The following is a 115,092-nucleotide window of genomic DNA, read 5'->3' as shown; positions in this document are numbered from 1 at the left end:
TGGATGCCGATGCGATGCAGGAGATCGCGTAATTCTTCGTTCGCTGACCAACTGAAAACGAGCTGCCTTTTACGGCAGCTCGGTTTATTTTGAGTGTTTGTCTGGCTTGCAGCAGGGCGGGTAGATCAACCCTGGCTTACTGGCCGCTCGCGCACGTCGATGTGCTCCCTGGTGAAAGGCTGCTCGCGGAAGATGGTCCAGAAGTAGTTGAGGGAGTAGCGCATGGCCATGGTGAGGATGCCCTCTTTTTTCAACCGCCGCGCCGAGGAGAACATCTTCAACCCCAGCGTGAAGCGCACCTCGCCAACCTGTGCCAGCCGCCGTGCCAGGTCGGTGTCTTCGCCGTAGAAGGTGATGGCAAGGTTGAAGCCTCCGATGCGCTCAAGCCCATGGCGGGTGACGACAAAGTTTCCGCCCTGCACCATGGAGCCGACGCGAAGTACGTGGCGGTTGACCGCGTAGGTCAGCCATCCCAGCCCGTAGAAGACGCGCACCATCAACGATCGTGCGGGCGAGAGGTCGTAGTAGACGAGCGGGCCGCTGAGGGCAAGCATCTCGGACCGTGTCTCGAACTCGTCGAGCACGCGGCGCACCCAGCCCTGGGGCAGACGTGAGTCGGAGTCCACGTTGGCGATCAGCTCTCCGGTGCTGGCATTGAAGCCTGCCTGGCGCGCGTGTGTCAGGCCTTTGCGTGGCTCGTCCACCAGTTTGACTTCCGGGTAACTCAAAGCCACTTCGCGCGTGCGGTCGGTGCTTGCGTTGTTGACCACGATGATCTCAGCAGGTACATCGAGGCCGCGAATCTCGGCGAGAATCGATTCGATGCAGGCTGGGAGGTAGGCTTCTTCGTTGTAGGCAGGTACGACAAAGCTCAGTCGCATATGCCCTCAGTGTGTTGATAAGACGTTGCAGGCCGCTGGCGGCTCGAAGAATATTCGAAGAATTTTCCGTATTCAGCGTACCGATTTTGGCACTGCTAGCACTCGATGATGTTCAGCGCCAGGCCTGCGAGCGAGGTTTCTTTGTAGCGCGACTGCATGTCGAGTCCTGTCTGATACATCGTGGCGATGATCTGATCGAGCGAGAGTTTGTGGCCACCGGTTTCATGCATCGACATGCGCGCTGCGTTGATGGCCTTCACGGCACCCATGCCGTTGCGCTCGATGCAGGGTATTTGCACGAGGCCGCCGATGGGGTCGCAGGTCATGCCGAGGTTGTGCTCCATGGCGATCTCGGCGGCATGCTCGACTTGTGCATTGGTGCCGTTGAGAGCCGCGACCAACCCGCCCGCAGCCATGCTGCATGCGACGCCCACTTCGCCCTGGCAGCCGACTTCTGCGCCGGAGATGCTGGCGTTCTCCTTGTACAGAATGCCGATGGCGGCGGCGGTGAGGAAGTAGCGGATGATGCCTTCCTGCTTCTCCTGTGCTGTGCCTTCACAGAAGCGCAGGTAGTAGTGGCCAATGGCGGGGATGACTCCCGCTGCGCCATTGGTGGGCGCCGTGACGACGCGGCCTCCGGCGGCGTTCACTTCGTTTACGGCCATTGCCCACACCGTGACCCAGTCCATTGGTGCAAGCGGGTCTCTCGATCCTTCGGTTTCGAGGCGGCGCGCCAGGCGCGGTGCGCGGCGGCGAACGTTGAGGCCGCCGGGCAGGATGCCTTCGGTTTCGATGCCGCGCTGGGTGCAGGCCTGCATGGTCTGCCAGATGCTGAAGATTCCTGCGCGGACTTGCTGCTCTGCGTCTGGGGTGTTGCGCAATGCAGACTCATTGGCGAGCATCAACTCAGCGATGGTGAGGTTGTGCTGTTTGGCGGTAGCTAACAACTCTTCTGCGCTGCGGAAGGGGTAGGGAACTTTGCGCGTCGAGGACTTCGTCTCGGAAGTGCGTTCGGCTTCGGAGACGATGAAGCCGCCGCCGATGGAGTAGTAGACCTCGTCGGCGATGGTGACGTTGTTTGCGTCGAAGGCTGTGAAGCGCATCCCGTTCGGGTGCGAGACGACATCGGCGGCGGGATACATCTGGTCGCGGCGCAGGTGCAGGTTTTGGCGCTCGGTGAAGGGGATGATGTGATTGCCTGCGAGGTTGAGCCGGCCTGAGCTACGAACCTCTGCGAGCTTTGCGTCGATTGTTGCCGGGTCGATCTTGTCTGGAGCTTCGCCGAGCAGACCGAGCAGCACGGCGCGGTCGGTGCCGTGGCCGATGCCGGTGAGCGCGAGTGAGCCGTAGAGGTCGACGTTGACCGACGCGGTGTGCTCAAGGAGGCCCTGCGATTCGAGCTGGTGGACGAAGCGAAGCGCTGCACGCATGGGGCCGACTGTGTGCGAACTGGAAGGCCCAATGCCGATCTTGAAGAGTTCAAACAGACTGGTATTCACGGCTGTTCGATTCTAAACAACTCACAGGGAACAAGGCCAAAGCGACCGCGGATTTCGCGGATCTGCGCGGATCAATAGAAGAAATTAAATCCGCGATCATCCGCGTGATCCGTGGTCAGCATTTACAACAGGTGCCTCCGGACGAGTTCAAGCGCCTGTTGGCTGGCCCACAGGCGAATGCGGTCGCGGTCGCCGGGCAGGCGGAACTCCTTCACCTGCGTCTCGTGGCCGTCGGCGAGGCCAATGTAGACGAGGCCGATGGGCTTGTTTGCATCGGGACCGGGCGAACCCGGTGTAGGGCCAGCTATGCCGGTGATCGAGACGCCGAGTGAAGCTCCGGTGCGTGCGCGGATGCCTTCGGCTAAAGAATGTGCTACCTCCGGCGAGACCGGACCGTGCGTGGAGATCAATTCGGCGGGCACATCGGCGAAGGCGGTCTTGAGCGCGTCGGAGTAGACGACGGCGCCGCCGAGAAAGTAGCGCGAGCTTCCGGGGATTGCCGTCAGGCGCTGGGCCAGTAAGCCGCCGGTGCAGCTTTCGGCGGTGGCGAGGGTGAGGTGGCGCATTCCGAGGTGTAGCAGTACGACCTCTTCGAGCGACTCGCCGTGCGAGGAGAAGATTGCGTCCTCCATCTCGGCTTCGATCTTGCCGGTCAGCTCATCGACGCGCGCCTGCGCCTCGGAGAGCGTTGGTTTGGCGCAGAGGAAGTGGAGCTGTATCTCGCCTGAGTGTGCGAGGATGGTCGTCTCGACGTCGGGGTATTGCTTGTAGATGGGTGCGGTGCGCGCGTCCACATGCGACTCCGGGATGAGCGCCATGCGGAGCATCCGCTTGGCGAGATGGCGGATGGGCAGCGATGCGGCGAGGCGCGGGCGCACCTGCTCGTCGAAGAGCGGCTTGAGCTCGTTGGGCGGGCCGGGCAGCAGGATGACGATCTTGCGGTGACCGTCGACGACGGTGTCGAGATATTGACCCGGGGCGCTGCCGTTTTTGTTGTCGAGCGCGAGCGCGCCGTCGAGTACGTCGGCCTGCTTGGCGTTGTTGGGCGGCATCACCATCTGGCGCGCGGCGAAGCGCTTGTAGAGCGCGGCGAGGATGCCGTTGTCCGGGTGCAGTTCGACACCGATTGCTGCGGCTGCGGCCTCGCGGGTCAGGTCGTCTTCGGTGGGGCCGAGTCCGCCGGAGAAGATGACGATGTCCGCGCGGCTGATGGCGATGGCGGCGGCGCTGGTCAGGTGGGCGAGGCTGTCGCCTACGATGGTTTTGTAGGCAACCTGCACGCCGAGGTCGTTGAGCGCGGCGGTGAGGTAGAGCGAGTTGGTGTCCTGGCGGAAGGGTGTCAGCATCTCAGAGCCGACGGCTATGATTTCGGCGATCATCGTTCGGTGCGTCCGTTCTTTGCCGGTTGCGTCGAAGTGCTCGCCCGGCTCGATTGTGGCTGAATAAATCTATTCTATTGATTCAGTAGGCGATGGAGAGATGCACGGCGTCGCCTTTTGTGACGCGATAGCCAGCCGGAGGTGTTTGAGCGACGACCGTGGCTGTAGAACTTCCTGCAACCGGCGTGGCGGGTGTAGCGGGAGCCGGGCTTACCGTCGGTGCAGTAGTCGGGGTGCTGGAGGCTGTCGTTGTGGCTGTGGGAGTGGTCGTACTTGCTGCCGTGGGCTTGATCTCCTCTGCGCTGGCAATGCGTAATCCGGCGGCAGAGGCTCGCGTGGCGGCAGTCATTAGCGGCAGGCCTACCAGCGATGGCATGACGAATGCGGGGTCTTGGCTGGTAGCTTGAGGTGCGTTCTGGCCGATAGTTTGGCCGGCAGTTGCGTTCTGCTCTGCTGCAGAGTTTTTTGGCTGGCTTAACAGCAGGCTGACGCGTGGGCGGTCGATGCCACTGGCGTTGGCTTCTGGTGTTTGCGCGATGACGGTGCCGGGGTCTCCGGGCGCCTGCACGTAGGCGATGGTGCCGACCTCAAGCTGCACGCGGCGCAGGTTGATCGAAGCGGTGCGCTCGGACTCGCCGATCAGGTTAGGCACGGCGACCTGTTGCGCGCCGAGGCTCTCCGTCACGCGCACGATGGACTGGCGGCGCACGGTGGTACCAGCCGCAGGGGATTGGCCGAGGACGATTCCGGGAGAGGTGTTGCTTGAGTAGAAGCGATCTTCGAGGATGAGTCGCAGACCGTGGCTACGCGCTTGTTCGCTGGCGTTGGCCATACTCTGACCAATCAGGATGGGTACTTTCACCTCGCGTCCGTGAATGAACAGCCGCATGGTGATGAACGCCGAGGTAAGAAAGACCGCGAACATCGCCAATGCGCCAACGATGATGTTGAAGAAGCGATTGATGGCGCGGACGCTGACCTTCATGGCTTGTTCAGGATAACAAGACCCTCATCGCCGGTTGTCGGTGGCCGGTTCGGGGTGGATGAAGAGCCGCGTGACCTCGGGGCAGTCTTGTTTGAAGGCGTTTTCGAGCGCGGTGATGACGGCGTGGACCTCCGACATGGGCAGGTCGTCAGGCAGGGTTGCGTGGCAGCTTACCTGGATGCGGTTGTTCAGGCGCGTGACGAAGACCTCGTGAATGTCGAGTATTTCGGGAAACGCCTGCGCGGCGCGGCGGAGGCGGACTTCGAGCTGGCGGTCGGGTTCGAGCGACTCGGGCCGCTCGATGGTGGCGGGCTCGCTTTCGATGTGCGTCAGGATGGATGAGACCTCTGGGACCTCGCGGCGGATGTCGGCCTCAAGCTGCGTGACCAGGGCGTGGGCGTCGCGGAGCTTCATGCGCTCGCCGACTTCGAGGTGCTGTTCGACGTGGAGCTGGTGGTTGTACTCCTGCACGGTGACGTCGTGGATGGCAAGGTTCGAGCGCGCGGCCACGGCGCGGATGCGGTCATGGACGCTCTCTGCGACCGATGCTGTGGGAACAGGGTGAACGACGACGTCGGCTCCGGGTAGATGGCGCTGCACGGCTTCGGTGGCTGCCTGGGTGATCTGCTCCGAGCGCTGAAAGGTGAGGTTGCGCGGCATCCCGAGCGTCACGTCGGCGAAGTAGCCGGAGCCGGCGCGGCGTGTGCGGACGCGGTTCACCGAAAGGACTCCATCGATGGCGGCGAGATCGGCGATGAGGCCGCGCGTCTGGCTCTGGATCTCCGGCGGCGTGGCGTCGGTGAGGGTGTCGATGGTGCGGCGCGCAAGCTGCCATGTCGCGTAGACAATCACCATTGCGACGATGATGGCGGCGGCGGGGTCCGCGAGTTCGAGGTTTGGAATGTGCCAGTGCTTGCCGATGTAGGTCGCGGCCAGTCCGATGAAGACTGCCGAGGAGGACCAGATGTCGGTGCGGAAGTGTAGCGCGTCGGCCTCGAGCGCGTCGCTGTGCGTCTCACGCGCAACGGTGTGGAGGCGGCTGGAGCGCGTGAAGTCTACGGCAATCGACAGCAGCAGCACGACGAACGGCCAGATGGAGAACGTCAGGGCCAGATGTTCGCGCGTAGTGATGCGACCGATGGCGGCGGCGAAGATCCAGACCGCGGAGCCGAGCATGAGCACAGCTTCGAAGGCGGCGGAGAGGCTTTCGACCTTGCCGTGGCCGTAGGTGTGGACCGCGTCGGCGGGCCTGCCGGAGACTTGCACGGAGAAGAAGGTGAGGGCCGCGGCGAGCACGTCGATGCCGGAGTGCGCTGCCTCGGACAACATACCGAGCGAGCCGGTGAGCAGTCCGGTGATGAGCTTCAGCAGCGTGACGCCCAGTGCTGCCAGCACGCTGTAGAGCGCGGCGGAACGCTTGGCGTCTTGCGCTGGTGCTGTAGCTGTTGGACCCATGCAGAGATGCTACAAGGAACAGGGTGGAGGGTATAGAGGGAGAATCAGGGCTTGTGTGCGCGGTAGAGGCCGATGGCTCCTAAGGTGTATCGCGTCCATGTGGCCTGGGTGAAGCCCGCACTCTCGATCAGTTGCAACATGCGCGGCGGGCGGGGAAAGCGCACAACCGAGGCGTTGAGGTAGCTGTAGGCGGGTGCATTTCCTGTGATGAGACCGCCAAGATGCGGCAGGATGAATTTGAAGTAGAGGTTGTAGAGCGTGCCGGTCAGACCTTCGGGCTGGTTGCACTCGAGGATGCCAATCTGGCCTCCGGGCCGCAGGACGCGGTGAAGCTCCGCGAGGCCTTCTTCGTAGTTGGCGAGATTGCGAAAGCCGTAGGCGCAGGTGATGAGGTCGACGGAGTTGTCGGCGACCGGAAGATGGAGCGCGTCGGCTTCGATGGGCATGATGTTGCGCGTGCCGAATTTTTTTCTGGACAGGGCGAGCATCTGGTGGGAGAAGTCGATGGCCAGGACGGCGGCTGCATTGGGTGCGGTGGGGCGATATTTGTAGAGTGCCAGCGTCATGTCGCCGGTGCCGCAGCAGAGGTCGAGCGCTACGGCTTCAGGACGTGCCAGGACCTCGCGGAACGTGCGCGCTGTGCGGCTCCACCAGCGGCGGTCGATTCCTGCGGAGATGATGTGATTGGCGCGGTCGTAGGTCGGCGCGATGGCGTCGAACATCTCGCGCACGTTCGCGGCGGCGGTGGCCTCGTCGGTCGTGCCTGTGGGGCGTGCACCGGTCGAGAGTTCGTGTTCCGGTTTCGTTTGGGTCATCGCGTGCTCTGGCGCATCAGCGTGAGCATCTTCTCGGTTGCGGCCAGTAGTTCGGCCTCGGTCACATCGCGCACAATCTGCGTTGCGCCGATGCCCTTGGGCAGAATGAACGAGCGGACGCCGCTGCGGTTCTTCTTGTCTCGCGCTGTTAGATCAACGAGCTTTTGTGCGGTAGCTTTGAAGGGTGAGAGCGGGCCGTAGCGTAGGATGAGGTTTGTCATGCGCTCGGCTTGCGCAGGCGTGACGGTCTTGCGGCCAACGGCCACGTTCAGTGCGGCGATCGACCCCCATCCCACCGCCTCGCCGTGAAGGAGCTGCTTGTAGTTCGTCGCCGCTTCGATGGCGTGGCCGATGGTGTGGCCGAAGTTCAGGATCATCCTCAGGCCGGATTCTTTCTCGTCTTTGCTGACTACATCGGCCTTCACGCGCACGCTGGCTGCAACGACGTGCGTGATGGCTTTTGGTTCGGCGGCGAGGATTGCGCTGGCGTTCTTTTCCATATAGCTGAAAAGCTTCGCGTCGCGGATGATGCCCGCCTTGATTGACTCCTGCAGTCCGGCGCGGAGTTCGGTGGCGGGTAGCGTGCCGAGCACGTCGGTGTCGGCCAGTACGGCTTGAGGGTGGTGGAAGCTGCCGATTAGATTCTTCCCGGCGGCGAGGTTTGCGCCGGTCTTGCCGCCGATGGAGGAGTCCACCTGCGCGAGCAGCGTCGTCGGCACCTGCACGTAGCGGATGCCGCGCATGTAGATGGCTGCAAGAAAGCCGGTGAGGTCGCCGATGACTCCGCCGCCGAAGGCGATGAGCAGGGAGTCGCGGTCCGCGCCCGCCTCGGCGAGCTGCTGCGCTAAATCCTCGACGCTCGCCATGCGCTTGTAGCGTTCGCCCGCGGGGAGAAACAGCACGGCGGGTGGCTCTTTGAAGCTGGCCAGAAATTGCTCCGACCAGAGGCCCCAGATCTCGGGCGAGGTCACGACGAACGGCACAAACGGCTTGCCCTGGTTCAGCTTCTCAAGGCGCGGCCGCAGTGTGCGCAAAAGGCCTGAAGCGATAGTGACGTCGTAGGTAGCGGATGGCGTTTTGACTGGAATGACGGACACGATAGTTCCATGCTATCGCAGGGGTGAGCGATCGTTGCTGGTGATCGCTTCTAACCAACAACTAACAACCGGCAACCGCTTTCCAGTAGCATCGTGATATGGATCAGGTGGACTTTCTGGTAATCGGAGCTGGCATCGCGGGCCTGAGTGCGGCGATTCGGCTGGCCCAGGTGGGCAAGGTGCTGGTCGTGACGAAGGAAGAGCTGGCCGAATCGAACACAGCTTATGCGCAGGGTGGAATTGCGGTCGCGATGGGCGGCGATGAGGACGTAGCGCTACACCTCAAGGATACGGTCGCGGCGGGGGACGGTCTCGTCAATCAGAAGGCGGCGGCGGTGCTTGTTGAGCAGGGGCCGAAGCGAGTCGAAGAACTTCTTGCGTGGGGTACAGGGTTTGACCGCGAGAATGGTGAGCTCATGCGCACGCGCGAAGGTGCGCATAGCCGCAATCGCATTCTGCACGCCAACGGAGATGCGACGGGGCGCGAGATTGCCGTGTCGCTGCTGCGCCACGTGCGCGAGATTCCGGCGATTGAGTTGATGGAGTGGACGACGAGTGTGGATCTGCTGGTCGAAGATGGACGCGTCGTTGGAGCGACACTGCTCGACGGTGAGGGTGGCCTGCGCGTTGTTCATGCACGCGCTGTGCTGCTGGCCAGCGGAGGCGCGGGACAGGTTTACAGCGATACGACGAATCCTGCCGTGGCAACAGGGGATGGCATTGCGATGGCGTATCGTGCGGGCGCTGCTATCAGCGACATGGAGTTTTATCAGTTCCATCCGACGGCTTTTGCGATGAAGGGCGCGCCTCGATTTCTGCTGAGTGAGGCGCTGCGCGGCGAAGGCGCCTATCTGGTGAATGCTCGGGGCGAACGCTTCATGGAGAGATATCATCCGCTGCTGGAGCTTGCACCACGCGATGTGGTGGCGCGCGCTATCACGATGGAGAGCATTGATGGGCCGGTGCATCTCGACATGCGCCATGTGGCTACAGATCCAAAGGCAAAGGCGCGTGACCTGAAGGCGCGCTTTCCGGGGATCTCAGCGTTTCTTGCCAAGCGCCAGCTCGAACTTGAGCGCGATCTCATACCCGTGCGTCCCGCGGCTCACTACCTGATGGGCGGGGTGAAAGCTGACGTTCAGGGGCATACTTCGTTGCCTGGTTTGTATGCCGCCGGCGAAGTGGCCTGCACTGGCGTTCACGGAGCGAACAGGCTCGCTAGCAATTCGTTGCTTGAGGGCCTGGTCTTCGGCGCTCTGGCGGCGGAGGCAATGATTGAAGAGCAGGGAATAGCGACGAAAGAAGAGGGAAGAGAAGAGGTTGCGGCGGCTCCATCTGGTCCCGTTACCGGCGACGCTCAGACTGAGAAGTGGATCAAAGAGCTGCGCGAGCTGATGTGGAAGGATGCTGGATTGTTGCGCGACGCTGCTGGTCTTGAGCGCGCCAAGAGAGGATGGCTGGCTTTGGCTCGCACCATTCCGCATGGTCTTTCGCGCAGAGTGATTGAGGCACGCAACCTGCATGTGGTGGCTGGGCTGATTATTGAGTCGGCGATGGGGCGGAAGGAGAGCCGCGGTGCGCATTTCCGCAACGACTTCCGAGAACATGGCAAAGTGGCAAAGCACTCGGTGATGGAGCGCGGCAAACTGACGTTTATGGCGTGATGGCTAGCAAGCATCAGTAAGCAGCCACAGAAAAGTCGATTGGCTGTACAACTGATGCATGGGTCTTTTTGGCAAGAAGCTGAAGCAGGAACATAAGGTCATGCAGCAGGCCGAGCGTGCGCAGGGTGCGCTGCTTGCTGAGTATCATCGTGCGACGCCGGAGTGCCCGAAACCTGAGCGCTGGCATATGTATGACTCGATGACGGCTGAAGCTGAGGTACTGGAATTTCTTCGGACACTCATCACAACTGTGAAGCCTGAGCTGGTAGTTGAAACCGGATCATTTCTTGGCGTCAGCACACTCTGGATTGCCGAAGGCCTCAAGGCCAATGGCTTTGGCAAGATCATTAGCTGCGAATTTGATCCGGTTGTTTTTGCGAAGGCCAAGGAGAAGGTTGCAGCGTCGGGGCTTTCGGAGTGGATTGAGCTGCGCAATGAGTCGAGCCTGGAGATGCACGTTGAGGGCACGATTGACCTCTTCTTCTCTGACAGCGATATGCCTATCCGTGAGCAGGAGGTGAAACGTTTTCTGCCGCAGATACGTTCGACAGGCTTGATTCTGATGCACGACGCGAGCTCACATTTGAAGATCGTGCGTGATGCGGCGTTTCGCATGGAGGCCGAAGGGTTGCTCTCATGTGTTTTTCTACCCACGCCTCGCGGGCTGGTGCTAGCTCAGAAACGCGAAGGCCGCCACTGACGGAAGCCGTGTCGAGGGCGGCTTTCTAAAAATCGGGCCGGATTTTATCCGGCCCAGTCTGCCTTGCAAACATCTTGGTTACTTGTCCGCTTCTCTCAGGAGAAACATCGTTGGATGGCGTTGCGAGTTCTGCCGCGTTGGACGAGCCTCACAACGCTATAAAAATTGGTTGGGGTAGGGAGTTGGGAAAACTGGGCCAGGCTTTACCCGACCCAGTTTGTCTTGCAAACACTGGTTCTTGATTACGCTTCGTTCGAAGTGAATCTCCTGCGGACGATTCCTGCTGCGCCCAGCAGACCTGTCGCCATCAGCGAGAGGCTGGCGGGTTCCGGAACCGGAGAGAAGTTAATCTGGCCACTGGCGCCAGCGAGACTTGCACCCGCGAGATTGAAGCCTTCAGGGATCAGGTTGGCTCCGGCGATACTGATGTCGCCAACTCCGACTCCGACGTTGATGTCCGCGGCGACCGCTGCTGCTATCGAAGCATCGCCCAGGGTAACGTCAGTGAACGAAACAGCCAAATCCTGGCACGGAATCGCCGGTCCAAGAACCGTGACTGTCGTGCAGAGATCCGTGAAGTTGAAGACGCCCAGAGTGCCAAGCGCATCAACATAGGTGGCCGTAAAGAGTGACGTGGATGAGTTGAGCAGATTGCCGTCCGACAGCACTCCGAGCGTGGTGTTTACGTAGGTGAAGTTGTATCCATTGGCGATGGGGGTACCGACAACAGTGGCTCCATCGACAGTTAGGCTGACAGTATCAGCGTGAATGCTGGCCGTGGCAAAAAGGAAAGCAACCAGAGCGAGAAAGGCGGTAATGACTTTCATAGGTGTGTATCTCCTTGTGCTGGCTATCTTGCAGGTAATCTGCCAAAGGTGACTACGGTGGGAGAAAAACCGCATTTGTCTGCGTAAAGGTAGCAAAACTATGCATATTTCCATGCGACCCAAAAACGCTGACATCGAGGATTCGGATTTGACCACGAAGAAAAATAAGCGGCACGGTAATTGCTTAAAGGAAATAAAAGAGAAGTTACCTTCTCCGGATGTGGGAAAATCATTTCCCAATGAATTGAAATTCAGCAGGTATTAGGCTGTAAGCCAAGTTATTTCCGGTTTTACGGAGTGAATACTCATTCATTGAAGGGGATGCTTGATCTGTCTCTTAGGCATTCTTTGGCGCTAACGAGGCCCCTACTGTCACTGCCATGATGGCCAGGATGATCACAAGCGAGGGCAGCGGACCAAGTGCGAGCCAAGGAGCTACGATCATTTTTAGCGCCGCGAAGGCGAGGACCGCGGCAAGCCCATAGTGCAGAAAGCGCAAAGTTGTGAGCAGGTGGGCCAATAGAAAGTAGAGCGAGCGCAATCCCATTACGGCCATGATGTTTGAGGTATAGGCCAGGAAGGGCTCTCTGGTAATCGACAGTACCGCCGGGATGGAGTCCAGTGCGAAGATAACATCGGTAACCTCGATGGCAATCAAAGCCAACATGAGTACCGTCATCATGCGTCGGCCTTCCTCGCGGACGAAGAAACAATCCTGCCGCATGCTCACGGGGTGTATGCGCGAGAGCCACTTGATCCACTTCGGAGTGTGAGTTTTCTCGTCCGGACTGCGCGGGAGAACCAGGCGAATTGCTGCTGCCAGCAACACCGCGCCAAATATATAGGTAATCCAGTGAAAGTGGCCGAGCAGCCCTAGTCCAGCTGCAATGAACGCTCCCCTCATCACAATCGCTCCGCCGACACCCCAGAAGAGCACCTTCGGCTGACGGTTGGGCTCAATCTTGAAGAGATTGAAGAGCAGTAAGAAGACAAACAGGTTGTCGATCGAGAGCGACTCTTCGATGGCATAGCCTGCTAGATATTGCGTTGCGGCGCTGCCACCACCGGTTTGAAGGAAGAAGAGTGCGAAGGCAAGCGCGGCGCCTATCCACAGGACGGTTGCTGCGATGGAACTCGAGCGGAGCTTCGTCGGCCCCTGCCATCGCACATAGATTAACTCCAGCGCGAGCAGAGCAAAGATGCAGAGATGAAAGCCGATCCAGTGGCTGAGTGGGGCGCTGGACATCCTGTATCGAATGCTACAGGCGGATGCGGGAAGTTGCACCTTCGAATGAGGTTTGTACAGGAGCGGCGTGACGGGGAGGTGCCAGCCGTGCGCGGCACTTATTTGCCAACAACGAAGGAATAAACGCTATAGAGTGCAAACGCCAGGAGAATCCAAAGCAGAGAAGACATCAGCAGGTTGCGAAGGATCGCACCGATCGGGTGCAGGTCGAAGAAACCGGTCGATTGCTGTTCCGGGGGCCAGGAGGGGGAGAGAGAACTTTTTGACTGCGTGTTCGTGAACTGCATCCGGTTCACCTCGATTCTGAACTGAGCGTATCGGCAGGGAGCGATTATCGGCTATTCCTCATCAGCAGCAGCAGATACGACATTTGGGGCACAATTCCTGGTGCAAATTGCCTCAAAAGGTTTTATCGGCCGCCTGATGACAGGGTTCAGGGCTTAGCGTAGGATTTCCGGGTAGTTTTGAACGGCTTCTTTTACCCATCTCACTTTCAGGGAGTGCATATGAAGACAATGATTCGCTTAATGACGGTTGCAGCAGGACTTATGTTCGCGCAGATGGCCATTGCGCAGGCCGCACCTGCTGGCTCAACTGGTGTATGTAGGGACGGTAGCTATACGACTGCTCCGACTAAGAAAGGCGCCTGCAAGGGCCATAAGGGTGTGAAGACATGGCTGGCGGCAGACACTTCGGCTGCTGCGCCCGCCAAGGCTGCTTCTGCTGCGAAGAGCGCCGCTCCGACGCCTCCCGCTGCTGGTCCGTCCGCTGCTACACCGGCTCCAGTGAAGTCCTCGGCGACGCATGCGGCTCGCACACAGGTGGCGCAGGCTCCTGGTGGCGGCCCTGGCATGGTGTGGGTTAATAGTTCGAGCAATGTCTACCACTGTCCCGGCTCGCAGTTTTATGGCAAGACGAAGTCCGGCTCGTATATGACCGAGGCTGAGGCCAAGGCTAAAGGCGCCCATGCTGACCACAATCATCCGTGCAGCAAGTAAGACCAGCCGCGCAGCCCGCGTGCTCCCCTGAGCAGACCCGTCACGCGGCAGAGCGCTTCATTGAACGTCCCCGAAGCTCTGAATGTTTCGGGGACGTTTTGTTTTTAGCCGATGATTGCAGGCGAAAGAGGGAGAGCGTTCGCGAATCGACGTCAGCGCTGATCGATCAGGCGGATCATTTCGATGAAGAGATCGCCTGAGACTTGCAGGGAGTGGGGGCTGAGCTTGTCCAGCGTGTCCATCGCCGTGTGGTGGTAGCTTCCCTCGGGCCGCTGTTCGGTTGGGGGACCGTAGGTGATGTCTACCAGGTCGAGGACAGGGACACCGCGCTTGCGGAAGGGGATGTGATCGTCGGTTACGGCGGTCTCGTTCTTGAAGATATAGCTGGAGTGACCTGTGTTCTTCGCTGCGGTCTTCAGCAGATCGAGCAGCCAGGGTGTTGAGAAGTCGTCGCGATTGACGTTCAGATCTTTCGCGCCGATCATGTCGGCCACCATGAACGCCTTGATGTTGCCCAGCGTTCCGTCCTGAGACCACTTCGCAGCGAGATGCCGCGTCCCATACAACGCCTCCGAGTCCGACCACTGCTCGTTGATCGACTCTTCGCCATCATCAAACACGAGCCACACCGAGTACCCCTGCGGTGGATGCGTACGCAGGTAGTTGCCCAGCTCCATCAGCAGCGCCGACGTGCAGGCTCCATCGTTTGCTCCGACAAAATTAATGTTCCTCAGCCAGTAATTGGTCTCGTAGTGGCTGGCGATGACGATGATGCCATCCTTCTTGCCCGGATACTTCACGATGAAGTTGGTCATCGGGTACATGCCCACCGGTGTATTGGCGGTGAAGGTGTCGGCCTCGAAGTGGCCTTTTGCTGCTTCTTCCTTAAAGTGGTCGCGGATAAATTGCTCGGCTTTTGCATGGCCCGGGCTGCCCATCCAGCGATGCGGAGCCACGGCAAGAAACTGCTCAGTTAGGCGATACGCTGCGTCTCCGTTGAACTTCGCTGTAGATTTTTGGGCGTGAATCATGGGAGTGCAAAGGGTCAACGAAACTATTGGGACAAACAAACGCATAAGGTGGCGCTTGCTCGACTGATTCAACAGGGAAGATCTCATGCGGCCTTGGCCTTCCTGGCGTTTCTACGTGCGGGATGGACGATAAATGCGGCGAGCACTCCAAGCATGTACAGCGCGAGCATTGGTGCGGCGAAGATACACATGCTCAGCGGATCGGGCATCGGGCAGATGATACCCGCGACGATGAAGATAATCAGAATGGCGTAGCGAATGTGTTTCAGCAGAAACTTCGCGTCCACAATGCCGAACAGCGCCAGGAAGAACATTACGATCGGCAGCTCGAACGTCACACCAAGGCCCAGCACGATTGCGAGAAAGAACCCGGTGTAGTCGTCGATGGTGAGGATCGGGTGGAACTTGTGCGCGAAGCCGTTAATCAGGATGTTGAGCGCATCTGGAAAGACGTAGTGATAACCGAACCACACGCCGATCAGAAACAGGCCGATGGTGGTGGCCATGAATGGGACCACATACTTCTTCTCATTTGAATACATGCCCGGCGAAATAAATCGCCAGACCTGAAACAGGATGAACGGTGAGGCAAGGATGGCGCCGCCGTAAAGCGCTGTCTTGATGTAGAGGTTCAACCCATCCGTGGGGTGGGTGAAGTTCAGCGGGATTCCGAGCTTGTCCAGAGGGGCCTGCACGATGCTGTAGAGCTGCACGCGGAAGGCCCAGGCTACGCAGAAGCCTATCAATAGATAAACCACTGAATGTATCAGCCGCTTGCGCAGCTCAGTCAGGTGCTCCATCAGCGTCATGCCCGGCAGCTCTGCGCGGTCGGTGACGGCGGCGCGGACGTTGTCGATCAGATCAGCCATGCAGGGCCTCGGTCGCGGGTTCGGGTGAATCATTCTCGCGCTCGACGGCCGAGGGCGAATCAGAGAAGGTGGCCGGATTCATCGTAGGGTCGGGAGCCTGCGGGATGGAGCTGAACGCTTGCGACACGGAAGAAGCAGATGAGCTTGCCACTGGCAGACCGGTCTCAGGCGGCATCATGTTGAGCTCGCCGGACGAAGCAATCGGCTGTGGCTCAGGCGCAGGCTCGTCGTAAATCTGGTCATGCGGGTGCCGCTCGATGGGCTCCTCTTCGTGGGGTGGAGCAATTGTGTTCTCCGTCTCACTCGCGAGTGCGGCCTGCGGAGGAGCAGCGGTTTCCATTGCAGCAATCTTCTTTTGCTGTTCAGCCTGCTCCGCTAGTCGCAGCTCATCTTCCATCTGCATGCGGAACTCGTTCGAAGCGCGGCGGAACTCCGCCATCAGTTTGCCTAGCTGGCGCGCAAGCTCAGGCAGCTTCTTCGGGCCGAAGATCAGCAGTGCGATGAAAAAGATGAATACGCTGTCGGAGAAACTGGGCATACCTGCTTTTCATCATAAGGCTTACGCGGGAGCCTAACAAATGGATGGCAGATGTTCATGCTGATGTAAAATGAATGGTGTAGCAAGCGAAACGGCAGCTACGGAAATTGGACGAGAATCTGTATCTTTCCTGGTGCGGATTTCGTCTAAATGAACAGCCGGGAGCCAAGTGCTATCGGCAGAAGAAGACGGGTTGCAACACCCCCGTGGACGGGTAATGGCCATCCAGGCCGGCACAGCGAGTCCACTGCAACCTTAGGCAGTTTGCTTTCAACATCCCCGTCTCTGGGGCGAATAGGCATCACGGTGGCAAGCCGTGCCTTGCGACCCCGATGAGACTGAAGGCGGAGTACAGTGAACGGACTCATTGAAGAAGCCCCGGCAATCGCCGCGGAGCCAGCGTCAGCAGCATCGTGCTCGCTCGACAACTATCTCGCACAACCTGACCACACGATGGACGACCGCATCGCGCGCGCCCGTGCCACGCTTGGCACCGACGTCGTGCTCCTCGGTCACCACTACCAGCGTGACGAGGTTATCCGCTTCGCGGACTACACGGGTGACAGCTACAAACTCTCGAAGGTCGCTTCCGAGACGAATTCGAAGTACATGATCTTCTGCGGCGTGCACTTCATGGCCGAGACCGCCGACGTCCTCGCCCAGCCGTGGCAGCAGGTCATCCTGCCCGACCTCAACGCTGGCTGCTCTATGGCGGACATGGCTGAGATCGGCCAGGTCGAAGACTGCTGGGATGCGTTGGAGCGGCAGGGAATCGTCGCGAGCAAAGAGGGCTCGGGCAAGGCTGGACTGGTGCCGTTGACCTACATGAACTCGGCAGCCGCGATCAAAGCCTTCTGCGGCGAGCGTGGTGGGCTCGTCTGTACCTCATCCAACGCGCGCGGGGCATTCGAGTGGGCCTTCGCTCGCGCCGAAAAAATTCTCTTTCTTCCTGATCAGCACCTGGGCCGTAACACTGCTTTCGCCATGGGTATTCCTCTCAGCGAGATGGTGGTTTGGGATCCGTATCAGATCAATGGTGGTGTTACGCCCGACCGGCTGCGTGCCGCTAAGGTTATTTTGTGGAAAGGTCACTGCTCTGTGCACCAACGCTTCCTGCCTGAGCACGTTGACCGTGTCCGTCGCGAGGAGCCGGGCATGCAGGTCATCGTGCATCCGGAGTGTCGCTGGGAGGTTTGCCAAAAGGCCGACGCCATTGGCTCGACTGAGCGCATCATCAGCGTCATCGAAGATGCACCGGTGGGCACAAGTTTCGCTGTTGGCACGGAGATCCATCTTGTCAACCGCCTCGCCAAGCGCTTTGCCCCACTGGGTAAGCGAGTCATTACGCTCGACGATGCTGGTTGCCTTTGCACCACGATGTATCGCATCTCGCCACAGCATCTTGCCTGGGCACTTGAAAACCTGGTTGAAGGCCGGGTGGTCAACCGCATCAAAGTAGATGAAGATGTAAAGCAGTGGTCGCGTGTCGCGCTCGACCGCATGCTGGAGATCAAAGTTTGAGCAAGACGTTCACATGGAGCGAGGCGCAGACACTGCTGCCAGTAGTCGAAGCGCTTTTGAAGAAGGCACAGAAGGCAGCCACACTCGCTGCTGAGATCGAATTGAGAATGCAGGCGCTCTCGCAGAAGATATTCCTCTCAGGTGGCCTGCTCGTCGATATCCGGCGAGCTGCCCAGCGCCGTGCAGAACGCGAAAAGGCGATGCAGGAAGCAAAAGACACCATGGCTGAATTCGATGCCATTGGCGTGCAGGTCAAGGACCTTGAAAAAGGCCTGCTCGACTTCCCCTGCATCATCGACGGCAAGACGGTGCTACTCTGCTGGAAGCTTGGCGAAAAAGAGATTGGATACTGGCATACGGAAGAAGATGGCTTCGCGGGCCGCAAGCCGCTAGATGCTCGCTTCGGTAAGCCAGAGCGTGAACGATTGAACTGAAATGCATCGCTCAAACCCATACTATGGTGGACAGAACAATCCTTGAGGAGCTTTCATGCGTGACGCAATTCTGGAGGACCCCACACTCCTCTTTCTGATCCTCTTTGCGTTCGCACTCCCGTTGCTTATTCGGCTGCAAGCGTGGGACCAGCTTTGGTTCCGTCGCCTCACACTGCTCGGGGGAGCAGTTAGCGTTCTGGTCTTCCTGCAGGTTAATATCGCCAACGTCTCTCATACGAGAAGCTTCTGGCACGACGAGCGGCACATCATTGCGATCGCCGCGGCCTACATGCATGGCGAGCCCATGTATCCCTCCCCGGCAGCTGCTGACTTGTATGCCCTGGTTTACGGGCCCGTGACCTATCTGATCTTTGTCCCTTTTCTCGCTCTCTTTCACCATCCCCTCCCCGCAATACGCGTGGGCATCCTGGCCGTCAACCTCGCAACGCTTCTTGTTCTCTTCCTCATCCTTCGCAAGAGGATCGCCTGGCAGACTGCGCTCGGTCTGCTTTCGGTTGCAACCGCCACACTACTTGCTGTCGGGCCTGCGCTCCTGGGGATGCGTGGCGATTCCTGGATGTTGTTCTCCGTCTGCGTAGCTCTGCTGAGCGCGTTGTCTCGCAACTGGGTGGAGGCGGCAGCATTTTCAGGAGTCTTCGGCGCTATCGCCATTGGCTTCAAACCCACCGTAGCGCCCGTGGTTTTGCTGCTCCTGGTCATTCTTTACCGCAAACATGGACGCCGCGCTCTCGTGTCTTCAGCTCTGATTACAGCAATGGGAGTGTTCTCGGTCTATCTTCTGCGTGGTATTTCGTTGCAGACCTATCTAATCTGGTTGGTTCGTTCCGATCATCGTCCCTTTGTAGCCGAGTCTCTCATCAGTTCTTTGCTTGCGTCTGCTCTTCTGGCTCTTCCGGCGGTCCTACTTCTGGTCTTCAGTGCCGGGACAAGCCGCAGGCGAAGGGTCCATGCTCCTCTTGCCGTGTTCGGCATCATCGCTCTGGTCGGTTGCATTGTCACAGGCTCAAAGCACGGCGCAGGTGCTTGGCACATATGGCCCATGATCCCCTTTCTCCTCCTCTGGGCTGCGTATGACGCTTCGGAACAGGAGGCGGAAGCTCACCCTTTACAGGCTGCTGCGCCTGCCTCTCGAGGCAAGACGGGAACGGTTCCGGATTGTCCAGGCATTGTGATCACAGCCATTGTTCTCGCCGCAACCGTCGTGACGGCCCGCTATGGTTTTCGCGACTTTCGAAACGTTCACCGCAAAGATCAGGCAGAACAGCGCGCGGAAGAGATCGCAGCTGGCGATGCAATCGACCGGATAACGGCGCATCCACTGTTAGGACGGAATATTGAGATGGGATATGGCGAGAGTGCGGACGACTACCGCAGTGACCTCCGTTTTATGCTTCCTCTGCGAGGGCAAGACGATTTCTTCGACGCGAACGCGGTCTTTGAGGCCGCCCGTGAAGGACTCGCAGTTCCCAGCAACGTTGTCGAGAGAATCCTGGGTTGCCAGGACATCTGGCTTGTCCCTCACGGCGAAGTGCCCTTCTCCACCCTCTTGCCGGCAGCACTTCCGGCATCGACAAGCCCCTTTCTCTTTCCCGATTCCATCCGTCTGGGCTTCTCCCAGTCCCACGTGCTATTGAAGAGTGGCCCAATCTATGACCAGTGGGGTTGCCCAACTGTCTAGTATCCTGAGCCTAAGTTCGACTGCAAATGGAAGTGTCATCCTGAGTTGTGACTGGCGCATTTTTTGCGACACGGAGTCGAAGGACCTGCGGCTTGATCTGCGAACTTATCGCACGAACTTCGAGACAGCTACCAGGAAGCGTTCTGGGAGCTTCTACTTCTCGGGCGCAGGCTGCTGCCGCGGCTCCCACGCGGGCTTCCAGTTCGTTCCTGCCAGCCATTGAATCGGTTCCACCATGGATGCAATTGCGCGGTCCATGTGATTGAAGTCGATTTTGCTAAGCTCGTCGCTTGGCTGGTGATAGTCCTTGTGTAGCCCGAAGCTTGAGACTGTTTGCGCGATGATTCCCTGTTGTGCCAACGCATAGTTGTCCGAGCGACGAAAGAAGTGCTGCGCTGGATGCGGATCTGCGACCAGATGCGCGCCATGGCGGGCCAGTTCTGGTCCGAGATTAGTGCGCTTGTAACCGGTTAGCCACAAGGTGTCCTCAGGTACGGCAGGGTCGGGACGACCGATCATCTCAAACTCCAAATTGGCGATGATGCTCTTAAGTGGCACTGGCGGATGCGCCAAAAAAGCACGGTTGCCGAAGCCGCCAATCTCCTCTGAGCCAAACAGCGCGAAGACAATGGTGCGCGCTGGCCGCTTGCCTGCGGCCAGAATGTGCGCGAGAGCAAGCACGGCGGTGGTGCCGCTGGCGTCATCGTCCGCGCCGTTGTAGATGTTGTCGCCGTTTGCTGCCGGACCAATGCCGAGATGGTCCAGATGCGCTGTCAGGAGAACGGTTTCATTGGCTTCGCTCGTCCCGCGCAGAATCGCGATCGCATTCCATGTTTCTTTGCGCGGAGTATTCTCGAAATGGGAGAGATGCTGTTGCACGCGTTCCGGCAACGGATTGGGTAGCGCAGTTTTCTGGATGAAGGTGCCATTGTCGCCACCTGGCTCCAGTCCAAGCGCCTGGAACTGCGAGGCGGCGAAGAGCGCGGCAATGTGTTCATCGCGTGTAGCCGAACCCCGGCCGTGCATCTCATCGTCGGCAAGAAACCCCATGTCTGCGCGGACCATGTGGTCAAGTGTGAAATCGGTTGAAGCTGTTTTCGATGCTGGCGCGTCGAATGTATGAACCGCCTGGGCAAGTGCGGAATTGAAGAAAATAAGGCAGGCACATGCGGCCAGCCATCCCGTGCGCGTGCTGCTTCGCGTGAACATGGGGCAGATTATAGAGGACGAATCCAGTACTCTTTGGACAGAGGCCAGATGACCGAGCGACAACGAATGACCTTGCGGTGGGCGATGGAGGCAGTGTTTGCCGCTTTATTGCCAGCTTTGATGGGCTGCGGCGGCTTCTTTCCTCCGTTGCCCAACAGCGGAGGAGGTGGCGGGGGCTCGACTGGAAATTACGTCTACGTTGCCAACGCGGGGCGAAACTCTATTGGCGGTTTCGCCATCGGCACGAACACGCTGACAAAGGTGCCGAGCTCACCGCTCACACTCGGTTATTCGCCGACGGCCCTTGCCATTACGCCCTCGAACAGCTTCCTCTACGTTGCTGGCCCCTCCAGCATCAATGCGTATACGATCAATTCGAATGGCTCGTTGACGACTCCATCCGGAGGTGGCACGGCGGCCATCGCGACTGTCGTCTCGCTCGATGTCTCGCCGGATGGTAACTGGCTCATCGGTCTCGATGGCATCCAGCAAGTGCTCGACGTCTATGAGATCAACACCTCTACGGGAGGTCTCACACTTGCCGCCACTGTAACGTACCCCGTTGCTACAGGCACAACCTGGGTTCCGCGTATGGTGCGTGTTGCACCCAACGGCTCACTGATTTTTGCGGCGCTTGGTACGGCAGGGGATGCTGTCTTCAACTTCAACACCTCAACCGGCGTGACGACCTACAGCCAATCGCTTAACCCAACGACTGTTACCAGTGACAACGCGCTCGCCGTCGATAGCGGCACAACCTATCTCTACGTCGCCCGCAGCGGCGTTGGCCCTGGCGTGGCTGTTTACTCGATCGGCAATGGCGGAAAGCTTACTTCGGTTACGGGTTCGCCATTCGCGGCAGGCACGCAAACGTACTCCATTGTGCTCAGCAAGGCGGGAACGAATGTTTATGCGGCGAATCGTGCCGATTCGACGATCTCCGGCTACTCTATTGGGACCAACGCCGCGCTGACGCAGTTGACGGGCTCGCCTTACTCAAGCGGCCAGCAGGTTACAGCCATCGGTGTTGATTCTTCTGGCAAGTATTTGCTGGCCGCAGCTAATGGAGGGTCGCCCGATTTGACCATGTACAGCTTCGACACAACAACTCCCGGTAAGCTCGTTTCGGCGACTAGCATCGCGACAGATACTGACCCCGCAAATCCGGTAGCCATTGCGTTGACGCACTAGCGTCCCTTTTTGCTTGTGGTGCGTGAATTATTTTTGCCGGGAGAGTTTGACGGCTTGATTGAGGGCGGACTGGACGGCGGGTTGTTCAGCGGGCACGTCGAGTATCCAGCCAATGGTGACGCGGGAGAAGGGCTTGGGGATGAGGAATTGGTCCCAGGAGCGGAGCTGCCACGCGCGGTCGGGGTGGGCGTGGAATGTGATGATGTTGCTGTTCACGAGTTTTCCGAGTTGCGTGACCCCGGGTTTGGCGATCTCGGCGGGGCCGCGAGGACCGTCGGCTGTGATGGCGCAGAAGTGTCCTTCGAGATAGGCGCGTTGGAGGTTGCGGAGGCCGACGGAGCCGTCGCGTGAGCTGGAGCCGCGGATGGCGATGAAGCCGAGGCGCTCGACGGTGCGGGCGATGAGCTCGCCATCGTAGCTTTGGCTGATGAGGACGGCGACTTTGCGGTTGCGGAAGCGCCAGGCACAGGTGAGCAGGCACGAGTGCCAGAAGGCGAAGACTCCAGGGGGCGGTGTGTCGTAACCGGGAAATGGGCCGGGATGGCAGACGTCGCGGTAGCGGAGCGTCATGCCGAGGCAGCGGATGACGAAGCTCGCAACGCGCGGGACAATGGCGAGTGCGAGGCGCTGCTTCGGCGTGAAGGTCTGGGGCACGAAGATGAGTTTACCTGCTCGCCCTAGCTGTATTTGAGCCAGCGGAGGATCTCGGGGAGATTGGGCTTTTTGCCGTACATGAGGATGCCGATACGGTAGATGCGGCTGGCGATCCAGAGCACGACGTAGATCGAGACCAGCATGAGACCGATGGACAACCCGATCTGCCACATGGGCACCGCGGCGATCGAGATGCGCAGATACATGATCAGCGGCGTCATGAAGGGGACGAGCGAAAGGATGATGGAAAGAGCTGAATTGGGGTTCGTAACGACGAGCCCCATGGCAAAGAAGCAGGCAGCGAGCGGAAGGACGAGGACCATGTTGAGCTGCTGGAGCTCCTGCTCGGAGTTGGTCATGGCGCCGAGTGCGGCGGCGATGCTGGCATAGAGGAGGAAGCCGAGGATGAAGAAGACGAAGAAGAAGATGATCTCGGCGGCGTTGAGAGCGAGGTGAAGCTGGCCTCCCGCCATTGCCTGGACGGCTGCTACGCCTGTGAGCAAGAGGGCCGCGCCGAGCCAGATGAAGACCTGAGTGAGACCGACGGCTCCGACGCCGAGCATCTTGCCGGCCATAATCTCGCCGGAGGTGATGGTGGCGAGGAGGACTTCAAAGACGCGCGAGGTTTTCTCTTCGATGATGGAGCGGGCGACGTTCATGCCGTAGAGCATGATGACGAAGTACATCAGGAAGAAGAGGATGATGACGGTGATGTAGCTGGAGGTGGAGGCTGCGTTCTTGCTGGCCTGCGTGGTGTCGAGCTGGACAGGCTGCATGAGCGCGGTGACGTCGGAGGCGACCATGCCCTGGTGGGTGAGGCGCTCGCGGATGAGCACGCTGCGGAGGGCTGCCTTGATATCTTCTTTCGTGGCGAAGGCGCGGTCGGAGCGCGGGGTATAGCTGAAGACAGGACGCGCGCCAGGCGTGGTTGCGGGTGTGATCCAGAGATAGCCGTCGAGGTTTTTGCTGCCCAGTTCGCCGTTGAGCGTCGCGCGGGTGGTGGAGTCAGGCGGCGAGATGACGTCGACGGTGATGTGGTTGTCTTTGTTGCTCTCGAGCTCGGTCTGGAGGTCGAGGGCGAGCTGCTGGTCGGAGGAGACGACGGCGAGGCGGGAGGTGGTTTCGGGTCTGCCCTGCGTGAGGACGGCGACGATGATGCCTCCGCCCATGAGCAGCGGGATGAGGATGGTGGTGAGGATGAAGGACTTGGTGCGGACGCGCTCGAGGTACTCGCGCTTGGCGATGAGCCAGATGTTATGCATTGACCTTGCCTCCCCCGTTGTTGGCTGATGCGGTGACTTTCTCGATGAAGATCTCTTCGAGGGTGGGCTCCTTGACTTCGAAGCGGATGATGCGGGTGCCGCGGTTGACGGCGTCGGCGAGGAGCGGTTGCGCATCGGGCGGTACGCCGTTGATGGAGTGGAGCTTGATCTCGGCGTGGCCGGTGTAGAGTCTGGAGTCTTCGATGGAGGGATGGTTGAGGAAGCCGTTGTCACCTTCAAAGACGACGTCGACGCGGTTGCGCGGGTACTGGGATTTCACTTCGCGCATGGAGCCGGAGAGGATGAGGTGGCTGTTGTGGATGAGGCAGATGTTGTCGCAGAGCTTTTCGACCTGGTCCATGCGGTGGGTGGAGAAGAGGATGGTGCGGCCGGCGTTGCGGAGCTCGACGAGGATGTCTTGCAGGACAGTGGCGTTGACGGGGTCGAGGCCGCTGAAGGGCTCGTCCATGATGATGAGCTCGGGTTCGTGGAGGAGGGCAGCGACGAACTGGATCTTCTGCTGCATGCCCTTGGAGAGCTCTTCGGTCTTCTTGTGGATGGCTGGGGTGATGTCGACGCGCTCGCACCACTCGTGCGCGCGGCGGCTGGCGGTGACGGCGTCGAGGCCGTGGAGCTGGGCGAGGAAGATGAGCTGGTCGATGGCCTTCATCTTCTTGTAGAGGCCGCGCTCTTCGGGGAGATAGCCGATACGGTTGAGGCTTTTGCGCGTGAAGGGCTGGCCGAAGAGCGAGACCATGCCGGAGTCGGGCACGGTGATGCCGATCATCATGCGGATGGTGGAGGTCTTGCCGGAGCCGTTGGGACCGAGCAGGCCGAACATACTGCCTGGTTCGATCTTGAAGGAGAGGTCTTCTACGGCAATTTTTGTGTCGTAGGCTTTGCGGACATGTTGCAGTTCTACGATGGGCATGGGATGTTTAGTTCAAGTTTAGCAGGGGATTGACGGGGCGTTCGTTTATCGATAGCAATGTTGCAGCGTCCTGAGCGCTATCTCTTAGGTAGAGGATTCTCCGGTGAAACGAGCGCTATGGATCGTTGGACTCTCGATTGCCATCTTTGTATATGGCGGGATTGATGCAGGTTGTCTTATCTGGTTGCTTTGGCATCGGCATGCGCATGTCTCGATGACTGGCTTGTTCATTCTCTTGAGCAATGCTTACATCGTTTGGCTATGTTTTCAGTATCTTCTTTTGAAGATACGCGGCCCCGTGCCAAATCCGAAGCCGCCAGATGAGCCACCCGAGATGCCGCGTCTGGTGTAAGAGCGCGTGCTGCTCTGCGTCGCAGAAAGTTGTGCCGCCGTTGAAGAAAAAGCAGATTCCTCCGCTGCGCTGCGGAATGGAAATGCTTAAGGCTACCTTCTTGAGATGACTCGGGTGTTGATAGCATCGGGGAGTGATTGAACTTTCTACACCGGTCAAATATGTAAAGCGGGTGGGGGATCGCGTTGCGGCGGAGCTGGCTAAGCGCGGCGTCGAGACCGTTGAGGACCTGCTGTATCATCTGCCGTTTCGGTATGAAGACCGGCTGAATCCGATGCCGATACGGAATCTGCAGGCCGGTACGATGGCTTCGGTGATCGGCGAGGTGCGCGGGTCGGTGGTGCTGTATACGAAGCGGATGCCGCTGTTTGAGATGACTGTGGGCCAGGGGTTGGACACGGTGAAGTGTGTCTGGTTTCACGGCAGCTATCTGCGCGATACGTTCAAGGCTGGACAGATGGTGGCTCTGTATGGGCGGCTGGAGGCCTCGCGGTCGAGCGCGGGGAAGTTCAAGATGCTGCAACCGCAGTTTGAGATTCTGCCCGACCATGCGGGGCCGGAGGCGGAGTTTGCTTCGCTGGAGGTGGGGCGGATTGTGCCGGTGTATGAGTCGCTGGGTGGGACGACGACTCGTGGGGCAAAGCTCAGCTCGAAGTGGCTGCGGCGGGTGATCTGGGGGATTCTGCAGGATATGGAGGAAGCAAAAGCAGATTCCTCCGCTCCGCTACGGAATGGAAATGCAAATTTAGAGACTTTGCCCGCTGGGTTGTTGGAGCGTCTGAAATTTCCTGATCGGCTTGCGGCGTTGCGGGCGGTGCATTTTCCTGAAGCGGGGACGCCGATGGCTGAGTTGATGGGGGCGCGGACTCCGGGGCATCGGCGGCTGATCTTTGAGGAGCTTTTTTATCTTGAGCTGGGATTGGAGCTGAAGCGGCGGCGGCTTCGCGAGCGCGAGGGCACAGCGTTTGCTACCGGGCCGGGCGTGCGGGATGCGTTGAAGCAGGTGTTGCCGTTTCATCCGACGGCGGCGCAGAAGCGCGTATTGGGCGAGATTGTAGATGCGATGCGGAGGCCGCATCCGATGCGGCGATTGCTGCAGGGCGATGTGGGTTCGGGCAAGACGATTGTGGCGATGCAGGCGGCGCTGGTGGCGATGGAGAATGGCTATCAGGCGGCGATGATGGCGCCGACGGAGATTCTGGCGACGCAGCATTATCTGTCGGCGCGGAAGCTGCTGGGGGATGCGGTGTCGCCGCGGACGGGAAGGCCGTACAGGGTGACGCTGCTGACGGGGTCGCTGGATGATGCAGCGAAGCGCGAGGCGCGGGGAAGGATCTTTCGCGGCGAGACTGACCTGGCGATTGGGACTCATGCGCTGATTGAGGACAAGGTGGACTTCGCTAATCTTGGTTTGGTGATTGTCGATGAGCAGCATCGGTTTGGTGTGCAGCAGCGGTTCAGGTTGATGAAGAAGCCGGGCGCGCTTGATCCGGATGTGCTGGTGATGACGGCGACGCCGATTCCGCGGACGCTGGCGATGACGCTTTATGGTGACCTGGATGTGAGCGTGATTGATGAACTGCCGCCGGGGCGGACGCCTATTGTTACGCGGCGGACGACAGAGGAACGTGCTGAAGATGTTTGGGGGTTTGTAAAGAAGCAGGTTGCGGAGGGGCGGCAGGCTTATATTGTGTACCCGGTGATTGAAGGAGCGAGGGATGATCAGCCGGAGTTGGATTTTCCGCGGGACGAGAAAGAGGAAGCGGAGAAGAAGGAAGAGGGGAAAGGGAAGAAGGGAAGGGCCAAGGCTGCGAAGTCAGTAGCTCTGTTTGCGCCGAAGCCTGCTTTGCGTTCGGCGACGGAGATGTATGAGGAGTTGCGTAGCGGGGCGCTGACCGGGTTGCGGCTGGGATTGCTGCATGGACGATTGAGCGCGGATGAGAAGGATGTGGTGATGCGGCGGTTTCAGCGCGGCGAGATTGATGTGCTGATTGCGACGACGGTGATTGAAGTGGGCGTGGATGTGCCGAATGCTTCGGTGATGGTGATTGAACATGCGGAGCGGTTTGGGCTGGCGCAGATGCATCAGTTACGCGGGAGAGTAGGGCGCGGTGCGGCGAAGAGCTATTGCATTCTGATGACCGGCGGGAGGGTGAGTGACGAAGCAGAGGCTCGTCTGAACGCGATGGTGTCGACCCAGAATGGATTTGAGCTGGCGGAGATGGATCTGCAACTACGAGGACCGGGGGAGTTTTTTGGAACGCGACAGGCGGGGATGCCAGAGTTTCGGGTGGCAAATCTTCTGCGCGATCGTGCTGTGCTGGAGCTGGCGAAGGCTGAGGCGGAGCGGTTCGTTTCGCAGGTGGATTTGACTATCTCTCAGGGAGAACGCGCTGCGGTATGGGAGCGGTTGAAGGTGCAGTGGCAGCGTAAGTATGGACTGGTTGAAGCTTGAGGCAGGGCGCAGGTTCCGATCGGGATTGATTTTTCAGCGCGATATGCCACTGCCTCTCTCTACGAGGCGGTGGCGTAGACATGAGCTTCTGGCTTCTGTGTGAGTGTGGGATGAATAGCCTTCTTTGGGCCGCGCTTACGGGCGACGAGGACGCGGATGCGCTCGATCATCTCTGCGGCTGAGGACGCGCCCTTGGGCAGGAAGACGTCGGCGTGCATGGCGCGGTCGAAGGCGTTGACGGTGCCAGAGACGATCATTGAGGGCAGGCCCGGGTGGAGTTGTTTGGCGCGGCGGACGAGCTCGTTGCCGTCCATTTGGGGCATGATGAGGTCGGAGAGAAGAAGGTCGATGGAGCCGGGGACGGATTGCTCAACGACCTCGAGCGCGTGCTGCGAGCTGAGTGCAGGGATGACACGGTAGCCGCGAGTTTCAAGTAGAAAGGTACGGACGGAGAGTGCCTGTTCGTTGTTGTCTACGCAGAGAATAGTCTTCTTGGGTCTCAATTTCTCTTCTCTCTCTTCTGCGGGTCTTTGGAGCTAAACCGCGGCTGCTAAGCCAGGCCGGTTTGAGCCGGTCTGGTGAGGGTTCAAGATTGTCCCCGCGAGGCTCGGCGCTAGTGCTTTGGAGCGCAGTGGAGCTTCTTCTGCTGCGGCAGGCCGGAGAGACAAAGCTCTCGCGTCTGCTCCGCAAAGAACAGTTCCACTGGTCCAGACGCACATGGCAGCCGAACCCCGAGGGGTGCGAGAGAAGCTGTGATGCCGTTCGCAGGTTGCCCACTGCTTCGATGCGCAAAAGAACTGGTCTGCCGCGGTTACAGTGAGAGCGGCAGCAGTAATAACGGGCCGGCCTCGACTGCGTATGCGGCAGCAAAGGGTTGCGCGGGAAGCAGCGACTGCGGGCAGTCGAGCGTCTCTCAACTCAAGTTGTCATTAGTACTTCTGGCGAAAGTACATTGCCGATGGAAGTATTGTGTACTGCCATCGATGCTTGCCAAGAGTATGAAGAGTTGCGCGAATTGGCAACGGCGAATTTCGAGCGAAGATGCACAAGATTAGAGCTTGCACATCCACCGAAGTTTGAAAACAGTGCGAATTCACTAGAGATTCATCATGTGTATCTGTTGAAATCGCGTGCATCACGGTAGGAAAAAGCGCCCGTTTGCAACGGGAATGGTGCGGCCTCCGACGAAGACTTTTGTCACCTTGTCACCCTCACGTGTCGCGCTCGCATGAATGCGACTGGGGCGTCGCATCTCGACACCTTGTTCGATGATGACTTGTTGGCCGGTTGCCGCGAGTTTGTGCTGAACGAGCCAGGAGATGAAGCACCCGGAGGCGGAGCCGGTGGCAGGATCTTCCCCGTTGTAGAACTGCATACGCGCGTGCCAGTCGGCTCCGGATTGCGTCGCTGCACGAGTGACGCAGTGGAAGAACTTTGCGTCTCTGCGTTCGAGGTAGGTGCTGGCTGTGTGTTGCGGAATGGCTAGGCGCGCGGCGACTTCGAGTGAGCGGAGCGGCACGATACAGAACGGCATTCCGGTGGAGACGGTTTGTGCGGGGAGGTTGGGGTCGAGGTCGTCGATGGAAAGGCCGAGTGCTTTGGCGAGTGCAACGCGGTCGTGGACTTCACCGAAGATAGGGTTGTTTTGCTGCATGGTGCCGAAGATGCCGAAGTCGTCGAGGCCTGATGGCGTGAAGCGGACGGCGATGGGGCCGATGGGAAGGTCGAGTGTGATCTCGGATGCGCTCGCGAGTGTTGGGTGGTTCCAGTGGAGCCAGGAGGCGGTGCCGAGGGTCGGGTGCCCGGCGAAGCGAAGCTCTTCGGCGACGGTGAAGATACGGACTTGGACGCCATGCTCGCGTTCGGTAGCGGTGTCGCGCGGGAGAATAAAGGTGGTTTCGCTAAGATTGGTCTCGCGGGCTAGCGACTGCATCTCTTCGGTGGTGAGGCCGCGCGCATCGGAGAAGATGGCGAGTTGGTTTCCCGCGAGCGGCTGCTCGGCGAAGACGTCGACTAGCGAGTAGTCATAGGCTTGGTGCGCTTTACGCGGTGCTGCAGGTGTATTTGACATCGTAGCTCCCGGGTCGTATGGTCTTAGTTACACCGCAAGTGGGGCAAACTGCTTCCATGCTAGCGAATGGGCTGGCCGCGGTATAAAGATTGAACCATGACGACGATTCTGAACACGGACCTGATGACCTGCTGTTGCTGTAGCAGAATGTGGGCGTGCGTCCAGCTGAATCGTCGTAAGTAACAGCTCGATTCAAGGCAGCACAGAACCCACCCGGACAATGAGCAGGGTGGGTTTTTTACGCGACTCACGTTTTTCAAACCGATCCAAAACTATAAGGAAAGAGGAAGCTGAATATGTCATTGCGCATAAACGATGTAGCACCTGATTTCACTGCCGAAACAACCCAGGGGCCAATTCATTTTCATGAGTGGATTGGTGACGGCTGGGCTGTTCTGTTCTCGCATCCGAAGGACTTTACGCCGGTCTGCACGACTGAGTTGGGCACGATGGCTGGTCTCGAGCCTGAATTCAAGAAGCGTGGTGTCAAGATTCTAGGTCTGAGCGTGGACCCGGTGGACAGCCACTCGAAGTGGGCGAAGGACATCGAGGACGTCACGGGGCACCAGGTGAAGTATCCGCTGATCGGTGATCCGGAGTTGAAGGTGGCGAAGCTTTATGACATGTTGCCTGCTGATTCAGGCAACACGTCGGAGGGCCGCACGCCTGCGAACAATGCGGCTGTGCGCACAGTGTTTGTCATTGGGCCGGACAAGCAGATCAAGCTGCAACTGATCTATCCGATGAGCACGGGCAGGAACTTCAACGAGATTCTGCGCGCGGTGGACTCGGTGCAGTTGACGGCGAAGCACAAGGTGTCGACGCCGGCGAACTGGAACCCGGGCGACGAGATCATCATCTCAGGCGCGGTATCGAATGAGGATGCAGCGAAGCTCTTCCCGGGCTTCAAGACGGTGAAGCCGTATATCCGTACCGCTGCGCAGCCGAAGTAGGTAGAATACAAACATCGCGGGCCTGCTCCTTGTTGAGAGGCAGGCCCGCAGCTTGTCTCATAGGCTGCGGTGGGCGCCTTAAACGATGAGCACCGATGGCGAAGTGGCTAACGCGCTGGTCTGCAAAACCAGTATTCGAGGGTTCAATTCCCTCTCGGTGCTCCAACAAATCAAATACTTAGATGATTATTAAGCTTCGAGCCTGAGTAGACGTGGCCGTTTTTGTGGCTGGATTTTCCCGATGCGCTTTGGTGACTCTCCCGAAGTCATCCACTAGCTGCTCTGATAAACAGACCTGCATCAATGCGGTTACCGCTCAGCGGTGGCAGATCCTTCAGCATCGTTGGCGTCGTTCTTTTGGGGAATTCAGGTGGATTTGACACAGCGGAACCATCAGACGGGCCGTGTGCCCCTCGTCCACTCAACACGCGAGTCCAGTGAGGGCACTCCCGCTAGCCCCGATGTCCACCTGCAAGGCTCCAGTTCGGAATCAGTTCGCTCCGTCTCAACTTTCGCCGCAGAACCTAGCGACCGTTCCTTTCAGCTCCATGTACCTGAAAGACCAGCTTCGCAATGTCCAGCCCACCATAATCGCAGCCTTCATTGTCCCTCCTCCTTGTGGCGAGCTTTATCAACTCATCTCCACTCTACGAGGTGAGTTCGAGTTCATCCCATTAAGTTATCCGGCGCCACATTCAGAACGGCTTGCTCTTCCAGAGCAATGTGGGTTGAAGGCCGACGGGGCGTCGAATATTCCACGTTACAACATCTCACTAGGCTTGATTTGAGGAAATGCGCTGATGCGGAGCTTGGCTGCTGCATATGGAATCAGCGACAGAGGCTCTTCTGTGTGGCTGCTGTGCACTGGGCTTTGGGGCGCGGGATTTGCAACGCCATCTTCAGCGAGCCATGAATCGAGTCTGCACGCCTTGACGTGTAATTCCACTGGAGCCTGTTTACGGGAGAAGGGAACCGCACCGACTTGCGACTCCGTTACGGATATCGTCTTGGTGAGATCGTTCGGATCTAATGCGAGTGCATAGTTCCATGCGCTTGCCGGAAAGACCTGCCAATCTGCCGTCATACCTCGGTCGCGCAGCTTCACCCAGCTTTCTTCTATACCGAATGAGAAGACAAGTGGGCCTCTATTGATGGAAACGGACTGGTTGAAACCCTGAGCGGCGCGAGGAGCCATTGGGAAACGGATCTCGACGCGATCTCCCGGATACCATTCGCGATTGATACGTGCAAACGAGCCTGGCTTCGGGGTTTCCTCCTGTTTTCCATTGACGCTAATCGTGGTTCCACTGGCCCATTCAGGAACGCGAAGTTGCAATGGAAAGCGCAGTGAGGAGTCCGGGGTGATTGTAAGCCGCACGCTGTCGCGGAAGGGATACTCCGTCTCTTCGAGTATATGAACATGCACGCCACGCACGATCGTTCGAACCTCGCAGGGAGCATACGCAGCGGCAACGAGTCCGTCGTTGGCGTCGGAACTCTGGTCGCCTGTGAGCATGAAAAGGCTGTTAGCAAATTTCGGCCAACCCTGGTGGAAGTTGGCCGTGCAGCAGCCGAAGTTAGGTTCGAGGCCATAGAGATTTGATTCAGGCCCGTCGGTGGTCCAGGGCTTGTGGTGCAAGCTGCACTCAACCTGGTTCGGTTCCTGGTTGTACTGATGCGCCCACATATCATCTGTGAATGTGCCGGGAAGGGCATTGAACGCGAGCTGCTCCAGGCGATCACCCAAGGCTGCGTGGCCAGTGATTGCGAGCGAGTTTTCCAGTGAAAACATGTACTCGACGACGGTGCAAAGCTCAGATCCCTGGGATGGATTGAGGCCTGCAAGATGCTCGTCGCAGGAGAACATGCCATTCGGCAAGCCGTGGTATCGATTCAACTCAGCGATCATCGTGACGACAGCATCTCGATCACTGGCCGATCCCGAGATCAGCGACCATACAGGACCGGTCTTTACTGCTTGGCCGTTGTTCACGCCATGCGTCGCTAAGGCAAGATCTTTAAGACCTTCACCCTGGTTGAGTTTGAGAAATTCGGCGGTGACGCGTTCCTTGTAAGGAAAATTCTCAAACTCAGCCATCCAATCGTAGCCTTGCTTCCTGAGCATGTGCGCTAGATCTAGAAGATAGCTGTCGCCCGTACGGTTGTAGAGCCAGATCAGACTGAGCAGCTCATCTTGCCAGCGGAACCTGGCCCAGTCGTGCAGTGGACGCGCAGGCAACGAAGCAAGCTGGTAGCGGAGATATCGGCTCATCACTGGAATGACTCGCGGATCGCCGGTGTATTCGTGGTACTGCGTGAGGGCTTTCAGCATCACGATGCGCGGCCACCAGTCATTATTGGATGTCGGACCGATCATCCCATCACTTGCCTGATGCTCCAGCGTCCAATCCACGAAGCGTTGTGCTTTCGCTTTGAGCGTTGCGTCATCGAGGATATAAGCGAGCGGTATCAGGCCATCCAGATAATATGGGCCCCGCTCCCATGATTCGCCTGTTCCGCCGAGCCACCCACTGTTCGGTCCGACGTCGGCCCACGTCTCGTCGAGGTGACCGCCCAAGCCATTGGCCTGGATTCGTAACTGCCGTGCAAGCCAACCTCGCGGTTGTATCGATCCGGCGGGAAGAAAATAGAACGCGCTCGGGGCAATAGGAACACGGTGCTTCACGGTGGGCGAGATACGAAGGGATTGTGGTCCCTGCGTTCCGACAAAGGCGCCAGCTTGCAGTGCACGCCCTCTGAAAACAGCAGACGAGAGCCCGAGGAGACCAGCTTTAGCGAGAAAACCGCGACGTGTAGAAACAGGATTCCATGAAGGCAATGATGACCACTCCTAGGTTGATTCGAGGCTATGCTAGTCGATTCGAGGCGCGATCGCATGGTTCAGATGACCTATGCACGATATGACTCTTCATTCTGCGCCTAGATGAGGCCCCTGTGAATTGCGGTCGTTGCTGCCTCGGTGCGGTCGGAGACTTCGAGCTTCTCTATGATACTCTTGACGTGATTTCTGACAGTGTTGCCGCTGATATCGAGAGCTCTGCCGATTTCCTTGTTAGTCAAGCCGCGAGCCAGCATACGGAGCACCTCGAGTTCGCGTCCTGTAAGGTTTGTGCGCATCATGCGCTCGGCGAGCAGTTCGGCAATGTGTGGCGGAAGGTACCTCTTTCCCGTCGAGACAGCTTTGATTGCAGCAATTATGTTGGCTTGCGGCGTGTCCTTCATGAGGTATCCGTGCGCACCCGCCTGGACTGCGCGATAGATGTCCTCGTCCGTTTCAAAACTGGTCAGGATGATGGCTCGCGTGGCAATTTTCGTGCGATTCATGGCGTGCAATGTGTCGACGCCGGTCATGCCTGGCATGCGAAGGTCGAGCAGCATCACGTCTGCCTGTATATTGGGAAGAAGCTCGAGTGCCTCTTCTCCTGAAGAAGCTGTGCCCACGACTTCAATCCCCGCCTGCGTTCCGAGCATGCTGGTCAGGCCCGCAAGCACGACAGGATGATCATCGACGACGAGGATTCGAATAGGTGCGCGTTCTGAATCAGACATGGATACGTTTTCCGATCAATGTAAGCCACATGGATTTGAGCCAAGAGACAACTGTTGGGCGCGGTGGTAAAGGCGCGTCGACGCGAATGCAGGTGCCTTTGCCGGGACCGCTTTGCACGTCAAACCGCGCATCGATGCCCTGGGCGCGCCGGCGCATGCCGCGTATGCCAAAGCCGAAACGCTCTTTGTCCTGGGCGAAGCCCCGGCCATCATCTTCTACTTCAAGATGGACGGAGTTATTGTCGTATGCCATATAGATAGAGATGAGTTCTGCCTCTGCATGGCGCACCGCATTGGCGATTGCTTCCTGCCCGATCCGGTAGAGGGTGTCGGTTGTACGGAGCGGAATCGGCCTTGCGGCGCCGTCTTCCCTGGTTAGAATCTGGACTGTTCCTCCTGCGACCATCTGATGGGCGCAGTGCGCGAGTGCCGACAGTACATCCTCCGAGCGAAAGTCATCGGTGCGCAGGGTGGCAATGCTGCGTCGAGCTTCATCATGGCCGTGCCGCACGAGGCTGCTTGCCAGTTCGAGCTGCTGACCGATCGTCGTCATCTCCGGTGTAAGGCCATTGCGAATGGCCTGCAATTGGAATCCGATGCCCGCAAAGCTCTGCGCCAACGTGTCGTGCATCTCGTGCGCCAGGCGCTCGCGCACTTCAAGTACGGCGCGCAGACGCCAGTTCTCCACGCGATGATAGAGCGACACGCTCACCAGCGTGAGCAAGACGAGCGCTGCGATGAGCGCAAGTATATGCTTTGCGCTCCACCAAGGCGGCCCGGCAAGAAGATCGAGATCTTCATTCGAGCGCAGAAGAATTACAAACGGCGTAAGGCGGTTTGTCAGTATCGGGTCCACCGCGCAGACCCCGCGCAGTTGCAGGGTGCTGTTCAATTTCAATTGATCGAACCGTTGGTCACTCCGCCCGGGGTTCATGATCGCCCGAAACGACTGAGAACCTTCATCCAGATCGAGAACCAGCGTATTGCCTGGGCCGCGTTCCTTCCCCGTAAGTCTGCCTCGGACTTCGACGAATGTTCCGGCGAATCTTCCCGTTGCTGCCTGCGAGGCGGTCACTGAGACCGGTGGAATGGGAGTACGAACCCACAGGACACGCACAGTCGCTTGCTCCAGGTTCGCACTAAAATCTGACTGGTGCGACAGGCCCGTGACCTCCACCTCGTCGCCCACGCGCAGCAAAGGTGGATGCTGTGCTTGCACGTACACGCCGCCGGTTGAATCCTGAACATAAAGCCGCGGTGCAACGAGTACGACAACACCGCGGACCGTTGCTTTTGCCGGGGTGCTGAACGATGTGAGACTGAGGCTAGCGATACTCTGTGTGTTGGCCTCGGGCGAAGGCAGTGACTGTTGGTCCTGTTCCATCTGGCGTTCGCGAATCGACTCCGAATCTTTCGCAACGAAGTCTTTTGCCGGCTGCTCGCGGGTGAGGCCATTGCCAGCGAGCAGATTTCCGAGATCCGTTCGTGTGGCGGTCCGGACCACTACATTGCGCCAGATGCCGCCGGACGAATACGAGCGAAGGCCCACGCGCCCATGGCGTAGACAATCAGAATCTGTAACACCGAACGCTGTTCGTGGTTCCGAGGCGTTACCCATAACTGCAACTGCGATGTCGCAGTTATAGGCGAGCAATTTCAGGTGATACCACTGATACGGATGAATGCCGCCGGGCACCGTGCGCTGATTTGAAGCTTCGAGCCAGCTATGATCAGCGCGGCCCAGTACGAGCGTGCTATCCCCGGTACGAATTCCTGCGTAGTAGCCGCTATATGAATTCACCCCTTCTTCTTCATTACTAGAGCGGATGATCAATCCTGCGTCCCCGCTCGCGCCGAGAAGATAGACATCGGCTTCGATTGAGTAATTGGTCCAGTAGCGGGAACCTGTGAGAAGCTTGGCGCCGCGCTCGTCAGATTCGTTGCGCATCGTGCCGTCGACCAATTCCCACGTGCCTCCAAGGGCTATCCATTCATTGGCATTACCTCGCTCAAATGAATCGTGGTAGGGAAGACCACGGGCGGGGCTATGCAGGTAAGCTCGAGCGGCAAACACTGCACCCGCGGCAAGAAGGCACACGCCCATACAGATGAGCAAAGTCCTAATCAAAGCTGGCGATCGTTTCACCGAATTGAACTCCAGTGCCAGTTGCTGGCTGGCAATTCTGTCGAAAACATCTGACGGATCTCCGGCGATCCGACATTTTCACGTGTGATCAATCGCGGAGTGAACTTAACTTCTGATGGTGTGTTCTGATGTTGTTCTTTAGCAATGACAATTTCAACCGCGCGCTTGGCCATCCCTCGAATATCCTCCTGGATTACGGAGTCGAGATAGGGGCATTGGTCGAATGGAGGCGAATTGTAGGAATCGAAGGCAATTAATTTGACCGAAGGTCGGTCTTTCATCGAATCGAGCGCACGGATAGCGCCATCTGCCGAGTCCCACATCAAGGCGACAATTAGATCGACATTGGGGTGTGCATGGAGTATTTCCTCAACCACCTGTTCTTCGCGAGGAACGTTGTATGAGCCGATACGCCGATCGACAATTGTGATGCCTGGAGCCGTCCGCGAAAGCTCCTGCTCCAGAGAGTGTGCGCGGACCATGGTTCCAGAGAGGTCGGGGTTCATGCCGATGATGGCGATCGTTCCCTTTCCATGTAGAAGCGCAGAGGCGCGCGCTGCCGCCATCCGTCCAGACTCCTCATCGTCATTCAGTACGTTTGCAAGATTGGGAGAAGGCGCGATGGAGAGTGCAGAGCCGATAATTGCGGTCGGTATACCGTGGGCCAGCGCGCGTTCAACTGGACTCACAAGCGCCAGGGGATGGTCGGGCGCGAGCACCAAGGCATTTACCCTTCGGTTGATGACGCTTTCGACCAGCGCAATCTGCGCCTCAACGTCGTCTTCGCGCATCGGGGCGTTCCAGTAGATCGACGCGCCGCTTTCGTGTGCAGCAATGTCCGCGCCGACATGTACGGTGTCCCAGAAGTTAACGCCTTCCGTTTGGGGGATTACGGCGACCGTGATTCTGCTGCCTGTGCGACAGCCCTGACTCATCAAAAGCAACCACGTGAGGCCTAAATTGGCTAAAAAAATCAGGCCCAAGCACCTGAACCCTAGCTTCGATGGTCTGGTCATATGTCTTGCCGAACACTTGGAGTCTACGCTGAGGTCTGAGCGCGAGCAAAACAAATGATTGGACTAGTTCAAATGGACTAGTGGCTGCTAGTTGGATTGATTCATGCATAAGTCATTCTCTGGCAGGTACGCTTGCCTCGTTCACTCAAAGCGGTTTTCTCTGCCCGCAAGTAGCGGTCATATGGGCTGGGGTTTAGCCAAGCTGGAGCGGGTCCAGAGATTCCAGCAACAAGCAGCCTGACGTGTCGGGCCAGCGAAGTACGATTTTCGGAGGTTCATGATGAAACCGATTACAGGAAGATGTATCACGTTACTTGCTTTCTTGGCCTTCTTGACTGCTTCCAGTTTCGCGCAATTTTCTGGGAGTGTGCAGGGAGCTGTGCAGGACGCATCCAATGCCGTCATTGCAAACGCATCTGTTTCGCTGACGAACAGCGATACTCAAGTCGTCAAGATGACAACTACGGATAGCGCCGGCGTATACCGTTTCGTAAGCCTTGCACCCGGCCCCTATGTGCTTTCGGCATCAGCCCCAGGCTTTTCTCCGGCGAAAGTGTCATTTGTGTTGACTACTGCCGAAACGCGAAGCGTACCAGTTCAACTCGCGGTTGGACAAACTTCGACGCAGGTGACTGTAAGTTCCCAGGCCCCACTTCTCGATACGTCAGACAGTCGCAATGAGCAGACTCTCGACACGCAGGCGTTACAGTCGTTGCCGCTGGTCGCAAGAAATCCTACTGCGTTGATTGGGTTAACCCCGGGTGTCACCGGATTAGGAACCGGCAGTTCGACGAACTTCAACCCTGAAAACTATATCGACGCAAGCGCCAACGGTCGTGGTCAGAATGGCAACCAATATGTTGTGGATGGTCTGGATGTGACAAGCAGCATACGTCCTGGTGTATTGAACCTCACTCCAAATGTTGATGCTGTATCCGAAGTGAGCGTCCAAACCAATACGTATACAGTTGACTATGGCCGAGCTAGTTCTATCCAGACCGTCATGACTACAAAGTCCGGAACTGACCAATATCATGGCTTAGCCAGTGAGTATTACAACTATCAGGGCTTTAATGCGCGCGGCGAATTCGGTGTGCCTCAGCCTCAGAAAATCAACCCATACCACACCAACAATATGTCGTTTGGTATTGGCGGTCCGGTTATTCCCCATCATCAGTTTTTCTTCTTCTTTTCGATTGAACCTTACCTGGCACTTTACTCGAATGGCGGTTCTATCCAGACCTATGAAGATCCTGCTTTCCTGTCATTCGCCCAGGCAACTCAGCCCAATTCGCCTGAAGTGCAGCTCATGGCAAAGTACAAGCCAACCGGCGCAACGACGACGGGTGTTTCCGCAACTGCGGTCGATGTTTTCGGCCCTCAAAACCCGATCGCTAATACAGGATGCAATACTCCAAGCACCGACAACATACCTTGCGGGACACCAGTATTCGATCACGGCAACTTCAACTCCTCCAGCTATAACAATGCGAAGCAGTGGAATCTCCGCTTAGACAAGTACTTCTCCAAAGACAGAGTCTACGGCAACTTCATTAGGAACACGATCAATTCGGGCGGTCCTGCAGTGCGGCCGGCGTTTGCCACAACCAACTCTGACTACGGTGCCTCAATTCAGGTGAACGAAACGCACACTTTTTCTGCGGCCCTTCTTAACGAGGCGAGTTTCGGTTACAACCGGATTGAAGGTTTCAATAGCAAGACAGGAACTTTCACGGTTCCAATTGTCAGCGTCAGCCAACTTGGTGTCGGCTTTGGGGACGGCTTCGCCCAGGGCGACTATATTCAACACAGCTACCACTGGCGCGATGTCCTAACGAAAATCCACGGCGGGCACAGCTTCAAGTTTGGTTACGAAGGCTGGCACGGAGACGACCTGGCCTTGTTTGCCGGTGCTTATGGTATTCCCAATCTCTACTACAACAACATGATCGACCTCATCAACGACAAACCTTACTCGGAGACCGGTCTGTCCTACAACATCGTTACCGGAAAGCCACAGCCAGGACAGTATCAGTTTGCGATGAGCACGGCTGGCGCGTTTGCAGAAGATACCTGGCAAGCAAGCAGAAAGCTGACGATCAACTATGGAGTTCGCTACGACAACTTTGGCAATGCGTATCCCATTGGCGGCACCCAGTTGGCTAACTTCCATCTAGCGTCCGGCACCTCTTTCCAAAACAGGGTGACGAACGGAGTAATGACACAGCAGAACCATGTCTACACCAATTCAATGAACTGGGTCTTCAGCCCTCGCGTAGGAGTGGCGTTCGATCCTGCCGGCGACGGCAAGTGGGTAGTTCGTGGCGGCATCGGACTTTACCATGACTTCGTCACGCTAGGGAATAGTGAAAACGGCTTGAAGGGCAATCCGCCAGGATTTGTTGTTCCTACCTTCAAAAGCGATGGCTCAACTGCCGCGCCGGTCTTTAGCTATGGCACACAGAATAAATACCCTTATGGATTCACGTATCCCGCTTTCGCCGGTACGCCACTGGATTCGAAGGGAGGTGTTGTCGGTTCGAACATCAGTGTTGGCGGAGTAGATGCGAACATGTCCTCTCCACGAACTATCAACTGGTCCGCTGCTGTTGAGCGCCAATTGACCAACCGAATGGTGGTCAGTGTCGGTTACGTTGGCTCGCACTCTGGCAACCTGGTCATCGGTGGTGGCAATACAGGCGCAACATCCTATGGCGTTGATGTCAATATCTACCCAGGCGACCTGATTCAACATATCCAATGCACTGAAACCTCAACCATGAACTCGTGCACTGGAGTGCAGACGAGGCTGAATACCAGCTTCGGCTCGATCACCTATGCCACGAATGGCGCCCGCTCCAACTACCAAGCCCTTGTTGCCGCGGTCAAAGGTCGCTTCGCGCAACGTGGCCTGCTGACAGCGTCATACACGCGATCGGATTCGCAGGATGATTGGCAGGCTTACCCCGGTGCCTATCCATACGATCAATACTATGGGCCGTCTCCTTGGAATGCACCCAATCGCTTCTCTCTCGGCTGGAGCTACGAGTTGCCTGGTGTGAACCAGGGTCATGGACTCGTTGGCCGGGTCAGTTCGGGATGGAGCCTCTCCGGGACGACTATTTTGCAATCTGGAACGCCTTTCACTGTATTCACCGGTGCATCCTTTCACGCGCAGCTGATTGACCCGACTCAGCCTGCCATTCATTCAAATATTCGGTTTGCAGCTGATAGCGGCGACTTCAATGCGGATGGCGACAACTTCGACTACCCCAACGTTTCCAGCTACAACCAGCCTAAAGATCGCAAGTCTTATAAAGCGGGCATCTTTACACACTGCGCGGGCGGAAATCTCGATAACTGCGGCGCCTTCTCACTGCCTACTCCTGGTTCGGAGGGAAATGAGAAGAGCAACCAGTTCCAGAACCCAGGTTTTGCGCAGACGGATTTTGCTTTGCAAAAGACGACGAACATCGCTGAGCGATTCAACCTGGAGCTTCGAGGTGATTTTATCAATGCCCTTAATCGACCCAATCTGAACGGCGTTGATAGCAACGCGCAGGATGGAACGAACTTTGGCACGTCAAACTCTACCCAGACACCGCGTGTTGTTGTACTGGGTGCGAAGCTTTCCTTCTGACCACGGTGTAGAGCATTCAACTTCTTTCGGCAGGGGCATTGGACAATTTCCCGATATGCCCCTGTATTTTTGTTCAACCAATGATGACCTTAGGGATGTCCGTGCCGCGCATCTATAGATTTCTTCAGATCCTTCTCTGTATTGAACTCGTAATGCCTGCGGTTATATGCGCAGCCACTTTCTCGCTGAAGAATGCTTCCACAGTCGCGACATTTGATGAGAGCGGCTTGACCTCAGTCCACGACATAGACTCAGGCAGCAGCGCAAACTTCGCCAGCGACCATTGGTCGCTGACGCTCGACAATACGACCCTACGCAGTACGGATGTAACGCCGCAAATCAGGAAGACAAATGCGGAGGAGATGACGTACAGCTACCGACTGCGGGGCTATCGGATCGAAGTCGTCTATTGGCTCAAACCGGGCTGGCGCTTTGTGGCAAAGCAAATCAAAGTTTTCGGCGGCACGAAGCCGGATTTCTCGGTAGAGGAAGTAGTACCAGTCGAGATGGTGCTTAAAGATACAGTTCTTTCAACCTATATACCTTCCAGCTACGAGCCGCAGATTGGCTTGACTGTTGCCGAATCGAGAAAAGACCTTCCAGGTAAGGATTACGGTGCTTTTCTACGCCTCCCCGAAAATCATGGCGTCATGCTTGTTGTGCAAAATCCCTATCTCAAGGTGGAGCATCATGGGCAATCTGTAGCGATTTCCTATACTCCTGAAATGTCTTGGCACGCTGCCTGGGGGGCCTTCGCTAGCGACATTGCCTGCATCTCTCCCTACCAGCTAAGCGGGGAACGTCTGCCGCGTGAGATGCTGCTCGAGTGGAAGATCCCATCGAGCTCGACCCCGAATGACGGGATGGATCGTGCCGAGATTGGATCTGTCGAAGATCGCGCCGGACACGCAACACATGTTCACAATTAAGCTGCCGCAGTTGAAGCCTGGACAGTTTCAAGGAGTATTTTTTGACAATGTGGAGTCCCAGTTAACGGAGAAGCTGGCACATTGAAGCAACGCTACACTGATCGTATGAGCATCCGGGCAGCTTTGCGCTGCGCGAAAAACAGGATCGCACCCGTAATCCGCCATCGAGCCGCGGTACCTAGCTTAGCCCTGTGCCTGCTCTATATTTTGTCACTCCTTTGGTACATCAGCCCCTCACAGTGCCTTGCTTCTCAGTCAGCAACCTTTGGTAGCTCACAGGACAGTACAACGCCGATCATTGCTGCACTGCGTACGGGCGATTTCGATGAAGCACTTCAAAAGAGCAGCGAAGCCCTCAAGAGATATCCTCGAGATTACCGACTTTGGACGCTTCGCGGCATGGCTTTTTCTGGAAAACGCGAGATGGCATCTGCGCTTTCGGCATATCAGCATGCTCTGAGGCTTGCTCCAGCTTACCTGCCCGCGCTTGAAGGCGCGGCTCAAATCGAATATCAGCAGGGCAGCGAGCGGGCAGAGCCGCTCCTTCTCCGGGTGCTGGCTCTGCGTCCCGACGACCCAACCACGCATGCAATGCTTGCCTCGCTCGACTTTAGAGGAAATCAATGCGCAGATGCTGTGCCTCATTTCCAACAAGCCGCAGCTGTGCTCGAAGCACAGCCAGTGCTGTTAACTGAATTCGCATCTTGTCTCACGGCCCTCGACCGTGATCAAGATGCTATTCCAATACTGCAACGTGTCCTAACCCTTGATCCGTCACGGCCAAGTGCTCGTTATAATCTTGCTCTCGCGCAATGGAATGCAGGTCACACACCGGACGCGATCGAGACAATTGAACCTCTTCTCGAATCCAATCCTGACGATGAGGACGTGCTCACGCTCGGGGCCGATATTTACGAATCGAATAATGACACGCCGCGTGCTGTCGAGCTGTTGCGTCATGCCATTCTTGCCAACCCCCGAAAAGTCGAAGCATATTTGCAATTTTCAACACTGTCTTACAATCACGCTTCATTCCAGGTCGGCATAGACATGTTGGCTGCTGGTCTCACGCGCTTGCCAAATGACCCACGACTTTATCTAGCACGCGCAGTTTTGTACAGCGAGAAAGGGGACTACGCCAAGGCCACGGAAGATTTTGATACGGTTAATCGACTTGACCCCAATCTCGCCATCGCCGACGTTGCAGAGGGCCTCTCGCAATCGGAACAGCACAAGTCGAAAGCGGCACTCGCGTCTTTTCGAGAGGCAGCCAGAGCGCACCCCAATGATGCCTTCGCACAATACTTGCTGGCCGAGACCCTTTCTGAGCAGCAGACTCGTCCTGGAACTGCAGAGTATGCCGAGGCAGTGAGCGCAGCCAGACGAGCGGCCGATCTGAACCCGCGAATGTCAAGCGCACTCGATCTCCTTAGCACGCTTTTTCTGCGTGCGGGGCATGCGCAGGAAGCGATTAACTACAGCAGAAAAGCGCTTTCCATTAATCCCAATGACCAACAAGCTTTGTATCACCTCATGCTCGCGCTCAGAAAGACAGATCAGAGAGACGAAGTCCCAGCCATCTTGAAGCGGCTCATTGCAGCTCGAAATGCCCAATCTACAACCACCAAAAAGCGCTACAAGCTTGACGAGGGTCCATAGCTCTTACTTTGCTGCAATAGCGGTAGGACGAAGCGATGGATTAGGCAGTATCTGTATTGCTTACCAGCCGACTAGCTGACACTGATTCATCCCTAACTTGACATCTTCGAACCATTTCAATAGATTGCCATCGATTGATGCTTAAGCAGTTTCTGTTCATCGTATTTGTCGGCGCTAACTGACTATGTCAATCGGACCATTGGGGTGAGAGTTGAAAATTACGAGAGTCTTTTCCATCGTTTTTGCATTGGCATTAGCCGTCCCGGCATTGGCGCAGTATCAATATCCATTTCAGAATCCGAATTTGCCCGTGGAGCAGCGTGTTCGGAATGTGCTGTCCTTGATGACGCTTCAAGAGAAGATTGATTTTCTGGGCAAGACGCTGAATGTTCCGAGGCTGGGGATTCATGCTTCGGGGGCGGAGTTGAGTCCTCCGGGTTCGAACGCACAGTTTGAGGGGTTACATGGAGTCACGGTGGGTGGTCCGGGAAATTGGGGCAGGAAATCTCCAGGGGGAGAAGGCAAATGGGGCGGCGTGTCCACTATTCCAACAACACAGTTTCCGCAGTCCGTAGGGCTAGGCGAGACATGGGATCCGTTGTTGATTGAGCAGGCTGCGGCTGAGGAGGGAAGGGAGGCACGATACATCTTTCAGAGCGTTGACCGAGGCGGATTGATTATTCGTGCTCCGAATGCTGATTTGGCTCGCGATCCGCGATGGGGGCGGTCGGAGGAGTCGTATGGGGAAGATCCATTTTTCGACGGAACAATGGCTGCTGCGTTTGTTCGAGGTCTTCAGGGAAGCGATACCCACTACTGGCAGGCTGCGTCGCTGGTGAAGCACTTTATGGCGAACAGCAATGAAGATGGTCGCTCAGGTTCCTCATCGAACTTCGACGCGCGGTTGTTGCACGAGTATTATGCGGTGCCGTTTCGCATGGCAGTGGAGCAGGGCGGAGCGAATGCACTGATGGCTTCGTACAACGCAGTGAATGGTGTGCCGATGACGACCAACCCCTTGCTCAAGGATTTAGCGATGAAGCGATGGGGGTTCAACGGCCTGATTGATTCAGATCGTGGCGCCGTGACCTTCATGGTGACGAAGCATAAGTATTACCCGGACATGGAACATGCGGTGGCCGGCGCGATTCATGCGGGCGTGAACCAGATACTGAATGGATATGAGGATCCGCTGAAAGATGCTCTGCGAGACGGGCTGGTGACGGAGGCAGACATCGACCAGAATCTCGCCGGGGTATTTCGTGTGCTGTTCCGGCTTGGGCTGCTTGATCCGCCGGCGATGGTGCCTTACTCGACGATCAAGGCCGGCGACGGTGCTGCTCCGTGGGACGCGGAGACCAGCAAGGAACTGGTGCTGAAGGTGACGCACGAGTCGATTGTTTTGTTGAAGAATGCGGCGAGGAAGGGGGAGTCTCCCTTGCTTCCGCTCGATGCGACGAACCTCAGGTCGATCGCGGTGGTGGGCCCGAGGGCGAATGAGGTGGATTCCGATTTTTATGGTGGCACGCCTCCGTTTGCAATTACGCCGCTGGAGGGGATCAAGCGCAGGGTTGGGGACAAGGTCGCGGTTCGATATACCTCGAACCACGATGAAGCCGTGGCTATGGCGAAGGCTGCGGATGTAGCGATTGTCATAATTGGAAACCAGCCAACATGCGGAGCGCCTTTTAATCGTTGCTCAGATCTGAGCGAAGGCAAAGAAGCGATTGATCGGAAGCAGATTGCGCTAGAGCCGGATCAGCAGAAGTTGGTTGAAGATGTCTATGCAGCGAATCCGCGGACGATCGTTGTGCTGGTATCAAGCTTTCCTTACACCATCGACTGGGCTGAGACGCATATCCCAGCGATTGTTCACATGGCGCACAGCAGTGAGGAAGAAGGCACGGCGCTTGCAGATGTGCTCTTTGGAGACTACAACCCGGCAGGGCGGCTGGTGGTCACGTGGCCACGAGACATTGCGGAGCTTCCTCCGATGATGGACTACAACATTCGCGACGGACGCACGTATATGTACTTCAAAGGTAAGCCACTCTATGCATTTGGATTTGGCTTGAGCTATACGAGGTTCAAGTACTCGAAGATGAAAGTGAGTTCGGTGCGACTTTCGAAAAATGGTGAAGTGACCGTGAGTGTGGATGTGACTAACGTTGGTTCGCGGGCCGGTGATGAGGTGGTCGAGATGTACGTGCGGCACATCGGCTCGAAGGTGGAGCGGCCTGCTGAGGAGTTGAAGGGGTTTGAACGCGTAGCACTTGTAGCCGGAGAAACAAAGGCTGTTCGGCTTCACCTGCCGGCAAAGTCGCTGGCTTACTGGGACGTGAAGAGGAATGGCTGGAATGTGGAGAGCGACCGAGTTGATATCAGGTTAGGCGCTTCTTCGGATGACATACGTGCAGAGAGGCAGATTGCGATTGTTCCGTAACTGCTTCACGAACGTATCGAATGTGAATGCTGTAAAAGACCGCGCCTGTGATGGCGCGGTCTTTGCTGTTGAACTGGATCTTGTTAGTTATGAGAGCGTCTTGCGCGGTCTCTGTACGATCAGATTTGGTGTTGCTGTGCCGCCGTTGACGCCGGGAAGATTTGGTGCGATCAACTTGGTGGGCTGGTCAGACAGCGTGGAGCGATTGATCAGGTGCACGGAGTTATCGCCTGAGGTTCCAACGAAGAAAGTTGAGTTGTCAGTGCTGAATACACCTGCAACCGGAGCGATGGGCGTGCCACTGGAGGTCGTTGCCAAGGGGATATTGCCGAGTGTCCCTGCACCAGTGGAGGAAAGAGTGTACATCGGCAGAACACCGCCAGTTCCGGTGTAGGTGACAAAGGCCAGTGAGGAATCGGAGGTTGCGTCGACGCCAGTGATTGCCGTTGGGCTGATGCCAGATAGAGTGGCATTCGAGAGCACGGCTGTATCACTGAAGGTCAGGGCATTGTTTCCGGGGCAGGAGCCTACAGGAAGCCCGGGGGAACCGCTGGAACCGAGCAGCAGGTCAGTAAAGGTGCCGGTGGAGGAAGTGGCGCGGGCACCGAGGATATGGAGGCCATCATTGGTCGCAGCCAGGCGATCGGCTGCTGGGCCGGTGACACCAGCATCAGGATAGAAGACGTTGCTCGTTACGGGCTGCCCGTCCACGGTGGAGGTTGTCGTTACAGGGCAGTATCCCTTGGCCGAGGTTGCGCTGCCGGCGAAGAACGCACCCACGCTTGGCACACCCACTGCGACATCAGTGGTGGGTTGTGCAGAGGTTGTGACATACCAGCCTATGTTGGATGAGTGGACCAGAAGCTGGTTGTTCGGTGTGACATTTCCGGAAGGGTCTACGTTGCCCATCGTGATATAGACAGTAGTGCTATCGGGCGTGAATTCGGCGTGCGTGCCGACTCCACCATAGGTCGAGATGACTCCACCAGTGGATTTATAAAGATAAACGAGTTGGCGGACGGGATCAGTGATGACCAACGTGCTGCCATCGGGAGAAACAGCGAGCACTTCGCCGGTGACCGTGGTGTCCTGCGTGGTCAGCGAATTGGTGAGGGCACTGAAAGTCATGATCTCCTGGCTGCTGCCCATGTAGATCGTCGAACCATCGACACTGATGACCATTGAGTTCGGAACATAGGGCAGGCGCACAGGAGCGCCGATGTTATTGGTTGTGAAGTCCACCGGTACGATGTATTGCGACTGAGTGCTGCCGATGTAGAGCACAGTGCTGCTGGTGCCGGGAGAGGTAATCTCAACTGGATTCGATGTGATGGGCTTCCCGTTACCATAGAGGCCAATTTGGTTGAACGGTGAGCTATTGCAGGTAGGGGGCTGGCAGATCGCTGTGATGGCTGCAGAGCCAGGCAGTGTCGGCGTAACCGAGCCCGAGCCAGCTGTGATCGTGGATGGGGTCGTGGAGACGAATTGTAGATCGAGGCCGGTGATGGGGTTGCCGTTGGTGTCGGTTACAACGGCGGCGAGCGGCTGGGTATAGTTCTGATCGACCGTGGCGCTTAGGGCGTTGTTGACGGTGAGCTGGATGGATTTAGGCGGGCAGGTTGCGAAGAAGCCTGCAGAGCTGCCTGCGTTGGAGACGTTCGCCGTAATGGTGGTCGAGCCAGGTTGCTCTGCCGTGGCAATACCGTTCTGGTCGATGGAGACGATACCAGAGGTTTGCGCGGTGTATGTAAGGTGGCCGACCTGGCAGCTGATGTTGTTGGAGGCTACGGTTGTGTCGGTGCCTGTGAAGATGCGAGCGGCGAGCTGACCGGTGACACCCTGCGAGATGCAGCCTTGAGTGGTGTCTAATGGCTGCGATGTGGTGCTGACCGGAGCTGTGCAGCAGCCATTAGCGGAGTTAATGGTGCAGCTGGTGGGGCTATTAATGTACGCTGCAGGACTGCAATTGGTGGCAGGATCGTTAACGCAGTCAGTTGATGGAGGGCCGAGCAGGACACTGGTGACGGTCGGGTGAACATAGATGGGCAGGGGGTTGCTACTGACGCCGTCAGCGCTTGCTACGACATAGACTGTGCCACTGACGTTGTTGGGTACGCAGGTGGTGTAGTCGGGGATGCCGCCGCCGGTATTGCGGTTCCATGTTCCGGCGCAGAGCCTGCCGGCGTTGGTGCCAGAGGGAACCACGTCGGCGATGGTCAGGTTCGGTTTGCCGTTGGCGTCAACAATGCCGTAGGTATAGGCGGAGACGCTGACGGCAGAGTTTTTGCAATCGACCCCTGCGGGGGCACCTACCGTGCCGATCTCAGCGTAGTTCAGCGAAATGCCGTAGACCTTGGGCGAGAGCGTAATGGTCGCCAACTGCCCAAGCACCGGACCATAGCCGGCGTTGTTGCAGTAGGAGACGCTGTTCTTCTTTGCACAACCCGAGATGGAGACGCCAAACGACACTGTGAAACACAGCAGGAATACTAACGTGACAAAACGACGCATCGAACCTCCCCGTCCAACCCGTACGCAAGCTGAACGGTTTCACCGCTAACCGCTGGATAGCTGAAACTCAAGTGTAAAAGCTGAACAGACCGGAAGCAAATCTTCGGGTGCTCTATTTTTGACGTGCCGAGAGATATTTTGCTCTGTCTGCTACTTCGGAATTTGGCATAGAGCCGCGATAAGCAGACTTAGTTTGCAGGCATCTCAGTTTCGAACCATTCGAGTGCCCGTTCCAGCACATCGCGCTGATGGCCAGGATCGCGGAAGCGATGGCCTTCATCCGGATAGACGACCAGCTCTGTCTTGACGCCCTCCGCCTTGAGCGCGTGCCAGAACTCGAAGCTCTGTGGCGCGGGGCACTCGCCGTCGCGGTCGCCGACGACGAGGAGTGTTGGAGTCTTCACATTCTTGATGTAGTTAATAGCTGAACTCTTCGCGTACACGGCAGGATCGTCGTAGACGCTCTTGCCGAAGAAGGGAATCATCCACTGGTCAATGGAGTTTTCGCCATAGTAGCTTTTCCAGTCGCTGATGCCTGCACCGGCGACTGCTGCGTGGAAGCGCGTGGTCTGGGTGACTGAGAACATGGTCATGAATCCGCCATAGCTCCAGCCGGTGATGCCTTCGCGGGTTTTATCGATGGGCAAGTTTTTTTCGAGCGTATCGACGCCGGCGAGAATGTCGCGGAGATCGCCGTAGCCAAAGTCCTTGATGTTGGCCTGGGTGAACTGCTCGCCCTGGCCCATGCTGCCGCGGGGATTCGGCATGAAGACGAAGTAACCGAGCGCGGAGAATGGGACGCCACCGTAGCTGACACTGGGCCAGCGTGGTGTCACAGCGGCGGATGGACCGCCGTGGACCTCGACGATGAGCGGATATTTTTTAGCTGGGTCGTAATTGCGCGGATAGAGCAGCCAGCCCTGCACGTGAAAGCCTTCGTTGGTCCACTCGATGTTTTCGGTTTTGCCCCAGAGTGGCTTGAGGTCGTCGTTGAGGTGCGTGATCTGTTTGAGCTCGTTGAGGCGTCCTGCCCAGACCTCGGGTGGGCGCTCGAAGGAGCTTCTGATGATGGCGATGGTGTGGTTTCTGGCGGCAGAGACGCTCATTGTCAGCTCATTGGCCCAGATGGTCTCGGGGAGGGTCTCTTCGGCGGAAGGGATGTCCCGGCCGTCATCGATATTCAGTGCGGTCAAGTGTGTGCTGCCACCTGTGTGCTCGGCGATTCCGAGTATGTCGTCGCTGAGCCAGCCTAGATAAGCCACCGAAGCTGCCCGGCCGGGAGTAATGTCTCTGGGCTCGCCGCCGGTTGCGGGAATGAGGTAGACGTCGCCCCCGGTGACGCCCTGGTCGCTCATCAGGCCGCCGATGAAGGCGATCTGCTTGCCGTCGGGAGACCAGCGAGGCACGGCTATCTGGAGGCCGCGGAGCGGGCCGGAGATGGTTTGGGGATCCAAAATGGTGATAGGTCCTCCTGTACCTCGGCTCACTCCGCAACCGGTGCCGCTACGTGGTGGGCCACAAATTCTGTCGCGATCTGCGGCATATTCGGCGGGACCTGAGCCCACACTCTGGGTATAGAGTTTCGCAATCCACCAGTTGTTCTCCCCCGGTGGTTGCGCCGCCACAATTGCCACATGGCTTGAATCGGGTGCCCAGGAGAATTCGTAGACGTGCAAATTGGAAGGTGTCACGAAGCGGAAGGCACCACTTGCAAGCTCTATGGCACTGACGCGCTGCACTTCAATGCCTTCTTCGCCGATGACGCCGCTCCAGGGCTTCATCGCGTCGAGCGCGCCTGCGTGGCGAGTGGCGTTTTCTACGAAGAGGAAGGCGATGGATTTGCCATCTGGCGACCATGCAGGCTCGTCGAGGTTACCGGTCACGTGGGTCAACTGGCGTGCTTCGCCGGTTTTCGCCGACCAGACGAAGAGCTGCTGCTGGTCGGGATTGCTGATGAGTGTGGTGCAGTTGGAGAGGAAGGCCAGTGACTGGCCATCCGGGGACCATCGCGGCTGTTCGTTGGTGCAGCCGGTTGCTCCGGTGCCGGTGTCGACGATCTTTTCTGTTGCCGGACTGGGATGGATTGCGCTGGAGAGGTGGATCTCCGAGCCATCAGATGTGCGGACGGACCAGGCTACGGTTGAGCCATCGGGAGAGATCTGCGCCTCGGTCGGGATGCGGGTGTGGCCGAGCATCTCCATGAGGGAGCGGATTTCGGCGTCGTGCGGATTGGCTGGCTGGGCCAGCGCTGAGGGCGAGGCAAGCGAGGTGCAGGTGAGTCCAATAATCGCCACAGCAAGAGGGCAGGTCGAGGCGCGACGGAAGAGCATGTCGCTCAGCCTAGCATGTGGCGGGTTTTCGGGTCGGGGACGCTGGACAAGCCCTCGCGCAGGCTATCTTAGGGGCTGATCCGTCGGTTGTTATGCTGAAGAAGGGTTCTTTTGGCGGGAGAAGGCCGCCGCGGTATGAAAAATCTGTCGAAAAGTTGACTCCAGCCACGCGAAATTGCTATTGTTAGAAGGTTCCGCAAGTACACAGTTTGTGTCGCAGGGAAGCTTGGCGCGCACCTGAGTACAAGAAAGAGATAACCGCAGGTACTCCCGGGTTTGAGAGTACTGAAATCTGCGGCCCATCGAATACGCGCCTGCGACACCCTCCACCTTGGATGGGCTATGCGGGCCGGAACAGCGAAACGGAGTCGGCTCGTTTCAGGGTTTACCCGAAAGACGCTCGGCCACCGTCGACTGTTTTCGTCTGGTTTGTTGTATCGAAGTACAGACGCGAAGCAGGGATATCTTCGCAAAAGAGACGCGTCAGCGCCCTCAATTTTTTGCGTGTGCGCAAAAGCGAAGGATAGAAGACCTGCTGCGCCTCAAGTTTTGGTTGGTTTAAGGAGTTCGAGTGCCTACGTTCCATCAGCTCGTCAAGCAGGGCCGCACGCCCACCCGCTATAAGACTGCCAGCCCCGCGTTGCAGGGTTCGCCCCAGCGCCGCGGCGTTTGCACCCGCGTCTATACTCAGACGCCAAAGAAGCCGAACTCGGCGCTCCGCAAGGTTGCCCGTGTCCGCCTGACCAACGGTATTGAAGTGACGACGTACATTCCCGGTATTGGCCACAATCTGCAGGAGCACTCGATTGTGCTGATTCGCGGCGGTCGCGTGAAGGACCTGCCGGGTGTTCGCTATCACGTGGTGCGAGGCACGCTGGATTCGGTCGGTGTGGCCAACCGTAAGCAGAGCCGTTCGAAGTATGGCGCGAAGCGCCCGAAGGCTGCGGCTAAGTAAGAGATTTGCATTAACCCAAGTCCAGCTCGTGAGATGTCACCGCGCTGGAGGAAGAAGAGAGAAGAGAGATGCCAAGAAAAGGTCATGTAGCGAAGCGCGAAGTTGCCCCGGATCCGGTCTATAGCTCGACCCTGGTCACGAAGTTTGTGAACTCGATGATGTGGGGCGGCAAGAAGTCCACCGCGCAGGGCATTTTTTATGAGGCCATGACGAATCTGGAGCAGAAGGGCGGCGATGAGGCCCTGAAGCTGTTCAAGAAGGCAGTTGAGAACTGTAAGCCGCTGCTCGAAGTGAAGAGCCGCCGCGTCGGCGGTGCGAACTACCAGGTGCCGATCGAAGTTAACCCGGAGCGTCGTACCTCGCTGGCGATTCGCTGGCTCGTGACCTATGGCCGCGCGCGTGGCGAGAAGGGCATGGTTGAGAAGCTAACGGCGGAATTGCTGGATGCGGCCAATGGCCGTGGCGCGGCGATGAAGAAGAAGGAAGATGTCCACCGCATGGCCGAGGCCAACAAGGCCTTCGCTCACTATAGGTGGTAAAGAAAGCTTTTCAGTGGAAAGCTTTAGTTTTTGGATTTTGCCAGTAACCGCGAGTAATTGCTCGCAGATGAGAGATGGAACGTGGCACGCACTGTACCTCTAAATCGTTGCCGAAACATCGGAATCATGGCGCACATCGACGCCGGTAAGACGACGACGACCGAGCGCATCCTGTTCTATACGGGCATCACGCACCGTATCGGCGAAGTGCACGAAGGCACCGCCACCATGGACTGGATGGAGCAGGAGCAGGAGCGCGGCATTACCATCACCTCTGCTGCGACCACCTGCACCTGGAAGAACCAGCGGATTAATATCATCGATACACCCGGTCACGTGGATTTTACTGCCGAGGTGGAGCGTTCACTGCGTGTGCTCGACGGCGCGGTTGCCTGTTTCGATGCTGTGGCTGGCGTGCAGCCGCAGTCAGAGACGGTGTGGCGTCAGGCTGACAAGTACAAGGTTCCCCGCATTTGCTTCATTAATAAAATGGACCGTGCGGGTGCGGATGCGGTCTATGCGACGCAGACGATTGTGGATCGCCTCGGAGCTCGCGCCGTGCCGTTGAATATTGCCATCGGTGCGGAGGCCAAGTTCGCGGGCGTCGTTGACTTGGTTACCATGAAGGCCATCCTCTGGCACGACGAGACAATGGGCGCGCAATACTCGGTCGAAGAGATTCCTGCCGATCTACTGGAGAAGGCCAACGAGGCGCGCCATACTCTGGTGGAAGCTGTCGCCGAGAACGACGACGAGTTGATGCACATGTACCTCGAAGGCCAGGAGCCGACCGAGGCCCAGCTCAAGGCCGGTATCCGCAAGGCGACCATTGGGATGAAGATATTTCCCGTGCTCTGCGGCTCGGCGTTCAAGAATAAGGGTGTGCAGACGCTGCTTGATGCGGTGGTTGACTATCTGCCCAGTCCGCTCGATATTCCCCCGGTCGTCGGCCATAACCCCGACAACATGGAAGAAGAAGTCATTCGCAAGGCCGATGACAGTGAGCCCTTCGCGGCGCTCGGCTTCAAGATTATGACGGATCCCTTCGTCGGCCAGTTGATCTTCATCCGCGTCTACTCGGGTGTGCTCAAGACTGGTGACTCGGTGTTGAATCCGCGTACTGGTAAGACCGAGCGTATCGGCCGCCTGCTCAAGATGCACGCAAACAAGCGCGAAGAGATCACCGAGATTCTCGCGGGCGATATCTGCGCCGCCGTTGGTCTGAAGAATCTTGTCACCGGAGATACCATCTGCTCAGATAAGCACCCGGTTGTGCTTGAGTCGATCGACTTCCCCAAGACCGTGATCGAGGTTGCGGTTGAGCCGAAGACGAAGGCCGACCAGGAGAAGATGGGTATGGCTCTCGCCAAACTGGCGCAGGAAGATCCCACCTTCAATGTGCATACTGATCCCGACTCCGGCCAGACGATCATTGCCGGTATGGGCGAGCTGCACCTTGAGATCATCGTCGACCGCATGATGCGCGAGTATAAGGTCGAGGCCAACGTCGGCAAGCCCCAGGTGGCATACCGTGAGACGATCCGCGGCAATGCTGAGGCTGAGGGTAAATACATTCGTCAGACGGGTGGTTCGGGTAACTACGGCCATGCGAAGATCCGTATCAGCCCGAACGAGCCCGGTGCCGGCTACGAATTCGTCAATGACATCAAGGGCGGATCGATCCCGAAGGAGTACATCAAGCCGATCGATCAGGGTATTCAGGATGCGATGCAGCGCGGCGTCCTGGCTGGCTACGAGATGGTCGATATCAAGGTTTCGCTGTATGACGGAAGCTATCACGACGTCGACTCAAACGAAATGGCGTTCAAGATTGCCGGTTCGATGGCCTTCAAGGAGGCCGCGAAGAAGGCGAAGCCTGTGCTGCTCGAGCCTGTGATGGACGTTGAGGTGACAGTGCCTGAGGAGTATATGGGAACGATTATCGGTGACCTGAACAGCCGCCGCGGACGTATCGAGGGCATGGAAATGGTTGGCGGATCGCAGGCTATCAAGGCGACGGTGCCGCTGAGCACGATGTTTGGTTATGCCACGCACATGCGTTCTTCGACGCAGGGCCGCGCGAATTACACGATGCAGTTCAAGCAGTATGAAGAGGCGCCCCGGTCGGTCTCCGAAGAGATCATTGCCAAGGTGCAGGGCAAAGAGGCAAAAGTTTAGTTCGAAGCAGTTTGCAGTCAACGAATTTTGAAGTAAAGAAACACGGAGAGAGCGATGGCGAAGGAAAAATTTGACCGGTCAAAGCCGCACGTCAACATAGGGACGATTGGTCACATTGACCACGGCAAGACGACGCTGACGGCGGCGATCACGAAGGTGCTGTCGAAGCACAACCCGAAGAACACGTTTCGTTCGTTCGACACGATCGACAACGCTCCAGAGGAGCGCGAGCGCGGTATCACGATTGCCACCTCGCACGTGGAGTACGAGACGCCGAACCGTCACTATGCGCACGTCGATTGCCCTGGCCACGCCGACTACATCAAGAACATGATCACCGGCGCGGCGCAGATGGACGGCGCGATTCTGGTGGTTGCGGCCACCGACGGCCCGATGCCGCAGACCAAGGAGCACGTGCTGTTGGCGCGTCAGGTTGGCGTGCCGTACATCGTGGTGTTTCTGAACAAGTGCGATGCGGTCGAGGACGCCGAGCTGGTGGACCTGGTCGAGATGGAAGTGCGCGAGCTGTTGTCGAAGTATGACTTCCCGGGCGACGATGTGCCGGTGATTCGCGGCAGTGCGCTGGGCGCGCTGAACGGTGAGGCGCAGTGGGAGCAGAAGATCGACGAGCTGATGGAGGCGGTGGACAAGAGTGTGCCGCAGCCTGATCGCGCGGTGGACCTGCCGTTCCTGATGCCGATTGAAGATATCTTCTCGATCTCGGGTCGCGGCACGGTGGTGACGGGACGTATTGAGCGTGGCAAGGTGAAGGTGGGCGAGGCGGTGCAGATCGTCGGCTTCCGCGACACGCAGAACACGACGGTGACGGGCGTGGAGATGTTCAAGAAGCAGCTGGACGAGGGTCTGGCTGGGGACAACGCGGGCTTGCTGCTGCGCGGCACGGCGAAGGAAGACGTGGAGCGCGGGATGGTGTTGGCGAAGCCCGGCTCGATTACGCCGCACACGCAGTTCAAGGGCGAGATCTATGTGCTGTCGAAGGAAGAGGGCGGACGTCATACGCCGTTCTTCAACGGCTATCGTCCGCAGTTCTACTTCCGGACGACGGACGTGACGGGCTCGGCGAAGCTTCCGGAGGGCACGGAGATGGTGATGCCTGGCGACAACATCCAGCTGACGGTTGAGCTGGTGACGCCGGTGGCCATGGAGAAGGGTCTTCGGTTCGCGATCCGCGAGGGCGGCAGGACCGTCGGCGCCGGGACGATCTCCGAGATTATTAAGTAAGTCACGATTCACGAGGGCTGCCGGCCCATTGAGATGTGAGCAGGAAATGACCGGCAGTCACTCCAACAGTTCTTTGAGGAAGAGAGAAGAAGATGGCTGGACAGAGAATCAGGATTCGGTTGAAGGCGTATGACTACCGCGTGCTCGACACCTCCACGGGAGAGATTGTTGAGACGGCCAAGCGCACGGGCGCCCAGGTTGCGGGGCCCATTCCGCTGCCGACCATGAAGAATAAGTACTGCGTTCTACGCTCCCCCCACGTGGACAAGAAGTCGCGCGAGGCCTTTGAGATTCGCACGCACAAGCGGCTGATCGATATTTTGGAGCCGACACAGCAGACGGTTGATGCGCTGATGAAGCTCGATCTTCCCGCTGGCGTCGACGTAGAGATTAAGACGGTTCAGAAATAAAGAAAAGCTTCTTAGTAAGCGCTTTCGATTTTGCAAGATCAACCTGGCAGTGCTGAGCGATGAGCCGGCATGATGAGGAAGGGAAACGAAGATGTCAGTTACGGGAATTCTCGGAAAAAAGATCGGCATGACGCAGCTTTTCGATGAGCGCGGCGATGTGCACCCGGTCACAGTGTTGAAGGCTGGCCCCTGCGTGATTACGCAACTCAAGACGGCGGCCAAGGACGGCTACGACGCAGCACAGATCGGTTATGTGGATTTCGTGAAGGCGTCGAAGGTGAACAAGGCAATGACGGGCCACTTTGCCAAGTCGAATGTTCCTCCGGTTCGCGTGCTCAAGGAAGTCGAGTTGGAAGCGACGAAGTCGGCTGAAGGAGCGGAGACTGTTGGCGTGAAGGCGGGCGACCGCGTGCTGGTCGATATCTTCACCGATGAGAAGTTTGTCGACGTGATCGGTACCTCGAAGGGACGTGGCTTTGCTGGCGTTGTTCGCCGTCACGCGTTCGGCGGCGGTCCGAAGGCCCACGGCCATATGTTCCAGGTGCAGGGCTCGATCGGTGCATCGTCGTTTCCGTCGCGCGTGTTTCCCGGCCAGCGTATGCCTGGCCACATGGGCCACGATCAGGTGACGGTCCGCAATCTCCGGATTCGCGGTATCGATCTGGAGGACAATCTCCTGCTGGTCGAAGGCGCAGTTCCCGGGCCGCGTGACGGCTATGTGCTGATCTCGAAGGCGAAGGCGCCGCCGCGTGAGCGCCGCGGATTCGCCGGAGCCACCACGCTTGATCCGCTGAAGGCTTCGAAGAAGGCAGCTCCGAAGAAGAAGTAGGACTGCGTGTCCAGCGAAACGCGCCTTCGGCGCAAAAGCTGAACAGGCAGTAAGCAGTAAAGCAGCAAGCTCTGCGCGGGGAACGAACCGGTAAAGCAGAGAAACAAAGTTAGGGCAGCCACATCGATGGCTGCACGGAAAGCGAACGAAGGAAAGATGGCAAACGTCAACGTAGTCAATCTCGGAGGGGCCAAAGTCGGCGAGCTCGAGCTCGCGGGCGAGGTCTTCAACGGCGAGGTAAACGACGCGCTGCTCTGGGAGTCGGTGAAGCACTATCGCGCCGCACTCCGCCAGGGAACGGCAGCGACGAAAAACCGTAAGCTGGTCTCCGGCGCGGGCAAGAAGCTGTGGAAGCAGAAGGGAACGGGCCGCGCACGCGTTGGTTCGATCCGCACTCCGCTCTGGCGTGGTGGCGGCACGGTCCACGGACCTCAACCGCGCAGCTATGAGTATGCATTCCCGCAGAAGAAGCTGATGGGAGCGCTGCGCTCGGCGCTGAACGCGAAGATTAATGATGGCAAACTGACGGTCGTCGATTCGTTCGATGTCGCTGAGGCGAAGACGAAGCTTTATCGCACGGCGCTCAATAAGCTTGAAGCTGGCAAGACCACCCTGCTGGTAGAGACAAGCCGCAAGCTGGACGAGAAGCTCTATCTCGGCTCGCGCAATCTGGATGGCGTTGAGCTTGTGCTCAGCTCCGAGGTGCATCCGTACGATCTGCTCCGCTACGAGCACGCTGTCTTCTCGAAGGACGCGATTGAAGCTCTGCAGGAGACGCTCAGGAAATTTGTCTCGAAGCGCAAGACTGCTTCGAAGAAGGAGGTTGCGTAATGCCAACCCTCTATACCGTCATTCGCCGCCCCCTCATTACCGAGAAGGGCATGGGCTTCAAAGAGGCCCAGAACACGCTGGTCTTCGAGGTTGACACGAAGGCTACCAAGACTGAAGTCAAGCAGGCAGTCGAGTCGCTCTTCAAGGTCAAGGTCAGCGCCGTTCGCACTGCAAACGTCGAGGGCAAGGAGCGCCGCCGGGGAAGGTATGCCGGTTATCGCCCTGACTGGAAGAAGGCATATGTTCGCCTGAAGGATGGCGAAAAGATGCCCGAGTACATCAACAGCCTGTAGCAGGATTTATGGCAACGAGGCGCTTCTGAGTAATCAGCTGCGCTGGCAAGAGAACAAGGCAAGGGAATAAAACGATGCCGATCAAATCATTTCGACCCACAACACCGTCGCTCCGCTTCACTACGAAGTTGGTCAGCGACGACCTGACGACGGACAAGCCGCACAAGCCTCTGCTTGCAGTCAAGCAGCGTACGGGCGGCCGCAAGAACACGGGCGCGCTCAGCATGCGTCACCACGGCGGCGGCCACAAGCAGAAGCTTCGCATTGTGGACTTCAAGCGTGACAAGTTCGGGATTCCGGCGACAGTCAAGACGATCGAGTACGATCCGAACCGCAGCTCGCGGATTGCTCTGGTCAGCTATGCGGACGGGGAGAAGCGCTACATCATTCAGCCGGTTGGCCTGAAGGTCGGCCAGTCGATCATGAGCGGACCGGACGCCGACATTCTGGTTGGCAATGCTCTGCCGCTCAAGAACATTCCCGCCGGTACGACGGTGCACAACATTGAGCTTCGTCCGGGCAAGGGTGCGCAGATGGCTCGTTCGGCTGGCTCTTCGGCGCAGCTTGTCGCCAAGGAAGGCGACTACGCTCTGCTCAAGCTGCCTTCGGGCGAGACTCGCAGGGTGCTGGTCGAGTGCATGGCGACGGTCGGCCAGGTTGGCAACACGGATCACGAGAATGTTTCGATCGGCAAGGCAGGACGCAATCGCTGGAAGGGCATTCGCCCAGCGAATCGCGGTGTTTCGATGAACCCGGTTGACCACCCGCATGGTGGTGGTGAGGGTAAGACCTCGGGCGGCCGTCATCCAGTCACTCCATGGGGTCAGCCCACGCGCGGATACAAGACGCGTAACAACAAGCGGACCGATGTGTTCATCGTCAACCGCCGCAGCAAGTAGTTTGGGATTTTTAGATTTCGTTTCGCAACAGTGAAACACGGAGCTTAAGCAGATGGCACGTTCAACCAAAAAGGGACCCTTCATCGACACCCACCTGATGACCAAGGTCACGGTGATGAACCAGACCAACGATAAGAAGGTCGTTCGCACGTGGTCGCGTCGGTCCACGATTCATCCGGACTTCGTCGGCCACACGCTGGCTGTGCATAACGGGCGCAAGTTCATTCCGGTCTATGTGACGGAGAACATGGTGGGCCACAAGCTGGGTGAGTTTGCTGCGACCCGCACCTTCAAGGGCCACTCGGCGAAGGCTGCTGAGACCACGACGAAGCCGAAGTAAGACGAGCGATTTACGGCAAGATTTGATTTCGACAGGAAGAAGAAGTTATGGCGAACGCAACGGCAGAAAAAGTACGGGAGTTTCGCGCAGAGGCGCGGTTCCAGCGCACCAGCCCGCAGAAGGCGAAGCTCGTCCTTGACCTGATTAAGGGACTCCGCGTCGAGCAGGCTCTCAACACGGTGCACTTCAGCAGCAAGCGCATCGCTCCGGTGGTCGAGAAGGTGCTGCGTTCGGCGATTCAGAACGCAAAGTTTGCGAGTGATGAGCACGATCTCGACGTGGATGTGGACAACCTCTACGTCAAGCAGGCGGTTGCCAACGAAGGCCCGCGCATGAAGCGCATTCGCCCTGCCCCAATGGGCCGCGCGTTTCGCTACCAGCGCAGGTTGGCGCACATCATCGTCACAGTGGCGGAGAAGAAGCCTTTGACTGTGGTGACGACGGTGAACGAGCCCGAGGTAACTCCGGCGAAGAAGCCCGCGAAGAAGGCCGCCAAGAAGGCAGTGAAGACTGCAGTGGCAAAGAAACCCGCGGCCAAAAAGGCCCCGGCGAAGAAGGCAGCGAGCAAGAAGACCGAAGAGTAACGGGCTCTTGTAAACTTAAAGGGTTTTGCATTACCGCCCGCCGGCTCAACCGGAAAGGGCACAAAAGTAAAGGGAAGCTATGGGACAGAAGGTCCATCCGTATGGGTTTCGCCTCGGCGTGAACAAGCCGTGGAAGTCGCGTTGGTTTGTCGAGCGCGGCTACGACAAACTGCTGGTCGAGGACGTCAAGCTGAAGGCTGAGCTGCGCGACAAGCTGAAGGCCGCTGGTGTCAGCTCGGTTGAGGTTGAGCGCCCAGGCAACAAGCTGCGCTTGATCATCCGCACGGCGCGTCCCGGCATCATCATTGGACGCAAGGGTGCGGAGATAGACAAGCTCAAGGCTGATATTCAGAAGCGCTCGAACCGAGAGGTGTTTATCGACATCCTTGAGGTGAACAAGCCTGAGCTCGATGCCCAGCTTGTGGCTGAGAACATTGCACTGCAACTGGAGAAGCGCGTCAGCTTTCGCCGCGCGATGCGCAAAAGCGTTGATTCCGCGCTGCGTTTCGGCTGCAAGGGCATCAAGGTTCGCGTGTCGGGCCGACTGAACGGCAATGAGATTGCGCGCTCGGAGTGGTATCTTCAGGGGCGCCTGCCGCTGCACACGTTGCGTGCGGATATCGACTACGGCTTCGCCGAGGCCAAGACGACCTACGGAATCATTGGCGTGAAGACCTGGATCTATCGCGGCGATATCTACGAGCAGAAGAGGCGTCGTGACCAGAGCCTGACGGCTGGCGCGTTCGCTTCGTAGTCAATGAAGTGGCCAGTTTGTCTGGCAGATGTTGAATAGGTTTTGATTCGGCTGGTTCTGGCGTGAGTCCAGAAGCTGGCAGCTAAGCTAGGGGTTTCATTATGTTGATGCCAAAGAAGGTCAAGTATCGCAAGCAGCAGCGCGGCCGCATGACGGGCAAGGCGTGGCGCGGCTCTGAACTGTCGTTCGGAGATTATGGCCTGAAGGTGATGGAGTGCGGCTATATTACGGACCGCCAGATTGAGGCGAGTCGCATCGCGATGACCCGCTTTATCAAGCGCGGCGGCAAGGTGTGGCTGAGGCTGTTCCCGGACAAGCCGATCACGAAGAAGCCGGCCGAAACCCGTATGGGTAAGGGCAAAGGTGCTCCGGACCACTGGGTCTGCGTGGTGCGGCCAGGCCGTATTCTGTTCGAGATGGAGGGTGTTACACCCGAGATGGCTAAAGAGGCGATGCGGCTGGCGGCGCACAAACTGCCGCTCAAAACCGGATTCGTCCAGCGCCACGATGTCAAGGCGACCGTGGCTGCCAAGTAACTGGAAGATTTGAAGGATAAGACAATGGACTTTGAAAAGATTCGCAACCTCAGTGATCACGAGCTTCAGGCCGAGCACACCAAGGCCGCCGAACAACTCTTCCGCATCCGTTTCCAGAAGACGCTCGGCAATACCGAGGGCCTCAAGAAGATGGGTACGCTGAAGCTCGACATCGCGCGTATCAAGACGGCACAGCGCCAGCGCGAGTTGGCCGCCAAGAAGGAAGCCAACCCTGCCCGCGTGAACGCAGCACCCGCGAAGAGCACTCGCACCGCCCGCAAGAAAGCGAAGAGGGACTAATTATGGCAGACACCAAGAGCAAAGCAGCCGCGACAACTGAAGCACCGGCCTCGCGCCGCAACGAGAAGGTCGGCCTGGTTGTCTCGACAAAGATGCAGAAGACCATTGTTGTCGAGATCGAGATGCGCAAGGCGCATCCCAAGTACAAGCGTGTAATCAAGTCGAACAAGAAGTTCTATGCGCACGACGAGCAGAACTCAGCCCGTGTGGGCGATGTGGTTCGTATCCGCGAGGCGCGTCCATTGTCGAAGCTGAAGCGGTGGTCGCTTGAAGAGATTGTGCGCCGCTCGTCGCTGGCGCTTGCTGATGACAAGACAGTGGAAGCTGCCGAAGTCAAGTAATCAGGATTCGTTTTAGAAGTTCAGGAGCCGAACAATGTCAGTACAAATGAGAACAATCCTTGACGTTGCCGACAACTCCGGCGCTCGCAAGCTGCAGGTGATTCTGCCTCTGGGCGGTGGTCTCGGTAAAAAGGCCAGCCTGGGCGATGTGGTCACAGCTGCCGTCAAAGAAGCTGCGCCCGATGGAACGGTGAAGAAGGGCAAGGTCGTCAAGGCCGTGATCGTCCGCACGCGCAAGGAGTGCAGGCGCAAGGATGGGACTTACATCCGCTTCGACCAGAATGCGGCTGTAGTCATCAACGACACCAACGAGCCGGTTGGAACGCGCGTCTTCGGACCTGTTGCCCGTGAGCTTCGCGAGAAGAAGTTTTTGAAGATAGTCTCGCTGGCGCCTGAGGTCATTTAGTTAAAGAATTCAACCGGATTCCGGCTCCGACAGATTGCCGAGGCAGGAGAGAGTAATGCCAACGAAACAAAAGCCCGCTGTGAGGGGCAAGATCAAGATTAAGCGTAATGACCGGGTTGAAGTGATCTCCGGTAAGGACAAGGGCAAGCAGGGCCGCGTTCTGCGTGTCATCGCGGGTAGCGACCGGATTCTGGTCGAGCACGTGATGGTGGTCAAGAAGCACCTGCGTCCCAACCCGCAGCGGAACATCCAGGGCGGCATCGCCGACCAGGAGTCGCCGATTCACATCTCGAACGTGATGCTGATTGACGGCGAGGGGAACAAGACACGCATCGGACGGCGCCTTGAGGGCGACCGCAATGTTCGTTATTCGAAGGTGAGCGGGAACGTGATTCCCGACAAGAAGAAGTAAGCACAGTTTGTTTTGTTGATTCAAAGGTTCACCCCACGCATCGGTACACGGGTTTGACCCAATCCGGAGACCGTGGAGAAAGAGAAGATACACATGGCAACGCGGCTTAAAGAGAAATACGAAAAAGAGATCAGACCGGCGTTGAGCAAGGAGCTCAACATCACCAACCCGATGGCGATTCCGCGCTTGGAAAAGATTGTCGTCAACATGGGCTTGGGCGAGGCGACTCAGAATGTCAAGATCATGGATCCGCTGGTGGCTGATCTTGCCGCGATCACCGGACAGAAGCCGGTGACGACGCGCGCGAAGAAGTCCATCGCGGCCTTCAAGGTGCGTGAGGGAATGCCCATCGGCGCGATGGTGACGCTACGCGGCGACAACATGTACGAGTTCCTCGACCGCCTGATCTCGATTGCGCTTCCGCGCGTTCGTGACTTTCGCGGTGTCTCGTCGAAGAGCTTCGATGGCCGCGGCAACTATACGCTTGGCCTGCGCGATCAACTCATCTTTGCCGAGATCGACTATGCGAAGGTGGATAAGCTGAAGGGCATGAACGTCACGATCGTCACAACTGCGGCGGACGATAACGGAGCCCGTGCCCTGCTCAAGGGCTTCGGGATGCCGTTCCGCGCCGGAGCTTAGTTCGAACAAGGTTTATAAGTTTGCAGTAAGGATTGAGAGTACATATGGCAACGACAGCAAAACGTGTCAAAGATGCAAGAAAGCCGAAGTTCAAGTCCCGTCAGCATAACCGCTGCCAGCTCTGCGGCCGGCCACGCGCCTTCCTTCGGAAGTTCGGTGTGTGCCGTCTCTGCTTCCGACAGTTGGTGCTCAAGGGCGAGATCCCAGGTGTTGTGAAGTCAAGCTGGTAGAATAAAGAAGTCCTCCGCACCCGGCTTTGCTGGTGTGCATATTTCCAGAGACCTCATCAGGGCGCGAGCTTTTGGTGCAGACGTCTGGAGATACAACCAGAAATAGACATTTCCGCTGGTTCTCATCGGGCGAGGCTCGTCGAGCGAACGGGAAATGAAGGAGAGTAAATGAATCTTACCGATCCAGTAGCAGACTTTTTGACGCGCATCCGCAACTCCATTCGTGCGCGCCACCAAAAGCTCGATGTTCCGGCGTCGAAGCTCAAAAGCGAGATCGCCCGCATTCTCAAAGAAGAGGGTTACATTGCCAATTACAAGCCGACCGAAGAGAATGGCCAGAAAGTGCTGCGTGTTTATCTGAAGTACGGCACGAACAATGAAGCCGCTATCCGCGATCTTCAGCGCGTTTCGCGTCCCGGCTGCCGCGTGTACCTGGGTCGCGACGAGATTCGCCGCGTTCAGGGCGGTCTTGGCATTTCGATCATGACGACGCCAAAGGGCGTGATGACTGGTCGTCAGGCTCGCCGTGAAGGCGTGGGTGGCGAGGTCCTCTGCGAAGTTTGGTAGTTTACGCGGGGTTTACCCTCGCTTGGCTGCAGTGGAACGGACGATCTTTTGATCTTTCGGGACTCGCAAGCCGCTAAAGGATTTGAGATATGTCACGTATTGGCAAAAAGCCGATTGCTCTGCCTTCCGGTGTGAAGTACACCGTCAACGGCAACACAGTTCTGGTCGAAGGCCCTAAGGGCAAAGTCACCGCTTTGCTTCCTGGAGGGATCGCGTTGGTTCAGAAGGACGGCGCGATTGTTACGGAGCGGCAGAATGACAGCCAGGCAGCCTTCCACGGTCTCGCTCGCGCGCTTGTCTTCAACGCGGTCACCGGTGTCACGAAAGGCTGGACGAAGGAGCTCGACATTGTCGGTATCGGCTACCGTGCCGAGATGAAGGGTAAAGGGTTAGTCGTCTTCACGCTTGGCTACTCGCATCCTATTGAGTTTCCGTTGCCCACTGGTGTTGAAGTTGCGATTGATCCGAAGCAGACTCACCTGACCGTCACTGGTATCGACCGGCAGAAGGTAGGGCAGGTTGCTGCGGATATGCGTGCTCTGCGTAAGCCTGATCCATACAAGAACAAAGGCGTCCGTTATACCGGCGAGAAGCTCAAGAAGAAGGTCGGCAAGACTGGGGCCAAATAAACTCTGGTGGAACATCCGCTAAGTTCTGCTGATGCCCCGCAATACAATAGACCGAACGTCGTCGGCATTCTGGCGACGCCACTAGGAAGGAACGCGAATCATGATTACACCCCGTCCACGCAACGTCATCCGGAAGCGCGTACATACTCGCATCCGCGAGAAAATGTCCGGCACCGCAGAGCGTCCGCGCCTGAATGTCTACCGTTCGCTCAACCATATTTACACTCAGCTCATCGACGATCAGAACGGCTTAACCATTGCTTCGGCTTCGACGCAGGGCAAGAAGGGCGAGACGAAGGGCTATGGTGGCAATGTCGCTGCTGCCCGTGAAGTGGGTAAACTGATTGCTGAGCGTGCCAAAGAGAAGGGCGTCAAGAAGGTTGTGTTTGACCGTGGCGGCTATCTGTATCACGGTCGCGTCAAGGCGCTTGCTGATGCGGCTCGCGAAGCCGGACTGGAATTCTAAGTTTCTTTACGGCGCCTCAAAATAGGCTGCCAGAAAGCTGGATTAGATATATATGGCAATCAAGAAGAAGATCGATGCGAACCGGCTCAACTTGAAGGACGAGGTCGTCTCCATCAATCGCGTGACGAAGGTCGTCAAGGGCGGCAAAAACATGTCGTTTGCGGCGCTGGTCGTTATCGGCGATCCGGGCGAGGGTGTTGTGGGTTATGGCTCCGGCAAGGCGAAAGAGGTTCCGCAGGCTATTCGCAAAGGGATCGAGTCCGCCAAGAAGAATCTGCATAGAGTCAACCTGTCTCAGAGTACGATTCCGCACCAGGTGCTCGGCCACTTTGGCGCAGGCCAGGTGATGTTGAAGCCTGCTCCGGAAGGAACCGGCGTGATTGCTGGTAAGACAGTGCGTGCCGTGATGACCGCAGCCGGTGTGCAAAATGTGCTGACTAAGAATCTTGGCTCGGCCAATCCACACAACGTTATTAAGGCCACGTTCGATGCTCTCACCCAGCTTCGCAACAAGGAAGAAGTCGCCGCATTGCGCGGTAAAGCAACAGAGGAGCTTTAGTTCGATGGCTACCAAGAACGCAACGATTAAATTGCAGTACTACCGTTCGAAGATCGCTACACCGGTTAAGCACAAGTCTGTTATCAAGGGCCTTGGCTTTACTCGGCTGAACCAGATCGTCGAGCGTGAAGATACACCCTCGATCCGTGGAATGGTGGCCAAAGTGCCCCATCTGGTCCGCGTCGTCGAGTAGTTCAATCGCCCGCAAAGGGGCAATTTACATGCGAGTCGCCTGACTTTGAGGTTAGGTGGCGCTAGAGCGAGGAAAATATGGCAATTCGCAATCTCTCCAATCTGCGCGCGCCGAAGAAGGCGAACGAGAATAAAAAACGCGTCGGACGTGGTATGGGCTCGGGCATGGGTAAAACTTCTACCCGTGGTCACAAGGGGCAAGGCTCCCGTTCGGGTTCGTCGTTGATGCGTGGTTTTGAAGGCGGCCAGATGCCGCTTCATCGTCGTCTGCCAAAACGCGGCTTCACGAACATTTTCCGGGTGGAATACCAGGTGCTGGGTCTTGACCGGCTGGCGGAGATCGCGGCTGAGCAGAAGGTCACGGAGTTTACCCTCGATAAGATCGTTGCTCTGGGGCTGCTGCGCAAGAAGAATGGACTGGTCAAGGTGCTGAATAACGGAGAAATCAAGACTGCCGTTACGGTCCATGCGCACAAGTTTTCAAAGACCGCCCAGGAGGCGATTGAGAAGGCTGGCGGCAAGGCTGTCTTGATCAGCTAAACTTGTCTGAAGGGCATAGTTCGTCCATGCCCGAAACTCTGTTTGAAGACGGGGGTTATGCCTCCGGGGTGGGCTTCAAAGACAAGCGGCCCGCCGAAGGAATTCCAGACCGATGTTCGAGAAGTTCGCAAACATCTTCCGCATCCCTGACCTGCGCAAGCGTGTGTTGTTCATGCTTGGCATGATGGCTGTGTACCGTCTCGGCGGCCACATCCCAACACCCGGCATCAATAGTGACATGTTGGCACAGTTCTTCAATCAGAACGCCGGGTCTGCGCTTGGCTTGGTTGATCTGTTCTCTGGCGGCAATCTGCGCAAGCTGACGATTTTTGCGCTGGGCATCATGCCGTATATCACGGCCCAGATTATCTTTCAGTTGCTAACGGTAATCTACGAGCCGTTGGCGAAGCTTCAGAAAGAAGGGGAGCTCGGCCGCCGCAAGATTACGCAATGGACTCGCTATGTCACGATCCTTCTGGGTATCGTGCAGTCGCTGGCAATTGCACTAACACTGACCGGCACATCGACTGGTTCTTCGATGGTGACGATTCCCAAGTACTCGTTTATAGCGCTTTGCGTGCTGACGCTGACGGCTGGCACGGCCTTTATCATGTGGCTGGGTGAGCAGATTACTGACCGCGGTATTGGCAATGGAATGTCGCTGTTGATCTTTGCCGGCATTGTGGTTGGACTGCCTTCTGGCATTGCCGACCTCTATACCAAGTTTCGTGACGATGCATGGGGAGCATTTACGCCCATCGCCTTGGTAATGCTGGTCGTGATGATGATAGCCGTTGTGGCATTCATCGTGTACGTTGAAAAGTCTGAGCGTCGGATCCCGGTGCAGTATGCCAAGCGCATTGTTGGTCGTAAGATGATGGGCGGGCAGTCTACGCATCTTCCACTCAAAGTTAACTCTGGCGGTGTGATGCCGGTCATCTTCGCGGCGTCGATTCTTTCGGCCCCTCTGCTTTTTGCCAACGCGACTGTCTTCGGCTATTCAATGCACGACTCGCCGATCTTCGGGCCGCTATTCCGCGCACTTGCTCCTGGCGAGCCGTGGTATGAGTTGCTCTACTGCGTTTCGATCATCTTCTTTGCGTACTTCTATATCTCGATTGTTTTTCGTCCGGATGACATTGCAGACAACATGCGCAAGTACGGCGGCTTCATTCCCGGCATCCGTCCGGGCAAGCGTACCGCGGACTTCATCAATGATGTGCTGACGCGCTTGACTTTGGTTGGCGGCATCTACCTGATCATCATCTCGCTGATACCGCAGATGCTTATCAGTGGTATCCACTTCAATCACCTTTGGCTGATTGGGCGAGCGTTTGACAGCCTGCCCACTTGGGTCACGAACGGTCTTGGCGTTACGTTCTACTTTGGCGGTACGTCGCTGCTGATCGTTGTGGGGGTGGCGATGGACACGATTCAGCAGATAGAAGCACAGCTTGTGATGCGTCACTATGAGGGTTTTTCCCCGAAGAGCGGACGTATTCGCGGGCGCAAGAGCTGGTAGGGAAGCGAGACTTGAGCCAACCTGAGACGATGACGCAACCGGCCCGGACGGAGACAGGGTTTTTACCCGGGCCGATCATTCTTCTTGGTGCACCTGGTGTTGGTAAGGGAACCCAGGCAAAGCTACTGATGGCCAAGTTCGGCATTCCGCAGATATCCACTGGCGATATCCTGCGCGATAACATCGCTCGCAAGACGGAGCTTGGTCGTGAGGCCAAGGCACGGATGGACCACGGACATTTGGTTGAGGATGAGATCGTGAACGGCATGGTGGCGCAGCGTCTTAATGCGCAGGACACCGAGGGCGGATTTATCCTTGATGGCTATCCGCGAACGACGGCGCAGGCAAGCTACATCGAACGCTTGCGTTGCTCAGATGAAGGCGGAGACAAAGTATCTCTTTCGCTTCCGTTTGTGGCTATTAACATCGTTGTAGATGAAACTGAACTGTTGAAGCGCATCACTGGAAGGCGCATTTGCCCTTCGGGGCATATCTACAATATCTACTCGAACCCTCCGAAGCGAGAAAATGTCTGTGATGTCGATGGCTCACCCCTTGAACAGCGCACGGACGACACCGAGCAGGCATTTCACAAGCGCATGGACGAGTACCGAGCGAAGACGGCACCTGTAATCGCCTACTTTAATGACAAGGGGCATCTCTTCCGTCAGGTTGACGGCAGCCAACCGGTCGAACAGGTCAGTTCCGCCATTGTTGAAATGCTTCGCCATCTGCGCGGAAAGGCCCAGGTTTAGAACGCTCATGGCCATCATGATCAAGACGCCTGAAGAGATAGCAAAGATGCGCGTCTCCGGCAGGGCTCTTCGGCAGGTGCATGACGCGATTGCGCCGCATGTCGTCGCGGGTGTCTCGACGATGGATCTCGAAGAGATCGCCGTCAAAAAAATTGCTGAGCTTGACGCAAAAGCTGCTTTCAAGGGATACCACGGCTATCCGTCGGCACTCTGCACGTCAGTAAATGAAGAGGTCGTTCATGGAATGCCCAATGCTAAGCGCGTCCTTAAAGAGGGCGACGTCCTTTCAATTGATTGCGGAGTGATCATCGACGGATACTATGCCGATGCTGCTGTTACATACCCGATTGGCAAGGTTAGCGACCATGCACGAAAGTTGTTGAATGTAACCTTGCATTCCCTCGAAGAGGCCATAAAGCAGTGCCAGGTCGGCGGTCGACTCAGTGACATCTCTGCAACTGTGCAGAGAATCTGTGAGGCAGAAGGGTTTGGGGTTGTACGCGAGTTCGTCGGGCACGGAATCGGGCGCAGTATGCACGAGGACCCTCAGGTTCCCAACTTCGGCGAGGCAGGCAAGGGCCCCCGGTTAAAGGCAGGCATGGTGCTGGCGATTGAGCCGATGATCAATGCTGGTGGGGCTGGAGTTCACGTACTCAAGGATGGATGGACCGCTGTAACCAATGACGGAAGCTATAGCGCCCACTTCGAGCACACCGTGGCCATCACAAAAGATGGACCTCAGGTTTTGACACGCTAGAAGTTTCGACCGGTTTTGGTGTATGATCAAAGATGCTGCGTGCAGAATGCCTTGTTAATGGGCTGGCGGGGATTGCCAGTTTTGTCATGGGCAGGTTGCAGAAATCCAATAACTTAAGTCATTTGCCTACTTGAGGGAGATCGTTTGTCGAAGGAAGATGCAATTGAGGTGATGGCAGTCGTTGTCGAGACCCTGCCAAACGCGATGTTCAAGGTTGAGCTTGAGAACAAGCATCAAGCACTTGCGCACGTCTCTGGACGGATGCGCAAGAACTTTATTCGCATTCTTCCCGGTGACCGTGTCGCGATTGAGTTGAGTCCGTACGACCTCAACCGTGGCCGCATCGTCTACCGCTACAAGTAGCGACGTTTCTGGCTTAAAAGGTGGATGTGGCGCTGTCTGAGTACCTGTTTAACTGGAAGCCACGAGCTAAAGGTTGAAAGCTGTTCTTGAAGGAGTTGTATGAAGGTCCGTGCGTCAGTAAAGAAGATTTGTGACAAGTGCAAGATCATTCACCGCCGTGGTGTGGTGCGTGTGATTTGCGAGAATGCCAAGCATAAGCAGCGTCAGGGCTAGTTCGGCCTGATGCCGCAGATAAATCTGCGGTAAGCAGTAACCGGCCCCTTCGGGCTAGTTAGCCGATGTCAGGCTTGCGATGAACCCGGCGGGATAACCGCAAACCCATAACGAGCCTTCTGTGGCCATGCCGCAGGGCCCTACTGAAAAGGAATCCCATGGCACGTATTGCTGGAGTCGATATTCCTGCCAACAAGCAGGTTCGTATCGGGCTCACTTATATCTACGGGATCGGTGACTCGCGCGCTGCGAAGATTCTGGCGCAGGCCGATGTTGATCCCTACGCTAAGATCTCTACGCTTGATGAGGATCAGTTGAACCGCATCCGCCACGTCATCGAGACTGAGGGTCAGATTGAGGGTGATCTGCGTAAAGAGGTCGGACTCAACATCAAGCGTCTGATCGAAATTCAGTCCTATCGCGGCCTTCGCCATCGCCGCTCGCTTCCAGTCCGTGGCCAGCGCACCCACACCAACGCTCGCACCCGCAAAGGCCCGCGCAAGGGCACTGTTGCCGGTAAGAAGAAAGCGACGAAATAAATGGCAAAGACTCAGAATAAAGCCGCTGCAAAGCCCGGCAAGAACAAGAAGTTCAAGAAGCGCGAGCGCAAGAACGTTCCATTTGGGCTCGTGTTCATTCAGGCGTCGTTCAACAACACTATCGTCACCATCACCGACCAGGCTGGCAACACGCTGTCGTGGAAGAGCTCGGGCTCGCTCGGCTTCCGTGGCTCACGTAAGGGCACGCCGTTTGCGGCTCAGCAGGCTGCGGTGGGCGCGGCCACTTTGGCCCGCGATCACGGTGTCCGCTCGGTCGATGTCCGCGTCAGTGGCCCCGGCTCGGGACGCGAGTCTGCCATCCGCGCGCTCGCCACGGCCGGCATCGAGGTGCGCAGCATCCGCGACGTTACGCCGATGCCGCACAACGGCTGCCGTCCTCCGAAGCGTCGCCGCGTGTAATACTGACTGCCAGCTCTGTTATGGAGCTGGCAGATCAAAACGAATCAGGATCGGGATTGAAACGCCTGCCGGCGCGTAAACCGATCGTCACCCGAAGTCAGGAGAAAGAAACATGGCACGTTATACAGGAGCCGTCTGCCGCCTTTGCCGTCGCGACGGTACCAAGCTTTTCCTCAAGGGGGCAAAGTGCTTCTCTGAGAAATGCCCAGTTGAGAAACGCAACTTCCCCCCAGGCCAGCACGGTCAGTCGCGTAAGGCTAAAAAAGTCGTAGGTTACGGCCTCCAACTCCGCGAGAAGCAGAAGGCCAAGCGCATCTACTTCACGTTGGAGACCCAGTTCCGCGCCTACTACCAGAAGGCTTCGAACAAGACCGGCGTCACCGGCGAGCTTCTGCTCCAGCAGCTTGAGACCCGCCTCGATAACGTGGCCTACCGGCTGGGCTTTGCCATCAGCCGCCGCCAGGCGCGGCAGCTTGTCCGTCACGGACACGTGCAGGTCAACGGCCGCAAGGTCAACATCCCGTCGTTCCAGTGCAAGGTGGGCGATGAGGTCGCCATCCGCGAGGGTTCGAAGTCGATTCCTATCCTCGAAGAGGCGAAGAACTTCGCCAGCGGTCAGAACTCTGTCGCCTGGTTGGACATCAACCGCGATAACTTCTCCGGCAAGGTGCTCGCCCTGCCGAAGCGTGAGGACGTCAACCTGCCGATCAATGAGCAGTTGATCGTCGAACTTTACAGCAAGTAAGAAACAGCTTTCAGCCTCGGGCCTTTAGCGCATTGCTAACCGCCAGAGGTTGGAGGCTGGTTTGGCCTACAACCGAATAACGCAACCGAACCACCCGCCGTCCGCAGAATGCTTCGCGGTCAGGACGGATAAAGGAGAAATACATGCTTTGGAGAGGATTCCAGAAGCCCAAGCGTCTCGCAGTCGACAACGAAACACTCACCGATAAGTACGGCAAGTTCTCCGCGCAGCCATTTGAGCGCGGTTTCGGCACCACGATTGGCAATGCGCTCCGTCGCACGCTGCTGTCTTCAATTGAAGGCGCGGCCGTCACTGCTGTACGCATCGAAGGCGTGCTGCACGAATTCCAGTCCATTACCGGTGTTGTTGAAGATGCGACTGACATCATCCTGAACCTGAAGCAGATTCCCTTCAAGCTCAACGGGGAAGGCCCGAAGGCTCTCTATCTCCGCTCGGACCAGGCCGGCGTTGTCACCTCCGGCATGATCGAAGCTGACGGAGACGTCGAGATTCTCGATAAGAACATCTACATCTGCACCGTCTCCGATGGTGGCAAAATTGACATGGAGATGCGCCTGAAGCGCGGGCGCGGATATGTCTCCGCAGATAAGAACTTCGACGCAGACCTCGGCCTGGGCTTCATCCCCGTCGATTCAGTCCACTCGCCTGTGCGCAAGGTCAACTACCTTGTCGAAGCTGCACGTCTTGGCCAGATCACCGACTACGACAAGCTCACCATCGAGATCTGGACCAACGGAACAGTGCTTCCAGCTGATGCACTCGGTCTTTCCGCCAAGCTTCTCAAGGATCACATGACGATCTTCATCAACTTTGAAGAGGAGATTGAGGCGGGTCATGAGAGCCATGATGGCGCGGTCATACACAATGAGAACCTGAACCGCTCGGTCGAGGAGCTTGAGCTTTCGGTGCGCAGCTACAACTGCCTGAAGAACGCCAACATTGCCACGATCGGGGAGCTGATTCAGAAGACTGAAGCCGAGATGCTCAAGACCAAGAACTTCGGCCGCAAGTCGCTGAACGAGATCAAGGAGATTCTCGCTCAGATGGGCCTCTCGCTCGGCATGAAGATTGACGAGCACGGTAATCCGCAGCCTGGCCCGACCTCTGTGTTGCCAGCAGCGACACTCGCCGCCAGCTTCGGACACTTCGATGACGATGAGGATGACGAGGACGATGATGACCTCGTGATGCCCAGCGAGACAGAGAATTTCTAACCTCTTGTTCCGGCGGCAGTACAACCTGCCGCCGGAACGAATAGCGTTCAGCTAACAGAAATAAGCTGATCGAGCAGCAAATGCGCGACACTGCTTGCGCATATTTCAGAGATACCGACCGACGGTAAAAGCCGGGTCGAAGGAGATCCCCCATGCGTCACCGTAATGGCGGCTTCAAGCTGGGCCGCAACACTAGCCATCGTCGCGCAGTTCTGCGCAACCTCGTCACCTCCGTCATTCTGACGGATCGCATCGAGACTACGATCACCAAGTGCAAGGCGTCGCGCCCGCTGATCGAGAAGATGATCACGCTTGGCAAGCGTGGGACCGTTCATGCGCGCCGCCAAGCTGCAGCGTACTTGCTGACAGCCAATGCCGTTGATCGTCTCTTTGCTACAGTTGCTCCGCGTTACGGGGATCGCAACGGCGGCTACCTTCGCATCGTCCGCACGGGTGCGCGCAAGGGAGATGCAGCCGAGATGGCATTTATCGAATTGCTCGGCGCAGAGCAGGAGCTCAACGAGAAGGCGAAGAAGAGAGCAGAAGCTCGTGCCAAGAAGCGCGAAGAGCTGGCTAAGCAGCTCGAAGAGCAGAACGCTGCGGAAGGCTCGGACAATAGCACCGAGTCCTAAGCGATTCATAGAGAAACAAAGAGGGACGGAGATATTTCCGTCCCTCTTCACACTTAAAATCTATTGTTCCGAGCTTTCTCTGTCACTCCGCGCTATGGGCCATAGCGCGGTTCTTTCCGGCGCGTTTCGCAGCATAGAGAGCATCATCGGCCATATCAACCAGCTGGAATCCGTTTTCGAGCGACTCGTTCATGGCGGCCATGCCGATGCTGATGGTCAGGGGGTCGTTCTCCCAGTCTTCGGTTGCGACGCGTTGCATGATACGTCGAGAGAGGCCCATCGCGCCCTCCTCGCCGCACTCTGGCAGCAGGATGGCGAACTCTTCACCTCCGTAGCGTGCAGGCAGGTCGGGCAGGCGAACCGTCGTTCGCAAGATCATGCCAAGGCGGCGTAGGACCTCGTCGCCCGCGGCGTGACCGAAGCGGTCGTTGATGGCTTTGAAGTCGTCGACGTCGATCAGGAGTACGGCCAGGTCGCGCTTGCGGCGGCGGGCCATCGAGAACTCCATGACCAGTCGCTCCTCGAAGGCGCGGCGGTTGCGCAGACCGGTGAGTTCGTCAGTCACGGCGAGGCGTCGGAGCTGGTCGTTGGCCTCTTCAAGCTCGCGCTGGTAGCGCTCCAGCTCTAGCTTGTGTGCTACCTCCTCGGAGATGTCCACGGCGACTCCGGAGAGGAGCAGGTTTCCAGCTGAGTCGTGACAGGGGAACTTGAATGAACGCAGGGAGCTGACGGTTCCGTCGGCGTCGCGGATGTGCTCTTCTGATTCGACGATGCGTCCGCTGGCCATGACCTCGAGGTCGTGGGCGCGGACGGATTTGGTGAGCTTGCGGGACCAGAGTTGCTCGTCCGTGCGGCCCAGCCACGCGTACTCGCTGATGCCGAAGCGTTGGGCGAAGCTCTTGTTGTAGAAGAGCAGGCGACCAGCCGCGTCCTTGATGTAGCTGAGGAAGGGGCTGGCGTTCATGAAGGCGCGGAAGAGTTCTTCGCTGGCGCGCAGGCTGGCCTGAGTCGCTTCTCTTTCCACGAGCGCCCGGTCGAGTGTCTGGCGTTGCATGGCGAGTTCCAGCCGTGCGCTGACCTGGTGGCCGAGGACCCGCAGGGTCATGTCCTGCTCGGCGGTCAGGATGCGGGGCATGGTGTCGATGACGGAGAGGGTGCCGAACTGGTGGCCGTCGGAGGTTTCAAGGGCTACGCCGGCGTAGAACCTGAGAGTGGGTTCGGCAAGGATTAGGGGGTTGGAGGCGAACCGGTCATCCATCATCGCGTCCTTGACAACGAGCAGACCCGACTGGCGGATGGCGTGGACGCAGAAGGCTGCCTCGCGGGGGGTATCGCCTAGTTTAAGTACTTCGGACGCACGTGCCCACTGGCTTCGCTCATCGAGGAGCGTTACCAGACCCAAGGGAGTTCCACAGATCACAGATGCCAGGGTTGTCAGTTCCTGGCACTCAAGCTCCGGATCGGAGTCAAGTAAATCGCGTGTCCAAATGGCCCTTGCACTAGCGGTCTCAGTCTCAGTTCGCCGTACAATCATCCTGCCACCGTGTTGTTAGGTGCAGAATACGCGGGTCGAAGTGGCGAAGCTAGAAGGATTTGCGCCAGATTACAAGAGTAACCGGGGGCTAGTTTCCAAACGGTGATGCGATGCCGGGTACCCCCCTATCCCCTACTTTTTGCGCAAAGTCTTCATTCTATTTGGTTTGGGTTTGGACCTGGGCCCTGATGGCTTGTGTAAGTGATTGATTCCATTGGTATGGCGGGTCCCCTTCTCTGGCAAAGTCTTCATTTCAAAAGATTAAGGCTCCAGCGGGAGCTGGAGCCCTGTTTCTGACTGCTTAATTCCATTATGCCGGATGGAGTGAAACTCGACCGCCAACTTCGCGGAAGAAATAACACCTTTGGTTTGAGTATGTTATCCGGTTTTTCCCAGGTTTTGGGGCTTGACATGTGATTTTTGCCGGAAGACAGGGCGTTCAGAGCCGATGATTTCCATGGTCAGACAATGGATGACTGCCTGTGCTAGTGTTGACGGGCATTGAGTATGGAGGCCTCGTGGCCATCCATCCATATTTGCGATGCTTTTCCGTTGTGGGTCGAAGGCTGGGTTGCTGGCCCCGTGGATTGAGTTGTGTGGCTGCTCCGGTCGTGTTGTGTTTTGCTTCTGTCCTGACTGCGCAGGTACAGAGCGCGAGGGATGCCGTTTTGGCCAACAACGGGGGCACAGCAGGAACGACCGTTGCGGTGAGTCCTGGGAAGCAGCCGGTTGAGAGCGAGATTGCTACGGCCGGGATGATCTCGTATGGCAACTACAGGATTTTTGGTGCGGCGCCGCGGGCGAATATATGGACGATGGGCGTGGAGTATGACCGGCATAGCTGGGGCCGGTTCCTGAAGGCGCAGATCGATTATGTGGTCGAGATTCTTCCGGTTGCGATTTTGAGTGAGCCGGCGAAGGAGAATTTCTGGGGTGGTCCGTTGAGTCCCAATCAGCAGCTGGTGCCTGGGCTGGGGATTTCGCCGTTTGGTTTTCGCTTTCTGTGGCGGAGCAATATGAAGGTGAAACCTTACATGATGGGGAAGGCTGGAGGCATCTTCTTTCCGAAGAAGATTCTTTCGCCTGCGTCGAGTTATGCGAACTTTAATTTTCAGGGCGACTTCGGGCTTGAGATCAGCATGACGGAGCGGACGGAGCTGCGCGTCGATCCGGTTGTGTATTTTCATGTTTCGAACGGCTACTTTGCCGCGAGCAATCCTGGGTTCGATCAACTGGGGGCGAAGATCGGGATCAGCTATCATCTTGGCCGGTGGCGGGGCGGCAGATAGCTGGCGGACGTGTGTGTTTGCGGTGAGTTTTTCTTTGGCTGCTGCCTCTGGATGCTCGACGCTGCTTCGCGCGGTATAAAGGTTCGAGTATCCGAGATGTCTTTTTATCGCGAGCATGTTTATCCGGGCCTTGTGGATCTGTTAGGAAATCCCGGGCCGATTGCGGAGATTCGGAGGCGCGTTGTTCCGCTGGCCACGGGCGATGTGCTGGAGATTGGCGCGGGCTCTGGCGTTAACTTCGCGCATTATGATACTTCGCGAGTGAACAAAGTGTATGCGCTGGAGCCGAACCGCGGGATGCTTCGGCGCGCGGAGGAGCAGAGGCGCAGGGTGCAGGTGGAGATTGAGTTTCTTGACCTGCCTGGAGAACGGATTCCTCTGGCGGATGAGAGCGTCGATACGGTTGTGAGCACGTTGACGTTCTGCACGATTCCTGGCGTGGTTGAGGCGATTCGGGGGATACGGCGGGTGCTGCGGCCTGGAGGCAGGCTTATCTTTTTTGAGCATGGTTTGTCGCCGGATGCTGAGGTTGAGCGCTGGCAGAGGCGGTTGGATCGCGTTTGGGGCTGTGCGTTCGGGGGATGTCATCTGACGCGCGATATGCCGTTGCTTATTGAGCAGGGTGGTCTCAGGATCGAGAAGATGGAGCAAGGGTATATTGCTCCGTTTCCGAAGACGCCGTCGTACTGCTGGTGGGGTGAGGCGGTCTTGCAGGCTACTTGAGTGAACTGCGCTCGGCTACGACTTGATTCAGCACCTGTTGCAGGGACCCTTTAACGATCAATAGTTTGACTTGAAGCGAAGCCGTACCTCCCGGCGGCAGAGGAGCGGTTTCGTCTACGTGCTGGCAGGTAAGCTCGGGATTGCTCCAGACATTTCCTGTGTTGTGCGAAAAGCTCGCTACGACCCATTGATGGTCCCGCGAAAGCGTTGCGATGACTGGCTCATCGACAGCAATGGGATTGTCGTAGTTGGTAATTCCATCGCTTCCTCGCGTGACCAGTTTTGCCGGGACGGGCCATGTGTATGAGTCGTGATAGCGGGCCGGCAGCCACTGGCTCAGGGGCATCGATAGCCTCTCCGGCGTATTCGCTGCCAGCAGTCCCCAGCCGGTTTGATGGTGGACGTAAGTTCGTTCGAGGCGCACATCGTGGAAGATGGACGTAAGCCTCGGATCGGTTGGCGCCCAGACCATATCAAATGCTGTGCTCGATTGATTGCGAAATTCGTAATCGAACAGGACGCCGTCGTCTTCAAGCGTGGCCCGTGCTACCATCTCAACGCCATCATCGAAGTGCTTTTCGTATTGCAGAGAATTTCCGTTTCTTTGCCACGTTGGCGGAGTGCCCTGATGGCCCTCGCGCCACATATAGATGTGTTGGACGTCGTTGCTTCCATGCTCTCTAACGGTGACGTGTTCAGGGAAGACGACTTCAATTGTTCGATCGGTAATGGGGTAGCCGGGCAGTACGATGCGCAGTGTTGGCTGGGTGTTATCTATATCGACCAGCATGCGTAATCCCTGTGGATTGCCGATGCCGGAGTGTGTCACGTCTGAAGCTGTCTGGGCAGGCATGGCGATTGCGCTCCAGATACATATCCATGTGAACCAGGCTAGTTTGCCGGATGCGAGGCAGGGTGCTGTTCGTACTCGGGTCTTCATGGTTGTCTCCAGCGACTAGAGACCCATGTTACGGGTGAGTTTTCATCCTGTCATTTTCATGATGCGAGATTTTAACCGGAGAGAAATTAGACGAGTCTGAATGTATGACATTCGGTGAATGGAGTATGCTTTCCGGGCGGGAGGACATGTCGATGAGTGATGCGGAGAAGGTGAGCCAGATTCAGGTGACGAAGAATGGGCCTTATATCGTGAAGGGCTCGCTGCCGGTGATGATGGAGACGATCGCGCAGAATGACGAGGGCGGGTCGTGGACCTGGAAGCGCGGGCGGGATTTTGAAGCGGGCGCGCAGTATGCGCTTTGCCGCTGTGGGCACTCGCACAAGAAGCCGTTTTGCGATGGCACGCATGCGAAGGTGGGGTTTGATGGAACGGAGACGGCGAGCCACGCTTCGTATAAGGAACAGGCGAAGACCTATGATGGGCCGGGGATGGTGCTGGAAGATGCGGAGCGGCTCTGCGCGTTTGCGCGGTTTTGCGATAACGGCGGGTCGATCTGGCGGCAGATTGAAGAGACCGATGATGGTGAGGTGCGGAAGGCGGTGGTGCATGAGGAGACGCACTGTCCTTCGGGGCGGCTGGTGCTGCTGGAGAAGCCTTCAGGCAAGGCTGTGGAGCCGGAGCTGGCGCAGTCGATTGGGCTGGTGGAGGACCCGGCGGAGAATTGCAGTGGGCCGCTGTGGGTGCGGGGTGGTGTTCAGGTGGTGTCGGCTGATGGGGAGAAGTATGAGGTGCGCAATCGGGTGACGCTTTGCCGGTGTGGGCAGTCTTCGAACAAGCCGTTCTGCGATGGAAGCCACGCTAGCGTGAAGTTTCACGATGGGCTACAGGGATGATGACCCAGGCAGGCATCAAACGCAGATTCCCTTCGGGAATGACAAGCAAAAAGCGAGAAGCAGATTCCTCCACTGCGCTGCAGAATGGAAATGCAAAAAAACTGACGCTGCAGCTTAGTGCTTGATGAAGTACATGAGCCAGCTTGCGGCGATGGTGCCGACGACCATCAGGGCGAAGCAGTAGGCGCCGAAGCGGACCATCATGCGTGGCTCTGAGCGCTGCGTGATGCCGAAGACGACTGAGGTGAAGAAAGAGAAGATCAGCACGGCGCTGAAGTGGGTGAGGGTCACGAGTTCTTCCTCCCGGTGGCCAGCGAGTGAGCGTCGACGGCGGCGATGATGTTGAGCAGGCCGGCGACGACCATGAATTTGGTGCCGTAGTCGGCGGTGGCGAGTTCGACGGGCGCCGTCCCCCAGCCTGCGACGCGGGCGATGAGGTAGAGCAGGCCGTTGCCGAGGTCGCCGAAGAAGTTGAGCATGTCGAGAAGCTCGCCGGTGTTGGGCGTGTAGACCTTGCCTTTGAGCGCGACGCCGATGGAGAACATCGCGACGACGGAGATGAAGAGCAGTGTGCCGCGAATCCACTTCTTGAGGAGGAAGTGGCCTGCGCCGGGGATGAGCCAGCCGGCGATGAGCGCCATGAGCGGCAGGGAAGAGGATTGACCGGCGGTGCGGGCCTGGGCTTGCGCGTTGTTAGCCATCAGCTTTGATGATAGCAGCTAGATGCGGACGAGTTCCTGCTGGCGGGGGCCGGTGACTTCGGCGCGGCCGGGACGGGTGATCATGTTGACTTCGCTGCGGATGCCGAAGGCGTTGGGATCGCTGTGGGCGCCGGGAAAGTAGATGCCGGGTTCGACGGAGAAGCAGGTGTTGGGCAGGATGAGGCGGGTGTCGTGGGTTTCGAGGTTGTCGAGGTTGGCGCCGTTGCCGTGGAGTGAGGTGCCGATGTTGTGGCCGGTGCGGTGGGTGAACTGCGGGGCGAATCCGGCGGCGCGGATGATGGCGCGGGAGGCGTCGTCGGCTTCGTAGCCGGTGATGGGCTTGTTTGCGGCGAAGGCTTGCTCGACGGCGGCGATGGCGGCGTCGCGAGCGTTGCGGACGGTGATGAAGATCTCCTGCTCGCGTGGGGTGGGGTCGCGGTCGATGACGCCGGTCCAGGTGATGTCGTACCAGATGGCGCTGGGGTCATTGGCGAGCCTGGCCCAGATGTCGATGAGGACGAAGTCGCCGCGGTGGATGGGTTTGGATGAGGCGGCGGTGGGCTCGTAGTGCGAGTCGGCGGAGTTGGCGCCGACGGAGACGTTGGGGCCGAACTCGGTGATGAGGCCTTCGCGATCGATGGCGGTCTGGAGGAACTGGACGATGGCGTGCTCGTGCGCGTCGGGTGAGTTGGCGCGGACGCGGCTGCCGATCTCGCGGAAGCCGGCCTGGAGGATGGCGTCGAGCTTGCGCTGGGCTTCGTAGTGGGTGGCGATCTGGGCGTCGGTGAGGACGGCTTCGAAGCGGCTGACGAGGTCGGCGGAGGTGACGGGTTCTTTGCCGAAGCTGCGGATGAGCTCGATGGTGCCCGCGTCGACGAGGGAGACGTACATGATGGCGTTGCGGGGGGAGTACTGGAGGGCGATGCGGGTTGCGCCGGTGAGGAGGGATTCGAGGTTCTGCTCGAGCTCCTGCCAGGAAGAGTACTCGGCTTTGGAGCCGGGGAGGGGGTCGAGGCGGCCGGACTCGATGCGGTGGACGAGCTTGCGGGGTTCGCCCGTCGCGGGGATGAAGTAGTACCAGCGGCGGGTGACGTGGCCGCCGGGAATGCCGAGGATGGAGTAGGCGAGTGGGTCGCGGTTGTGGTGGTCGTAGAAGAGCCAGCCGTCGAGGTGGGCGTCGCGGAGGGCGGATTGGATGGCTTCGATGCGGCTAGCGGCGCTTTCCATGGACCCCCTCCCCGTACTTTTTGCGCAAAGTCTTCAAACGATGAGATATAAGGTTGGACTTTGATGTCAAGTCTGATGGCATTAAATGCGAATGCCCGGCGGTTTGGCCGGGCTTGCTCCTGATTTAAGGATAGCAGGGGTGTCAAGGGTGCTGTGGAAAAGCCGGATGTGGTGGATGGGCGTATCTGGACTACGCGCCGTGCGTGCCGCAGAGTTCTTCGTTCTTCGCGCGCGTGTAATCGATTGCAAACTATTTTATTGACAACGCGCGACAGGGAAAGTTATACATTCCTGCGAAATAGAAAAGCTGTACGGGCGAATTCTGGGCAGTGCCAGTTAATTTTTCGCCAAATTCAATCGATTGCAATCTAGCAAATTTAGAGTGTGAGTGGCGCAATCCAAAAACAGGAGACCTGATTCCAATGACGATCCAAAGACGATGGCTGCATGGGCGCTTTTTGAGGACGCTGCTCCAGATCATCTGCGTGGGGGTCTTTGCCGCGTGGGCTGGAGCCTCGGCGCTGGCTGATTCGGTTGTAGTCGACTATGGGGCAACCCAGATCGGCGGCACGGAATGGCAGTATACGTATCAACTCTCGGGCACGTTCCAGTCGGGAGACGATCTTGCGATTTATTTTCCACTGGCTACGAGCGCCAATCTCGTGGACATGGGAACGGGCGGGCCCGACTGGACCACGTTTGTGCTTCAACCAGACGGGTCTTTGCCTGCGGATGGCGAGTTCGACATGCTGGCGAATCAGGATAACCCGGACCTGAGCAGCGTCTTCACGGTGGACTTCGAGTGGCTTGGATCAGGTTCCCCTGGCTCGCAGTCCTTCACGCTCTATGATCCGAACTTCAACGTCATCGACACGGGCGCGACGGTTCCCGAGCCTGGCTCGCTGCTGCTTCTGGGATCGGGGTTCCTTGGACTCTGGGCTCTGATCTACCTCCGGAGGGTCCGCGTTCAGTTTGAGCGCGCTGAACCCCCGGCCTCTCTGGAGATTCCGGAGTGATTTTGACGCAACTGTTGTTTGGGCCATCAGGCAGTTCTCTGCAGTGAGCACCGTTATTTTTCAGAGAAAGGTTCTCCATGATTGAGTTCATGCGTTTGCGACGACGTGCGGTTCGGCCGGATGTGCAGGCCGTTCTGTTTGCTGGATTGCTGGCACTTTCTACCGCGGCGATAGGGCAGCAGTTTGTGATTGGCGCCTATCATCTGCAGCAATCAACAAGGATTTCGCTGACCCAGTATGACTACACCTATACCGTGGATGTGACGAACAATGCCATGAATTCGCAGAACATCGTAGGCACGGTTACGAGCACGGCTTCGGGCACGGTGGTGCGGAAGGGTACGGTGATGTTCGGGCGGGTTGCCCCAGGGGCGACCGTGACGAGTACGGATACGTTCATCATTCGACAGAACCGTACGGTCCCGTTCAATCCGGCCAGTCTGGCGTGGATGTTCCCGACTCCAGCTGGCCCGACTGCGGTGAATGTTACTGTCCCGAACATCGACACAACGAACGAGCCGGGCGGGAGCAGCGCGTATCCGTTCGGCCAGAGTTCGATGCGCTATCAGCAGGTGTATGCGGCGTCGCAGTTCGCGACGGGCGGCCTGATCTCGGAGATATCGTTCCGTCCCACGGGAGCGCTTGCTACAGGCTCGGGTACGCCGGCTCCATTCCTGCTCACGCCGGTGACCATCCAGGTGACGCTTTCGACGACAGGCAAAGCGCCGGGGCATTTGAGCACGACGTTTAGCCAGAACTATGGTCCGGACCATACGGTGGTGTACAACGGCACGTGGAATTTCAGCACGTCGTTTGCCGGAAACGCGGGCGGACCGAATGCGGCGGATGCGCGCATTACGCTGCCGATTCCGTTTCCGTATAACCCGTCGGAGGGCAATCTGCTTGTGGACATCACGGTGACGGCGGGGGCCACGAACCTGCCTGCGCTGGATACGGATGAGTCCTCGAATGGGCTGGTGTCGAGTATCTATGCTCCGAGCGCGGACGCGGACGTGGCTTCAAACTCCGATGCAGGCGGGCTGGTGACGCAGTTCACGTTTGGGAGCTTTGCGGTCATGACCAACTGCGCCGCGACGCAAAACAAACTCGGATGGCTGATCTTTACGAATAACGTGAGCGACATCCAAAACGGCGGGTACACAGCGCTTGCACAACAGGCATTCGATAACCCGTGCACCCTGATCGGAGGCTCGTCTACGGCCACGACTTCCCCGGTTCCAGCCACCTGGACGAGTTTGGCGGTTGCGAGTCTTGATAGTTTTCAAAGCTTCCGCAACAATATGGTGGCGAACATGCCGCCGAACACAACGGCGACCCCGCTGGTTCAAAACTATAAGGTGGTTCTCTATGACAATGAGTACTGGGGCGGCGGTCTCCAGACACCCTTGCAGGAAAAGCAGGATCCCAGGGACTATGAGGCGCTGTTTGCCAGGCTGGCCCACGCCAATGGATTTGCGTTCATGTCCGCACCTGGAACCGACCTGGTGACGGTGGTGAATAAGGGTTCGGGACCAGCATATACGCGATACCTTGCGTACGGCTTCCCTGAGTTTTCCGCAGCCTCGCCCGCCGATGTCTACGACGTGCAGGCTCAGGGTTCTCAGACCGGCGTGCCCGGGGGTAGCGTCACCACGCCTAGCTGCGAGACGGGTGATAACTATTGCGATTACGTTAGCAAAGCGGTCCCGCTTGCGAACATTGGCCTTCCGGCCAGTCAGGGGAATCCTGCCAACCCGGGCAATCCGGCGACCGTCGTGATTACGGGGCTTTCCACGTGTCCGAACCAGACGGCTGCGACTGCGACGCAGTTGTACAACGCGGTGAACGAAACGTTGCCGTATGTCTCCGTCTATTGGCTGAACATGCCGGAAAACACTGCGTCGTCGCCTGTTCCTCCAGCGTGCACCGGCCAGTTTCGCGTGACGACGGTGAGCCAATTTCTGGTCAATCTGCAATCGCAGGGCCTGCTAGGGAATCCGTAAAGCAACGCGTTGTGCGAAACGTCAACAGCAAGGCCGGGATTGCTCCTGGCCTTTGCGCTGTCCTGCTGATTGGATGGTTTATGCGTTGGCTGGTTCGGTGGGTTTTTCTTCGGCTTTCTTTTCGGCTGCGGTTTTGCCTAGTTCGGCGGCGATCTTTTCTGTGGTGAAGGCTTCGACGATGTCGCCGACCTGGATCTCCTTGAAGCCTGCGAGGTCGATGCCGCACTCGACGCCCTGACGGACTTCGCTGGCGTCGTCCTTGAAGCGCTTGAGTGAGGCGATCTTGCCCTTCCAGAGCTCTTCTTCGTTGCGGAGGACGCGGACGTTGGCGTCGCGCTTGATGAGGCCGTCGCGGACGATGCAGCCGGCGATCTGCCCGACCTTGGTGATCTTGAAGACGTTGAGGACTTCGGCGCGGCCGAGGTAGTTCTCCTTGTAGACCGGTTCGAGCAGGCCGTACATGGCTTTGGTGATCTCGTCCTGCAGCTCGTAGATGATGGAGTGCAGACGAATCTCGACGTTTTCGCGCTCGGCGATCTCGGCGGCTTTGCGGTCCGGACGGACGTTGAAGCCGATGATGACTGCGTTCGATGCGGATGCGAGGAGCACGTCGGACTCGGTGATGGCTCCGACGCCTGCGCGGAGGACGCGCACGCGGACCTTCTCGGTGGACATCTTTTCGAGCGAGTCGGCGAGGACTTCGACGGAGCCCTGCACGTCGCCCTTGAGGATGAGGTTGAGGTCTTTGACGCCTGCGGACTTGATCTGCTCGGCGAGGCCTTCGAGCGAGGCGCGCGAGGACTTCGCGAGCTGGGCTTCGCGCTCTTTGAGCGAACGGTACTTCGCGATTTCTTTGGCGCGGTCGCGGTCGCTCATGACGAGGAAGGTGTCGCCTGCGTCGGGCATTCCCTCGAGGCCGAGGATTTCGACTGGCGTGGATGGGCCAGCCTCGGTGACGGGGCGGCCACGGTCGTCGAACATGGCGCGGATCTTGCCGAAGGTGTTGCCGACGATGTAGCTGTCGCCAGTGCGGAGTGTGCCGTTCTGCACGAGGATCGAGGCGACGGCGCCGCGGCCGCGGTCGAGCTTGGCTTCGATGACGGTACCGACGGCGGGACGGTCGGGCGTGGCCTTTTGTTCGTTGGTGTCTGCGACGAGGCAGATCATCTCTTCGAGGCCGTCGAGGTTGATGCGCTTCTTCGCGGAGACCTCGACGAAGGGCGTGTCGCCGCCCCATGAGTCGGGCTGGAGGCCGCGCTCGGCGAGCTGCTGCATGACACGCTGCGGGTTAGCCTCGGGCTTGTCGATCTTGTTGACCGCGACGATGATGGGGACCTTGGCGGCGCGGGCGTGGTCGATGGCTTCGAGGGTCTGGGGCATGACGCCGTCGTCGGCGGCAACGACCACGACGACGATGTCGGTGACCTTGGCGCCGCGTGCACGCATGCGGGTGAAGGCCTCGTGGCCGGGGGTGTCGAGGAAGACGATCTCGCGTCCAAAGGCGGGCGAGTCGGGCTTGGTGATTTTGACCTTGTAGGCGCCGATGTGTTGAGTGATGCCTCCGGCTTCGCCGCCGGCGACGTCGGTGGAGCGGATGGCGTCGAGCAGCGAGGTCTTGCCGTGGTCGACGTGGCCCATGACGGTGACGACGGGCGAGCGGACAACCTCGACCATACCGGTGGTGTCTTCGAGCAGGCCCTCGATGGCTTCGTTCTCAAGCTGCTCTTCGACGGAGATGATTTGCGCGTCGGCGCCGAACTGGCGGGAGACGTCCTTGACCAGCTCGCTGTCGAGCGACTGGTTGACGGTGACGAGCACGCCGCGCATGAGCAGGGTGGCGATGAGGTCCTTGCCGCGCAGCTCGAGCTTTTCGGCGAGGTCCTTGACGCTGATGCCCTCGGTGACGGTGATGGTCCGGGTGATGGGAAGCGGCTGCTGGGGGATCTGCGCTCCGCCAAAACGCGGCGGCGGGGCGAAGCCCTTCATCGGGCCTTCCTTGGTCTTTTCGTAGCGCTGGTTGCCGCGGCGGCCCGGGCGCTGTCCTGGACGCTGGCCGGTGGGCGCTTCGCCTGGAGGCGGCAACATGCCGGGTGCTCCCATGCCTGGACGCTGTCCGAAGCCTGGGCGCGGACCGCCAAAGCCGGGACGGCCGGGCGCGCCACCAGACGGTGGACCGCCGGGGTAGCTGCGTGTGGGATGCATCGGCCGGCGGGCTCCGGGAGCCGTGGGCATGGGACGCGAACCACCGGGGCCTTGTGGGCGCGGGCGCTCGAAGATGGGACGGCCGCGCTGCGGGGTTGCAGGTGCTCCTGCGGGTGCGGTGTAGATGGGGCGCGGGCCGGTCTGCGGCATGATGACGCGGCGGACGGGTGCGGCCGGAGGCGCGGGCGCTGCCGCTACAGGCTCTGGCGCGGACGGAGCTTCTACTGGTACTGGAGCTGGTGCCGCGGCTGGAGCGGGCGCTTCGACGGAAGCGGATGCGGCGGGTTTTAGCGTGGCTGGAGGCACGGCAGCGACGACGGGGCGATCCTTCGAATGTACTGCTGGAGGATGCGCCGCTGGAGGATGCGCCGCGATGGCAGGCGCGGGAGCCGCGGTTACGGGCGGCTTCGCGATGACCGGACCTGCGGGCGGCCTGGTGGCGATGGCAGGCGGCGGTGCGGGCGCGATGATGTTGGCCTGCGGACGCGGCTGCGGGACGATGCGGCGCGGGGCAGGGGTTGCAGGCTGCGCAGATGCGGGGGCGGGCGCAGCGGCAGGTCGTGCCGGAGTGGCAACGGGAGGCGCGACGACAGCGGTGGGGCGCGGCGGCGGCGCGGATTTTGCCGCGGCCTCGGCATGCTTGCGCTCAAGGATGGCTTTGAGGGCGTCGCCGGGCTTGGAGACCTTGGAGAGATCGAACTTCGGCTTGGTGTCAGCCGCCGGCCTGGCCGTAGTGGCGGGCCTGCTGCCGCCCGAGATGTATTGGCGCACCTTCTCGGCTTCGTCGACTTCGATGGAGCTGGAGTGGGTCTTTTTTTCGGTGACACCGACGGCCGTCAGGGCGTCGAGAATCGCCTTGCTCTTGACTTCCAGTTCTCGTGCCAGATCGTTGATTCGAACTTTGCTCATCCGTTCCTTTGCTTGCCTCTCGCGCTTAGCTGTTCATATCAGCCTCGAGATGGGTTGCTCTGCTCTTTGTATTATCCCTGAATCGCAGCGTGCGCGAGCGAGGGAAGTAAAGTTGCGCGAAGGGCCTGTCAGCCACGGCCGGACCCTTCGTCGATGCCTTCGGTGGCGACGTCTTCGCTCTCGTTTACGAGAGTGTCGACGGCGTCGTTATCGTGTTCGATGCGCTCCTCGCGGGCGTCGGCTTCTGAGAGAGCGTCTGTATCGGAGCCCTCTTCTTCGGCCTCGACGATGTCTTCGGTCGAGAAGCTGCGGACCTCACGGGGCGCGTCTTTGCCTGCGTCTTCAGCGAGAATCGCTTCGGGGGTCTTGTCGAAGCTGGCCTCGGGCTCGGCCTTCGGCGCGGGACGCTCTTCGCCTTCTTCGTACTGGCCGAAGTAGTGGCGGACGGCGACGGAGATCTTCTCGACGGTCTTTTCGCCGATGCCGGGGACCTCTTCGAGCTGCTCGGGGGTCATGTCGGCGAGGGCTTCGACGGTGGTGATGCCCGCGGCGATGAGCTTTTCGAGCACGTTTTCGCCGAGCTCGGTGACCTGCTCGATCGGGGTCGAGGGGCCGCCGGACATGGCCTGCATCTGCTGCTCGACTTCCTGGCGCTTTTCTTCTTCGCTCTTGATGTCGATCTTCCACTGGAGAAGCTTGGCGGCGAGACGAACGTTCTGGCCCTTCTTGCCGATGGCGAGCGAGAGCTGGGTGTCGTCGACGATGACCTCGATCTGCTTTTCGCCGAGGTCGGTGATGGAGACGCGGCTGACCTTGGCGGGTTGCAGGGCCTTTTCGGCGAAGGTGGTGATCTCATCGGAGAACTCGATGATGTCGATCTTTTCGCCGCGCAGCTCGCGGATGATGGATTGCACGCGCATGCCCTTCATGCCGACGCAGGCGCCGACGGGGTCGACGTCCTTGTCGCGGGACTGGACGGCGATCTTGGTGCGCTCGCCTGCCTCGCGGGCGATGGCCTTGATGTTGACGGTGGCGTCGTAGATCTCGGGGACCTCGGACTGGAAGAGGTTCTGCACGAGAATCGGAGAGGCGCGCGAGACGATGACCTGCGGGCCCTTGGCGGCGCGGTCGACGCGGAGAAGCACAACGCGGACACGCTCGCCGACGGCGAACTGCTCGAGGCGCGACTGTTCGCGCTTCGGCATGCGGGCTTCGGCTTTGCCGATGTCGAAGATGACGTCCATGGGTTCGAGGCGCTTGACGGTGGCGGTGATGACTTCGCCGGCGCGGTGGTTGTACTCGTTGAAGACGGTGTCGCGCTCGGCCTCGCGGACCTTCTGGAAGATGACCTGCTTGGCCATCTGGGCGGCGATGCGGCCGAGGGGCGTGGTGTCTTTGTAGAAGCGCAGCTCGCCGCCGACTTCGACCTCGGGCGCGAGTTCGCGGGCCTGCTCGAGGGTCATCTGATTGATGCTGTCTTCGACCTGCTCGGGGGTCTCGACGACGGTCTTGTAGACGTAGGCGCGGATCTCGCCGGTCTCGCGGTCCATCTCGGCGCGCATGTTTTCCTGCGTCTTGTAGTACTTGCGGGTGGCGAGGGCGATGGCGTCCTCGACGGCGCCGACGACGATGTCGGCTTCGATTCCCTTGTCCCTGCTGAGCGTCTCGATTGTTTGATACAGAACACTTGGCATCGCTTTGCTCGTCCTTCAAATGCTGAATTCGGGTGTTACTTTGTGATGCGTGCTGTTGCGGAGTGCGGATTAAATCTCCGCAACGATGTTTGCTTTTTCGATGTTCGACAGAGGGACCTCGACGGTCTGCTCTGTCTGGTTCTTTCTGGCCTTGCCTCTTTGTTTGATGGCGGAGAGGTCGAGGGTCAGGGTGTTGTTTGAAAATTGTGTCAGCCGGCCCTGGAAGTGGCGGTTGTCGTTGACCGGCGTAAAGGTCTGGAGCTTGACCAGGCTGCCGGTGAAGCGGGTGAAGTCTTCCGGTTTGTGCAGCTTGCGTTCGAGGCCCGGGGAGGAGACTTCGAGGGTGTATTCGGAGCCGGGGATGAGGTCTTCGACGTCGAGCACGGTGCCGAAGTCCTGCGCGAAGAGGGCGCAGTCCTCGTGGGTGACGCCGGAGAGCTGCTCGGCGGGGACGCCTTTGGGCAGGCTTTCGTCTGCTGCGGCGCTGGCGGCGAGTCTGGCGCGCTCCTCGGCGGTCTTCTCGATGAAGACGCGGAGGATGCGGTGCTTCGCGCCGCCCTGAAACTCGATATCGACGAGGTCGAGGTGGTGGGAGCGGGCGATGCGCTCGGCGGTGGCCCGAATTGTGTCTAACGCTAGTGCCATGTGCTGCCTAAGTGATGCAAAACAGGATGTCTTTTGGAGCAAATAAAAAGTGGGCTGTGGCCCACTCATCTCCTCCGCCAATTGCCGGTGCGTTCACGGCTACTGCTTCGGCGGAACAAAATCGCCTGCTTCTTTATGATACATCGGGTTTGGGGGGAGTTCAATGGCTAGTGTTCCTTCATGGAATGCGGGCTATACCATGATGTTGGCAGAGTCTTCGAGAGGATGAGGTTTTCATGACTGAACGGACCAAGCGCAATTTGTGTCTTCTGGGCGTGGTCGTTGGCCTGATGAGCGTGACTCTTGCCTATGGTCAGGACAAGCCAGACCGATTGACGTTTGATGTGGCTTCCATCAGGCGGTCCAACCCGAACGTGCGTGACGGGTTCATTAAGGCGATGCCGGGAGGCATTGGCTATTCGGCGCAGAACATTCCTGTGAAATTGATGATCAGCCTGATGTACAAAGTGCCCATGCGCCAGATCACGGGTGCGCCGGATTGGCTTTCCACCGATGGCTATGATGTCGAGGCCAAAGCGGACCAACCTTACAGCAAGGACGATTTACAGGTAATGTTTCAGAACCTGCTGGCGGACCGGTTCAACCTGAAGTTCCACAAAGAGATCAAGGAAGGTCCGGTTTATGCGTTGACGGTGGATAAGTCGGGCTCGAAGATGAAGGTCGATGAGAGCAAGCAGGATTTCAGTATTCCGATGAACTACAACGCGGATGGCGTCGCCGTCGGCAAGAGGGTCAACATGCAGTACTTTTGCTGGTGGCTGGGGCGCGTTCTCCATGAGGATGAGCGTCCGGTCATCGACAGGACTGGACTGACCCAGTACTACGACTTCACGCTGTCGTTTGCTCCGGTATTGCCACTCAATGTCTCGCAGGAAAAACTTTCTGATCGGTCGCTGGATCGTCCGTCGATCTTTGATGCCTTGAAGCAGCAGCTCGGTCTGAAATTAGAGGCGGAGAAGGGGCCTGTGGTGTATTACGTGATCGACCATGTCGAGCGGCCTTCGGCTAATTAGTCCCGGGGGCTGAAGCCCCCCCTTTTTTGTGGCTGGTGTTGCCCGGACTGAAGTCCGGGCCTATCTCAGGAACAACAGCAAGGGCAAAGGCAACAGCAAGAACAAAGGCAACCATCCACTCGGAATGGAGGGATCGCTTCAATGTTGGCCAATGGCATTGTTCGAGTCAATCTGCACAAGATGTTCTGTCTTTTCGCAATCGGTTTATTGATCCTCGCGCCGAATGCGATTGCCCAGCAAAATGGCGCAAAGCCGCCGGCTGTTTCGCCCATGTCCCCGATGCCGGCAAACGCGCATCCGTCGTTTGAAGTGGCCACGATCAAGCCGGCCAATCCTAATGAGACGAGTGGGAATTTCCAGATAGGCGGACATCGCATTTTTATAGAAAACGAGACGGTCGATAGCCTGATATCCGCCGCCTATGCGGTCCATCCGAAGCAGATCGTTGACGAGCCGGCCTGGCTGGGGACGGCGAAGTTCGATATCGAAGGGCAGGCGGATCTGGCAGGGGTGCCGAACCTCCAGCAGATTCAGGAGATGCTGCAAGGGCTCCTGCGGGACAGATTCGGGCTTAAGTTCCATCGGGATAAACGCGACCTTTCGATTTATGCAATCAAGGTGGCGAAGGGTGGTCCGAAGATGACACGAAGTCCTGAAACCTCGTATGGGTTGCCTTCACAGACCGGACATGGACACGGAGGACAGATCGAGAGGAAGTTTACGAATAACTCGATGTCGGACTTTGCACTTGGGATGCAGACGTATCTGGACAGGCCCGTTGTCGATGAGACCGGGCTTGCGGGCAGGTACGACTTCACCTTGAAGTGGTCGCCGGATAATTTACCTGTAAGTGAACCGGATGCCGCGCCAGGTATCTTTACCGCCGTTCAGGAGCAGCTTGGCCTGAAGCTGGAGGCTACAAAAGGCCCCGCAGATGTTCTGGTGATCGACCACGTTGAAAGGCCGTCGCCGAACTAGTCCCGGGGGCTGAAGCCCCCTTTTTTGTGGCTGGTGTTGCCCGGACTGAAGTCCGGGCCTATCTCAGGAACAACAGCAACGGCAAGAGCAAAGGCAACAGCAAGAACAACGGCAAAGGCAACGGCAACAGCAACGGCAACAGCAAGAACAACGGCAACAGCAACGGCAACAGCAAGAACAACGGCAACAGCAAGAACAACGGCAACAGCAAGAACAACGGCAAAGGCGTTGGTCGGCTGTTTACTTTCCCATCCTTCTCGATGAAGCCCGCGAAGGATGGGGCATCCGAACGGACTCTCCATCGGCATCCTGGGAACCCACCTTAGCGACGATAAAGGTGTCGCGAAGATGGGGCACCCGGATTTGTTGGGGAATTGAGCATCCGATGTGTGCGTTAACCGGAAGTTATTTTGACGCGGCGGTGGGAGGCGGTAGAATAGGCGATTAAACCCATCGGCATCTTTGCATTCCGCGACTTTGCCCGCATGGGGAGGCCTCTATCTCTATGATCAATCTTCCTGTTCCCGAAGCGCTTACGTTTGATGACGTTCTCCTCGTTCCCTCTTACAGCGATGTTGTTCCTACCCAGGTGAGCACGCAGACGCGGCTGAGTCGGAATATCACGCTCAATACTCCGCTGATGTCGGCGGCGATGGATACCGTGACCGAGTCGCGGCTGGCTATTGCGATGGCGCAGCAGGGCGGGATGGGCGTGGTTCATCGCAATCTGTCGATCGAGCAGCAGGCTGGGGAGATCGACAAGGTGAAGCGGTCGGAGAGCGGGATGATTGTGGACCCGGTGACGATTGCGCCGGAGCAGTCGATTGCCGATGCGCTGGAGGTGATGCGGCGGTACAAGATTTCGGGCGTGCCGGTGACGAAGAACAAGAAGCTGGTCGGGATTCTGACCAATCGCGACCTGCGGTTTGTCTCGCGGACCGATTTGACGATTGATTCGGTGATGACGAAGACGAACCTGATTACGGTTCCGGTGGGCACGACGCTGGAGCAGGCGGAGCAGATTCTGCACCAGCATCGGGTGGAGAAGCTGCTGGTCGTGAACGACGACTACGAGCTGAAGGGCCTGATTACGGTCAAGGACATTCAGAAGAAGCTGAAGTATCCGAATGCGTCGAAGGATTCGCAGGGGCGGCTGCGCGTGGCTGGAGCGATTGGGGCGACGGGGGATTTTCTGGAGCGCGCGGCGGCGCTGGTGGCGGCACGGGTGGATGCGCTGGCGATTGATTCGGCGCATGGGCACTCGTCGCGGGTGCTGGAGGCGGTGCGGGATTGCAAGAAGCGGTTTCCGGATGTGGACCTGATGGCCGGGAATATTGCCACGTACGACGGCGCGATGGCGTTGATTGATGCGGGCGCGGACGCGATCAAGGTGGGGATTGGGCCGGGGTCGATCTGCACGACGCGCATGGTGACGGGCGCGGGTATGCCGCAGATTACGGCGATTGCGGAGGCGTATCGCGCGGCGAGTTCGCGTGGGGTGGCGGTGATTGCGGATGGCGGCATCAAGTATTCGGGCGACGTGACGAAGGCGATTGCGGCGGGAGCGAGCGTGGTGATGATCGGGTCGCTGTTTGCCGGGGTGGATGAGAGCCCGGGCGAGACGATTCTGTATCAGGGGCGGAGCTTTAAGGCGTATCGCGGGATGGGGTCGCTGTCGGCGATGGCGCAGGGGTCGGGTGAGCGGTACTTTCAGGGCAAGGAAGATATGGACGCGAGCACGGAGCGGCCTTCGCTGACGGCGCGCGAGACGGCTTCATCGAACCGGCTGGCGAAGTTTGTGCCGGAGGGGATTGAGGGCAGGGTGCCGCATCGTGGGCCGCTGGAGGCGATGGTGTATCAGCTTGTGGGTGGGCTCAAGTCGGGAATGGGGTATCTGGGCTGCGGGACGATTGAGGACTTGCAGACGAAGGCGCGGTTTATTCGGATCTCGAATGCCGGGCTGCGCGAGAGCCATGTGCATGATGTGATCATCACGCGCGAGGCGCCGAACTATCACGTCGAGTAGGCTGGGGTTTCGTTGCTCCGGGAGCTTCTGCCTGGAGTATTATTCAGCGAAATGAAACTCACTGGATTATGCGGTGCGGTAACTTTTCTTGCTGTTTCGGTGCTCCAGGCGCAGAGCGGTGCGAAGACGCATTTGACTGTTGTTGTTATGGACCCAACGGGAGTCGCGATTCCGCAGGCAGACATTCAAATTACCCGTTCTTCCGATACGGCTGACCCCGTTATGGAAGCGGACAAAAATGGCCGACTTGTCGTCGACGCCATACCGGGAAGCTACAACCTGTCTGTATACAGTGCTGGATTTGTTACTTCGAAGCAGCGGATTGACGTGCATGGAGCGAGTCAATCCTTTGAAGTGGTACTGAAGATAGGTGGTTGCACCGAGTGTGTGACCGTTGAAAGGAAATCACAGAAGCCGCTGCCTCCGATTCGGCTGCCAGCGCTTGGTGGAATTCCATTGACATGCTCGAATCAGGCATTTAGGTATGTAAATTTGGGAGTGCCGGCCTTCTTTCGGGATCGTGGGGCTGTGCGATATGGCATCTCTCTTCCTCCTACCCGCTTTAGTCTTGATGCGGGGCTCATTCCGCTGCATGTCTGGCTCCTAAACGCAACGGATAAAGATATCGTTCTTGGAGCGTGTTCCATGTTTGCCGACTGGGATGTGGATGTGTGGAATGGACCGCAGAGATTGCTTAGTAAGCGCGAACAAAAGGATAAGCAGATGTGGCCTAGCGGTCCATCGTGCGGGGTGGACGCCTCGATTACGGTGCGCGCGCATAGCTGCTCCGTCGTCAATGAGCTCAATCTATTGGATGATTACGATCTGTCAGAGTCGCTCTACACGGTGGTTGAGCGACCGAAAAGGGACCTGAATTCGTCGAAGCCGCCCAGTCGGGCCGATGGACTGGAGTTTCAGGTTATTGGTGGCAGGTAGTCGAGGCACAGCAACAACAACAATAATAATTCCTCCCCCCTTCAGCTTCGCTCAGGGTACGGAACGGAAATGCAGAGAGATTGTCGAATGGAGATGCAATAGCAGGGGCAAAACCGTCAGGGAGCTCCGGTTTTATCGAGCACCATTGCCTCGAAGCGGTGGCGGGTGAAGAAGCCGAGTTCTTCGTAGAGATGGACTGCGGGGCGGTTGGCTTCGGTGACGGTCAGGGTGATGGCGTTGAAGCCTGAGTGGGAGAGGTGGTCGATGGAATGGCGGAGCAGCAGGCTGCCGAGGTTTGCTCCGCGATAGGCTGGGGCCACGCAGAGCTGGGTGATGTGGGCGACGTCGGAGGCGACGCGCGAGCAGAGCACCATGCCGACGAGGGTTTGCGTGCGGGTGTCGCGCAGGACCCAGGACTCGGTCGCGTCGAATACGCCGCAGCCGGGGAAGCGGACGATGTTGTGCAGGAAACGCAGAGAGCCGTGCAGTGAGCAGTACTGGTCGTTGATGAGCGCGTCGATGTGGCCGGTGTAGGACTCGTGGATGAGCTCGGCGGCCTGCTGGTAGTAGACGGGTGACCAGGGACAGAGCTCGATGTGCGTGGGGAGATCGGGTGGGAGCGTGGTGCCGTTCGGGCCGAAGAATGGACTGGCCGATGGCGGCAGATGGTACTCCATGAAGAGACGCGGATGGAGCGAGAAGTTGTATTCGCGGAAGACGTCGTCGATGGAGCCGGCGTCGTAGAGGAGGAGTTGGGATTCGATGCGCTGGACGCCGGGGGAGTTGACCAGCAACTCGATGAGATGGCGGAGCAGAGTGTTGGAGACGAGCTGGGTCTGGGCGACGTCCGGGGCCTGCGCGTAGGCGTCGCCGATGACGGCTTTGGGGCCTTCGTAGACGCAGAAGGTGAAGCCGGAGATGCGGCCACGGTCGAGTGCGACGAAGCCGGGGAGGATGCGCGAGTCGAGATACTGCAGCAGAAGCTCGGTGGAGTTGGTGTAGTCCCAGCGCAGGCGCTGCCGCCAGGCGTGTGCCTCGGACTCAAGGAGGGGGCGCATCTGGCGCGCGGAGAAGTGCCGGAGGTCGAGTATCTCGAGTTGGGTGGCGATGGCCATGCTCGTCCGGAGGTCGATTCCGAGTATTGGATGAGATTATAGGAACCGCGGTGCGGTAGGGAATGATGTGCTCGCGGGGTATTCGGTTCCTTACCGTCTGGTGACCACGGATTGTGCGGATGAACATGGATTACGCCTCTGTTGAAAGGCGATGGCAGATTCCACTTTGCGACTCGCTCTGCTCGCTGTGATGTGGCGAGAGTGGTGGAGATGTCGGGGTCGTGGCTGAAAGGGTTGGAGGGTATGGGTGGGATCTGGCGGTGTCGGGGTCCTTCGACTGCGCTCCCTGCGGTCGCTTCGATCAGGATGACAACTGTTTTGGGAAGTAGTGCGGGATGTGCAAAAGCGAAATGCAGAGGTCTCTCCACCCCCTTCGAGATGGGTGGCTCAGGGGAGCGATTGGGCGTCGACTTTGTAGACGGCGAGGCCCTGGGTTTCGTAGAGGAAGAGCGGTTCGTACATGCGGCCGGCGAGGAGGGTATTGAGTTTGGAGGTCTTCGACTCGCGGATGACGAGGATGTGGGCGGCGGAGGGGACGCCTTCGACGCTGTAATCGACGACGGGCTCGTTGCGATAGAAGGCGAGGCCGTAGTTGATGTCGCGGTTGACGTCGTCGGTGGCGACGATCTTCACGTCGGGGGCCTGCTGGTGGATCTCGCGTGCGAGCGGGCGGGCGGAGTAGGTGAGGTCGAGCTCGCGGCCGTGGAAGCCCAGCAGGAAGACCAGGATAGCGAAGATGGGGATGAGGGTTGCGTTGGTGAGCTGCTTCGGGCCCCAGCGCTGGGTGATGGCGAGGACAATGCCGCTGAGGATGAGGGCGGAGATGGTTGCGGCGATGAGCCAGTGCGCGGCGGGGACCCAGGTGTCGTACTGCATGTGCTGGGGCGCGAGGACGAGGACGAAGATCATGATGGCGCAGACGGCGGCGTGCGACCAGAGTATCCAACGGGGCAGACCGCACTGGCGGCGGCGGAAGAGATAGTCGGCGGCGAGGATGGTGAGCGGAGGGATCGACGGAAGGATGTAGCCGGGGAGCTTCGAGCCGGAGAAGGAGAAGAAGAGGATGGGAAAGAGCGCCCAGAGGACGAGGAACTCGGGGAAGGCGTCGCCGGCGCGGGTGTGGCCGAGGTAGCGGGCGGGGTTGTGGCGGACTTTCCACTCGGCGATGGAGACGTCGATGGAGTCGATGAGGGCGCGGATGGCGACGACGGTCCAGGGCATCAGCGCGAGGACGAGGACGATGAGGTAATACCAGGGCGCCTGGTGGTGCTGATAGCGGTTGGTGGCGAAGCGCTCCAGATTGTGTTCGAGGAAGAAGAATTTATAGAACGTGGGGTTCTTCCACTGGACGGCGATGTACCAGGGCAGGACCATGACGAGGTAGAGCAGGATGCCGGGCCACCAGATGGTGCGGCGCAACAGCGACCACTCGCGGCGCAGGGCGGCGAAGATCAAGATGATGAAGATGGCCAGGAAGGGAGCGACGGGGCCTTTGGCGAGCGTGGCCGCTGCGCCGAAGAAGTAGAGATCGAAGAGCCAGAATTTTTTATCGGTCTCATACCAGGCATACCAACCGAGCATTCCTATACAGAAAGGCGCGGCGAGCTGCATGTCGGTGGAGGCCCCGCGCGCGAAGCTGAAGATGCCGACGCATGACGCTGTGATGAGTGCGGCGTCGAGATGGCCTCCAGGTCGGAATCTTCGCATGTGCAGGTAGATGAGCACGATGAGCGCGAGCGCTCCGGAGGAGGATGGCAGGCGCGCGGACCAGTCGGAGACGCCGAACTCTTTGAAGAAGCTCATAGCGCGCCAGTAGTAGAGCGCGGGCTTTTCGAGCCAGGGTTTGCCGTAGAGGATGGGTGTGATGGTCCCGCCGAGCAGGCAGTGGTAGGAGTCTTTGATGGCCGTGAGCGAGAGGTTGTGGGGGACGATTTTGGCGTCGTAGGCGTGGCAGGCCTCGGAGTGGGCGGCGAGCATCTCGCGGGCGACCTGGGCGTAGCGGGGTTCGTCGGCGCCGACGAGGCCGAGCTGGTCTCCGCCAAAGATGGGGACGAGGCCGTAGAGCAGCAGGAAGCCGGTGACGGCGGTGAGGATGAGGCACTCGCGGATGGTGATGGAGTCGGGAAGCTGGATGGTGCGGCGGAGCCACGTGCGGAACGCGCTGGGGGCCTCGGGGCCAGGTGCGGCAGGTGGCTGTATATCGGTCATTCGGAAGAATAAAGGCTTAAGACAAGGCTATCAGAGAGTGTCTCGCTGCGCGGCGGATGACAATGTTCGGATAAGTCAGAGTCCGGTGCGGAGTTGTGCGAGGATGCGCTCGGTGGCGGCGTCGAGTGGGCCGTCGAGGGTGCATCCGCTGGCGCTGCGATGGCCTCCGCCGCCGAAATGCTCGGCTACGCGGGCGACGTCGAGCTTGCCTTTGCTGCGGATGCTGAGGCGGAATTGGCTGGCGTCGGGGACTTCGCGGAGAAAGACGGCGGACTCGATGCCGTCGATGCTGATGAGGTAGTTGACGACTCCTTCGCAGTCTTCGGCTTCGGCGCCGATGCGGTCCATCTCTGCGCTGGTGATCCAGCTCCAGGCGAGCTGGCCGTCGCATTTGAGATTGGAGAGCGCTGCGCCGAGCAGGCGGATCTTGCTGGCGGGATTGGAGAAGTAGACATCGCGGGCGATCTGCGCGGGGCTGGCGCCTCGGGTGGCGAGGTCATGGACGAGAGCGAAGGTGCCGGCGTGGGTGCTGGAGTAGGTGAAGGACCCGGTGTCGGAGAGGATGGCGGTGTAGAGACAGGTCGCCATGCTGGGGGTAATCTCGGCTTTGGCTGCGTGGGCGAGGCGATAGACCATTTCGGCGACTGCGCAGGCGTGTTCGTCGATCCAGTTGAGATAACCGAAGGGGCGGCCGCTGGCGTGGTGGTCGATGTTGATGAGCGGGTGATGGTCGAGGTCGGTGAGCCCGGTGCGGGTGGTGCCGTCGCATTCGAGCAGAATGACGGGTGTTTTGGAGTCGGAATCAACCTCGTTGATGGATGCAGCGTAGCGAATGCGGTCGAGGCCCGGTAGAGTGCGGAAGATGAATGGGATGGGGTCGGCCAGGACGACCTGGGCCTGGCGGCCTAGTTGTTCGAGCAGCTCGGCCAGCGCGAGCACGGAGCCTATGGCGTCGCCGTCTGGGCGGCAGTGCGAGGTGACGAGGAAGCGTGGGTGCGCGCAGAACTCGGCCAGAAGCGCTTGGATTTGGGCTTCGTGCTTCATGATTTGGCTGGGGCCGTCTCCGGGGGTTGAGAATGGCGTTTCTGGTCGCGCTTGCGGATACGGTCGAGCAACTCGTCCATGCGACCGGTGACTCTTTCCGAGCGGTCGATGGCGAAGGTTAGCTCAGGAACATGACGGACGCCCATGCGCTCGCGGAGTTGCGAGCGGATATAGCCACGGGCGGCGGTGAGGGCTTCGAGCGTGGATGCTTCTTCGTTTTCATCGCCGTGCACGGCGACGAAGATGCGCGCCGACTTGCCGCCGGGAGCCAGCACGACGTCGGTGACGTAGCTGGGAGCGATGCGTGGGTCGGAGAGCTCACCTTCGAGCATGGCTCCGATCTCGTCGGAGAAGGTGTTGGCGACTCGGTTGCGATGGTGCGTTCTGGCGCGTTGTTCAGGCATAGGTAGTTTGACAGTAGGCGAACCTGTGAGGATATCAAAGATGGGGCGTTCGACCTAGCCAAAACGCAGACGATTGATCAGAAAATTTGCAGAATGATGGTCAATCCGGTTGATTTGGTGAAAGTTGCCCGGATTCGGAGATGATTTCGGCCCAGGAGTCGGTGATTTCGGCGCTGAGGGCGGAGGCGTAGCTGTTGGCGGCCTTGTCGAGCTGCTCAAGCTGGCCGGTGAGGTAGGCGGTGGACGATGAGATGGCTGCGATGCCGATGGTGGCGCGGTTCCAGACGATGCCGTCGTCGAGCTCGGCGATGGAGATGTTGAAGCTGTGGCGGAGCTTGTCTTTGAGTGAGCGGACGACCTGGCGGCGGTCCTTGAGGGACTGGGCTCCGGGGATCTCGACTTCGAGTGTGAGCCGGGCGATGGGCATGGCTGGAAGCCATTATCTACCCGGCAGGAGCGGTTTACCAGATTGCGATTTCGTCGCGCACTGTGCCGCGCGCACGTAAGCTGGTGGGATGAATCTCGAATACGGACACTTGCGCGTTGGGCTCATCGGTCTCGGCTTAGAGGCTTACTGGGAGCAGTTTGAAGGGTTGGAGCAGCGTCTTGCGGGCTACCTGTCGGAGGTGGAGCGAAGAGTGATCTCGTCGCGAAGACTGGTCTTCAACTTCGGCCTGGTGGATACGCCGGGAAAGGCGATTGATGTAGGTCATCGCTGCCGGCAGAGCGATATCGATATTTTGCTGGTCTATGTGACGACGTATGCGCTCTCGTCGACGGTGCTGCCGGTGATTCAACGGGCGAAGGTGCCGGTAGTGTTGCTGAACCTGCAACCCGGCGAGGCGATTGACTATGCGCAACTCAACCGCATGGGCAACCGGACGGCGATGACGGGAGAGTGGCTGGCATGGTGCAGTTCGTGTCCGTTGCCGGAGATCGCCAACGTGCTTGCACGTCTCGATATTCCGTTTCGCCAGGTGACGGGAATGCTTGAAGGCGACGTTGAGTGCTGGCGTGAGCTGGAGGAGTGGCTGCGCGCGGCCGAGGTTGTTCATTCGTTTGCGCACAGCAGGCTGGGGCTGATGGGGCACTACTACGGCGGGATGCTCGATATTGCCACGGACCTTGCGCAGGTGAGCGGGCGGTTTGGGCTGCACATCGAGCAGCTTGAGGTGGATGAGCTGAGTGCGCTGCGCGCGGATGTTACTGATCGCGAGGTTGAGCGGAAGGTGGCGTCGATCCGCGAGTTCTTTGCTGTTGGCGAGGATTGTCCGGTTGAAGAGCTGGCCCGTGCGGCGCGCACGTCGGTTGCGCTCGACCGTTTTGTTGATGCCAATGCAGTGGACCTGATGGCTTATTACGCGAAGGGCACGGGCGTTCCGGCGAATGAGGACACGATGAGCTCGATCATTCTGGGCACGTCGATGCTGACGGGACGCGGGATTCCTGTGGCTGGCGAGTATGAAGTGAAGAATGCGATTGCGATGAAGATGATGGACCTGCTGGGCGCGGGCGGGTCGTTCAGCGAGTACTACGCGATGGACTTCGCCGCGGACCTGGTCCTGCTGGGACATGATGGCCCCGGCCACATTGGGATTGCAGAGGACAAGATCAAGGTGCGGCCGCTGGAGGTTTATCACGGCAAGGTGGGCAGGGGGCTTTCGGTTGAGATGCAGGTGAAGCAAGGGCCGGTGACGCTGCTTTCGGTGGTTGAGGACAGGCAGCGCGGCTTCAAGCTGCTGACTGCTGAAGGTGAGAGCGTTCCGGGGGAGATTCTGGAGATCGGCAACACAAATAGCCGCTACAGGTTTTCGATTGGAGCGCGGCGGTTCGTTGAGCAATGGAGCGCGCAGGGGCCGGCGCATCACTGCGCAATCGGCCTGGGACACATTGCGGAACAGCTTTGGAAGGTTGCGGATTTGCTTGGGCTCGGCTTCGATCAGGTTTGCTGAGCGAAGCCGAGCGGTGGGTTACTGCGCGACGTGCAGCGTGGCTTCGAGCGGGGTTTCGTTCGAGGATGCACCTGCGAGGATTTTGTAGTCTCCGGGCAGAAGCTGCCAGCCGTCTTTGGCGGTGTCGAAGACGGAGAGGTAGAGCGGGTTGAGCGTGAGGGTGACGTCCTTCGATTCGCCGGGTGCGAGCTCGACGCGCTGCCAGGCGACGAGGCGCTTGTAGTCTTCGTGTGCGGCTGTTGGGAGTTTGGCGTAGACCTCGGCGATCTCGGTGCCTTTGCGCGTGCCGGTGTTCCTGACGGTGAAGTGGACGGTGCGCGCGGCGTCGTCGACGGTGAGGCCGGAGTAGGCGTAGGTGGTGTATGACAGGCCGAAGCCGAAGGGGAACAGCGGCTGCTCGTGCTGCTGCTCGAACCACTTGTAGCCGACCGCTGCGCCTGCGGTGTAGTGGAGGTCGAAGGTTTGGGTCTTGTGGCCCTTGCCGTCGATGTAGACGGCGCCATGGCGGGTGCTGGCGTCCATGCCGACGATCTGGGGGTGCGGCAACTGCGCGTCGTCTTTGGCGAAGGTGGCGGCGAGCTTGCCGGAGGGATTGATTGTGCCGAAGAGGATGTTGGAGAGCGCTTGAGCGCCGCCGATGCCGGGATACCACGCTTCGACGATGCCTTTCACTTTGTCTGCCCACGGCATCGAGACGGGGCCGCCGGTTTCGAGCACGACGATGGTGTTCGGGTTGGCGGCGGCGACGGCCTCGACGAGTGCGTCCTGATTGTGGGGCAGCGAGAGCGTATGGGCGTCGCGGCCTTCGCTCATCCACTGGGTGACGAAGACGATGGCGACGCTGGATTTTTTGGCGAATTCGGCGGCGGCTGCGGTGTCGGTGCCGTCGTTATAGCTGATGGTGGCGTCAGGTGATTTTTTGCGGATGTATTTGAGTGGCGAGGACGGGAAGTAGACGGGTACGCCCCAGCGTGCGCCGCCTTCGCGCGGATGCACGGCGTCGCCGTTGGGCGCGTCGACCTGCGCGGAGCCTCCGCCGGAGAGGACGGCTACGTCGGCGTGGCCGCCGATGAGTGCGATGGATTCGGACGGCGCGGCTTTGAGCGGGAGGATGCTGTCCTGATTTTTGAGCAGGACGATGCTTTCTTCTTCGATGTGCTTCGCGTCGTCGCGGCCCTGGAAGGGATCGACTACGGTGCGGATGGGCGGGTTGTCGACGACGCCTGCGGCGAACATGCTGCGGAGGATGCGGTGCACCATGTCGTCGAGACGCGACTGCGGAACTTTGCCGTCGAGTACGGCTTGCTTGAGCGGAGCAGCGAAGTAGCCGTCGTCGCCGGGCATCTCTTCATCGAGGCCGTTGAGAGCGGCTTTGACGGTGGTGTGGGTGCCTCCCCAGTCGGAGAGGACGAAGCCTTTGAAGTGGAAGTCCTTCTTGAGGACCTGGTTGAGCAGGTAGTCGTTTTCGCAGGCGTAGTCGTTGTTGACGAGGTTGTAGGAGCACATGACGCCGGAGGGGTCGGAGATGCCGATGGCGACCTGGAAGGCGAGCAGATCGGATTCGCGCATGGCTTTTTTGTCGAGGAGGACGTTGACCTCGGTGCGTCCGGTCTCCTGATCGTTGAAGGCGTAGTGCTTGACGTCGCTCATGACGTGCTGGGCGAGGACGCCTTTTTCGACGTAGCCGTCCATGGTTCCGGCGAGGACGGGATCTTCGCCGGCGTACTCGAAGTTGCGGCCGTTGCGGGGCTCGCGCATGATGTCGACGCCGCCGCCGATGGTCATGTTGAAGCCCTGGTCGCGCAGCTCGCGGCCGATGACGGAGCCGTAGAGGAAGGCTGCGTCGGTGTCCCAGCTACAGGCTGCGGCGAGCGTGGAGGGCAGCAGCGTGGCGTAGCGTCCTTGATAGGCGGCCATGCGGATGCCGACGGCGGAGTCGGCGAGGTTGAGGTCGGGGATGCCGAGGCGGTCGATGCCGTGTACGAAGCCTGCGCCGAAGTTTGAGCGTGGGTCGAGTGGAGCACCGGGACGCAGTACGCCCCAGCCGTCGCCGTGGACCATCTGGATCTTTTCGTCGAGCGTCATCTGTTTGACGACGAGGTCGGCGCGCTGGTCGGGGCTGAGGGACTTGTTCATCCACGGCATTTTGGAGAGATCAGGTTGCTGGTGGCGGGTCTGTGCGCCTGCTGTTGCCGAACCAAGTGCGGCCATCGCCAGCACAACCATTGCAGAGAAAAATTTCGTGCTATTGCACCGTCTGGATACTTGCATCGTTCGCTTCCTTCTTCTTCGATTCAGGACGCAGCTTGTCGTTCTGCCGCCCGCAAAACCGTTGTGCTGGTCGCCAAGCAGTCTATCCTAACTAAATCGGTATAGGTAAGGGGTTTTGTAAATATATTTTTGAGGAAACCCTTTAGGCAAAGGTTTGACCTCCGCTTGGGTGCGTCACTTTGCGAAGAGCTGACTGGGATCGGCGAAGGCCTTGAACTCGAGTGCGTTGCCTGCGGGGTCGAGGAAGAACATGGTTGCCTGCTCGCCGGTCTGGCCCTTGAAGCGGATGTATGGCTCGATGATGAAGTGGATGTGCGCGTTGCGGAGGCGCTCGGCGAGGCGCTCCCACGCGTCCATGGGCAGGACCACGCCGAAGTGAGGCACGGGGACGTCGTGGCCGTCGACGGGGTTGTGGTGATGGCCGGGCGCAGAGGCGCGCGGCTTGAGGTGCGCGACGATCTGGTGGCCGAAGAGGTCGAAGTCGATCCACTGGTCGGAGCTGCGGCCTTCGGGGCAGCCGAGTGTGCCGCCGTAGAAGGCGCGCGCGGCGGCGAGGTCATCGACGGGAAACGCGATGTGGAAGGGAGTGAGAGTCACGGTGCGCTCCTGACGCCTATCTTACGATGGCGGCGTCAGGAGCGACACGAACGTCGTTGTGCGGGCTATCGCTGGTTGTAGAAGCCCTGGTAGTAACCGCGGAGATAGGCGTTGCGAAAGGCATCGCGGTATGGGCCGAACGGGCCGAGCGCAGGATTGTAGCCGGGGCAGTCGTGGTACTTGCGGTCGTGACGCGGATGATAGCCGAAGCGGTTGTAGGCATCGCGGGCACCATCGTCGTGGCCTGCGCGGAAGCCATCGCGATTGGCCTGTTGGATGAGGGGCGGAACGCTTTGTGGAGGCGGCGGAGGCGGTGGAGGCGCGTAGTAGTTGGGGTGCGAACAGCCCGCAGTGAAAATGACTCCTGCGGCAACGAGAGGTAGTGCAAAACGAGAGAGCTTCATGGTGTCCTCACACATTCCAGCCGCGTCTGAGTGCGGCGCGTTCTGAAGCTACAAACGCGAGTGCGGGGGAAATGTTGCCGTGAAAAAGTGACGCGGACGGGTGATGCGATGGCGATGAGTCAAGGAAAGACAAAAGCAGATCCTCCCGCTGCGCGGAAGGATGACAACTGTTTTGGGCAGTCGATGGAGGATGACAACTGTTTTGGCAGTTGATGGAGGATGACAACTGGTTTTGCAGGCAAACAGCGAGGACTCCAATTGTTTTGGAATCGTCTGATGATTCGTTACTGGCGGGTGGCGGGGATGCGCACGACGAATTCGGTGTTGCCGGGTACGGAGGAGAAGTGGATGCTGCCGCCGTACTGGTCCACGATGCGCTGCACGATGCCGAGGCCGATACCTGTGCCTACGCCGACTGGTTTTGTGGTGTAGAACTGGTCGAAGATCTGAGGCTGGATCTCTGCGGGGATGCCGCCACCGTTGTCGGCCACCATGACGCAGAGCTCGGTGTGCGGATTGGCGCCGTTCGCGTCGGACTTCTCGGCCCACGTGCGGACCTGGATCTTGCCCTTCTGGGGCGCGGCGTCGATGGCGTTGTCGAGGAGGTTGGTCCAGATCTGATTGAGGCCGGTGGAGTCACTTTCGAGTGGAGGGAGATCGGGGCTGAAGGTCTTCTCGATGGTGAGCTCTTTCTCGCGCATCTTGTGGGCGAGGATGAGGATGGTGGCGTGGATGCTCTCGTTGACGTCGATGGCCTGGCGTTTGCCTTTGCCTTCGTACGCATATGATTTGACCGCGTGAACGAGGTCGGTCACGCGGCCAATGCTCTCTTCGATTGTGCCTACAAGTTGCATGCTCGAAACCATTGCGTCGAGCCAGCTGAGTGCGTCGGAAAGCATTTCGCCGGGAAACTCGGCCCTCGCGCAGGTGAGTTCTTTTTCGTCCATGCCGATGGAGACCAGTGTGGGAGCGAGCTTCCAGGCATTCTCGACGTTGACGGACTCAAGCCACTCGGCCAGATGCTCCTCGGCGTCGCTCTGCTCGAGTGAGCTCATCACGCGGGGTTTTTGTTCAGCGAGTGCGAGGTCCTGCATCTCGAACATGCACTTTTTCTGTTCGATGGTCAGGTCTCTCTGCTTGAATTTGCGCGAGAGCTCGTGCATGCGCATCAGGTTCTGACGGAGCTGCGAGGCGGCGCGGCGCGCGGCGGAGCCTGGATTTTTGAGCTCGTGCATGAGGCCGGCAGCGAGTGTGCCGAGGGACGCCATTTTCTCCTGCTGGATGGTGACGCTTTGCATGCGCTGGAAACGGTCGCCCATGTTGGCGAGGATGGCTTTGCGAACCGTCGGGCAGGTGGTCATCAGATTCCAGAAACCCTGCTCGCTTAACTGCAGGAGGTCGGAGTCTGCCGCGGCCCTTACATTGACGACGCAGGGGATGTTTGCCAGCAGAGGCACCTCGCCGAAGGCAGCGCCTTTGGGCATGGAGGCTACCGAGGTTTCGCGGCCATCGGGCTGCACCCAGAAGATCTGCACCTCGCCTTCGAGCAGAATCCAGAAATTGTGAACGGACTCGCCCTGATGCACGAGTGTCGTTCCTTTTGTCAGCCGGATTTCTTCGACGCCTTCCAGGCAGCGTAGCTCTTCATCCTTCAAAGACGACAGAATGGGTACGGTGCGCAGCTTCTCGACGAGAGCTTCGCTCATCGCTTCCTTGTTCTGGACTGCCTGGGCCTGTTCGTTCATGGTCGTTCTGTTCTTGCCGCCTTTCACAATGTTGCTAAATACTGGTGCACAAACTGAATTGCGATGGAGCCTTCGCCAACGGCTGAAGCGCACCGCTTCACGGAGTTATACCGCACATCGCCTGCAACAAACACGCCGGGGACGCTGGTCTCGAGCAGATACGGCTCGCGGTCGAGCTTCCACGACTTCGGGCACTTCGCTTTGAGTTCGGGACCGGAGAAGACGAAGCCCTTGCCGTCGCGCAGGACATCGTTCGGCAGCCAGTCTGTCTTGGGCTCGGCGCCGATGAAGATGAAGAGCGAGCTGGTGGGGCGTGATTCTTCGCCATGCGGCGTGCGGACCATCAGGCATTCTAGATGGTCGTTGCCGGAGGCGGCTATGACTTCGGTATGGGTTTCGACGATGATGTTGGGCGTCGCCTCGATCTGGTCGATGAGGTACTTGGACATGCTTTTGGCGAGCGAGTCTCCGCGCACGAGCATCCGCACCTTGGCAGCGTAGCGGGAGAAGTGCATCGCCGCCTGTCCGGCAGAGTTTGCGCCGCCTACGATGTAGACCTCTTCGTTTGCGCATGCCATTGCTTCCGTCAGGGCCGCGCCGTAGTAGATGCCAGCGCCTGCGAACTTGTCCGCTCCCGGTATATCCAGCTTGCAATAAGAGACGCCTGTTGCAATCAAACAAACGTGGCATGTCACCTCGCGTCCGTCCTTCATGCCAACGACGCGGTACTGGTTTTCCTGGCGGATGCTGGTGACTTTTTGCAGAAGGAACTCGGCGCCGAGGCGGCCGGCCTGGAGGAAGGCGCGCTTGGCGAGCTCGTCTCCGCTGAGGCCGTTGGGGAAGCCGAGGTAGTTTTCGATGCGTGAGCTGGAGCCGGCCTGGCCACCGGGTGCGTTTGGCTCGACGATGAGTGTCTTGAGGCCCTCGGACGCGCCGTAGACTCCCGCGGCGAGGCCGGCGGGGCCTGCACCGACGACGACTACGTCGTAGAACTGCTGCTGCGCCTGGGTCGAGATACCGACCTTGTTGGCGAGGTCGATGGTGGTGGGCTGGACGAGCGCGGTGCCGTCGCCGAAGACGACTACGGGGAGCTTGGAGTCGTCGAGGCCTTTTTCCCTGAGCAGATCGACTGCTTCGGTGCTCTGCTCGGGCGTCAGCCACTGGTAGGGGATGCGGTTACGCGAGAGGAAGTCGCGGACGGCGTGGTCCTTGGGCGACCAGCGGGTGCCGATGACCCGAATGCCTTCAAAGGGAGGTTTGTAGCCTTGCTTCCAGGCTTCGAGCAGGTCGTCGAGGACCGGGTAGAGCTTTTCTTCGGGCGGGTCCCAGGGCTTGTTGAGGTAGTAGTGGATCTTGGCCGAGTTGATGGCGCGGATGGCGGCTTCGGTGTCGGCGTAGGCGGTGAGGAGGACGCGTTTGGCCTCGGGATAGATGGTGAGCGCCTGTTCGAGGAATTCGACGCCAGTCATGCCGGGCATGCGCTGGTCGGAGAGGAAGAGTGCGACGATGTCCTTGCGCTCCTGCAACTGGCGGCAGATGTCGAGCGCGGCTGCGCCAGAGGCCGCACGGATGATGCGGTACTGCTGGCCATAGTGGCGGCGCAGGTCCTGAACTACGGCTTCCAGCACACTGGTGTCGTCGTCGATCGCGAGCAGAATTGGCTTCGGCATACTCTTGTTATACTTCGCCCGCCCGTTTCGGGCGAAGCGGCGCACACTCGGCCGCGCCAATCTTTCGATTCATATGAACAGGTTTAGGGTGCAAAATCGTAAGCCATTGATGTAGCGTGGTTAACGGACAGTCGTTTGGGAAGAGCCCCATTGTCCGATTTGCAGACAATCGCCAGAGGGGAGTTGTGCCCGCCGATGAGTGCAAAAACGGGGAAGTTGAACCCGGCAGGGAGACAAACGACACTCATGAACCGACTTATTCTGGCCGACAATCAGGCAATCTTCAGGGCTGGAGCGGCCCGCGTGCTGGCGCTGGAAGACGATATGCGCATTGTGGCCCAGTGCGAGGACGTGGCGAAGCTCTTTTCGGCTGTGGACAGCTTTCGCAATGCGACGGTGATGGTCTCGACCAGCCTGTGCCCGGATTTTGCGGCGCTGGTCTCACACACACAGCCGCTTGGAAGCCACGCGATTCTGGTTACGGAGAACACGGAGCAGCTTGCAGAGAATGTCGTCCATCTCTTCGATGGCGTGGTGCGGCGCAATATCCTGGGCGCGGACCTGGTGGACTGCGTGCGCAGGGTGTCGAGTGGGCAGCGCTATGTGCAGCATACGAACGTGACGACGATGCATACGGCGGACTCGGTTGGGACGCGCGTACGCGACCGGCTGACGCCGAAGGAGATGCAGATCGTCTCGCTGATCGTGCAGGGGTGCAAGAACAAGGAGATTGCGAGCCAGCTTGGGACCAAGGAACAGGTGATTAAGAATTACCTGCGCGGGATTTATGACAAGACGGGTGTATCGGACAGGCTGGAGCTGGCGCTGTTCACGATTCATCATCGCGTGCTGGCCGAGGCTGCGGCGAAGGCAGGGAACCTGCTGCAGATGAGGTCTGCTTAGCGCGTCAGTTTTTCTCCGATGCTCTTGGCTTGCGTGAAGAGCAGCAGGTAGTCGGGGCCGCCGGCTTTGGAGTCGGTGCCGCTCATGTTGAAGCCGCCGAATGGGTGAGCGCCGACCATGGCGCCGGTGCTCTTGCGGTTGAAGTAGAGATTGCCGACGTGGAACTCTTCGGCGGCACGGTCGAGCTTCTCGCGTGAGCGCGAGTAGATGGAGCCGGTGAGGCCGTATTCGGTGTTGTTGGCGATGGCAAGGGCGTCGTCGTAGTTCTCGGACTTGATGATGGCCAGGACAGGACCGAAGATCTCCTCCTGCGCGATGCGCGCGGTTGGGGAGACGTCGGCGATGACGGTGGGAGCGATGTAGTAGCCGCCTTCTGGCGTTTCGATGGAGTGGCCGCCATTCAGCAGACGGCCTTCGCCTTTGCCGATTTCGATGTAGTCGAGGATTTTTTTGTAGGCTTTTTCGCTGATGACGGGACCGGTGTAGACGTTCTCGGCGGGATTGCCGGTTTTGATTGCGGATACGCGCTCGCGGAGCCGGTCGCAGAAGCTGTCGTAGATGGTCGCGTCGACGATGGCGCGCGAGCAGGCGGAGCACTTCTGGCCGTTGAAGCCGAAGGCGCTGGCGACGACGCCTTCGACTGCGGCGTCGATGTCGCAGTCTGCGTCGACGATGATGGAGTCTTTGCCGCCCATCTCGAGGATGGTGCGCTTGATGAAGATCTGGCCCGGGTGGGTTTTAGCGGCCTGCTCGTGAATCTCGAGGCCGACGGCTTTCGAGCCAGTGAAGGAGATGAAGCGCGTCTGCGGGTGCCGGACGACGGCGCTGCCGAACTCGTGTCCTTCGCCGGGGCAGAAGTTGACGACGCCGTCGGGAAGGCCAGCCTCGATGAGGATGTTCATGAATCGCGCGGCGATGGTGGGGGCATCGACGGATGGCTTCAGGACGACGGTGTTGCCGCAGACGATGGCTGCGGCGGTCATGCCAGCCATGATGGCGAAGGGAAAGTTCCACGGCGAGATGACTGCGCCGACACCGAGCGGGATGTAGCGCAGACGGTTGCGTTCGCCGGGGTACTGAATTGGGGTCGTTGCGGCGTCGAGACGAAGGGCTTCGCGGCCGTAGAATTCGAGGAAGTCGATGGTCTCGCCTACGTCGGCGTCGGCTTCGGCCCAGTTCTTGCCGGCTTCGTAGACGAGCCAGGCGTGGAACTCGAACTTGCGCTGGCGAATCAGCTCGGCCGCGCGGAAGAGCAGGCCTGCGCGCTCGGGGACAGGGACGGTCTTCCACTTGAGGAATGCCGCTTGCGCTGCTTGCATTGCGGCTTCGACGTGCTCGGCGCCAGCGCGCTGATGAATGCCGACGACTTCAGCCGGGCGCGCGGGGTTTGAGGAGACGATCTTGCTGGTGGTGCGGAGATGTTTGCCGCCGATGATGAGGTCGTACTCGCGGCCCAGACTTGCAGTGACCAGGTCGAGCGCGTCTCCCATCGCGCGCTTGTTTTCTCCCTTGCTGAAGTCGACGAACGGCTCGTTGGCGAAGGGCGTAAGCGAGATCGAATAGGCGGTCGTGGGCGAGAGTTCTGCGGTGGCCATAGGGGTTAGATTCTAGCGCGGCTGTGCAGGGTTCGTCTCGCGATTGATTGGTTTTGATTATCTTTTATTATTTTTCCGGCAAAGCGGCTTCGGCCTTCAAGGCGGCGTTGGCTTCGGGGTTGAGACTCGGCTTCCATAATGCTCCGGACCAGACGATGAGGAGAGGGAAGAATTCGAGTGTGTAGCGCGGCTCGGAGTTGTCGAGCGTCAGCAGCAATGCCAATCGGAGCAGCAGATAACCTAGCATGGCCCAGGCCAAGGCATCGTTGCCGGTCCAGTTCCTTTTGCGCCATTGCCAAAGACCTGCACCGCCGAGCAGGAGGTAGACGAGATTTAGCGCGGCGTAGGCGATGGAGAACGCGCTTCCTTTCGGATGCTGGCTCCACTTCCACCATTCGACCGTGACGGGGAGGATCTCGGTGCGGGGACGCAGAAGCATGTTGAGGACGCGAGCGACGGGGAGCGCAACGTAGTAGCGAAGCGGGTCGGCGTGGATGCGCTCACGCGCCAGTGCGGCAAAGCGCGCGTCGAAGGCGGAGGTTGCGTTGCAGGTCTCGTTGTATTCGGCGAGGAGGGCGCCGGTGCGGAAGTACTGGTCGTCGGAGTCGAAGGCTCGCGTGGGCAGGTCGCTGATCTCGACCGTGTTTGCGTTGTAGTTCCAGTAGACGTCGTCGGTGGAGGTGAAGTCGATGGCCCAGGTTCTGTACCAGCGATAGAAGCCTTTAGGGACGAACTCACCGGGGTCGGCTGCGGATTTCGGGGCGAGCGGTTGCAGGACGTGGAAGGTGTTCCAGTTGCGCGCGGCCCAGGGCGCGAGTGGAAGCACGACGCAGATTGCTGCTGCGGCTACCGGCGCGATGGTTCGTGCATGCGTGCGCAGAGACATCCAGAGCATTGTGGGAATGATGGCGGCGGCGAGCAGGCATTGCTCGGGGCGCAGCAGCAGCGAGTAGGCCATCGCGGCGGAGGTGGTCCAGAGCCAGCGGTTCCAGCCGAGCGCTGCCGCGCGCCAGCGTTCGAGGCTGTAGAACGCGAGCGCGATGGTGGCGAGCGTCAGTGTCTCGGTTAGCGGGGCCGCGACGTAGTTTGCCGTGAATGGGCAGAGGACGGCGAGCCAGAGCGCAGCCATCGCGGCGCGCTTGCCGAAGAGGCGTCCGGCCAGCGCGCTGACGAGAAGGCAGGTGCCGAGGTCAATGATGCATTGGACATACATGACCGCGGTGTAGTGGTCGATACCGAAGATTCGAAAGCAGAGAGCGACAAAGAGCGGATATCCGGGCAGACGGATGAGAGTAGGCAGTGGCTGGGCGCCGCGCATGGCAAAGCCGTAGACACCATGGGTGAGCCAGTTTTTAGCTATGTCACCGTAGACCAGCGAGTCGCCGCCTATGGCGCCGGCGAGGCTGATGAACCGGAGCCGCAGCAGGGCTCCGAGGGCGAGCGCCACCGTAGTCCACAACCATGTTCGCAATTGTCTGCCGCGCATTTAAATGCATCATACTGTTTGTGTAACGACGCTGCGTATCGCAAACAGAACATGCTCGCGAATGCGTTGACTTCAAGTAGTGCGGCTGCATACGATTGCAGATAGCGCTTAATTGACTGGCTGTAACTTTCCGAGATGAACAAACAAGTTTTCTATGATCCGCAGCGTAAGCGCTGGAAGAGGCTGCGACGCATCTTCGACATACTGGCCCTCGCAGGACTGTTGCTGGGGACCTTGTTCATCATCAACCTGTTGCGAATGAAGCCATTGCCGGAGCTGCTCCTGGCGACTCCGAAGCGTAACTATCGCGCGCTTGCCACTCCTCCTAAGAGCGCGAAGACTGTCCAGAAGCTGCGTCGGTCCGCCCATCGTAAGACGGATACGAAGCCGTCGGCGGTGCCGCTGAACTCTGGCGAAGGTCTTCGTGCGGCATACTATGTAGTCGACGATCCGGCCAGCTATTCTTCGCTCAAACAGCACATCAGCCAGATTGACCTGCTCTTTCCTGAGTGGCTTCATGTGGTTACGCCTGACGGTTCTTTGACCGGCTATTCGGAAGACAACACGCCTTTTGCTGTGGTCGATTCCACTGGAGTGCATCAGGTGGACCGCGAGAACCAGGTTGCCAGGACCATCGCGAAAAACCACGTCAACACGGAAGTCTTTCCGCTGGTCAATAACTACGATCCGACGAAGGGCTACTTTCTGCCGGAGATCGGCGATTTTCTGAATGATGCCGACGCTCGGGCAAACTTCGTCAAGCAGATCGATAAGTTTTTGTCGGCCAATCCGGGTTATCACGGCATTTCGCTCGACCTGGAAGAGATTCCGACTGACGCGCAGCCAGGCTTCAACGCGCTGGTTGGCGCTTTGTATGACGACTTTCATCCGCACAACTGGAGCTTGTATGTGAACGCTCCGGTTGATGACGATGACTTCAATCTGACGTTCCTGGCCAATCACTCGAATGGCCTGCTGCTGATGAACTATGACCAGCACCAGATCGATAGCGGACCGGGACCGATTGCCGCGCAGGACTGGTTCCTGAACAACCTGAAGACAGTGCTGAAGACTGTGCCGAAGGACAAGATTATTTGCTCGGTGGGCAGTTATGGCTACGACTGGAGCACGACGCTGCCGCCGCCTCCGCGCCGTGGACAGCGACCGAAGCCACAGCCGGAGAAAGTATTGGGATCACGCAATCTTTCAACGCAGGAGGCATGGCAGGAGGCTTACGACTCCGAGGCGCAGGTAGCTCTCGATCCGGACTCGCTGAATCCGCACTTTGCCTATGACGATGAGGACGCGCACATCCGGCATCAGGTGTGGTTTCTGGATGCAGTGACAGTGCTGAACGAGATGCGCGCGGCGCAGGCGCTCGGCATTCAGACGTTTGCTTTATGGCAACTCGGTTCTGAAGACAACTCGCTGTGGAAGATCTGGGACTCGCCGAACAAGGTGGACCCGATCAAGGCACTTGCAAAGGTCCCTCCGGGATACGACGTCGATACCGAGGGCGATGGAGACATTCTGCGCATCACGCGACGGCCACAGGATGGCGAGCGCACGATGACGATGGACGATGATGAGTCGGTCCCTGTGGGTTATCGCACGATCTCTCAGGAGACGATGAACTCGTATCCGCTGTCGTACACGGTCCAGCAGTATGGGTATAACCCGAAGAAGATTGCGCTCTCGTTCGATGATGGGCCCGATCCTGTATGGACGCCGAAGATTCTCGACATCCTGAAGAAGTACAACGTCAAGGCTACGTTCCTGATGATTGGCGAGAACGCCGAGAAGAACGTGGGCATCATGGAGCGTGTGTACCGCGAGGGACACGAGATCGGCAACCATACCTTCACGCATCCTGACATCAGCGAAATTTCGAACGCTCAGGTGGACCTGCAGCTGAATCTGACGGAGCGCTTGTTTGCCGCGAAGCTGGGTGTGCAACCGCTGTTTTTCCGTCCACCATATTCGATTGACCAAGAGCCGGATACTAACGATCAGGCTGCACCGGTCGATCGCATCCAGAACATGGGTTACACCATTCTGGGGAACAAGATCGACACGAACGACTGGGACGAGCATCCGCGGAAGAGCCCGCAGGAGATTACGGACAGCGTCTTCGAGCAGATTGCCGGGATGAAGGACAAGCCCTGGACAAAGGGATCGATCATTCTGCTGCATGACAGCGGCGGCGACCGCTCGGCGACGGTGGCGGCGTTGCCGTTGCTGATTACGAGCCTGCGTGCGCATGGCTATGAGATTGTTCCGGTGTCGGACCTGCTGGGCAAGACGCGCGATCAGGTGATGCCTCTGCTGACTCCGCATCAGAGATGGCAGGCGAGGGCAGACTCGGTTACGTTCTTCTTTGTCGGCTTCTTTCAAAACTTTCTGGTTGACCTGTTCTTCATCGGCGACGTGCTGATGAGCGCGCGGCTGATCATTATGGGAGTCTGCGCGCTGATCGACCGCTTCCGCAAGCGGCCGAACTATGCGGATGCGAACTATATGCCGCGCGTCGCGGTGCTGATTCCTGCGTACAACGAAGAGAAGGTGATCGTGCGGACGATCCGTTCGGTGATGATGTCGAACTACAAGAACATCCGCATCATCGTGATCGACGATGGCTCGACGGACAAGACATACGAGGTAGCGAAGGCGGCTTATCCGGCGGACATCGCTTCGGGCCGGTTGACGGTGCTGACGAAGCCGAATGCGGGCAAGGCGGAGGCGCTGAACTATGCGCTCGATCACTTCGATGAAGAGATTTATGTCGGCATCGACGCGGATACGGTGATCGCGCACGATGCTATCGGGCGGCTGGTGCCGCTGTTTGCTGACCCGAAGATCGGCGCGGTGGCGGGCAATGCGAAGGTCGGCAATCGCGTGAACCTCTGGACGCGGTGGCAGGCGCTCGAGTACATCACGAGCCAGAACTTCGAGCGGCGCGCGCTGGATTTGTTTGACGTGGTGCCGGTGGTTCCGGGGGCGATTGGCGCGTGGCGGACGTCGGCGGTGAAGGTGGCTGGTGGATACCACTCGAACACGGTGGCCGAGGACGCCGACCTGACGATGAATCTGCTGGAGCAGGGTTACGCGGCGATCTACGAGGACCAGGCGCTGGCGTTTACCGAGGCCCCGGTGAATGCAGATGGGCTGATCC

The 115,092-nt window shown here is 58.6% G+C and carries 107 protein-coding genes and 1 tRNA gene (2 of these 108 cut by a window edge); 63 read left to right on the top strand and 45 right to left on the bottom strand.

Annotated features, from left to right (window positions below; translation table 11 throughout):
• On the top strand, window positions 1–32 hold the 3' end of the coding sequence (locus IEX36_RS15920; protein WP_188760559.1) for a PHP domain-containing protein. It extends 1,135 nt beyond the left edge of the window; 32 of the gene's 1,167 nt are visible here — the last part of the coding sequence; its start codon lies off the left edge, out of view; it ends in the stop codon at window positions 30–32.
• 93 nt (window positions 33–125) lie between these two features.
• On the opposite strand, the gene IEX36_RS15915 is transcribed toward IEX36_RS15920, so the two are convergent.
• The 7 genes from IEX36_RS15915 to aroB all read right to left on the bottom strand — a co-directional run bounded on the left by IEX36_RS15915 (window position 126) and on the right by aroB (window position 8,111).
• Window positions 126–881: a glycosyltransferase family 2 protein gene (locus tag IEX36_RS15915; protein ID WP_188760558.1), complete on the bottom strand. Its 756-nt coding sequence runs from the start codon at window positions 879–881 to the stop codon at window positions 126–128.
• Between the two features lie 95 nt (window positions 882–976).
• Window positions 977–2,380 carry an L-serine ammonia-lyase gene (locus IEX36_RS15910; protein WP_188760557.1) on the bottom strand — a complete coding sequence of 468 codons (1,404 nt, stop codon included), beginning with the start codon at window positions 2,378–2,380 and terminating at the stop codon, window positions 977–979.
• Window positions 2,381–2,502: 122 nt separating this feature from the next.
• On the bottom strand, window positions 2,503–3,759 hold the full coding sequence (locus IEX36_RS15905; protein WP_188760556.1) for a competence/damage-inducible protein A: 1,257 nt from the start codon (window positions 3,757–3,759) through the stop codon (window positions 2,503–2,505).
• 82 nt (window positions 3,760–3,841) lie between these two features.
• Window positions 3,842–4,744, bottom strand: a complete 903-nt coding sequence (locus IEX36_RS15900; protein ID WP_188760555.1) for a PASTA domain-containing protein — start codon at window positions 4,742–4,744, stop codon at window positions 3,842–3,844.
• A 24-nt stretch (window positions 4,745–4,768) separates the two neighbouring features.
• Window positions 4,769–6,199, bottom strand: coding sequence for a cation-efflux pump (locus IEX36_RS15895; protein WP_188760554.1), 1,431 nt, complete (start codon window positions 6,197–6,199; stop codon window positions 4,769–4,771).
• A 44-nt stretch (window positions 6,200–6,243) separates the two neighbouring features.
• Complete coding sequence (gene ubiE / locus IEX36_RS15890) at window positions 6,244–7,014, bottom strand: bifunctional demethylmenaquinone methyltransferase/2-methoxy-6-polyprenyl-1,4-benzoquinol methylase UbiE (protein ID WP_188760553.1); 771 nt, start codon at window positions 7,012–7,014, stop codon at window positions 6,244–6,246.
• The gene (gene aroB / locus IEX36_RS15885) at window positions 7,011–8,111 is read right to left on the bottom strand and encodes a 3-dehydroquinate synthase (RefSeq protein ID WP_188760552.1); all 1,101 of its coding nucleotides are present in this window, start codon (window positions 8,109–8,111) and stop codon (window positions 7,011–7,013) included. The genes ubiE and aroB overlap by 4 nt, the downstream gene beginning before the upstream one ends.
• Before the next feature lie 98 nt (window positions 8,112–8,209).
• Between aroB and nadB the strand changes: the two genes are divergently transcribed.
• Window positions 8,210–9,775 (top strand): L-aspartate oxidase, encoded by a 1,566-nt coding sequence (gene nadB / locus IEX36_RS15880; protein ID WP_188760551.1) that lies wholly within the window; start codon window positions 8,210–8,212, stop codon window positions 9,773–9,775.
• Window positions 9,776–9,833: 58 nt separating this feature from the next.
• On the top strand, window positions 9,834–10,475 hold the full coding sequence (locus tag IEX36_RS15875; RefSeq protein ID WP_229669067.1) for an O-methyltransferase: 642 nt from the start codon (window positions 9,834–9,836) through the stop codon (window positions 10,473–10,475).
• Between the two features lie 242 nt (window positions 10,476–10,717).
• On the opposite strand, the gene IEX36_RS15870 is transcribed toward IEX36_RS15875, so the two are convergent.
• The 3 genes from IEX36_RS15870 to IEX36_RS15860 all read right to left on the bottom strand — a co-directional run bounded on the left by IEX36_RS15870 (window position 10,718) and on the right by IEX36_RS15860 (window position 12,835).
• Window positions 10,718–11,302 (bottom strand): PEP-CTERM sorting domain-containing protein, encoded by a 585-nt coding sequence (locus IEX36_RS15870; RefSeq protein ID WP_188760550.1) that lies wholly within the window; start codon window positions 11,300–11,302, stop codon window positions 10,718–10,720.
• Window positions 11,303–11,639: 337 nt separating this feature from the next.
• Entirely contained in the window at window positions 11,640–12,548 is a 909-nt protein-coding gene (locus IEX36_RS15865; RefSeq protein WP_188760549.1) for a TerC/Alx family metal homeostasis membrane protein, read from the bottom strand.
• Window positions 12,549–12,646: 98 nt separating this feature from the next.
• Window positions 12,647–12,835 carry a hypothetical protein gene (locus IEX36_RS15860; RefSeq protein ID WP_188760548.1) on the bottom strand — a complete coding sequence of 63 codons (189 nt, stop codon included), beginning with the start codon at window positions 12,833–12,835 and terminating at the stop codon, window positions 12,647–12,649.
• A gap of 219 nt (window positions 12,836–13,054) precedes the next feature.
• Here IEX36_RS15860 and IEX36_RS15855 point away from each other — a divergent pair, with 219 nt between their 5' ends.
• Window positions 13,055–13,546: a DUF3761 domain-containing protein gene (locus tag IEX36_RS15855; protein ID WP_188760547.1), complete on the top strand. Its 492-nt coding sequence runs from the start codon at window positions 13,055–13,057 to the stop codon at window positions 13,544–13,546.
• Between the two features lie 152 nt (window positions 13,547–13,698).
• On the opposite strand, the gene IEX36_RS15850 is transcribed toward IEX36_RS15855, so the two are convergent.
• The 3 genes from IEX36_RS15850 to IEX36_RS15840 all read right to left on the bottom strand — a co-directional run bounded on the left by IEX36_RS15850 (window position 13,699) and on the right by IEX36_RS15840 (window position 15,984).
• Entirely contained in the window at window positions 13,699–14,577 is an 879-nt protein-coding gene (locus IEX36_RS15850; protein WP_229669066.1) for a M28 family peptidase, read from the bottom strand.
• 83 nt (window positions 14,578–14,660) lie between these two features.
• Window positions 14,661–15,446 (bottom strand): twin-arginine translocase subunit TatC, encoded by a 786-nt coding sequence (gene tatC / locus IEX36_RS15845; protein ID WP_188760545.1) that lies wholly within the window; start codon window positions 15,444–15,446, stop codon window positions 14,661–14,663.
• Window positions 15,439–15,984 (bottom strand): Sec-independent protein translocase subunit TatA/TatB, encoded by a 546-nt coding sequence (locus tag IEX36_RS15840; RefSeq protein WP_188760544.1) that lies wholly within the window; start codon window positions 15,982–15,984, stop codon window positions 15,439–15,441. The genes tatC and IEX36_RS15840 overlap by 8 nt, the downstream gene beginning before the upstream one ends.
• Before the next feature lie 354 nt (window positions 15,985–16,338).
• On the opposite strand from IEX36_RS15840, the gene nadA reads away from it, so the two are divergent.
• Genes nadA through IEX36_RS15825 form a run of 3 tightly spaced genes read left to right on the top strand, consistent with a single transcriptional unit; the run spans window position 16,339 to window position 19,638 of the window.
• A complete protein-coding gene (gene nadA / locus IEX36_RS15835; RefSeq protein ID WP_229669065.1) occupies window positions 16,339–17,505 on the top strand; it encodes a quinolinate synthase NadA in 1,167 nt (388 codons plus the stop codon).
• Window positions 17,502–17,939 carry a DUF2203 domain-containing protein gene (locus tag IEX36_RS15830; protein WP_188760543.1) on the top strand — a complete coding sequence of 146 codons (438 nt, stop codon included), beginning with the start codon at window positions 17,502–17,504 and terminating at the stop codon, window positions 17,937–17,939. Before nadA ends, IEX36_RS15830 begins: the two co-directional genes overlap by 4 nt.
• A 55-nt stretch (window positions 17,940–17,994) precedes the next feature.
• Window positions 17,995–19,638 (top strand): hypothetical protein, encoded by a 1,644-nt coding sequence (locus tag IEX36_RS15825; protein WP_188760542.1) that lies wholly within the window; start codon window positions 17,995–17,997, stop codon window positions 19,636–19,638.
• A 153-nt stretch (window positions 19,639–19,791) separates the two neighbouring features.
• On the opposite strand, the gene IEX36_RS15820 is transcribed toward IEX36_RS15825, so the two are convergent.
• On the bottom strand, window positions 19,792–20,688 hold the full coding sequence (locus tag IEX36_RS15820) for a M28 family peptidase (protein WP_188760541.1): 897 nt from the start codon (window positions 20,686–20,688) through the stop codon (window positions 19,792–19,794).
• Window positions 20,689–20,895: 207 nt separating this feature from the next.
• Here IEX36_RS15820 and IEX36_RS15815 point away from each other — a divergent pair, with 207 nt between their 5' ends.
• Entirely contained in the window at window positions 20,896–22,038 is a 1,143-nt protein-coding gene (locus IEX36_RS15815; protein WP_188760540.1) for a lactonase family protein, read from the top strand.
• Between the two features lie 27 nt (window positions 22,039–22,065).
• Here IEX36_RS15815 and IEX36_RS15810 read toward each other — a convergent pair whose 3' ends face one another.
• From IEX36_RS15810 to IEX36_RS15800, 3 genes are read right to left on the bottom strand one after another with little or no spacing between them, the layout of a single operon-like run.
• The gene (locus IEX36_RS15810; protein WP_188760539.1) at window positions 22,066–22,692 is read right to left on the bottom strand and encodes a lysophospholipid acyltransferase family protein; all 627 of its coding nucleotides are present in this window, start codon (window positions 22,690–22,692) and stop codon (window positions 22,066–22,068) included.
• A 23-nt stretch (window positions 22,693–22,715) separates the two neighbouring features.
• On the bottom strand, window positions 22,716–23,954 hold the full coding sequence (locus tag IEX36_RS15805; protein ID WP_188760538.1) for an ABC transporter permease: 1,239 nt from the start codon (window positions 23,952–23,954) through the stop codon (window positions 22,716–22,718).
• Window positions 23,947–24,885 (bottom strand): ABC transporter ATP-binding protein, encoded by a 939-nt coding sequence (locus IEX36_RS15800; RefSeq protein ID WP_188760537.1) that lies wholly within the window; start codon window positions 24,883–24,885, stop codon window positions 23,947–23,949. Before IEX36_RS15800 ends, IEX36_RS15805 begins: the two co-directional genes overlap by 8 nt.
• Window positions 24,886–25,370: 485 nt before the next feature.
• On the opposite strand from IEX36_RS15800, the gene recG reads away from it, so the two are divergent.
• Window positions 25,371–27,692 carry an ATP-dependent DNA helicase RecG gene (recG, locus tag IEX36_RS15795; RefSeq protein WP_188760536.1) on the top strand — a complete coding sequence of 774 codons (2,322 nt, stop codon included), beginning with the start codon at window positions 25,371–25,373 and terminating at the stop codon, window positions 27,690–27,692.
• A gap of 59 nt (window positions 27,693–27,751) precedes the next feature.
• Here the strand turns inward: recG and IEX36_RS15790 are convergent, their stop codons facing one another.
• The gene (locus IEX36_RS15790) at window positions 27,752–28,195 is read right to left on the bottom strand and encodes a response regulator (protein WP_188760535.1); all 444 of its coding nucleotides are present in this window, start codon (window positions 28,193–28,195) and stop codon (window positions 27,752–27,754) included.
• Window positions 28,196–28,827: 632 nt separating this feature from the next.
• Entirely contained in the window at window positions 28,828–29,763 is a 936-nt protein-coding gene (locus IEX36_RS15785; protein ID WP_188760534.1) for a PhzF family phenazine biosynthesis protein, read from the bottom strand.
• A gap of 296 nt (window positions 29,764–30,059) precedes the next feature.
• Here IEX36_RS15785 and IEX36_RS15780 point away from each other — a divergent pair, with 296 nt between their 5' ends.
• A complete protein-coding gene (locus IEX36_RS15780; protein WP_188760533.1) occupies window positions 30,060–30,716 on the top strand; it encodes a peroxiredoxin in 657 nt (218 codons plus the stop codon).
• A gap of 89 nt (window positions 30,717–30,805) precedes the next feature.
• Window positions 30,806–30,881: transfer RNA gene (locus tag IEX36_RS15775), tRNA-Cys, on the top strand.
• 595 nt (window positions 30,882–31,476) lie between these two features.
• Here IEX36_RS15775 and IEX36_RS15770 read toward each other — a convergent pair.
• The 4 genes from IEX36_RS15770 to IEX36_RS15755 form a co-directional block, all read right to left on the bottom strand.
• Window positions 31,477–33,294: a beta-L-arabinofuranosidase domain-containing protein gene (locus tag IEX36_RS15770; RefSeq protein WP_229669064.1), complete on the bottom strand. Its 1,818-nt coding sequence runs from the start codon at window positions 33,292–33,294 to the stop codon at window positions 31,477–31,479.
• A gap of 362 nt (window positions 33,295–33,656) precedes the next feature.
• Window positions 33,657–34,286: a response regulator gene (locus IEX36_RS15765; RefSeq protein WP_188760531.1), complete on the bottom strand. Its 630-nt coding sequence runs from the start codon at window positions 34,284–34,286 to the stop codon at window positions 33,657–33,659.
• Entirely contained in the window at window positions 34,279–36,390 is a 2,112-nt protein-coding gene (locus tag IEX36_RS15760; RefSeq protein ID WP_373283056.1) for a histidine kinase, read from the bottom strand. Before IEX36_RS15760 ends, IEX36_RS15765 begins: the two co-directional genes overlap by 8 nt.
• Window positions 36,391–36,428: 38 nt before the next feature.
• Window positions 36,429–37,415: a substrate-binding domain-containing protein gene (locus IEX36_RS15755; RefSeq protein ID WP_188760529.1), complete on the bottom strand. Its 987-nt coding sequence runs from the start codon at window positions 37,413–37,415 to the stop codon at window positions 36,429–36,431.
• A 313-nt stretch (window positions 37,416–37,728) separates the two neighbouring features.
• On the opposite strand from IEX36_RS15755, the gene IEX36_RS15750 reads away from it, so the two are divergent.
• From IEX36_RS15750 to IEX36_RS15735, 4 genes are all read left to right on the top strand, one after another.
• Entirely contained in the window at window positions 37,729–41,088 is a 3,360-nt protein-coding gene (locus IEX36_RS15750; protein ID WP_188760684.1) for a TonB-dependent receptor, read from the top strand.
• Window positions 41,089–41,126: 38 nt separating this feature from the next.
• The gene (locus IEX36_RS15745; protein WP_229669063.1) at window positions 41,127–42,017 is read left to right on the top strand and encodes a hypothetical protein; all 891 of its coding nucleotides are present in this window, start codon (window positions 41,127–41,129) and stop codon (window positions 42,015–42,017) included.
• 81 nt (window positions 42,018–42,098) lie between these two features.
• Entirely contained in the window at window positions 42,099–43,676 is a 1,578-nt protein-coding gene (locus IEX36_RS15740) for a tetratricopeptide repeat protein (RefSeq protein ID WP_188760527.1), read from the top strand.
• Window positions 43,677–44,019: 343 nt separating this feature from the next.
• Window positions 44,020–46,119, top strand: coding sequence for a glycoside hydrolase family 3 C-terminal domain-containing protein (locus tag IEX36_RS15735; RefSeq protein ID WP_188760526.1), 2,100 nt, complete (start codon window positions 44,020–44,022; stop codon window positions 46,117–46,119).
• Window positions 46,120–46,206: 87 nt separating this feature from the next.
• On the opposite strand, the gene IEX36_RS15730 is transcribed toward IEX36_RS15735, so the two are convergent.
• Both IEX36_RS15730 and IEX36_RS15725 read right to left on the bottom strand, forming a co-directional pair.
• Window positions 46,207–48,630 carry an autotransporter outer membrane beta-barrel domain-containing protein gene (locus IEX36_RS15730; RefSeq protein WP_188760525.1) on the bottom strand — a complete coding sequence of 808 codons (2,424 nt, stop codon included), beginning with the start codon at window positions 48,628–48,630 and terminating at the stop codon, window positions 46,207–46,209.
• 188 nt (window positions 48,631–48,818) lie between these two features.
• Window positions 48,819–50,960 (bottom strand): S9 family peptidase, encoded by a 2,142-nt coding sequence (locus tag IEX36_RS15725; RefSeq protein ID WP_188760524.1) that lies wholly within the window; start codon window positions 50,958–50,960, stop codon window positions 48,819–48,821.
• Between the two features lie 571 nt (window positions 50,961–51,531).
• On the opposite strand from IEX36_RS15725, the gene rpsL reads away from it, so the two are divergent.
• The 35 genes from rpsL (at window position 51,532) to rplQ (ending at window position 73,815) form a co-directional block, all read left to right on the top strand.
• Window positions 51,532–51,915: a 30S ribosomal protein S12 gene (gene rpsL, locus IEX36_RS15720; protein ID WP_014263802.1), complete on the top strand. Its 384-nt coding sequence runs from the start codon at window positions 51,532–51,534 to the stop codon at window positions 51,913–51,915.
• Window positions 51,916–51,983: 68 nt separating this feature from the next.
• Entirely contained in the window at window positions 51,984–52,454 is a 471-nt protein-coding gene (gene rpsG, locus IEX36_RS15715) for a 30S ribosomal protein S7 (protein WP_188760523.1), read from the top strand.
• A gap of 81 nt (window positions 52,455–52,535) precedes the next feature.
• Window positions 52,536–54,632: an elongation factor G gene (gene fusA / locus IEX36_RS15710; RefSeq protein WP_188760522.1), complete on the top strand. Its 2,097-nt coding sequence runs from the start codon at window positions 52,536–52,538 to the stop codon at window positions 54,630–54,632.
• Between the two features lie 54 nt (window positions 54,633–54,686).
• Entirely contained in the window at window positions 54,687–55,874 is a 1,188-nt protein-coding gene (gene tuf / locus IEX36_RS15705) for an elongation factor Tu (protein ID WP_188760452.1), read from the top strand.
• Between the two features lie 92 nt (window positions 55,875–55,966).
• Window positions 55,967–56,284: a 30S ribosomal protein S10 gene (gene rpsJ / locus IEX36_RS15700; protein ID WP_013581294.1), complete on the top strand. Its 318-nt coding sequence runs from the start codon at window positions 55,967–55,969 to the stop codon at window positions 56,282–56,284.
• Window positions 56,285–56,375: 91 nt separating this feature from the next.
• Complete coding sequence (gene rplC / locus IEX36_RS15695) at window positions 56,376–57,113, top strand: 50S ribosomal protein L3 (RefSeq protein WP_188760521.1); 738 nt, start codon at window positions 56,376–56,378, stop codon at window positions 57,111–57,113.
• A 156-nt stretch (window positions 57,114–57,269) separates the two neighbouring features.
• The gene (gene rplD / locus IEX36_RS15690; protein ID WP_188760520.1) at window positions 57,270–57,944 is read left to right on the top strand and encodes a 50S ribosomal protein L4; all 675 of its coding nucleotides are present in this window, start codon (window positions 57,270–57,272) and stop codon (window positions 57,942–57,944) included.
• Complete coding sequence (locus IEX36_RS15685) at window positions 57,944–58,237, top strand: 50S ribosomal protein L23 (protein WP_188760519.1); 294 nt, start codon at window positions 57,944–57,946, stop codon at window positions 58,235–58,237. The genes rplD and IEX36_RS15685 overlap by 1 nt, the downstream gene beginning before the upstream one ends.
• 74 nt (window positions 58,238–58,311) lie before the next feature.
• Window positions 58,312–59,136: a 50S ribosomal protein L2 gene (rplB, locus tag IEX36_RS15680; RefSeq protein WP_188760518.1), complete on the top strand. Its 825-nt coding sequence runs from the start codon at window positions 58,312–58,314 to the stop codon at window positions 59,134–59,136.
• Window positions 59,137–59,188: 52 nt separating this feature from the next.
• Window positions 59,189–59,476, top strand: a complete 288-nt coding sequence (rpsS, locus tag IEX36_RS15675; protein WP_188760517.1) for a 30S ribosomal protein S19 — start codon at window positions 59,189–59,191, stop codon at window positions 59,474–59,476.
• Window positions 59,477–59,523: 47 nt separating this feature from the next.
• Window positions 59,524–60,060, top strand: coding sequence for a 50S ribosomal protein L22 (rplV, locus tag IEX36_RS15670; RefSeq protein ID WP_188760516.1), 537 nt, complete (start codon window positions 59,524–59,526; stop codon window positions 60,058–60,060).
• Window positions 60,061–60,139: 79 nt separating this feature from the next.
• Window positions 60,140–60,814, top strand: a complete 675-nt coding sequence (gene rpsC / locus IEX36_RS15665) for a 30S ribosomal protein S3 (protein ID WP_188760515.1) — start codon at window positions 60,140–60,142, stop codon at window positions 60,812–60,814.
• A 101-nt stretch (window positions 60,815–60,915) separates the two neighbouring features.
• The gene (rplP, locus tag IEX36_RS15660; RefSeq protein ID WP_188760514.1) at window positions 60,916–61,350 is read left to right on the top strand and encodes a 50S ribosomal protein L16; all 435 of its coding nucleotides are present in this window, start codon (window positions 60,916–60,918) and stop codon (window positions 61,348–61,350) included.
• A 24-nt stretch (window positions 61,351–61,374) separates the two neighbouring features.
• Window positions 61,375–61,650 (top strand): 50S ribosomal protein L29, encoded by a 276-nt coding sequence (gene rpmC, locus IEX36_RS15655; RefSeq protein ID WP_188760513.1) that lies wholly within the window; start codon window positions 61,375–61,377, stop codon window positions 61,648–61,650.
• Between the two features lie 2 nt (window positions 61,651–61,652).
• The gene (gene rpsQ / locus IEX36_RS15650; protein ID WP_188760512.1) at window positions 61,653–61,991 is read left to right on the top strand and encodes a 30S ribosomal protein S17; all 339 of its coding nucleotides are present in this window, start codon (window positions 61,653–61,655) and stop codon (window positions 61,989–61,991) included.
• A 34-nt stretch (window positions 61,992–62,025) separates the two neighbouring features.
• Window positions 62,026–62,397: a 50S ribosomal protein L14 gene (gene rplN / locus IEX36_RS15645; protein WP_188760511.1), complete on the top strand. Its 372-nt coding sequence runs from the start codon at window positions 62,026–62,028 to the stop codon at window positions 62,395–62,397.
• A gap of 55 nt (window positions 62,398–62,452) precedes the next feature.
• Window positions 62,453–62,809, top strand: coding sequence for a 50S ribosomal protein L24 (gene rplX / locus IEX36_RS15640; protein ID WP_188760510.1), 357 nt, complete (start codon window positions 62,453–62,455; stop codon window positions 62,807–62,809).
• Window positions 62,810–62,902: 93 nt separating this feature from the next.
• Entirely contained in the window at window positions 62,903–63,451 is a 549-nt protein-coding gene (rplE, locus tag IEX36_RS15635) for a 50S ribosomal protein L5 (RefSeq protein ID WP_188760509.1), read from the top strand.
• Window positions 63,452–63,495: 44 nt separating this feature from the next.
• The gene (locus tag IEX36_RS15630; RefSeq protein ID WP_188760508.1) at window positions 63,496–63,681 is read left to right on the top strand and encodes a type Z 30S ribosomal protein S14; all 186 of its coding nucleotides are present in this window, start codon (window positions 63,496–63,498) and stop codon (window positions 63,679–63,681) included.
• Between the two features lie 168 nt (window positions 63,682–63,849).
• Entirely contained in the window at window positions 63,850–64,248 is a 399-nt protein-coding gene (rpsH, locus tag IEX36_RS15625; protein ID WP_188760507.1) for a 30S ribosomal protein S8, read from the top strand.
• 89 nt (window positions 64,249–64,337) lie between these two features.
• Window positions 64,338–64,877 carry a 50S ribosomal protein L6 gene (gene rplF / locus IEX36_RS15620; RefSeq protein ID WP_188760506.1) on the top strand — a complete coding sequence of 180 codons (540 nt, stop codon included), beginning with the start codon at window positions 64,338–64,340 and terminating at the stop codon, window positions 64,875–64,877.
• 100 nt (window positions 64,878–64,977) lie between these two features.
• A complete protein-coding gene (gene rplR / locus IEX36_RS15615) occupies window positions 64,978–65,343 on the top strand; it encodes a 50S ribosomal protein L18 (RefSeq protein ID WP_188760505.1) in 366 nt (121 codons plus the stop codon).
• 52 nt (window positions 65,344–65,395) lie between these two features.
• Window positions 65,396–65,902, top strand: coding sequence for a 30S ribosomal protein S5 (rpsE, locus tag IEX36_RS15610; protein ID WP_229669062.1), 507 nt, complete (start codon window positions 65,396–65,398; stop codon window positions 65,900–65,902).
• Between the two features lie 4 nt (window positions 65,903–65,906).
• Window positions 65,907–66,095 carry a 50S ribosomal protein L30 gene (gene rpmD / locus IEX36_RS15605; RefSeq protein WP_188760504.1) on the top strand — a complete coding sequence of 63 codons (189 nt, stop codon included), beginning with the start codon at window positions 65,907–65,909 and terminating at the stop codon, window positions 66,093–66,095.
• A 77-nt stretch (window positions 66,096–66,172) separates the two neighbouring features.
• Complete coding sequence (rplO, locus tag IEX36_RS15600) at window positions 66,173–66,634, top strand: 50S ribosomal protein L15 (RefSeq protein ID WP_188760503.1); 462 nt, start codon at window positions 66,173–66,175, stop codon at window positions 66,632–66,634.
• Window positions 66,635–66,746: 112 nt separating this feature from the next.
• Entirely contained in the window at window positions 66,747–68,156 is a 1,410-nt protein-coding gene (gene secY / locus IEX36_RS15595) for a preprotein translocase subunit SecY (protein WP_188760502.1), read from the top strand.
• 29 nt (window positions 68,157–68,185) lie between these two features.
• Window positions 68,186–68,911, top strand: coding sequence for an adenylate kinase (locus tag IEX36_RS15590; RefSeq protein ID WP_188760501.1), 726 nt, complete (start codon window positions 68,186–68,188; stop codon window positions 68,909–68,911).
• A 7-nt stretch (window positions 68,912–68,918) separates the two neighbouring features.
• Window positions 68,919–69,668, top strand: coding sequence for a type I methionyl aminopeptidase (gene map / locus IEX36_RS15585; protein WP_188760500.1), 750 nt, complete (start codon window positions 68,919–68,921; stop codon window positions 69,666–69,668).
• 144 nt (window positions 69,669–69,812) lie between these two features.
• Entirely contained in the window at window positions 69,813–70,031 is a 219-nt protein-coding gene (gene infA, locus IEX36_RS15580) for a translation initiation factor IF-1 (RefSeq protein ID WP_013581270.1), read from the top strand.
• Window positions 70,032–70,130: 99 nt separating this feature from the next.
• Window positions 70,131–70,244, top strand: a complete 114-nt coding sequence (gene rpmJ / locus IEX36_RS15575; RefSeq protein WP_188760499.1) for a 50S ribosomal protein L36 — start codon at window positions 70,131–70,133, stop codon at window positions 70,242–70,244.
• Window positions 70,245–70,402: 158 nt separating this feature from the next.
• Entirely contained in the window at window positions 70,403–70,783 is a 381-nt protein-coding gene (gene rpsM, locus IEX36_RS15570; protein WP_188760498.1) for a 30S ribosomal protein S13, read from the top strand.
• Entirely contained in the window at window positions 70,784–71,203 is a 420-nt protein-coding gene (gene rpsK, locus IEX36_RS15565) for a 30S ribosomal protein S11 (protein ID WP_188760497.1), read from the top strand.
• 112 nt (window positions 71,204–71,315) lie between these two features.
• Complete coding sequence (gene rpsD / locus IEX36_RS15560) at window positions 71,316–71,948, top strand: 30S ribosomal protein S4 (RefSeq protein WP_188760496.1); 633 nt, start codon at window positions 71,316–71,318, stop codon at window positions 71,946–71,948.
• A gap of 143 nt (window positions 71,949–72,091) precedes the next feature.
• Complete coding sequence (locus tag IEX36_RS15555) at window positions 72,092–73,183, top strand: DNA-directed RNA polymerase subunit alpha (protein ID WP_188760495.1); 1,092 nt, start codon at window positions 72,092–72,094, stop codon at window positions 73,181–73,183.
• Between the two features lie 152 nt (window positions 73,184–73,335).
• Window positions 73,336–73,815, top strand: coding sequence for a 50S ribosomal protein L17 (gene rplQ, locus IEX36_RS15550; RefSeq protein WP_188760494.1), 480 nt, complete (start codon window positions 73,336–73,338; stop codon window positions 73,813–73,815).
• 82 nt (window positions 73,816–73,897) lie between these two features.
• On the opposite strand, the gene IEX36_RS15545 is transcribed toward rplQ, so the two are convergent.
• The gene (locus tag IEX36_RS15545; protein ID WP_188760493.1) at window positions 73,898–75,217 is read right to left on the bottom strand and encodes a GGDEF domain-containing protein; all 1,320 of its coding nucleotides are present in this window, start codon (window positions 75,215–75,217) and stop codon (window positions 73,898–73,900) included.
• Between the two features lie 800 nt (window positions 75,218–76,017).
• Between IEX36_RS15545 and IEX36_RS15540 the strand changes: the two genes are divergently transcribed.
• Both IEX36_RS15540 and IEX36_RS15535 read left to right on the top strand, forming a co-directional pair.
• Entirely contained in the window at window positions 76,018–76,638 is a 621-nt protein-coding gene (locus IEX36_RS15540) for an acyloxyacyl hydrolase (protein ID WP_188760492.1), read from the top strand.
• Between the two features lie 96 nt (window positions 76,639–76,734).
• A complete protein-coding gene (locus IEX36_RS15535; protein ID WP_188760491.1) occupies window positions 76,735–77,361 on the top strand; it encodes a class I SAM-dependent methyltransferase in 627 nt (208 codons plus the stop codon).
• Here IEX36_RS15535 and IEX36_RS15530 read toward each other — a convergent pair.
• Entirely contained in the window at window positions 77,354–78,301 is a 948-nt protein-coding gene (locus tag IEX36_RS15530; RefSeq protein ID WP_188760490.1) for a hypothetical protein, read from the bottom strand. The two genes, IEX36_RS15535 and IEX36_RS15530, sit on opposite strands and share 8 nt — an antisense overlap.
• Window positions 78,302–78,447: 146 nt before the next feature.
• Between IEX36_RS15530 and IEX36_RS15525 the strand changes: the two genes are divergently transcribed.
• Window positions 78,448–79,155, top strand: a complete 708-nt coding sequence (locus tag IEX36_RS15525; RefSeq protein ID WP_229669061.1) for a CDGSH iron-sulfur domain-containing protein — start codon at window positions 78,448–78,450, stop codon at window positions 79,153–79,155.
• Window positions 79,156–79,269: 114 nt separating this feature from the next.
• Here the strand turns inward: IEX36_RS15525 and IEX36_RS15520 are convergent, their stop codons facing one another.
• The 3 genes from IEX36_RS15520 to IEX36_RS15510 are packed head-to-tail and all read right to left on the bottom strand — an operon-like array spanning window position 79,270 to window position 81,083.
• On the bottom strand, window positions 79,270–79,446 hold the full coding sequence (locus IEX36_RS15520) for a hypothetical protein (protein ID WP_188760489.1): 177 nt from the start codon (window positions 79,444–79,446) through the stop codon (window positions 79,270–79,272).
• Entirely contained in the window at window positions 79,443–79,856 is a 414-nt protein-coding gene (locus IEX36_RS15515) for a DUF6677 family protein (RefSeq protein WP_188760488.1), read from the bottom strand. Before IEX36_RS15515 ends, IEX36_RS15520 begins: the two co-directional genes overlap by 4 nt.
• 18 nt (window positions 79,857–79,874) lie before the next feature.
• The gene (locus IEX36_RS15510) at window positions 79,875–81,083 is read right to left on the bottom strand and encodes a M24 family metallopeptidase (protein WP_188760487.1); all 1,209 of its coding nucleotides are present in this window, start codon (window positions 81,081–81,083) and stop codon (window positions 79,875–79,877) included.
• 422 nt (window positions 81,084–81,505) lie between these two features.
• Between IEX36_RS15510 and IEX36_RS15505 the strand changes: the two genes are divergently transcribed.
• Entirely contained in the window at window positions 81,506–82,099 is a 594-nt protein-coding gene (locus IEX36_RS15505) for a PEP-CTERM sorting domain-containing protein (RefSeq protein WP_188760486.1), read from the top strand.
• Window positions 82,100–82,176: 77 nt separating this feature from the next.
• Complete coding sequence (locus IEX36_RS15500; RefSeq protein WP_188760485.1) at window positions 82,177–84,102, top strand: hypothetical protein; 1,926 nt, start codon at window positions 82,177–82,179, stop codon at window positions 84,100–84,102.
• 78 nt (window positions 84,103–84,180) lie between these two features.
• On the opposite strand, the gene infB is transcribed toward IEX36_RS15500, so the two are convergent.
• The 3 genes from infB to rimP all read right to left on the bottom strand — a co-directional run bounded on the left by infB (window position 84,181) and on the right by rimP (window position 89,552).
• The gene (infB, locus tag IEX36_RS15495; protein WP_188760484.1) at window positions 84,181–87,213 is read right to left on the bottom strand and encodes a translation initiation factor IF-2; all 3,033 of its coding nucleotides are present in this window, start codon (window positions 87,211–87,213) and stop codon (window positions 84,181–84,183) included.
• A 128-nt stretch (window positions 87,214–87,341) separates the two neighbouring features.
• Entirely contained in the window at window positions 87,342–88,907 is a 1,566-nt protein-coding gene (gene nusA, locus IEX36_RS15490) for a transcription termination factor NusA (protein ID WP_188760483.1), read from the bottom strand.
• A 69-nt stretch (window positions 88,908–88,976) separates the two neighbouring features.
• Complete coding sequence (gene rimP / locus IEX36_RS15485; RefSeq protein ID WP_188760482.1) at window positions 88,977–89,552, bottom strand: ribosome maturation factor RimP; 576 nt, start codon at window positions 89,550–89,552, stop codon at window positions 88,977–88,979.
• A gap of 236 nt (window positions 89,553–89,788) precedes the next feature.
• On the opposite strand from rimP, the gene IEX36_RS15480 reads away from it, so the two are divergent.
• The 5 genes from IEX36_RS15480 to IEX36_RS15460 all read left to right on the top strand — a co-directional run bounded on the left by IEX36_RS15480 (window position 89,789) and on the right by IEX36_RS15460 (window position 94,526).
• The gene (locus tag IEX36_RS15480) at window positions 89,789–90,586 is read left to right on the top strand and encodes a TIGR03435 family protein (protein ID WP_188760481.1); all 798 of its coding nucleotides are present in this window, start codon (window positions 89,789–89,791) and stop codon (window positions 90,584–90,586) included.
• Window positions 90,587–90,727: 141 nt separating this feature from the next.
• Window positions 90,728–91,564, top strand: coding sequence for a TIGR03435 family protein (locus IEX36_RS15475; RefSeq protein WP_188760480.1), 837 nt, complete (start codon window positions 90,728–90,730; stop codon window positions 91,562–91,564).
• Between the two features lie 26 nt (window positions 91,565–91,590).
• Complete coding sequence (locus tag IEX36_RS15470) at window positions 91,591–91,890, top strand: hypothetical protein (RefSeq protein WP_188760479.1); 300 nt, start codon at window positions 91,591–91,593, stop codon at window positions 91,888–91,890.
• 179 nt (window positions 91,891–92,069) lie between these two features.
• Entirely contained in the window at window positions 92,070–93,590 is a 1,521-nt protein-coding gene (guaB, locus tag IEX36_RS15465) for an IMP dehydrogenase (protein WP_188760478.1), read from the top strand.
• Between the two features lie 51 nt (window positions 93,591–93,641).
• Complete coding sequence (locus IEX36_RS15460) at window positions 93,642–94,526, top strand: carboxypeptidase-like regulatory domain-containing protein (RefSeq protein WP_188760477.1); 885 nt, start codon at window positions 93,642–93,644, stop codon at window positions 94,524–94,526.
• Between the two features lie 116 nt (window positions 94,527–94,642).
• On the opposite strand, the gene IEX36_RS15455 is transcribed toward IEX36_RS15460, so the two are convergent.
• From IEX36_RS15455 to IEX36_RS15435, 5 genes are all read right to left on the bottom strand, one after another.
• Window positions 94,643–95,641, bottom strand: coding sequence for a GNAT family N-acetyltransferase (locus tag IEX36_RS15455; RefSeq protein ID WP_188760476.1), 999 nt, complete (start codon window positions 95,639–95,641; stop codon window positions 94,643–94,645).
• 387 nt (window positions 95,642–96,028) lie between these two features.
• Window positions 96,029–97,849 carry an ArnT family glycosyltransferase gene (locus tag IEX36_RS15450; RefSeq protein WP_188760475.1) on the bottom strand — a complete coding sequence of 607 codons (1,821 nt, stop codon included), beginning with the start codon at window positions 97,847–97,849 and terminating at the stop codon, window positions 96,029–96,031.
• Between the two features lie 75 nt (window positions 97,850–97,924).
• Window positions 97,925–98,893: a DHH family phosphoesterase gene (locus IEX36_RS15445; protein ID WP_188760474.1), complete on the bottom strand. Its 969-nt coding sequence runs from the start codon at window positions 98,891–98,893 to the stop codon at window positions 97,925–97,927.
• Complete coding sequence (gene rbfA / locus IEX36_RS15440; protein WP_188760473.1) at window positions 98,890–99,297, bottom strand: 30S ribosome-binding factor RbfA; 408 nt, start codon at window positions 99,295–99,297, stop codon at window positions 98,890–98,892. Before rbfA ends, IEX36_RS15445 begins: the two co-directional genes overlap by 4 nt.
• A 100-nt stretch (window positions 99,298–99,397) precedes the next feature.
• Window positions 99,398–99,724, bottom strand: coding sequence for a DUF503 domain-containing protein (locus tag IEX36_RS15435; protein ID WP_188760472.1), 327 nt, complete (start codon window positions 99,722–99,724; stop codon window positions 99,398–99,400).
• An 88-nt stretch (window positions 99,725–99,812) separates the two neighbouring features.
• On the opposite strand from IEX36_RS15435, the gene IEX36_RS15430 reads away from it, so the two are divergent.
• Window positions 99,813–101,249: an arabinose isomerase gene (locus IEX36_RS15430; RefSeq protein WP_188760471.1), complete on the top strand. Its 1,437-nt coding sequence runs from the start codon at window positions 99,813–99,815 to the stop codon at window positions 101,247–101,249.
• Window positions 101,250–101,267: 18 nt separating this feature from the next.
• Here IEX36_RS15430 and IEX36_RS15425 read toward each other — a convergent pair whose 3' ends face one another.
• The 5 genes from IEX36_RS15425 to IEX36_RS15405 all read right to left on the bottom strand — a co-directional run bounded on the left by IEX36_RS15425 (window position 101,268) and on the right by IEX36_RS15405 (window position 107,936).
• Entirely contained in the window at window positions 101,268–103,520 is a 2,253-nt protein-coding gene (locus IEX36_RS15425; protein WP_229669060.1) for a beta-glucosidase family protein, read from the bottom strand.
• 174 nt (window positions 103,521–103,694) lie between these two features.
• Entirely contained in the window at window positions 103,695–104,117 is a 423-nt protein-coding gene (locus IEX36_RS15420; RefSeq protein WP_188760470.1) for a VOC family protein, read from the bottom strand.
• Between the two features lie 65 nt (window positions 104,118–104,182).
• Complete coding sequence (locus tag IEX36_RS15415) at window positions 104,183–104,521, bottom strand: hypothetical protein (RefSeq protein ID WP_188760469.1); 339 nt, start codon at window positions 104,519–104,521, stop codon at window positions 104,183–104,185.
• Between the two features lie 284 nt (window positions 104,522–104,805).
• Window positions 104,806–106,266 (bottom strand): ATP-binding protein, encoded by a 1,461-nt coding sequence (locus tag IEX36_RS17675; RefSeq protein WP_188760468.1) that lies wholly within the window; start codon window positions 106,264–106,266, stop codon window positions 104,806–104,808.
• 23 nt (window positions 106,267–106,289) lie between these two features.
• Complete coding sequence (locus IEX36_RS15405; RefSeq protein WP_188760467.1) at window positions 106,290–107,936, bottom strand: response regulator; 1,647 nt, start codon at window positions 107,934–107,936, stop codon at window positions 106,290–106,292.
• Between the two features lie 246 nt (window positions 107,937–108,182).
• On the opposite strand from IEX36_RS15405, the gene IEX36_RS15400 reads away from it, so the two are divergent.
• Complete coding sequence (locus IEX36_RS15400; RefSeq protein ID WP_188760466.1) at window positions 108,183–108,839, top strand: response regulator transcription factor; 657 nt, start codon at window positions 108,183–108,185, stop codon at window positions 108,837–108,839.
• Here the strand turns inward: IEX36_RS15400 and pruA are convergent.
• Together pruA and IEX36_RS15390 are read right to left on the bottom strand one after the other, a co-directional pair.
• Window positions 108,836–110,434, bottom strand: a complete 1,599-nt coding sequence (gene pruA, locus IEX36_RS15395) for an L-glutamate gamma-semialdehyde dehydrogenase (RefSeq protein ID WP_188760465.1) — start codon at window positions 110,432–110,434, stop codon at window positions 108,836–108,838. The two genes, IEX36_RS15400 and pruA, sit on opposite strands and share 4 nt — an antisense overlap.
• Before the next feature lie 67 nt (window positions 110,435–110,501).
• Window positions 110,502–111,920, bottom strand: coding sequence for a glycosyltransferase family 39 protein (locus IEX36_RS15390; protein ID WP_188760464.1), 1,419 nt, complete (start codon window positions 111,918–111,920; stop codon window positions 110,502–110,504).
• Between the two features lie 135 nt (window positions 111,921–112,055).
• Here IEX36_RS15390 and IEX36_RS15385 point away from each other — a divergent pair, with 135 nt between their 5' ends.
• Window positions 112,056–115,092, top strand: the 5' portion of a protein-coding gene (locus IEX36_RS15385) for a trifunctional glycoside hydrolase family 18/polysaccharide deacetylase/glycosyltransferase family 2 protein (protein ID WP_188760463.1). Its footprint extends 503 nt past the window's final position; the window shows 3,037 of its 3,540 coding nt (coding positions 1–3,037); its start codon is at window positions 112,056–112,058; its stop codon lies beyond the right edge, outside the window.

Source organism: Edaphobacter acidisoli (assembly GCF_014642855.1).
GTDB classification, from domain to species: Bacteria; Acidobacteriota; Terriglobia; order Terriglobales; family Acidobacteriaceae; genus Edaphobacter; species Edaphobacter acidisoli.
This window is presented reverse-complemented; position numbering and strand designations above follow the sequence as displayed.

Bases quoted from the DNA above. Each gene is read 5' to 3' on its own strand.
- IEX36_RS15915 (WP_188760558.1), bottom strand. From the start codon at position 881: ATGCGACTGAGCTTTGTCGTACCTGCCTACAACGAAGAAGCCTACCTC.
- IEX36_RS15905 (WP_188760556.1), bottom strand. From the start codon at position 3,759: ATGATCGCCGAAATCATAGCCGTCGGCTCTGAGATGCTGACACCCTTC.
- IEX36_RS15900 (WP_188760555.1), bottom strand. From the start codon at position 4,744: ATGAAGGTCAGCGTCCGCGCCATCAATCGCTTCTTCAACATCATCGTT.
- IEX36_RS15895 (WP_188760554.1), bottom strand. From the start codon at position 6,199: ATGGGTCCAACAGCTACAGCACCAGCGCAAGACGCCAAGCGTTCCGCC.
- ubiE (WP_188760553.1), bottom strand. From the start codon at position 7,014: ATGACCCAAACGAAACCGGAACACGAACTCTCGACCGGTGCACGCCCC.
- nadB (WP_188760551.1), top strand. From the start codon at position 8,210: ATGGATCAGGTGGACTTTCTGGTAATCGGAGCTGGCATCGCGGGCCTG.
- IEX36_RS15875 (WP_229669067.1), top strand. From the start codon at position 9,834: ATGGGTCTTTTTGGCAAGAAGCTGAAGCAGGAACATAAGGTCATGCAG.
- IEX36_RS15870 (WP_188760550.1), bottom strand. From the start codon at position 11,302: ATGAAAGTCATTACCGCCTTTCTCGCTCTGGTTGCTTTCCTTTTTGCC.
- IEX36_RS15865 (WP_188760549.1), bottom strand. From the start codon at position 12,548: ATGTCCAGCGCCCCACTCAGCCACTGGATCGGCTTTCATCTCTGCATC.
- IEX36_RS15860 (WP_188760548.1), bottom strand. From the start codon at position 12,835: ATGCAGTTCACGAACACGCAGTCAAAAAGTTCTCTCTCCCCCTCCTGG.
- IEX36_RS15855 (WP_188760547.1), top strand. From the start codon at position 13,055: ATGAAGACAATGATTCGCTTAATGACGGTTGCAGCAGGACTTATGTTC.
- IEX36_RS15850 (WP_229669066.1), bottom strand. From the start codon at position 14,577: ATGATTCACGCCCAAAAATCTACAGCGAAGTTCAACGGAGACGCAGCG.
- tatC (WP_188760545.1), bottom strand. From the start codon at position 15,446: ATGGCTGATCTGATCGACAACGTCCGCGCCGCCGTCACCGACCGCGCA.
- IEX36_RS15840 (WP_188760544.1), bottom strand. From the start codon at position 15,984: ATGCCCAGTTTCTCCGACAGCGTATTCATCTTTTTCATCGCACTGCTG.
- IEX36_RS15825 (WP_188760542.1), top strand. From the start codon at position 17,995: ATGCGTGACGCAATTCTGGAGGACCCCACACTCCTCTTTCTGATCCTC.
- IEX36_RS15820 (WP_188760541.1), bottom strand. From the start codon at position 20,688: ATGGGGTTTCTTGCCGACGATGAGATGCACGGCCGGGGTTCGGCTACA.
- IEX36_RS15815 (WP_188760540.1), top strand. From the start codon at position 20,896: ATGACCGAGCGACAACGAATGACCTTGCGGTGGGCGATGGAGGCAGTG.
- IEX36_RS15805 (WP_188760538.1), bottom strand. From the start codon at position 23,954: ATGCATAACATCTGGCTCATCGCCAAGCGCGAGTACCTCGAGCGCGTC.
- IEX36_RS15800 (WP_188760537.1), bottom strand. From the start codon at position 24,885: ATGCCCATCGTAGAACTGCAACATGTCCGCAAAGCCTACGACACAAAA.
- IEX36_RS15785 (WP_188760534.1), bottom strand. From the start codon at position 29,763: ATGTCAAATACACCTGCAGCACCGCGTAAAGCGCACCAAGCCTATGAC.
- IEX36_RS15780 (WP_188760533.1), top strand. From the start codon at position 30,060: ATGTCATTGCGCATAAACGATGTAGCACCTGATTTCACTGCCGAAACA.
- IEX36_RS15765 (WP_188760531.1), bottom strand. From the start codon at position 34,286: ATGTCTGATTCAGAACGCGCACCTATTCGAATCCTCGTCGTCGATGAT.
- IEX36_RS15760 (WP_373283056.1), bottom strand. From the start codon at position 36,390: ATGGGCGTGTGCCTTCTTGCCGCGGGTGCAGTGTTTGCCGCTCGAGCT.
- IEX36_RS15750 (WP_188760684.1), top strand. From the start codon at position 37,729: ATGAAACCGATTACAGGAAGATGTATCACGTTACTTGCTTTCTTGGCC.
- IEX36_RS15735 (WP_188760526.1), top strand. From the start codon at position 44,020: ATGACGCTTCAAGAGAAGATTGATTTTCTGGGCAAGACGCTGAATGTT.
- IEX36_RS15730 (WP_188760525.1), bottom strand. From the start codon at position 48,630: ATGCGTCGTTTTGTCACGTTAGTATTCCTGCTGTGTTTCACAGTGTCG.
- IEX36_RS15725 (WP_188760524.1), bottom strand. From the start codon at position 50,960: ATGCTCTTCCGTCGCGCCTCGACCTGCCCTCTTGCTGTGGCGATTATT.
- rpsG (WP_188760523.1), top strand. From the start codon at position 51,984: ATGCCAAGAAAAGGTCATGTAGCGAAGCGCGAAGTTGCCCCGGATCCG.
- tuf (WP_188760452.1), top strand. From the start codon at position 54,687: ATGGCGAAGGAAAAATTTGACCGGTCAAAGCCGCACGTCAACATAGGG.
- rpsJ (WP_013581294.1), top strand. From the start codon at position 55,967: ATGGCTGGACAGAGAATCAGGATTCGGTTGAAGGCGTATGACTACCGC.
- rplC (WP_188760521.1), top strand. From the start codon at position 56,376: ATGTCAGTTACGGGAATTCTCGGAAAAAAGATCGGCATGACGCAGCTT.
- rplD (WP_188760520.1), top strand. From the start codon at position 57,270: ATGGCAAACGTCAACGTAGTCAATCTCGGAGGGGCCAAAGTCGGCGAG.
- IEX36_RS15685 (WP_188760519.1), top strand. From the start codon at position 57,944: ATGCCAACCCTCTATACCGTCATTCGCCGCCCCCTCATTACCGAGAAG.
- rplB (WP_188760518.1), top strand. From the start codon at position 58,312: ATGCCGATCAAATCATTTCGACCCACAACACCGTCGCTCCGCTTCACT.
- rpsS (WP_188760517.1), top strand. From the start codon at position 59,189: ATGGCACGTTCAACCAAAAAGGGACCCTTCATCGACACCCACCTGATG.
- rplV (WP_188760516.1), top strand. From the start codon at position 59,524: ATGGCGAACGCAACGGCAGAAAAAGTACGGGAGTTTCGCGCAGAGGCG.
- rpsC (WP_188760515.1), top strand. From the start codon at position 60,140: ATGGGACAGAAGGTCCATCCGTATGGGTTTCGCCTCGGCGTGAACAAG.
- rplP (WP_188760514.1), top strand. From the start codon at position 60,916: ATGTTGATGCCAAAGAAGGTCAAGTATCGCAAGCAGCAGCGCGGCCGC.
- rpmC (WP_188760513.1), top strand. From the start codon at position 61,375: ATGGACTTTGAAAAGATTCGCAACCTCAGTGATCACGAGCTTCAGGCC.
- rpsQ (WP_188760512.1), top strand. From the start codon at position 61,653: ATGGCAGACACCAAGAGCAAAGCAGCCGCGACAACTGAAGCACCGGCC.
- rplN (WP_188760511.1), top strand. From the start codon at position 62,026: ATGTCAGTACAAATGAGAACAATCCTTGACGTTGCCGACAACTCCGGC.
- rplX (WP_188760510.1), top strand. From the start codon at position 62,453: ATGCCAACGAAACAAAAGCCCGCTGTGAGGGGCAAGATCAAGATTAAG.
- rplE (WP_188760509.1), top strand. From the start codon at position 62,903: ATGGCAACGCGGCTTAAAGAGAAATACGAAAAAGAGATCAGACCGGCG.
- IEX36_RS15630 (WP_188760508.1), top strand. From the start codon at position 63,496: ATGGCAACGACAGCAAAACGTGTCAAAGATGCAAGAAAGCCGAAGTTC.
- rpsH (WP_188760507.1), top strand. From the start codon at position 63,850: ATGAATCTTACCGATCCAGTAGCAGACTTTTTGACGCGCATCCGCAAC.
- rplF (WP_188760506.1), top strand. From the start codon at position 64,338: ATGTCACGTATTGGCAAAAAGCCGATTGCTCTGCCTTCCGGTGTGAAG.
- rplR (WP_188760505.1), top strand. From the start codon at position 64,978: ATGATTACACCCCGTCCACGCAACGTCATCCGGAAGCGCGTACATACT.
- rpsE (WP_229669062.1), top strand. From the start codon at position 65,396: ATGGCAATCAAGAAGAAGATCGATGCGAACCGGCTCAACTTGAAGGAC.
- rpmD (WP_188760504.1), top strand. From the start codon at position 65,907: ATGGCTACCAAGAACGCAACGATTAAATTGCAGTACTACCGTTCGAAG.
- rplO (WP_188760503.1), top strand. From the start codon at position 66,173: ATGGCAATTCGCAATCTCTCCAATCTGCGCGCGCCGAAGAAGGCGAAC.
- secY (WP_188760502.1), top strand. From the start codon at position 66,747: ATGTTCGAGAAGTTCGCAAACATCTTCCGCATCCCTGACCTGCGCAAG.
- IEX36_RS15590 (WP_188760501.1), top strand. From the start codon at position 68,186: ATGACGCAACCGGCCCGGACGGAGACAGGGTTTTTACCCGGGCCGATC.
- map (WP_188760500.1), top strand. From the start codon at position 68,919: ATGGCCATCATGATCAAGACGCCTGAAGAGATAGCAAAGATGCGCGTC.
- rpmJ (WP_188760499.1), top strand. From the start codon at position 70,131: ATGAAGGTCCGTGCGTCAGTAAAGAAGATTTGTGACAAGTGCAAGATC.
- rpsM (WP_188760498.1), top strand. From the start codon at position 70,403: ATGGCACGTATTGCTGGAGTCGATATTCCTGCCAACAAGCAGGTTCGT.
- rpsK (WP_188760497.1), top strand. From the start codon at position 70,784: ATGGCAAAGACTCAGAATAAAGCCGCTGCAAAGCCCGGCAAGAACAAG.
- rpsD (WP_188760496.1), top strand. From the start codon at position 71,316: ATGGCACGTTATACAGGAGCCGTCTGCCGCCTTTGCCGTCGCGACGGT.
- IEX36_RS15555 (WP_188760495.1), top strand. From the start codon at position 72,092: ATGCTTTGGAGAGGATTCCAGAAGCCCAAGCGTCTCGCAGTCGACAAC.
- rplQ (WP_188760494.1), top strand. From the start codon at position 73,336: ATGCGTCACCGTAATGGCGGCTTCAAGCTGGGCCGCAACACTAGCCAT.
- IEX36_RS15535 (WP_188760491.1), top strand. From the start codon at position 76,735: ATGTCTTTTTATCGCGAGCATGTTTATCCGGGCCTTGTGGATCTGTTA.
- IEX36_RS15530 (WP_188760490.1), bottom strand. From the start codon at position 78,301: ATGAAGACCCGAGTACGAACAGCACCCTGCCTCGCATCCGGCAAACTA.
- IEX36_RS15525 (WP_229669061.1), top strand. From the start codon at position 78,448: ATGTCGATGAGTGATGCGGAGAAGGTGAGCCAGATTCAGGTGACGAAG.
- IEX36_RS15515 (WP_188760488.1), bottom strand. From the start codon at position 79,856: ATGGCTAACAACGCGCAAGCCCAGGCCCGCACCGCCGGTCAATCCTCT.
- IEX36_RS15510 (WP_188760487.1), bottom strand. From the start codon at position 81,083: ATGGAAAGCGCCGCTAGCCGCATCGAAGCCATCCAATCCGCCCTCCGC.
- IEX36_RS15505 (WP_188760486.1), top strand. From the start codon at position 81,506: ATGACGATCCAAAGACGATGGCTGCATGGGCGCTTTTTGAGGACGCTG.
- IEX36_RS15500 (WP_188760485.1), top strand. From the start codon at position 82,177: ATGATTGAGTTCATGCGTTTGCGACGACGTGCGGTTCGGCCGGATGTG.
- infB (WP_188760484.1), bottom strand. From the start codon at position 87,213: ATGAGCAAAGTTCGAATCAACGATCTGGCACGAGAACTGGAAGTCAAG.
- nusA (WP_188760483.1), bottom strand. From the start codon at position 88,907: ATGCCAAGTGTTCTGTATCAAACAATCGAGACGCTCAGCAGGGACAAG.
- rimP (WP_188760482.1), bottom strand. From the start codon at position 89,552: ATGGCACTAGCGTTAGACACAATTCGGGCCACCGCCGAGCGCATCGCC.
- IEX36_RS15480 (WP_188760481.1), top strand. From the start codon at position 89,789: ATGACTGAACGGACCAAGCGCAATTTGTGTCTTCTGGGCGTGGTCGTT.
- IEX36_RS15475 (WP_188760480.1), top strand. From the start codon at position 90,728: ATGTTGGCCAATGGCATTGTTCGAGTCAATCTGCACAAGATGTTCTGT.
- guaB (WP_188760478.1), top strand. From the start codon at position 92,070: ATGATCAATCTTCCTGTTCCCGAAGCGCTTACGTTTGATGACGTTCTC.
- IEX36_RS15460 (WP_188760477.1), top strand. From the start codon at position 93,642: ATGAAACTCACTGGATTATGCGGTGCGGTAACTTTTCTTGCTGTTTCG.
- IEX36_RS15455 (WP_188760476.1), bottom strand. From the start codon at position 95,641: ATGGCCATCGCCACCCAACTCGAGATACTCGACCTCCGGCACTTCTCC.
- IEX36_RS15450 (WP_188760475.1), bottom strand. From the start codon at position 97,849: ATGACCGATATACAGCCACCTGCCGCACCTGGCCCCGAGGCCCCCAGC.
- IEX36_RS15445 (WP_188760474.1), bottom strand. From the start codon at position 98,893: ATGAAGCACGAAGCCCAAATCCAAGCGCTTCTGGCCGAGTTCTGCGCG.
- rbfA (WP_188760473.1), bottom strand. From the start codon at position 99,297: ATGCCTGAACAACGCGCCAGAACGCACCATCGCAACCGAGTCGCCAAC.
- IEX36_RS15435 (WP_188760472.1), bottom strand. From the start codon at position 99,724: ATGCCCATCGCCCGGCTCACACTCGAAGTCGAGATCCCCGGAGCCCAG.
- IEX36_RS15430 (WP_188760471.1), top strand. From the start codon at position 99,813: ATGAATCTCGAATACGGACACTTGCGCGTTGGGCTCATCGGTCTCGGC.
- IEX36_RS15425 (WP_229669060.1), bottom strand. From the start codon at position 103,520: ATGCAAGTATCCAGACGGTGCAATAGCACGAAATTTTTCTCTGCAATG.
- IEX36_RS15415 (WP_188760469.1), bottom strand. From the start codon at position 104,521: ATGAAGCTCTCTCGTTTTGCACTACCTCTCGTTGCCGCAGGAGTCATT.
- IEX36_RS17675 (WP_188760468.1), bottom strand. From the start codon at position 106,266: ATGAACGAACAGGCCCAGGCAGTCCAGAACAAGGAAGCGATGAGCGAA.
- IEX36_RS15405 (WP_188760467.1), bottom strand. From the start codon at position 107,936: ATGCCGAAGCCAATTCTGCTCGCGATCGACGACGACACCAGTGTGCTG.
- IEX36_RS15400 (WP_188760466.1), top strand. From the start codon at position 108,183: ATGAACCGACTTATTCTGGCCGACAATCAGGCAATCTTCAGGGCTGGA.
- pruA (WP_188760465.1), bottom strand. From the start codon at position 110,434: ATGGCCACCGCAGAACTCTCGCCCACGACCGCCTATTCGATCTCGCTT.
- IEX36_RS15390 (WP_188760464.1), bottom strand. From the start codon at position 111,920: ATGCGCGGCAGACAATTGCGAACATGGTTGTGGACTACGGTGGCGCTC.